The organism is Pseudomonas sp. FG43, from assembly GCF_057809175.1.
Map to the genome: position 1 here is coordinate 115,344 of NZ_JBMDJL010000005.1, position 115,343 is coordinate 230,686.

The following is a 115,343-nucleotide window of genomic DNA, read 5'->3' on the forward strand; positions in this document are numbered from 1 at the left end:
CAGGGCTTGCGGTATTGGCATCATGGCGACTTGCTGGGTGGTGTTTGAGCCTACACGTTCGTCACGTGGCGGGATGCCGAAATATTCGCGGTAGCACTTGGAGAAATGTGGCGTCGATACGAAGCCACAGACCGATGCCACTTCAATGATCGACATGGGGGTTTGCTTGAGCAGTTGCCGGGCGCGGATCAGGCGCAGCTTGAGGTAATAGCGCGACGGTGAGCAGTGCAGGTATTTCTGGAACAGTCGCTCCAGTTGCCTGCGCGAAACGGCCACGTAAACCGCCAGTTCATCAAGGTCGATCGGCTCTTCAAGATTGGCCTCCATCAACGCGACGATTTCCTGCAGCTTGGGCTGGTTGGTGCCCAGCATGTGCTTGAGTGGTACGCGCTGGTGATCCTGTTCGTTACGAATACGCTCGTAGACGAACATCTCGGAAATCGCAGCCGACAGCTCACGACCATGATCGCGGCTGATCAGGTGCAGCATCATGTCCAGCGGCGCAGTGCCACCGGAACTGGTGAAGCGGTTGCGGTCCAGCGTGAACAGGCGAGTGCTCATCGAGACACGCGGGAAAGCTTCCTGCATCGCAGCCAGGCACTCCCAGTGAACGCTGCAATCGAAACCATCGAGCAGACCGGCACACGCCAATGCCCAACTGCCGGTGCAGACTGCGCCCAGGCGACGGGACTGGCGGGCCTGGCTTTGCAGCCAGCTCACGTGTTCACGGGTAACGGTACGCTGAATGCCGACACCACCACAGACAATGATGGTGTCCAGTGCCGGCGCCTTGTGCATGGCGGCATCTGGAGTGATCTGCAAGCCATCGCTTGCCCAGACCTGACCGCCGTCCACACTTAGCGTGGTCCAGCGATAAAGCTCACGACCGGAAAGCTGGTTGGCCATGCGCAGGGGTTCGACCGCCGACGCCAGGGAGATCAGGGTGAAGTTGTCCAGTAGCAGAAAGCCGATGGACTGTGGTGCGCGGTTCTGGGGTTGCGCCCCTGCATTGAACGAAGTCATCACGTATCTCCTCACTCTAGGCGTTGGTTGGCCTCAGGCGAGGCTCTTCTTAGTAGCCTTGCTTCATGCATGGCCTGCCAATCCCATCGCAAATCCCATGCCTAAAATTGAATAGCCATTCAATAACCACTGAAAGCGACGTCGCGAAGCGTCTATTCAGGTGCGACCGGCGTGTCCAATTGCGACGTGCCAGCCCATGACCTGCAAGGGAAGAGTGAGCAATTCGGTAGCACTTCAGGGAAACAGGGAAGAAAAGAACTGCGCGCCAGTGTCACTCATCGCACGAGGCAATAGCACTGCGCCACAACCGGTTTTTTTCGCGCTAAAAGGTGGCGACGCTCATCAGTAATGTTCAAAAAGCGAGCAGGCCGACCGATGCCTGTAACCGAAAATACGCCGCACCACTGAACTTCAATGCACCTTGTCGCCTCCACTATCTGGCCGTTTTTAGCTGCTCCATCCTGGTAAAAGTGCGCTTGCACGATAGAAAGAATCTGTAAGCGACCTTGCTCACACTGGATGCGACCCCGCCTGTACTGGATACGACGCCCCCTGTAGGCGTTTGATTTTCACTGTTACATGATCGGCTTCGACTCGATCGCCGGGCGCAGTGATAGAGCTTCGCAAAATGCCTCGCCAACACGTAAGCCGCGTCAGCGTTCGCCTGCTGATGAGATGAATAGAAAGAACTCACAGGAGTCCACCCCATGAAAGGTTCTAAATCGTTGCTGTTGGCCGCCACGCTCTGCTTGCCGCTACTGGCCCAGGCCGCTGAGCCGCAGGCGTGCCATACAGTCAACTTCTCGGACGTCGGCTGGACTGACATCACGGTCACCACCGCAGTGACCAGCGTTGTACTCGAATCCCTGGGCTACAAGACCAAGACCACCATGATTTCCGTGCCTGTGACCTACAAGTCTCTGGCTGACGGCAAGAACATGGACGTGTTCCTGGGCAACTGGATGCCAACCATGGAAAACGACATCAAGGCCTACCGCGAAGCGGGTACCGTCGAAACCGTTCGCGCCAACCTCGAAAACGCCAAGTACACCCTGGCCGTCCCTCAGGCACTTTACGACAAGGGCCTGAAAGACTTCTCCGATATAGCCAGATTCAAGAAAGAACTCGACGGCAAGATCTACGGGATCGAGCCGGGCAACGACGGCAACCGCCTGATCCAGAGCATGATCGACAAGGACGCCTTCGGTCTGAAGGCCGCAGGCTTCAAGGTCGTCGAATCCAGCGAAGCCGGGATGTTGTCGCAGGTCGATCGTGCAGCGCGGCGTGGTACGGACGTGGTATTTCTGGGCTGGGAACCGCATCCGATGAACACCCGTTTCAAGATGCAGTACCTGACCGGTGGCGACGAGTATTTCGGGCCTAACTTCGGTCAGGCCACTATCTTCACCAATACGCGCAAAGGCTATGTTCAGGAGTGCAGCAACGTCGGCCAGTTGCTCAAGAACCTCTCGTTCACCCTGACGATGGAAAGCACGCTGATGGGTAACGTTCTGGACGACAAGATGAAACCCGATGCCGCCGCCAAGGCGTGGATCAAGAAAAACCCTCAAGTACTGGATACCTGGCTCGCTGGCGTTACCACCGTAGATGGCAAGCCAGGCCTGGAGGCTGCCAAAGCCAAACTGACCCAGTAAGACGATGGCAGGCGGGCCTGCCCGCCTGTTGTCCCATTTCTTCCCGCAAGCGGACAATCGATATCATGCTGACTGACCAAAAAATCCCTCTGGGCCAGTACATCGCGGCCTTTGTCGAATGGTTGACGCAACACGGCGCCAACTACTTCGACGCCATAGCCTCGACCCTGGAAATGATGATCCACGGCCTGACCTTCGGCCTGACCTGGTTCAACCCGTTGGTATTGATTGGCCTGATTGCGGCACTGGCGCATTACATCCAGCGTAAATGGGGCCTGACAGTCTTCGTCATCCTGGCCTTCCTGCTGATCCTGAACCTGCATTACTGGCAGGAAACCATGGAAACCCTGGCTCAGGTGCTTTTCGCCACGCTGGTCTGTGTGGTGATCGGTGTGCCGCTGGGCATCATCGCCGCCCACAAACCCATGTTCTACACCGTCATCCGTCCCTTGCTGGACCTGATGCAGACCGTACCTACTTTCGTGTACCTGATTCCAACACTGACGCTTTTCGGCCTGGGCGTCGTGCCCGGCCTGATTTCGACAGTGGTTTTCGCCATCGCCGCGCCGATCCGCCTGACGTATCTGGGCATTCGCGATGTGCCCCATGAATTGCTCGATGCCGGTAAAGCCTTTGGCTCGTCACGCCGCCAGTTGCTGACCCGCATTGAACTGCCTTACGCCATGCCCAGCATCGCAGCCGGCATTACCCAGTGCATCATGCTGTCGCTGTCGATGGTGGTGATCGCGGCACTGGTGGGCGCCGATGGTCTGGGCAAACCCGTGGTCAACGCACTGAACACCGCTGATATCGCCCTGGGCTTCGAAGCCGGTCTGGCGATCGTATTGCTGGCCATCATGCTCGACCGTATCTGCAAACAACCCGAAGCCAAGGTAGGGTCCGACGCATGAGTATCATCAAATTCGATCAGGTAGACGTCATCTTCGCCAAGGACCCGCGTGAGGCCCTCAAGCTGCTGGACCAAGGCCTCACGCGCGACCAGATCCTGAAAAAGATCGGCCAGATCGTAGGCGTGGAAAAGGCCACTCTGGAAATCGAAAAAGGCGAAATCTGCGTATTGATGGGCCTGTCCGGCTCAGGCAAATCCAGCCTGCTGCGCTGTATCAACGGCCTCAATACCGTCAGCCGTGGCTCGTTGTATGTCGAGCATGAAGGCTCGCAGATCAACATCGCCAATTGCACGGCGGCAGAACTGAAAATGATGCGCACCCAGCGTATCGCGATGGTGTTTCAGAAGTTCGCCCTGATGCCCTGGCTGACGGTTCGCGAGAACATCAGCTTTGGCCTGGAAATGCAGGGGCGTCCGGAAAAGGAACGACGCAAGCTGGTGGATGAAAAGCTTGAACTGGTCGGCCTGACCCAATGGCGCAACAAGAAACCCGATGAACTGTCCGGCGGCATGCAGCAGCGTGTCGGCCTGGCCCGGGCGCTGGCGATGGACGCCGACATCCTGTTGATGGACGAGCCCTTCTCGGCTCTCGACCCGCTGATTCGCCAGGGCCTGCAAGACGAACTGCTGGCCCTGCAAAGCAAGCTGAGCAAGACCATCGTTTTCGTCAGCCATGACCTGGATGAAGCGCTCAAGCTGGGCAGCCGCATTGCCATCATGAAAGACGGCCGGATCATTCAATACAGCGTTCCCGAAGAGATCGTCCTCAACCCGGCCGATGATTACGTGCGCACCTTCGTTGCCCACACCAATCCGCTCAATGTGCTGTGCGGCCGCAGCCTGATGCGTACCGTCGACAATTGCACCCGGATCAACGGTTCGGTATGCCTGGACCCCGGCGTGGATTCCTGGCTGGACCTGGCCGAAGGCAACGTCATCAAAAGTGCTCGCCAGGGTACTGCGCAGCTCGATCTGCAGAACTGGACACCGGGTCAGGACGTCTCCAGCCTGGATCGCCGTCCGACACTGGTGCATTCCAATATCGGCATGCGCGACGCCTTGCAGATCCGCTACCAGACCGGTAACAAACTGGTGCTGCAGGATGGCAACAAGGTGGTCGGTATTCTGGGGGATAGCGAGTTGTATCACGCGCTGCTGGGCAAGAATCTGGGTTAAATATTTCTTTGTGGGAGAGGGCTTGGTCGCTTCACACGACCTCGTCGCGAGCAAGCTCCCTCCCACAAAATCGGCGCTCCGACGGCCCTTTTGTCACGTCCACAGGTTTTTATTGATTGATCGTTCAATTAAAAACGACTAGGCTAAAAAGGGTCAGCAGCCAAGGAGACTCAAGCCAATGCCCAAGGTTGGTATGCAACCCATCCGCCGCCAACAACTGATCCAGGCCACGCTCAGCGCGGTCGATCAAGTCGGCATGAGCGACGCCAGTATTGCCTTGATCGCGCGTCTGGCCGGAGTCTCCAACGGCATCATCAGCCATTACTTTCAGGACAAGAACGGCCTGATCGCGGCGACCATGCGCCACCTGATGAATGCCTTGATCCAGAGCGTGAGCGAACGCCGTCAGGCGCTGACCGATGACAGCCCGAGGGCGCATCTGCAAGTCATCATCGAGGGCAACTTCGATGCCAGCCAGGTCAACGGCCCGGCGATGAAAACCTGGCTGGCCTTCTGGGCCACCAGCATGCACCACCCGTCACTGCACAGGTTGCAGCGGATCAACGATCACCGCCTGTACTCGAACCTGTGCTGCCAGTTCCGCCGCGCTTTGCCGCTGGAGCAGGCACGCAGCGCAGCCCGTGGGCTTGCGGCGCTTATCGACGGTTTGTGGCTGCGCGGCGCTCTGTCAGGCGATGCCTTCGACACAGAGCAGGCGCAGCAGATCGCTTACGAATACATGGATTTTCAACTGGCGAAAGCGGTGGGCTGAAGCGCTTCAGAGCCTTGTTCACCGAACGACTGCAGCGCAATGTTGCCCAAACTTACCGGCACGCTGAAATCAGTCATCGCCCACCACCTGAATTTGCGAGGACTTTATGGCCCGTTTCGAATTGCAAAAACTTTATATCGATGGCGGTTACGTAGACGCCAGCAACCCCGCCACGTTCGATGCCATCAACCCGGCAAACGGCGAAGTGCTTGCGCAAGTGCAGCGAGCAAGCAAGGAAGATGTCGAACGCGCCGTCGTCAGTGCCGAGAAAGGCCAGAAGGTCTGGGCGGCCATGACCGCCATGCAGCGTTCGCGCATCCTGCGCCGCGCCGTGGACATCCTGCGTGAGCGCAACGATGAACTGGCAGCGCTGGAAACCCTGGATACCGGCAAATCCTATTCCGAAACCCGTTATGTCGACATCGTGACCGGTGCCGACGTGCTGGAATACTACGCAGGCCTGGTCCCCGCCATCGAGGGCGAACAGATCCCGCTGCGCACATCCTCCTTCGTCTATACCCGCCGCGAGCCGCTGGGCGTGGTCGCCGGTATCGGTGCCTGGAACTACCCGATCCAGATTGCGCTATGGAAATCCGCTCCGGCACTGGCAGCGGGCAACGCGATGATATTCAAGCCCAGCGAAGTCACTTCCCTGACCACTTTGAAGCTGGCAGAAATCTACACCGAAGCCGGTGTGCCCGACGGCGTGTTCAACGTGCTGACCGGCAGCGGCCGTGAAGTCGGTACCTGGATCACCGAACACCCGCGCATCGAAAAGGTTTCCTTCACCGGCGGCACCGATACCGGCAAGAAAGTCATGGCCAGCGCGTCGAGCTCTTCGCTCAAGGAAGTGACCATGGAGTTGGGCGGCAAGTCGCCGCTGATCATCTTCGACGACGCGGACCTTGATCGTGCCGCCGACATTGCAATGATGGCCAACTTCTACAGCTCCGGTCAGGTCTGCACCAACGGCACACGGGTGTTCGTCCCCAACGCCTTGAAGGCGCAACTGGAAGCCAAAATCCTGGAGCGCGTAAAACGCATCCGCATCGGCAACCCTGAAGACGAAAATACCAACTTCGGCCCGCTGGTCAGCTTCGAGCATATGGAAAGCGTGCTGGGCTACATCAACAAAGGCAAGGAAGAAGGTGCGCGCCTGCTGTGCGGCGGTGAACGCCTGACCGAAGGAGCTCTCGCCAAAGGCGCTTTCGTGGCCCCGACCGTGTTCACCGACTGCACCGATGAAATGACAATCGTGCGCGAAGAGATCTTTGGCCCGGTGATGAGCATCCTCGGTTACGACAATGAGGAAGAAGTGATCCGCCGCGCCAACGACACCGATTTCGGTCTGGCAGCAGGCATCGTCACCCGCGACCTGAACCGCGCTCATCGCGTGATTCACCAGCTTGAAGCCGGCATCTGCTGGATCAACGCCTGGGGCGAGTCGGCGGCGGAAATGCCGGTCGGCGGCTACAAGCAATCCGGTGTCGGCCGCGAGAACGGCATCAGTTCACTGGCGCAATACACACGCATCAAATCCGTACAGGTGGAGTTGGGCGATTACGCGTCGGTGTTTTAAGACAGCCAGCGGCAAGCGGCAAGTTACGAGCCTCAAGTGAAGCCGCTTGCCGCCTCAATTCTTACAGGCACCCCTGAATGCCTTTGCTTGCAGCTTGAAACTTGAGGCTTGCAGCCCTACGAAGGACTTTCTATGACCACGCAATCCGAATTCGACTACATCATCATCGGCGCTGGTTCGGCCGGTAACACCCTGGCAGCCCGCCTCACCGAAGACGCGGGCGTCACCGTTCTGCTGCTGGAAGCTGGCGGCCCGGATTATCGTCTGGATTTCCGTACCCAGATGCCTGCGGCGCTGGCGTTTCCACTGCAAGGCCGTCGCTACAACTGGGCCTATGAGACCGAGCCGGAACCTCACATGAATAACCGCCGCATGGAATGCGGGCGCGGCAAGGGCCTGGGTGGCTCGTCGCTCATCAATGGCATGTGCTACATCCGCGGCAACGCCATGGACTATGACGGCTGGGCCAAGGAACCGGGCCTGGAAGACTGGAGCTACCTCGACTGCCTGCCGTATTTCCGCAAGGCCGAAACCCGCGACATCGGACCCAACGATTATCACGGCGGTGATGGCCCGGTCAGCGTGACGACGCCGAAGGCGGGCAATAACCCGCTGTTCAAGGCCATGGTCGAAGCCGGTGTGCAGGCAGGTTATCCGCGCACGGACGACCTCAACGGTTATCAGCAGGAAGGCTTCGGCCCGATGGACAGAACCGTGACGCCCAATGGCCGTCGCGCCAGCACCGCTCGCGGTTATCTGGATGAGGCCAAAAAGCGCCCGACCCTGACCATCGTCACTCATGCCCTGACGGATCGTATTCTGTTTGAAGGCAAACGTGCCGTGGGCGTGGCCTATCTGGTCGGCGACAGCGATACCCGCATCGAAGCCCGTGCCCGCAAGGAAGTCCTGCTGTGCAGCGGCGCCATTGCTTCACCGCAGATTCTGCAACGCTCCGGTGTCGGCCCGGCCGAACTGCTGAACACGCTAGATATTCCCGTGGTTCACGACCTGCCGGGTGTCGGCCAGAACCTTCAGGATCACCTGGAGATGTACCTGCAATACAGCTGCACCCAGCCTGTTTCGCTCTACCCTTCCCTGCTGTGGTGGAATCAGCCGGCCATTGGCGCGCAATGGATGTTCCTCGGCACAGGCATCGGTGCCAGCAACCAGTTCGAGGCGGGCGGGTTCATCCGCTCCAGTGAAGAGTTCGAGTGGCCGAACATCCAGTACCACTTCCTGCCGGTTGCCATTAACTACAACGGCACCAAAGGTGTGAAAGAGCATGGCTTTCAGGCCCACGTCGGTTCCATGCGCTCGCCGAGCCGTGGTCGGGTGCAGGTCAAGTCCAAAGACCCTCGCGAGTACCCGAGCATCCTGTTCAACTACATGTCTAGCGAGCAGGACTGGCAGGAGTTCCGCGACGGCATCCGCCTGACTCGGGAGATCATGCAGCAACCGGCACTGGACCCGTACCGTGGCCGCGAGATCAGCCCTGGCATCGAAGTGCAGTCCGACGAAGAGCTGGATAAGTTCGTCCGTGAACACGCCGAAACGGCGTATCACCCTTCGTGTACTTGCAAGATGGGCACCGATGACATGGCGGTGGTCGATGGCCAGGGTCGTGTCCATGGCCTGGAAAGCCTGCGCGTGGTGGATGCTTCGATCATGCCGATCATCACCACAGGCAACCTCAACGCACCGACCATCATGATCGCCGAGAAGATCGCCGACAGGATCCGTGGCCGTCAGCCGTTGCCGCGCAGCACCGCCGACTACTTCGTGGCAGGTGATCGCCCGGCACGCGGCACACCGCTGCGAGGTTCAGTAGCACAAGCGTGATTCAGACTCTATGATCTGCGGGCACGCCTGTTCCCTTCGCGAATGAATTCGCTCCTACAGTAGGAGCGAATTCATTCGCGAACACCTTGCCCGCCCAACAAGGAGCCTCTCTGCATGTTCGATTTCTCCGCTCAGCTCAAGCAGCGGTTCGCCGCACTGCAGAGCGATGCGCAATTCTTTTCCGTACGTTATGTCCGCAGAACCAGCCAGCACCTGAGCGTACGCAAGAACGTGGCCGAGCCGCCATCGCTGGGTAGCGATGAAGGGGCGATGCTGACCGTGCGCCTCAATGGTGTCGAAACCTACGCCGCCACCAACGACATTTCCCAGCGTGGCTTGCAGGCCGCGCTGCACCAGGCCGAAGAGCTGGCTCGCCGCCTGGCGCCGCATTCGCTGCTGGACCTGACTGATCAGACTGTCTCGACAGCCCGCGCCGATTACCTGTCGCCCAACCTGAGCAATGCCTTCCCGAGCCTGAGCGATTGCATCGATGTGCTGATGGCCGAGTCGAAGGCCGTACCCAAAGACGAGCGTCTGGTGAACTGGCAAGCAGGGCTGGGACTGGAAAACGTTGAGCAGATTTACCTCAACAGCGCAGGCGCCGAGATTCGTCAGGCACAGCGCTTCGTCTTTCCAGGCATGACGGTAACCGCCTACGACGGTCGTGACAGCCAGACCCGCAGCCTGGGCCGCGATAACTTCGGCCAGCAAGGCGGTGCAGAAATCATCAGCAATTGCGGACTGATCGGCGCTGCCGCACAGGTTGCCGATCAAGCGCTGCAATTGATCCTGGCCCCCAACACACCAACTGGCCCGCGTGATCTGCTGCTGATGCCGGACCAGATGATCTTGCAGATCCACGAATCCATCGGCCATCCACTGGAGCTGGACCGGATTCTGGGTGACGAGCGCAATTACGCCGGCACCAGCTTCGTCAAGGCATCGGACTTCGGCACGCTGCAATACGGCTCCAGCCTGCTCAACGTGACTTTCGACCCCGAAATCCCCGAGCAACTGGCCAGTTACGGTCATGACGACGATGGCACGGCGGCTAGCAAGCAGTTCCTGATTCGCGACGGCCTGTTACAGAGGCCATTGGGTGGTGCGCTGTCGCAATACCGCTCCGGCCTGCCGGGCGTCGCCAACAGCCGCGCCTGTAACTGGAACCGTCCACCCATCGACCGTATGGCCAACCTGAATATCGAACCGGGCGACCAGTCGCTGGAGCAACTGATCGGCAATATCGAGCACGGCATCCTGATGTCCACCAACCGCTCGTGGTCCATCGACGATGCGCGCAACAAATTCCAGTTCGGTTGCGAGTGGGGCCAGTTGATCGAAAACGGCGAACTCAGGGGCGTGGTCAAGAACCCCAACTATCGGGCTATTTCCGCGCAGTTCTGGCGCAACCTCAGCGCGGTCGGCGATGCCAGTACCTTCAAGGTGCTGGGCACGCCCAATTGCGGGAAGGGCGAACCCAATCAGGTGGTGCGTGTCGGTCATGCCTCGCCAGCCTGTGTCTTCGCCAATGTCGATGTATTTGGAGGTGATGCCTGATGTCTCATCAACAGCAATTCGAGGCATTGGTCGCCGTCCTCAAGGCAGATATCGGCCCGAACGAACATTTCACACTGGCTTATAACGCCGAAGCTTCGGATTTCATTCGCTTCAATCATGGCCAGGTCCGTCAGGCCGGGCATGTGCAGCAAGCCAGCGTGACCTTCAAACTGATCGATGACGGGCGGCATGCCGATCTGGAACTGACACTCTCCGGCGATGCCGAGGTCGACAGCCAGCGTCTGAAGCAGGCCTTGCTGCAACTGCGCGAAACCTTGGTATCACTCGCCAAGGACCCGTATCTACTGCCCAATACCGAGGCCTGGCACAGCAACAATCTGCAAGAGCCGCCGCTACCGGACAGTGGGCAAGTCGTGGAGCTGATCAGCGGGTTGTCTCAGGGTCTGGACCTGGTGGGCTTTTATGCAGCAGGTCCGGTGTATCGCGGCTTCGCCAGTTCCTGGGGGGCGCTGGGTTGGCATCAGGCCAACAGCTTCAATTTCGACTGGAGCCTGTTCCACGAGAACGGCCAGGCCGTGAAAGCCAACTATGCCGGGCATGACTGGAATAGCGAGGCCTTTACCAGACGCTTCAATCAGGCCCGCGAGCAGTTGGAGTTTCTCGGGCGTCCGCTGCGCACTCTGGAGCCCGGTCAGTACCGCGCTTACCTGGCACCTGCCGCACTGGATGAAATCATCGGCATGCTGTGCTGGGGCGGATTTTCCGCACAGGCACTGGCCAGCAAGCACAGCCCGTTGCAGCGACTGTACAGCGGCGACACCCGTTTCAGCCCGCTGTTCAGCCTGGATGAACAGGTCAGCGGCTCACTGTCACCGGCATTTTCCCGCGAAGGCTATCCACGCAAAGACCTGTCCCTGATCGCCGCTGGCGAAGCACGGGAACAACTGGTCGACTCCAGCAGCGCCGCCGAATACGGCCTGCAAGCAAACGGCGCAGATTACGGCGAGTGGCCAAGCGCACTGAGCATGGCGGGCGGTACTCTGGAGCAGGAACAGATTCTCAAGCAGCTCGGCACTGGCCTGTATATCAGCAACCTCTGGTATCTGAATTTTTCCGATCAGTCTGCGGCACGCCTGACGGGCATGACCCGCTTTGCGACCTTCTGGGTCGAGGACGGCAAGATCGTCGCACCGGTCAGTACCATGCGTTTTGATGACAGCGCCTACAGCCTGCTGGGCAACGCTTTGGAAAACCTGACCCGCGAGCGGGAGCTTATCCTGTCGGCCAGTACTTATAGCCAGCGGCAGACAGCTTCCATTCAGTTGCCCGGGGCTTTGATAAGCAAGCTGACGTTGACGTTGTAGCCCTTCTTCGCGAATAAATTCGCTCCTACGGGGTTGTCTGTGGGAGCGAATCGGGCGGCGCTCCGCTTATTCGCGCACAACATCACAGGAAATGACATGCCGCACCTGGACGAAAAAACCCTGCGCTGGATGCCTTGGGTCATCGCCATCGCCTTCTTCATGCAAAGCCTGGACGGGACAATCCTCAACACGGCGCTGCCGTCCATGGCCCGTTCGCTGGAAGAAGATCCCCTGCGCATGCAGTCGGTGGTCATTGCCTACATGTTGACCATCGCCCTGCTGATTCCTGCTTCGGGGTGGATTGCCGATCGCTTCGGCATCAAACGCATCTTTTTCAGCGCCATCCTCTTGTTCAGCTTCGGCTCGTTGCTGTGCGCACTGTCCAACTCGCTGAACATGCTGGTGGCAGCACGGATCATTCAGGGGCTTGGCGGCGCGTTGATGCTGCCTATCGGGCGCTTGATCGTATTACGCGCCTACCCACGCTCGGAACTGGTGCGGATCATGGGCTTCATTACCGTGCCCGGCCTGTTGGGTCCGTTGCTCGGGCCGACCATGGGCGGCTGGATGGTCGAGTATTTCAGTTGGCACTGGATCTTCCTGATCAATATTCCGGTGGGTTTGCTGGGCTGCTATGCGGTCAAGCATTTCATCCCGGATATCCCAGGCGGCGGGCGCACACGTTTCGACGGCACAGGATTCATTCTGTTCGGAGCCTCGATGGTGCTGATCACCATTGCACTGGAAGGCCTGGGCGAGCTGCACCTGCCGCACATGCGTGTGGTCTTGCTGCTGTTCGCCGGCCTGGGCTGTCTGGCGGCCTACTGGCTGCGGGCCGGGCATGTAGAGTTTCCACTCTTTGCACCGTCGTTGTTTCGCACCCGGACCTTTGCGGTGGGCATCCTGGGCAATCTGTTTGCGCGACTGGGCAGTGGCGCCCTGCCGTTTCTGGTGCCCTTGCTGCTGCAGATCCCGCTGGGTTATTCACCGGCGCAGGCCGGCATGAGCATGCTGCCGCTGGCCGCCGCCGGAATGTTCGCCAAAACCGTGGCCCGCTGGCTGATCGAACTGCTGGGGTATCGCACCATCCTGACCGGCAACACGCTGCTGCTTGGAATACTGCTGGCGACCCTGGCGCTGGTGGACACTCAAACCCCGTACTGGGTGCTGCTTGTCCATCTGGCCCTGCTGGGCGCAGTGAACGCCTTGCAGTTCACCGCCATGAACACCGTGACCCTGATCGACCTGGACGACGCCAGCACCGCCAGTGGCAACAGCCTGCTGTCGGTCGTCGCGCAATTGTCACTGAGCCTGGGCGTGGCATCCGCTGCCGCCCTGCTGGGCGGCTTTACCGATGACGTGGCCACGGGCGAAGTCAGCAGTGTGCTGGGGGCTTTTCAACTGACCTTCCTGAGCGTGGGAGTACTGGCGATGTTTGCGGCGGGGATATTTCTGCAACTGCCTGCGCAGGAAGGTAAGAAATTGAGATAAAGGGAGTAGGAGCGAATTCATTCGCGAATGACTGTTTTCGCGAATGAATTCGCTCCTACAGTTTGCTGCGCCATTTATCGACATTGCCATCTGAGCTGGCCTTACGACCTGATACACTGCGCGACATTTTTGTTTTGCAGGTCCTCTGTCGTGACTAACACCGCTTTCAACACTTTGCCCCTGTCCGCTGCCATGCTGGCTAACCTGGAGTCGCTTGGTTATGCCGAGATGACGCCGATTCAGGCGCAAAGCCTGCCGGTGATTCTCAAGGGCATGGACCTGATCGCTCAGGCCAAGACCGGCAGCGGCAAGACCGCCGCCTTTGGTATCGGGCTGCTGAACCCGATCAATCCGCGCTTCTTCGGTTGCCAGGCGCTGGTGATGTGCCCGACACGCGAGCTGGCCGATCAGGTGGCCAAGGAAATTCGCCGTCTGGCACGCTCCGAAGACAACATCAAAGTGCTGACCCTGTGTGGCGGCGTGCCTTTCGGGCCGCAGATCGGTTCGCTGGAGCATGGCGCGCACATCATCGTCGGCACGCCGGGCCGTATCCAGCAGCATTTGCGCAAGGGCTCGCTGGTACTGGACGGGCTGAACACGCTGATCCTCGATGAAGCCGACCGCATGCTGGACATGGGCTTCTACGACGCCATCGCCGACATCATCGAACAGACTCCGCAACGTCGCCAGACCCTGCTGTTCTCGGCCACCTACCCGGTCGGTATCAAGCAACTGGCGTCCAAATTCATGCGTGATCCACAGACCGTCAAGGTCGAAGCGCTGCATGCCGACAGCCAGATCGAGCAGATTTTCTACGAAATCTCCCCGGAGCAACGTCTGGAAGCGGTGGTCAAGGTGCTTGGGCATTTCCGCCCGACTTCCTGTGTCGCGTTCTGCTTCACCAAGCAGCAGGTCCAGGAAGTGGTCGACCACCTGACCGCCAAGGGCATGTCCGCCGTGGGCCTGCATGGCGACCTGGAGCAGCGTGATCGTGATCAGGTACTGGCGATGTTCGCCAACCGCAGCACTTCGGTACTGGTCGCCACCGACGTCGCAGCCCGCGGTCTGGATATCGATGCACTGGACATGGTCATCAACGTTGAGCTGGCCCGCGACTCGGAAATCCACATCCACCGTGTCGGTCGTACCGGGCGTGCGGGCGAGACAGGTATTGCCGTCAGCCTCGTGGCCCCTTCGGAAAGCCAGCGTGCCCGCGCCATCGAAGAGCTGCAGAAGGCTCCGTTGAACTGGCAGCAGTACGACAACCTGAGCGTCAAGGAAGGCGGCAAGTTGCTGCCTGCCATGACAACCCTGTGCATCGGCTCGGGTCGCAAGGACAAGCTGCGTCCGGGCGATATTCTGGGTGCATTGACGGGCGAGGCCGGTGTTCCGGGCGCGCAGGTCGGCAAGATCGCCATCTTCGACTTCCAGGCCTATGTGGCCGTCGAGCGCAGCATCGCCAAACAGGCGCTGGAGCGTTTGAACAATGGCAAGATCAAGGGCAAGTCGTTGCGGGTTCGTATCTTGTAAAAAGCGTCGCGGGCAAGCCCCCTCCCACAGGTTGAACATTATTCCCGGCTCCACACGAGGACCATGCTGTGCCCGTTACTGACGTTGTAATCATTGGCGCTGGCGCCGCAGGTTTGATGTGTGCGCTCACCGCCGCAGGTCGTGGGCGCAAGGTGATGCTGATCGATCACGCCAACAAGCCGGGCAAGAAGATTCTCATGTCCGGTGGCGGGCGCTGCAACTTCACCAACATGTACACGGAGCCGGGCAATTTTCTGTCGCAGAACCCGCACTTCTGCAAGTCGGCACTGGCCCGCTATACCCAGTGGGACTTCATCGCCATGGTCGCCAAGCATGGCGTTCCGTACCACGAGAAGAAGCTGGGCCAGTTGTTCTGCGATAACAAGTCCAGCGACATTCTCGAAATGCTCCTCGAAGAGTGCCGACAGGCCGGTGCCAGCCTGCACATGGACACTTCCGTGCAGCAGATCGAAAAGACTGAAACCGGCTATAGCCTGGAAACCACCCTTGGCACCTTGAGCTGCGAATCGCTGGTAATCGCCACCGGCGGTCTGTCGATCCCGACGCTGGGGGCCACAGGTTTCGGCTATCAGGTCGGCAAGCAATTCGGCCATACGCTGCTGCCGACTCGCGCCGGGCTGGTGCCGTTCACCATTACCGACCAGCTCAAGGAACTGTGCAGCGAGCTGTCGGGGACGTCGGTGGATTGTCTGGTCAGCTGCAATGACATGAGCTTTCGCGAGAACATCCTGTTTACCCACCGTGGCCTCAGTGGCCCGGCAATCCTGCAGATCTCGTCGTTCTGGCAGCCGGGCGACTGCGTGGAAATCAACCTGCTGCCCGATCACGACGTCCCGAACTGGCTGACCGAGCAGCAAGCCGAACGCCCGAACAGCGAGTTGAAGACCCTGCTGGGGGAAATCTTCACCAAGAAGATGGCCAACCTGATTGCCGAGCACTGGTTCGTTTCCAAGCCGATGAAGCAGTACACCCATGCAGAACTGGCCGGGATCGCTGAAAAGCTGGCGGGCTGGCAGGTCGTGCCGGCCGGCACCGAAGGCTATCGAACCGCCGAGGTTACGCTGGGCGGGATCGATACCCGTGAAGTGTCTTCCAAGACCATGGAATCGCTGAAATCGCCTGGGCTGTATTTCGTGGGTGAAGTGCTGGATGTGAGCGGCCATCTGGGCGGCTTCAATTTTCAGTGGGCCTGGGCATCGGCTTATGCGGCGGCCCAATACGTCTGACAGACAGGACGTAGCTCACAGCGGGCAATAATTTTTTTCCCAAGCGGATGTACAGGCCAGCCTCGGGCCTGTACATATCTTTCTGCGGGATCGATCAATTGCGAACAAGGCCGTCAGCTCATTCATGGCATCAAAATCTCTGCGTCATACACTCCGTCGGTTATGGGCGCTGGACAAGTTCAGCTATAGCGTTCGAGTCTTTATCGCGCTGACCGGCAGCATGGCGCTGTGTTGGTATCAAAATGAGATGGGCTTGTTGATCCCGCTGTTCCTGGGGATTATCGCCTGCGCTCTGGCCGAAACCGATGACAGTTGGCAAGGCCGTCTCAATGCGCTGGCTGTGACGCTGGTGTGTTTCAGCATTGCCGCGCTGGCCGTCGAACTCCTGTTTCCCTATCCCTGGCTGTTCGTTTGCGCGCTGGCCCTGGCCAGTTTCTGCCTGACCATGCTCGGGGCGCTGGGCGAGCGCTATGGTGCGATTGCCTATGGAACACTGATTCTGTCGGTCTACACCATGATTGGCGTGGACCAGCGCGGTGGCGAGGTTCTCGATTTCTGGCATGAGCCGATGCTGCTGGTGGCGGGCGCGGCCTGGTACGGCTTGCTGTCGGTGTTATGGCAGATGCTGTTTTCCAACCAGCCGGTCCAGCAGGCGCTGGCACGGCTGTTTCGCGAACTTGGGCTGTACCTCAAGCTCAAGTCGACTCTGTTCGAGCCGATTCGCACCCTCAATGTGGAAGAGCGACGCCTGGAGCTGGCCAAACAGAACGGCCGGGTCGTTGCAGCGCTGAACACCACCAAGGAAATCATCTTGCATCGGGTCGGCAATGGCCGACCCGGCTCGAAAGTCAGCCGTTATCTGAAGCTGTACTTCATTGCGCAGGACATTCACGAGCGCGCCAGCTCTTCGCATTATCCGTACAACTCGCTGGCCGAAGCGTTTTTCCACAGCGATGTGCTGTTCCGCTGCCAGCGTCTGCTGCGTCAGCAGGGCGTGGCCTGCCAGGCGTTGTCCGAATCCATCCAGTTACGCCAGCCGTTTGTCTACGACCCAAGCTTTGCCGAAGCGATGGAAGACCTGCGCGCCTCCCTTGAGCACTTGCGCATCCAGAGCAACCCGGCGTGGCGCAGCCTGTTGCGCTCCTTGCGGGCACTGGCGGCCAACCTTGAAACCCTGGATCGCCTGATCAGCGATGCCAGCAACCCGGACGCCTTGGCCGATGCGACCGACAGCAGCCTGCTGGACCGTTCGCCGCGCAATCTCAAGGACGTCTGGACACGCCTGCGCCTGCAAATGACGCCGACCTCGCTGCTGTTCCGTCATGCCTTGCGCCTGCCGCTGGCCCTGACGGTGGGTTACGCCATGGTGCATCTGATCCACCCTTCACAAGGCTACTGGATCATCCTGACCACCGTTTTCGTCTGCCAGCCAAGTTACGGCGCGACCCGGCGCAAGCTGGTGCAAAGGATCATCGGCACCGCTCTTGGCCTGACCGTGGGCTGGGCGCTTTTCGATCTGGTGACCAACCCGGTCCTGCAATCGATGTGTGCTGTGCTGGCGGGCGTGGTGTTCTTCGTCAACCGCACAACGCGCTACACCCTCTCGACCGCAGCGATCACAGTGATGGTGCTGTTCTGTTTCAATCAGGTGGGCGATGGCTACGGGTTATTCCTGCCACGCCTGTTCGATACCCTGCTGGGCAGCCTGATTGCCGGGCTTGCGGTGTTCCTGTTCCTGCCTGACTGGCAAGGGCGCAAGCTGAACAAGGTGCTGGCCAATACCCTGAGCTGCAACAGCACCTACCTGCGCCAGATCATGCAGCAATACGCCAAGGGCAAGAGCGACGACCTGGCTTATCGTCTGGCACGACGCAATGCGCACAATGCCGATGCGGCGCTCTCCACGACGCTGGCGAACATGCTGATGGAGCCTGGGCACTTCCGCAAGGAAGCCGACGTGGGCTTTCGCTTCCTGGTGCTGTCGCACACGCTGCTGAGTTATCTCTCGGGGCTGGGCGCGCATCGCGATACCCAACTGCCCAGCGATGTCCACGAACAGCTCATCGATGGTGCAGGCGCGGCACTGGCGACCAGCATTGATGAAATCGCCCAGAGCCTGGCCGAAAAGAAACCGGTAGCCGTGCAGAACGATGTGGAAGAAGAGCTGGCCACCCAACTGGAACAGATGCCCGACGAACTGGACGAAAGCCAGCGACTGGTACAAACGCAACTGGCCTTGATCTATCGCCAGCTGGCGCCACTACGCACACTGGCGGCGCATTTGATCAAAGGGCCGGAGGCAACAGACCGTGCCGTCTGAGTAGTTCGTCGTAGGTGCCATCTGCTTTCATGCACGCGATTTCCCGGTCAAAACCGGCAACGATTTCCGCATGCCTGGGGTTCTTCAGGCTGACCAGAATATGCAGGCTGTTCTCGCTCAGCGAGTCCGGCAGGAACTCCAGGCGGTTGCGCACCTCGTCATGCTCGTTAGCCAGGCTGTAGCGGGCCACGAACTCATCTTCCAGAGCCAGATCCACACGCCCGGCAGCCAGCATGTTCGCAGCCATCGAAAAATTGTGGACCGGTACTTTTTTCAGCGCCGGGTCATTATCGAACGCCGGGTAGTAGGCATAACCGCGCACCACCGCAATGACGTACTTATGCAGTTGGGCAAGGTTCGAGGTATCGATATCCGAGCCTTTGCGCTTGAGAAAGCGCACACGATTGACCAGATACTCGGCAGAAAACTGGCCAACCCGCGTGCGCTCCTGATTGAACCAGGCATTGATCAGCACATCATTGCGCCCCTCGGCGATACCATGCATCGCCCGCGCCCAAGGGACCTGCTCGTATACCGTTCGATACCCGGCACGCTGCAAGGCGGTCCTCACGATATCGGTCGCCAGACCGTCGTTGAGCAGTGCGTCATCAGTGAAGGGAGGCCAGGCATCGGCGACCAGGCGCAACTTCTCCTCTGCGCCAGCCTGGGCGATCAACAGTAATCCCAGCAACCCAATGGCTTGAAGCAATCGCGACATGCTTGAATTCCCCAGGTGGGCAGCATGCCCGATCCAGACTGATAGCCGTTGACCAACGCCGACACTTGAATCCTGACCTGTATTGAAGACCCAATCCCGCCAGGAAACAACCCATATGAATGTTGCATATATACGATTGATCCAGAAAATATTTTGCCTCACATGGGCCAGAGCCACCGATGGACATCACAGCGTTTTATTGGGAATGCGGCCGGATGCGTTTAGAATTCCTTTCTGGTTTATCTGCGAGTCAAAAACATGCCTATCAAATGGATCTGCAAACACCATACCGACCTGAGCATCGAACAGCTTTATGCCGTTCTGAAACTGCGCTCCGAGGTGTTCGTGGTCGAGCAGCAGTGCGTGTATCAGGATGTTGATGGTCTGGACCTGACAGGCGATACCTGCCATTTGATGGCCTGGCAAGGAAGTAAGCTGGTGGCTTACCTGCGCTTGCTGGACCCGATCCAGCAAGGCGGCGATGTCACCATTGGCCGCGTGGTCACCGCACCGTCGATTCGCAGCAAAGGCATGGGCCATGAACTGATGGTGCAGGCGCTGGATCATGCAGAAAAGAAATGGCCCGACCAGCCCATCTATCTGTCGGCGCAAGCGCATTTGCAGGGCTACTACAGCCGCTACGGCTTCAACGCGGTCGGCGAGGTGTATCTGGAAGACGATATCCCGCACATCGGCATGCGCCGCGATCTCGAATAAAGCAGAACGTCTTCAGGGATAACCCAGCACGGCTTTGATATTGGCCAGATTCCGGGTTATCCAGTCGCTGTCGATCGCACCCCAGTCACGAATCCGGTAGTGCCCTGCATGGTTGCGGGCGCCTTCCTGTTGCTCGAATTCGCATTCGATATCAAGGTCGGCCAGTGCGGCGATGGTGTCCTGGGCCGTACGGCGCGGCATGCCGGTGACCTCCGTCAACTCGGGCACCGTGCTGGCGATCTGGCGGTCGATCAGATAAGCCACATACAGGCGCCGATAGAAACTGCTTTTGGTCTTGCTGACATCCATCTTCAAATCCTTGTTGGCACGATATTCAGCTTGTCGATCTGGCGCCTGCCTGCAGATCGCGATACGTCAGATAAACCCGCAAGTCGAATTCCAGCTGGTGATAGCCGGGCTGCATGTACTCACACAACTGGTAGAACGCCTTGTTGTGATCGGACTCCTTGAAGTGAGCCAGCTCATGCACCACGATCATTCGCAAGAACTGCGGCGCCGCCTCCTTGAACAGCGCAGCGACGCGAATCTCCTTCTTGGCCTTGAGCTTGCCGCCCTGCACTCGCGAAACCGTGGTGTGTAAACCGAGCGCGCGATGAGTCAGGTCGAGGCGGTTATCGAACAGCACCTTGTCGATAGGCGGCGCATTGCGCAGGTGCTCCTGCTTCAAGGCCAGGGCATAGGCATACAGCGCCTTGTCACTCTGGATCTGATGCCGCTCCGAATAGCGCTGTTGCAGATAATCGCCCAGTTTGTCCTGCGCAATCAGTTGCCGCACCTGATCCTGAAGGGACGCAGGATAGGCTTGCAGGTATTTGAGCGGAGCAAGAGCTGAAGCAGTCATGGGGCCGTGACAAATGATTCAAAGGCGCCAGTCTACCGCAATCAGGCCAGCAGCCTCGACCAGTCATAGCGCTGCGGGAAAGACAGGGTGTCTCCGGCATCCAGCGGATAGGCCACCAGAAAACCCTGAATGACCTGGCAACCGTTGTTGACCAGCCACTCATACTGCTGGAGAGTCTCGACCCCTTCGGCAATCACCAATATGTCCAGGTTGCGGCACAGATCGATGATGCTGCGCGCCAGAACGGCATCGCGAGGCGAATCGAGCAGGCCGGCGATGAAGTGCCGGTCAAGCTTCAGGGTATCGAGCTGAAGATTGCGCAAGTGCGACAGCGAACAATCGCCCACACCGAAATCATCCAGCGCCACGCGCACACCGATATCGCGCAGTTGCTGTAATTGCTTGTGGCTGTGGCTCAGGTTGTTCACCAGCGAAGCTTCAGTGATCTCAACTTCCAGCTGGCCGGGCTGCAATTCAAAGCGCTCTATTGCCCGCCTCAGTTCCGCGGCCAGATTGGGCATGCAGAATTGTGTCGGGCTGATACTGACACTGACAACCAGATCGGAGGTAAAGACCCGACTCCACGTCTGGCGCTGCTCAGCGCTCTGATCGAAGATCCAGCTGCCCAGCCGGTTGATAAGCCGCGTTTCCTCCAGCAAGGGGATAAACAGGGCGGGCGGCACTTCTCCGACACTCGCGTGCTGCCAGCGCAACAGGGCTTCAAAGCCGCGCAGCCGTCCATCGGCGACGTAGACCTGAGGCTGATAGACCACAGAGAAGTTCTTGCCGTCGATGGCGTTGCGCACACTGTCTTCGAGCATCAGGCGCGAACGCGCACGACCGTTCATGTTCTGGTCATAGAACCGATACTGCTGGCGCCCTGCCCGCTTGGCTTCGTACATGGCGATATCCGCAGCCCGCAGCAAGCCATCGAGGTTGGAGCCACATTCAGGGTAAGTCGCAATTCCGATACTGACGCCCAAGGCAATATCCACACCGTCAACCTGACGCCTGACCGATACCCGCTCGATAAACTTTTCAGCCACCTTTGCAGCCTGCTCGGGATAGTCGAAGCCGTCGATCACCACGGTAAATTCATCGCCGCCCATACGCGCCAGAACATCGTAGGGGCGCAGGCAATCCTTGAGCTGCCCAGCCACCCAGAGCAGGACCTGATCGCCAGCATCATGGCCAAGCGAATCATTGATCTGCTTGAAGCCGTCCAGATCCAGATACAGCACGACCAGATACTTGTCCGCATGCTCGTTGCGCAACAGCATGCCTTCGACAGCCTGATAGAAACCACGGCGGTTGAGCAGCCCGGTCAAGGCATCGGTAACGGCCTGTTGTTCGAGCTGGTGATACAGGTCGCGCACCACCGACATATCGAGAATAGTCAGCACCATTGCCTTTTGTTCACAAGGCAATGGTGCGCAAGACAGCGCCACAGGCAACTGGCCGCCCTCGACAGTGCGCAGGACAGCATCATGCACACGGTAAGTGTCAGCCTGGCGATAGTGCTTGTAGAAGTCCGACTCCTGCCAGCTCTCGACCCCAGGCTCCAACACATAATCCAGCACGCTGGTCCCGCACAGTTGCTCGACAGTGGCATTGAGCAAACGGCAGATGGCCGGGTTGGCGAAACTGATGATGCCGCACTCATCGATCACCACAATGCCTTCAGCCACATTGGCCAGTACCGATGCATTGAACGCTCTTGCGCTCTCCAGCTCCTGAGTAAGCTTTTGCAAGGCACGACGATTGCGCTGCTGCTCCAGCAAGGCCTGGACCTTGGGCTTCAGCACGTTCGGGTCAAAGGGTTTGAACAGATAATCGACGGCACCGCTCGCATAGCCCTTGTGGACTGAAGCCGGGCTCTGCTCGTTGGCAGTAAGGAAGATGATCGGGGTCAGGCGCGTCCTCTGGCTGCCACGCATCAAACGTGCAACTTCGAATCCATCCATGTCAGGCATCTGCACATCCAGCAGAACCAGATCCACCTCCTGCTCAAGAAGCACCGTCAGCGCTTCGACTCCTGAACTGGCCGTGACAATGCGCCAGTCCGTGCGCTGCAGGACTGCGCACATCGTCACCAGGTTTTCAGGGTAGTCATCAACAACCAGAAGAACCGAAGAGCCATCATTGGGCTTGGATTGCACGCATTCCATGCTGCTTCTCTACTTGTGTGGGAGACGCCTGTTACAAAAAACCGTATCCAATCTGTATCAACTTTAGTCGCTCCTGAAAAAAGCAGCAGCAAGGCAGCTCATTGCCACCACAAAAGTTCCACATAACCGACTAACGGTATATTCCTACAGGCCATATAAATTCTGTCCTACAAGAAAAGTGACAGCACTTTGACGTCATTAGTTCGATCTCCAAGCATTAACAAATGCGCTTTCAAATCGTATAAGAACTGCCCGAACCCTCTGAATAGAGACTTCCGACAGTCGCATGAATATTTCTGGAAGCACAAAATGATAGATCTTGGATCCTGGAACCTCAGCATTCCGGTGGGCTCACCCCCCAAAACCATCGAAACCTCGCAACTGCGCCAAGGCTATGACGGCAAGTATTTCGAGTCGCACTCGGAATACATTTTCTTCTGGTCGCCCGTCACCGGGTCGCGCACCGAAAATGCCAAATACCCACGCAGCGAGCTGCGCGAGACGTGGTCTGACGGCACGTTGCACAACTGGCTGTATCCCGAAGCGGACAATTTTCTGAATGCGACCCTGGAGGTCAATCAGGTGCCGTCATCCGGCAAGATCGTGATTGGCCAGATACACGCCTACGACAGCACCGAGCCGATGCTGAAGGTCGAGTATCAGTACAAGACCAAAACCCAGACCGGCAATATCGTGGTGAAAGTTCGCAAACGCTTCGATGATGACGAAAGCAAAGTCATCAAGATTGCCGAAGGTGTTCCACTCAATGAGAAATTCAAATACATCATCCACCTGAGCCCCGGTGGTGAATTGAGTGTCAGTGCAAGAGATGTGAACTGGAGCACATCCATCAGCTCTTCCTGGAGTACAAAACCACTGTATTTCAAGGCTGGCGTATATACCCAGGACAACTCCGGCTACAGCACTGAAGGCGGAAAAGCCACGTTTTATAATCTGGATATCGATCACAACAAGATCTGATATGTACACCGCCTAAAAGAAAAGGCCCGCACTCAATGGGCGGGCCTCTTTCATTTCAGGACAAACCGATCAACGGGCAGCCTTGAACTCTTTCTCGGCAGCGATGAAACGCTCTTGCATCGAAGTCGACGGGCCTTTGCCAATCAGACTGAAGAGCACAATCGCGAGGCTGGCGAAGATAAAGCCCGGAACGATTTCATATAGCCCGATGGTGCTGAACTGCTTCCAGAGCACCACGGTTACTGCACCGACGACCACGCCAGCCAGCGCGCCATTGCGGGTCATGCCTTTCCACATCACCGAAATCAGCACCACCGGCCCGAATGCCGCGCCGAACCCGGCCCAGGCGTAGCTCACCAGACCCAATACGCGGTTTTCAGGGTTGGCGGCCAGCAGGATGGCAATCACAGCAACCAGCAGTACCATCGCCCGGCCGACCCAGACCAGCTCAAGCTGCGAAGCGTTCTTGCGCAGATACGCCTTGTAGAAGTCCTCGGTCAGGGCACTGGAGCACACCAGCAACTGGCAGCTCAGGGTGCTCATCACAGCCGCAAGAATCGCGGACAGCAGCACACCGGCAATCCATGGGTTGAACAGCAGCTTCGCCAGCTCGATGAATACCCGCTCCGGGTTCTCGGTCACAGGCCCGGCCACATCCGGGTTCGCCGCGAAGTAAGCGATACCGAAGAAACCCACCGCAACCGCACCGGCCAGACACAGGATCATCCAGGTCATGGAGATACGACGGGCACTGGCAATCGACTTGACCGAATCCGCCGCCATGAAGCGCGCCAGGATATGCGGCTGGCCGAAGTAGCCCAGGCCCCAGGCCAGCAGTGAAACGACACCGATGAAGGTGGTGTTCTTGAACATGTCGAAGCTGGTCGGGTTCTGGGCTTCGATGGCCAGGAACGTGGTGTCGATGCCGCCGGTCGCCAGCAGGGCGATGATCGGCGTGAGAATCAGCGCGAAGATCATCAGCGTGGCCTGAACCGTATCCGTCCAGCTCACCGCCAGGAAACCACCCACGAAGGTGTAGACGATGGTTGCTGCCGCGCCCGCCCACAACGATGTGGCGTAGGACATGCCGAAAGTGCTCTCGAACAGACGCGCGCCCGCCACGATGCCCGAAGCGCAATAGATGGTGAAGAACACCAGAATCACGATGGCCGAGATGATACGCAGCACGCCGCTGTTGTCTTCGAAACGGCTGCTGAAGTAATCCGGAAGGGTCAACGCATCACCGTTGTGCTCGGTCTGCACACGCAGACGACCGGCCACGAACAGCCAGTTCAGGTAAGCACCGGCTATCAGGCCGATGGCGATCCAGCTTTCCGACAGGCCGGACATGTAGATGGCACCGGGCAAGCCCATCAGCAGCCAGCCGCTCATGTCCGAAGCACCCGCCGAGAGGGCGGTCACCACGCTGCCGAGGCTGCGTCCGCCAAGGATGTAATCGGAGAGGTTGTTGGTGGAGCGATAGGCCATGAGGCCGATCAGCACCATAGCAGCGATATAGATCACGAAGGTGATCAGGATAGGGTTGTTGAAGCTCATGAGTTCTGCCTTGGCATTGTTTTTATGAAACGCCCGATACTCAGGGGAAGTCGGTTACCGAACCTGTTATCCATGCCTGTGTATCCGACGCAGCGCTGGCTGAGATTTCCGCAAGGAAGCAGCCACTGAACGACTCGCTAACGGTTGCACCGTGGCTGCGAATCCTATTAGACAAACTGAAAAAGGTGCAACCAAATTAAACGAATCAGTTGCACCTTCTGCAAAATGATCATTGCACTGTGATTTCCGCCCCATTTTGAAGCGGCAAATGACGCTTACGCAAAAGAAAACGCACCAGAATCACTCATTTGTCCCGTATAGCGGGGCCTCAAGAGAAATAGCCTTGAAATATTCCGCAAAAAACAGGTTGCACCCGGTTGCACCTTTACCGGAGCAAAGCTAACCTGCGCCAAAGCCGAAGCCACGCACTAGAGTGGCGACAATGAGGACAAGACATGGCCACCACCACTCTGGGCGTCAAGCTTGACGACCTGACCCGCGAGCGATTGAAAGCAGCCGCGCAATCCATCGACCGTACGCCGCACTGGTTGATCAAGCAGGCAATCTTCAATTACCTGGAAAAGCTGGAGAGTGGTGCAACCCTGCAGGAACTCAATGGCCAGGGCAGCAAGGACGGCGATGAAAGCGGCGAGTTGCCGGCCGACACGAGCTATCAGAGTTTCCTGGAGTTTGCCGAAAGCATCCTGCCGCAATCGGTGCTGCGCGCCGCCATTACCGCCGCCTACCGTCGCCCCGAGCAGGAAGTGGTCCCCATGCTGCTGGAGCAGGCCCGCCTGCCCGCACCCATGGCCGAAGCCACCCACAAGCTGGCGGCCTCCATTGCCGAAAAACTGCGCAACCAGAAGAGCGCGAGCGGTCGCGCCGGAATCGTTCAAGGGCTGCTGCAAGAGTTCTCGCTCTCTTCCCAGGAAGGAGTGGCATTGATGTGTCTGGCCGAAGCATTGCTGCGCATCCCGGACAAAGGCACTCGCGATGCATTGATCCGCGACAAGATCAGCAACGGCAACTGGCAGCCGCATCTGGGCAACAGCCCGTCGCTGTTCGTCAACGCCGCGACCTGGGGCCTGTTGCTGACCGGCAAACTGGTTTCCACCCATAACGAAACAGGCCTCTCCTCGTCCCTGAGCCGCATCATCGGCAAGAGCGGCGAGCCCATGATCCGCAAGGGCGTGGACATGGCCATGCGTTTGATGGGCGAGCAGTTCGTGACTGGCGAAACCATTGGCGAAGCCCTCGCCAACGCCAGTCGCTTTGAGGCCAAAGGCTTTCGCTACTCCTATGACATGCTGGGTGAGGCAGCGCTTACCGAGCATGATGCGCAGAAGTACCTGGCCTCCTACGAGCAGGCCATACATTCCATCGGCAAGGCTTCTCACGGCCGCGGCATTTATGAAGGCCCGGGTATTTCCATCAAGCTGTCGGCGTTGCACCCTCGCTACAGCCGCGCTCAATACGAGCGCGTGATGGAAGAACTGTATCCGCGCCTGCTGTCGCTGACCCTGCTGGCCAAGCAATACGACATCGGCCTGAATATCGATGCTGAGGAAGCCGACCGCCTTGAGCTGTCGCTGGACTTGCTTGAACGTCTTTGCTTCGAGCCGCAACTGACTGGCTGGAACGGTATCGGCTTCGTCATTCAGGCGTACCAGAAACGCTGCCCGTACGTGATCGATTACGTGATCGACCTGGCCCGTCGCAGCCGCCATCGCCTGATGATCCGTCTGGTAAAAGGCGCGTACTGGGACAGCGAAATCAAACGCGCCCAGGTCGAAGGCCTGGAAGGCTATCCGGTCTATACCCGCAAGGTTTATACCGACGTTTCCTACATCGCCTGTGCCCGCAAGTTGCTGGCAGCACCGGAAGTCATCTATCCACAGTTCGCGACCCACAACGCCCATACACTGGCGGCCATTTATCACATTGCCGGTCAGAACTATTACCCCGGCCAATACGAATTCCAGTGCCTCCATGGCATGGGCGAACCGCTTTACGAACAGGTGGTGGGCAAGGTTGCCGATGGCAAGCTGAACCGTCCGTGCCGTGTGTATGCGCCGGTCGGCACCCATGAAACGTTGCTGGCCTATCTGGTACGGCGCCTGCTGGAAAACGGCGCCAATACCTCGTTCGTCAACCGCATCGCCGACCAGTCGGTCTCGATTCAGGAACTGGTAGCCGACCCGGTCAGCAGCATCGAACGCATGGCGACCCAGGAAGGCAGCTTCGGTCTGCCGCACCCGCGCATTCCATTGCCGCGCGACCTGTATGGCCCGGAGCGTCCCAACTCCAGCGGCATCGACATGGCCAACGAACATCGTCTGGCCTCGCTGTCGTCGGCATTGCTGGCGACCGCACACAACGACTGGAAAGCCGCGCCGCTGCTGGGCTGCCCGGCAAGCGAAGGCACCGCTCAGCCAACCCTGAACCCGTCCGACCAGAGAGACGTGGTAGGCCATGTCCAGGAAGCCTCTCTGGAAGATGTCGATAACGCCATCCAGTGCGCGCTGATTTCAGGCCCTATCTGGCAAGCCACACCGCCAGCCGAGCGTGCCGCCATTCTTGAGCGCGCCGCCGACCTGATGGAAAACGAGATCCAGCCTTTGATGGGCCTGCTGGTCCGCGAAGCAGGCAAGACCTTCGCCAACGCCATTGCCGAAGTTCGCGAAGCCGTGGATTTCCTGCGCTACTACGCCGTTCAGGCCCGCAACAATTTCAGCAACGACACGCATCGCCCGCTGGGGCCGGTGGTCTGTATCAGCCCGTGGAACTTCCCGCTGGCGATTTTCAGCGGTCAGGTCGCAGCGGCATTGGCCGCTGGCAACCCGGTGCTGGCCAAACCTGCCGAACAAACCCCGCTGATCGCGGCCCAGGCCGTGCGCCTGTTGCTTGAAGCCGGTATCCCGGAAGGCGTGCTGCAACTGCTGCCCGGACGCGGTGAAACCGTCGGTGCCCGACTGGTGGGCGACGAGCGCGTCAAAGGCGTGATGTTTACCGGTTCCACCGAAGTGGCGCGCCTGCTGCAACGTAACATTGCCGGGCGTCTCGATGCTCAGGGTCGGCCGATTCCGCTGATCGCCGAAACCGGTGGCCAGAACGCCATGATCGTCGACTCCTCGGCACTCACCGAGCAAGTGGTGATCGACATTCTGTCCTCGGCCTTCGACAGCGCCGGCCAACGCTGCTCTGCACTGCGCGTGCTGTGCCTGCAGGAAGACTCCGCCGACCGCGTGATCGAAATGCTCAAGGGAGCCATGGCTGAAAACCGCCTGGGCAACCCGGAACATCTGTCCGTGGATATCGGACCGGTGATCGATGCAGAGGCCAAGGCCGGAATCGAGAAACACATTCAGGGCATGCGCGACAAAGGCCGCACGGTCTATCAGGTGGCAATCGCCAACAGCACGGACCTCAAGCGCGGCACCTATGTGATGCCGACGCTGATCGAACTGGAAAGCTTCGACGAACTGCAACGGGAAATCTTCGGGCCGGTGCTGCACGTGGTTCGCTACAAGCGCAAGGAACTGGACCAGCTTATCGACCAGATCAATGCCACCGGTTACGGCCTGACACTGGGCGTCCACACCCGCATCGACGAAACGATTGCCAAGGTCATCGATAACGTCAATGCCGGTAACGTCTACGTCAACCGCAATATTGTCGGCGCCGTGGTCGGTGTGCAGCCATTCGGTGGCGAAGGCCTGTCGGGCACCGGACCGAAAGCGGGCGGGCCGCTGTATCTGTATCGCCTGTTGTCGACCCGTCCACAGGACGCCATCGAACAATCCTTTGACCGTGGCGACAAGCTGATCGCCCCCGATACTCGTCTGCAGGAAGCACTGGGCAAACCTTTACAAGCCTTGAAAGCCTGGGCCGCCAGCAATCAGCAGTCCGCACTGGATGAGCTGTGCAGCCAGTTTGCCGAGCAATCGCAAAGCGGCATTACCCGCCTGCTGACCGGGCCGACCGGTGAACGCAACAGCTACAGCATCCTGCCGCGTGAACACGTGCTGTGCCTGGCCGATGACGAAACCGACCTGCTGACGCAACTGGCTGCGGTTCTGGCCGTCGGCAGCACCGCCATCTGGCCGGAAACCACGACCAGCAAGCCTCTGCGCAATCGCCTGCCCAAAGAGGTTCAGGCCCGCATCAAGCTGGTTGCGGACTGGAGCAAGGATGACGTGCTGATCGACGCCGTTCTGCACCATGGCGATTCGGACCAGTTGCGTGCCATTTGCGAGCAGGTAGCCCAGCGCTCCGGCGCGATCCTCGGCGTCAACGGCCTGTCACACGGCGAAACCAACGTTGCCCTGGAGCGACTGGTGATCGAACGCGCCTTGAGCGTGAACACCGCCGCAGCGGGAGGTAATGCGAGCCTGATGACGATAGGTTGAGGAAAGCTGCAAGTTTTAAGCGGCAAGTTAAAAGCTTGAAGCTTGAAGCTTTTAACTTGTAGCTTGCCGCTTGCCGCTTGCGCCCAATCGCTCCCCTACCATCACCCTTATCAATCATGCTGGGCAGCACCCCATCCCCGGCCTAGACTCTGCCCACTACAAGACAAAGGGTGAAGGTCATGTCCGAGACGCTGCTCAGTTCCCGCAATCTGGCTTTCGAGCTGTATGAGGTGCTGGATGCCGAAGCGCTGACCCGGCGCGAGCGCTTTGCCGAACATTCCCGTGAAACGTTCGATGCCGCCATCGGTACGGCTCGTACCATTGCCGAGAAGTACTTTGCCCCGCACAACCGCAAGGCCGATGAAAACGAACCTCGCTACGAGAATGGCGAGGCGGTGCTGATCCCCGAGGTCAAACCTGCGGTAGATGCGTTTCTGGAGGCCGGTTTTCTCAATGCAGCGCGGGACTTTGAAGAAGGCGGCATGCAGTTGCCGACGCTGTTATCCCAGGCCTGTTTCGCCCACTTTCAGGCCGCTAATGCGGGCACCACGGCTTACCCGTTCCTGAGCATGGGCGTGGCAAACCTGATCGAAAGCTTTGGCAGTGACGAGCAAAAGCAGCGTTTCCTGAAACCGATTATCGAAGGCCGTTTCTTCGGCACCATGGCGCTGACCGAACCCCATGCAGGTTCGTCGCTGTCAGATATCCGCACCCGGGCCGAGCTCGCTGCGGATGGCAGCTATCGCTTGCGCGGCAACAAGATCTTCATTTCCGGTGGCGATCACTCGCTGTCGGAAAACATCGTGCATATGGTGCTGGCCAAACTGCCGGACGCGCCTGCCGGTGTGAAAGGTATTTCGCTATTCATCGTACCCAAGTTTCTGGTCAACGAAGACGGCACCAACGGCCCCCGTAATGACGTGATTCTGGCCGGGCTGTTTCACAAGATGGGCTGGCGCGGCACCACCTCGACAGCATTGAACTTCGGCGATAACGGGCAATGTGTAGGCTATCTGGTCGGCAAGCCCCATCAGGGCCTGAGCTACATGTTCCAGATGATGAACGAAGCACGAATTGGCGTGGGCATGGGTGCCATCATGCTCGGTTATGCGGGTTATCTGTATTCGCTGGACTACGCTCGGGAACGCCCGCAAGGACGACTGCCCGATAACCGGGACCCGCATAGCGCACCCGTGCCGATCATTCAGCACGCCGATGTCAGGCGCATGCTGTTGACTCAAAAAGCCTACGTGGAGGGTGCATTCGACCTCGGCCTGTATAGCGCTCGTCTGTTCGACGATACCCAAACCGGCGAAACCGAAGAACTGCGGCGCCAGGCCCACGAACTGCTCGACCTGCTGACGCCCATCGTCAAATCCTGGCCTTCGGAGTTTTGCCTGAAAGCCAACGAACTGGCGATCCAGATTCTGGGCGGCCACGGTTATACCCGCGAGTATCCAGTTGAGCAGTATTACCGCGATAACCGCCTGAACCCGATCCACGAGGGCACCCACGGCATCCAGTCGCTGGACTTGCTGGGGCGCAAACTGGCGCAAAATAATGGTGCAGGGCTCAAGCAGTTGATACGGCTGATTGCCGACACCACCAAACGGGCCAGCGCCCACGAAAGCCTCGATGCCTTGCGCCAGCCGCTGGAGCAACTGGTGACGCGCCTGCAAACGGTAACTGTCGGCCTGCTGACCGATCTGGCACAAGGCAGGATCAGTACGACACTCGCCAATTCGGCACTCTATCTGAAAGTGTTCGGCCACACCGTCATCGGTTGGCGCTGGCTGGAACAGGCCATTCGCGCCACGGAAGGACTGACTCGGAATACCCCGTCAGATGACGACTTCTATCAGGGCAAGTTGCAGGCAGCCCGGTACTTCCTGACGTGGGAAGTACCAGGCTGTCATCATGAACTGGTGCTACTGGAAAACCGGGATGATGCCTGCCTTGGCATGCAGGCAGATTGGTTTTAGAACCTCAGCCCCAACGGGTTGATCGGGAAGAACCGGTCAACCAGCCGCCGCCCCTGCTCACCCAGCTTTGCCGCAAAGCGTTCGCGGGTGAAGACTTCCCCGGTGCGCAACTCATAGAGCCTGTGCCAGCTCTTGGGCTCGGAGATTTCAATCAGACGTACCTTGATGAAACGGTAATCGAGGCCGGAGACCTGATGGATGTCATCGATCAGGAAGTAGCGACCCGGCAGGAAAATCGACTCGACCTCCTCAGGATCAGTGGAAAACGGCGCGACAGGGGTTGCACCCAAGTAGTTTCTGGCTGGCAATTCAAAGACAACCGAAGTGTCGTCAAAACTGATGGCAATGCCTTTCCTGGCAAAACTCACTGAATACTCGCCAGCCTGACTGCTGCAGAAAGCCCTCGCCACATAAGGGTTTTCACTGAATGACAGAATGTCGGTACTGACCAGCACATCGCCACTCTTGATCTGCCCGCTACGGAAAAAACGTCCCGAGGTACCACGCAAATCACTGCCGCCACGATAAAGGGTGACGCTGTTGTCGAAACCAACGGTGCGCAGATCGTCGGCCAGTTCATCGATCAGGTCGACCTGGGCCGGGCCGGTGGATGTTCCGGTGCGCAGATACTGGTTGAAGGAGGAGTCCTTGGCCGAATACAGCGGGATACGTCCACCCACATACTGGCCGTCCGACTTTTTGTAGATGTGATGCATGTCCCCCCACTCGTCGATATACACCGGATTACCATTCAGATCCTGAGCGATCAGATCGCCCGGGCTCAGTTCCGGCACATTCATGAGCGCTTTTTGCCGGGCCAGGGCGACCTGCGACAGGCGTTCTTCTTCCCCGAGATTGAACTGCATGTAGACATCCCAGAAAGGCGAACGAACAGCTACCAGCGACCCGCTTGCCACTTCATTACTCACTTCGCCCACCGGCAGAACTTGCGTCGACGAGGCTGAAGGCTCGTTCCACTCCCATTCACTACGGGCATTGAGGCGTACGGCGCGGCTCGCGTCGCTGACCCAGGGGTTGGACGGATCGGTCAGGGTCCAGGCGTTGAGATCATCGTTGAACACGACCCGATACGGCATGTCGTCAAGGCTGATCCAGGTTTCGCCATTGGACAGCATCTGGATGCCACGCATGCGGGTATTGACCCTGACCGGAAGGGGCGCTGGCGGATTCAACTCGACCATGGGAATGGACTGCGGGGTCTCAGGTCCGACAGCCGCACTCGTGCTGCGGTTACGCGCCCCCGTCCTGAGCATTCCCACCAGCATGGCGAGGTTGAACACCAGGGATATCGAACCGTAGATCACACTGATGATCCCGGCCTTGCGTTGACGGGGCTCGCGGGCATGGATGGTCTGATCGACCTTGAGTACCAGGCTGGCGGCACTCACGCCCACCATGAGCAAAGCCATCGGCCAGCCCAATGGCGCCAGAGCGCCTAACGTACTGCTGAACGCATTCAGGTAGCCGAGCCACATCTGCTTGCGCAAGTCGGTATTGGAAGTCAGCAAGGTACGCGCATCCTCGCGCATCTGCTCCTTCGCCAGCCCACGCAGGTAGATGAACGCATCACCCGAGATAGCGAAGTCCCTGCTGTTGATCAGGGTTTGCCCCGCAACCCAGGGCGTGTCCAGAATCTCCCGAGCATGCTCATCGAAGAACTCGCCATGCAACTGCCGGCTCGTAGCCGAGCGAATGAACAATTTCTTGAAGGTGGCTGTGGGCGAGGTATCGAGCAAGCGCTCCTGCACCCATTCATACAGCACCTTATCCGAGGGAAACACATGAAAGGCATCGGTATCGCCGGGTAGATAGAGAAACTGCTGCCCGGAGCCATCAACGATACGGATGCTCTCGGTACATACATAGCCGCCGATATCGAAGGTGCGAAGGGTCAGCCCGGCCTTCGGGATAACGCCTGTACGCAATGCATCGTAGGTCATGACAGGTTGCAGCCTGCCAATGATCGTTTCAGTGACGAGCTTGAACTGCTCGATGTTCAATCGGCCCTTGAGCATTTGCAAACCGGCAGATGCCAGAAACGCAGAGCGGGCCAGGGTGCAGAAATTATCGCGATGCAGCGTCCAGAAGCGCTCCATCCTGGCGGTGAAAATCCCACTGAAATCCAGCGCCCAGAAATCGTCGAGAACCTGCTGGGGACGCAACGCAACCTCGTTACGCTCATCGAACCACGGCTGTTGCGGCCCGCCACGGTAGAAGCCGCCATAGGATGCCAGCTCATCGCTGGCGTTCTGGTCTTCGACGCTGAAACGACGAATCATCAATTCGACGAGATTCATCGACTCCACAGGCGGTCCGGGATGCTGCCAGCCGGTAATGGTTTTCGAGCTACTCACTGCCGTGGAAAAACGGTGCCAATAGATACTCTCCGGATCCATCCATTTGCCGGTATGCCTGAACAACAACTTGCGGGCTTCGGCATAGGCAAGGCCGTGAATATCAGGGTAATCGTCGATGAATGCACGAGCGATGGTCTTGAGTCGGTGCTCATCGTTACCAATCGCGATCCGGGTCACTTCAGTTGTAGGTGTCGACATGGCTTTCTTTTCCGATAGGAGACAAGCCATGCACGTGAGCAGATAGAGAAATTGTAAGGCGTTAATTATTTATAGGATTAGTCTGTAACCTTTTTTGACAGCCAGCCAATTCAACAGGTTAGAATCCCTTGGCATGCGGACTGCATGGTCAGTTTGTATCCTGCCTGTTCACAACCGTTTCTATCTGGAGTACCGCCCTTGGATGCCACGACCATCAACAGCCTGTTCCTGATCGGCGCGTTGCTGGTGGGCGCAAGTATTCTGGTCAGTTCTCTGTCTTCACGTCTCGGCATTCCGATTCTGGTCATTATTCTTGCCGTGGGCATGGTGGCGGGGGTCGATGGCGGCGGGATCATCTTCGACAACTACGCCACGGCTTATCTGGTGGGCAACCTGGCCCTGGCAGTGATCCTGCTGGATGGCGGCCTGCGTACCAGGGTCGCCAGCTTCCGGGTTGCGTTGTGGCCTGCATTGTCGCTGGCAACGGTCGGGGTGCTGATCACTACGGCACTGACCGGCATGGTCGCGGCATGGCTGTTTGACCTGAACATGATTCAAGGCCTGCTGATAGGCGCCATTGTCGGCTCCACCGATGCCGCAGCGGTGTTCTCGCTGCTGGGCGGCAAGGGCCTGAACGAGCGGGTAACCGCCAGCCTGGAAATCGAATCCGGCAGCAACGACCCCATGGCGGTGTTTCTGACCGTCACCCTGATCGGCATGCTCGCCAGCGGCCAGACCGGCCTGCACTGGGGGTTGCTGGGTCACCTTATTCAAGAGTTCGGTATCGGCAGCTTCATCGGCCTGGGTGGCGGCTGGCTGATGCTGCAACTGGTCAACCGCATCAATCTGGCAGCCGGGCTGTATCCGATTCTGGTCATTGCGGGCGGCCTGGCGATCTTTGCTCTGACCAACGCCATTCACGGCAGCGGCTTCCTGGCTGTCTATCTGTGCGGTCTGGTGCTGGGCAACCGGCCAATCCGCAGCCGCCACGGCATTTTGCACATGCTCGACGGCATGGCCTGGCTCGCGCAGATCGGCATGTTTCTGGTACTGGGCCTGTTGGTCACGCCCCATGACCTGCTGCCTATCGCCATCCCGGCCCTGGGCCTGGCGTTGTGGATGATTCTGGTGGCTCGCCCGCTTTCGGTCATGGTCGGCCTGTTGCCGTTCAAGGCGTTCCATGGTCGCGAAAAGGCGTTCATTGCCTGGGTCGGCCTTCGCGGCGCGGTACCGATCATTCTGGCGGTGTTCCCGTTGATGGCCGGCCTGCCCAATGCGCAGTTGTACTTCAACCTCGCGTTCTTCATCGTTCTGGTTTCGCTATTGCTGCAAGGCACCAGCCTGCCGTGGATGGCAAAACTGCTGAAGGTTACGGTTCCGCCTGATCCGGCACCGATTACCCGCTCGGCGCTGGAAGTGCATGTCACCAGTGAGTGGGAACTGTTCGTCTATCGCCTGGGCGCGGAGAAATGGTGCATCGGCGCCGCCCTGCGCGAGCTGAAGATGCCCGAGAATACCCGTATCGCGGCGCTGTTCAGGGATCAGCAACTGCTTCACCCTTCCGGCAGTACCACACTGGAGGTCGGTGACCTGTTGTGCGTGATCGGCCACGAACATGATCTTCCGGCGCTGGGCAAGCTGTTCAGCCAGGCCCCGCAACGTGGTCTGGACCTGCGCTTCTTCGGCGACTTCGTCCTTGAAGGCGATGCGCAACTGGGTGCCGTCGCGGCGCTGTATGGCCTCAAGCTCGACGGTCTGGATACGAATATGCCACTCAGCCAGTTCATCATTCAGAAGAATCGCGGCGAGCCCGTCGTGGGCGACCAGATCGAATGGAATGGAACTATTTGGACTGTTGCGGTGATGGAAGGGAACAAGATCCTCAAAGTCGGCGTCAGATTCCCCGAAGGAAGCCGCCCGGGTCCCGGATTGTTCCTTTAAACTGCCAATCCACTCGTTTTATCAAGCGACCGGTGTCTATGTTTTCCCTGCGTGCCTTTTTTGCTGTCACCCTGCTTGGGCTCTGCCTTTCCACTTTCCCGGCGCTGGCGGCTGATCCGCCAACCAGCGCAGCCGTGCAACAAAGCCTGGACAAGATCGCCGACCGCAAGCTGCCGGAAGCCGACCAGAAAGCCCTGCAACAGGTGCTTGAGCAAACCCTCGCGTTCCTGGCGAGCCAGCAGGACAGCCAGGAGAAACTGGCAGCTCTCAAACAGCAGTTGAATCAGGCCCCCAAACAGACCACCGACAACCAGCGGGAACTGATCCGCCTGAAAGAAAGCAAGGTTATCCCGATTGCCCAACGCTATGGCAGCCTTGATGTGCCGCAACTCGAGCAGATGCTCAGCCAGCGCAGCACCCAGCAAAGCGATCTGCAAAAAGCCCTGAACGATGCCAACAGCCTGACCATCACTGCCCAGACGCGGCCGGAAAGGGCGCAGGCTGAAATCAGCGCCAACCAGACACGCATCCAGCAGATCAACGCCACTCTCAAGCTGGGCAAGGACAACGGCAAAACCCTCAGCGCCGACCAGCGCAACATGCTCAATGCCGAGCTGGCCTCGATCAATGCCCTGAACCTGCTGCGCCGCCAGGAACTGGCAGGCAACAGTCAGCTTCAGGACCTGGGCAACAGTCAGCATGACCTGCTGACCGAGAAAGTGACCCGTCAGGAGCAGGAAATTCAGGACCTGCAAACCCTGATCAACGACAAGCGCCGCGCCCAGTCCCAAAAGACCGTGGCCGAGCTGTCTCTGGAAGCCCAAAAGGCGGGCAGCAGCAGCCTGCTGGCCACCGAAAGCGCCGCCAACCTCAAGCTCTCCGACTACTTGCTGCGCGGCACCGACCGCCTCAATGAGTTGACCCAGCAAAACCTCAAGACCAAGCAGCAACTGGACAACCTGACCCAGACCGATCAGGCCCTGAACGAGCAGATCAACGTTCTGAGCGGCAGCCTGCTGCTGTCCAAGATTCTCTACAAGCAGAAGCAGGCCCTGCCCCATCTGCAACTGGACAAAGGCCTGGCCGACGAAATCGCCAACATTCGCCTGTACCAGTTCGAGATCAACCAGCAGCGCGAACAGATGAGCAGCCCTTCGGCCTACGTCGAAAAGCTGCTGGCGACCCAGCCGCCTGAAGACATTACCCCGCAACTGCGCAGAACCCTGCTCGATCTGGCCATTACCCGTAGCGACCTGCTGGAGCGTCTGAACCGTGAACTGAGCGCACTGCTCAACGAATCCATCACCCTGCAACTGAACCAGAAACAACTGACCAGTACCGCCATCAGCCTGCGCGCCACGCTGGACGAGCAGATGTTCTGGATACCCAGCAACAAGCCGCTGGACCTGGAGTGGTTCCAGAACATCTGGCCACGCCTGAAAAAGCAGCTCGCCACGCTTCCCTGGACATCCAGCCTCAGCGAACTGTCCGACGGGCTGACCCAACGCCCGCTGCTGTTCCTGCCGCTATTGCTGCTGATCGGGGTCCTGACATGGCGACGCAAGGCGCTTTATCAAAAGCTCGGCCGGTTGCATTCCGATATCGGTCACTTCAAGCGTGACAGCCAGTGGAAAACGCCTCTGGCTCTGCTGATCAATGTGCTGCTGGCCTTGCCCGTGGCGCTGGGTCTGGCGTTGTGCGGCTATGCACTGCAGATCGATGCCCGCGGGCAGAACGCCAATCTGGGCGAAGCATTGCTGCAGATTGCCCTGACCTGGCTGGTGTTCTACACGGCCTATCGCGTGCTGGCACCGGCCGGTGTTGCACAACTGCATTTCCGCTGGGAAACGGCTCAGGTCGAATTCCTGCGCGGCTGGGTGCGTCGCCTCGGGCTGGTGGTTCTGGCTCTGGTGGCGGTGGTCGCCGTTGCCGAGCATCAACCGGCAGCACTGGCCGACGATGTGCTGGGCATTGGCGTGGTGCTGACCTGTTATGCCTTGATGGCCTTGCTGCTCAGCCGCCTGCTGCTGTCCAGCCCGACCCATCACAACGCATCGCTGTTTCGCAAAGCCGTCGGTCTTGCGTTCACGGCCCTGCCCATCGCGCTGTTTCTGGCGGTCTGCTTCGGTTACTACTACACCGCACTGAAACTCAGCGACCGTCTGATCGATACCTTGTATCTGATCATGCTCTGGCTGGTGGCAGAGGCCACCTTCGTGCGCGGCCTGAGCGTTGCCGCACGTCGTCTGGCTTACCAGCGCGCACTGGCCAAGCGTCAGGCCGCGCGGGAAAGCGGTGACGGCGAAGTCGCGATAGAAGAGCCGAAGCTGGACATCGAGCAAGTCAACCAGCAGTCGCTGCGCCTGATCCGTCTGGCCTTGCTGGGCGGCTTCATTGGTGGGCTCTATCTGGTCTGGGCCGACCTGATCACAGTGTTCGCGTATCTGGACAACATCACCCTGTACGAATACACCAGCGGCACGGGTGCCAACATCAGCATGGTGCCCATCAGCCTGGGCGACATGATCGGCGCACTGGTGATCATCGGTATCACTTTCGTGCTGGCCGGCAACCTGCCAGGCCTGCTGGAAGTCCTGGTGCTGTCACGCCTGAATCTGGCGCAAGGCAGTGCCTATGCCACCACCACGCTGCTGTCCTATGCCATTGCCGGCATCGGCTTCGTCTCTACCCTCTCGACCCTGGGCGTGAGCTGGGACAAGCTGCAATGGCTGGTCGCCGCTCTATCGGTCGGCCTGGGTTTCGGCATGCAGGAAATTTTCGCGAACTTCATTTCCGGCATCATGATCCTGTTCGAGCGCCCGGTACGGATCGGTGACACCATCACCATCGGCAACCTGTCCGGCACGGTCAGCAAGATCCGCATCCGCGCCACGACCATCACCGACTTCGACCGCAAGGACATCATCGTCCCGAACAAGACCTTCATCACCGGTCAGCTCATCAACTGGTCGCTGACCGACACCATTACCCGCGTCACCCTGAAACTGGGCGTGGATTACGGCTCGGACCTGGATCTGGTCCGCACCCTGCTGCTCCAGGCCGCCCGTGACAACCCTCGCGTGCTGAAGGAACCGGAACCGATCGTCTACTTCCTGAACTTCGGCGAAAGCACCCTGGACCACGAACTGCGCATGCATGTACGCGACCTGGGCGACCGTAACCCGGTACTGGACGAGATCAACCGCTTCATCAACCGTGAGTTCAAGAAGCAGAAAATCAACATCTCGTTCCGCCAGATGGAGGTCTATCTCAAGAACCTCCACGGCCAGGAATACAAGATGGTGCCGATCGAAAACACCGACAAAACCATCCTGCCTGTCGAGCCTGAGACGCCGCCGGTCACGACCAAAGTTAAGCCAGCACCCAAGGATGCACCCGAGCCGCCTGAACTCAGGCTCGACTGACACGACCAATCCCAGCAGAATGCTCGGACATTCTGCTGGAGATGGCCCGTGAAAGCCCTCGACGAACTCATCTTCGACAATCGCTTTGCCCGACTGGGCGATGTGTTTTCAACAGCGGTCCTGCCTGAGCCCATTGAAGAACCGCGCCTGGTAGTTGCCAGCGAGTCGGCTCTGGCTCTTCTGGATCTCGACCCGGCCCAGGCCGAACTCCCACTGTTCGCCGAAATTTTCAGCGGTCACAAGCTCTGGAGCGATGCAGATCCACGAGCAATGGTCTATTCAGGTCATCAGTTCGGCTCCTACAACCCAAGGCTGGGAGACGGACGCGGCCTGCTGCTGGGCGAGGTCTATAACGACGCAGGCGAACACTGGGACCTGCATCTCAAAGGCGCCGGACGCACACCTTATTCACGCATGGGCGACGGGCGCGCCGTATTGCGCTCCTCGATTCGTGAATTTCTGGCCTCGGAAGCCCTGCATGCCCTGGGCATCCCGACCAGCCGGGCAGCCTGCGTGATCGGCTCCAGCACACCGGTGTGGCGTGAAACCCAGGAGCGGGCGGCAATGGTCCTGCGCATGGCTCCAAGCCATATCCGTTTCGGCAGCCTCGAATACTTCTACTACACCAAGCAGCCGGAACGCCTTAAAGAATTGGGCGAACATGTACTGGCCCTGCACTATCCACAGTGCCTGGAGCAACCCGAGCCTTATCTGGCGATGTTCAGGGAAATCGTCGAGCGCAACGCCGAACTGATCGCAAAATGGCAGGCTTATGGCTTCTGCCATGGAGTGATGAACACCGACAACATGTCGATCATGGGTATCACCTTCGACTTCGGCCCGTTCGCTTTTCTTGATGATTTCGATGAGCATTTCATCTGCAACCATTCCGACCACGAAGGCCGCTACTCCTTCAGCAATCAGGTGCCTATCGCGCAGTGGAACCTCAGCGCGCTGGCTCAAGCCCTGACCCCCTTCATCAGCATCGAAGCCCTGCGAGAAACCATAGGCCTGTTCCTGCCGCTCTATCAGGCCCACTACCTGGATCTCATGCGCCGCCGCCTGGGCCTGACCAGCGCCGAAGACGAGGATGACAAACTGATCAGCCGTCTCCTGCAGTTGATGCAGAACAGCGGCGTCGATTACACCTTGTTCTTCCGCCGGCTGGGCGACGAACCCGCTGCAGATGCGCTGCGCAAACTGCGCGACGACTTTGTCGACATCAAGGGTTTCGACAGTTGGGCCGAAGGCTATCAGGCTCGCCAGGCCAGAGAAGACAGCGGCACCGAGCAGGACCGCCAGACACGCATGCATGCCGTCAATCCGCTCTACATCCTGCGCAACTACCTGGCGCAGAACGCCATCGAGGCGGCAGAAAAAGGCGACTACACAGAAGTCCGCCGCCTGCATGAAGTGCTCTGCACCCCCTTCACCGAACAGCCCGGCATGACTAACTACGCGCAGCGCCCCCCGGAGTGGGGAAAGCACCTGGAGATAAGCTGCTCGTCTTGATCCCGGGCCCTGAAGCAGCCGGAGTGTCGGCTTCCTTGGCGTCCAAAGTCTTTTCCTTCTCCTTGTCGTCCTTACCGGGTATCGCGCCTGCCAGGATTTCAAATAACGTTAAGAGTCGCTCGTCTTTTTTTGGGCCAGCGGCTGCTTCAAGCATCCAGCCTTCAACTTTGGCTTCGTAATCGGCGGGAGATTGGGCTTGCTTGATCGGCGGCAGGGACCGGTAATAGATCAAATGCTCTGCATAAAAAAGATGGGGGTCTTGAATAAAATCACCTTGCTGGCTTCGACCGTAAATATCCATCCCCCACTCCAGTTCAATATGGCAAGCGCCCCGATAGGCCGCATGCCGTTCATGCAAGGTGAAGGTGTCGCTCTCGTCGTAAGCAATCACCGTCAATTGCTCATATGACAAACCAGCAAAAGGATTTCTGGCACAGGGATCACGCTGCATATCGCGAATCACATACTCCACCGCCTGCCGATCTCGTTCTCTCAGAAAGGGATCATTTATGGTGGCGTCTGGCAAAACACTCATTGCATCACTGCGATCATAAGGCACAGAACCAAAGTGAGCCTGGAATCTGAGTGCTAGATCTCCCAACGCCTGGCGGCTAAGCGATTGATCCCGAACCTCGGCCCGGGCGGCACTTTCGCTTAGCTGGCGAGACAGTATCGATATATTGGTTGTATCGGGTGAAGGTGCTGAAACTTCGGCAGGCTCATCGATATCTGGAGTAGCAACTGCTTTTATCGCTGATACCGGCGTGACGGGTAAAGGTGCTGCGTGACTTTCTATATTGTTTATCATATACAGCCCTCTCTTTGAGGAAGGAAACTCGTACCGAAAACAGTTCCCTGTTCCCGGTACGAAAACCGGAAGCTCTTATCTCATGACAAATTCAACCGTCCATTCATGCGTAGAGTTGTTGACAGAAACTATTCTGGCATCACAACGCGCTCCACCAGTTGCCACAGCCTCCTTGATCCACTTCGGCGCTCTCACCCCACGGGTATGAGCCATGATGTAAGTCGATTTGAACTTACATTCTTTAACACCCGCCCTGTAGCGAACAAACGCATGACTGGCATCAGGAGAAAGGCGCCCCTTAACAACATATGTATCTGTACCACCTGCAGAAACACTAGCACTGGGAGATTTCACAGCAAAACTCCTTGTCAGCCCCTCATTACTATCAATCGGACTATATAACGCAGCCGACGAACCATTATTCTTGAAAACAACTGTCACCGACGGTCCTGCCTGCGCCATACCTGCAGCAATAAATGTGGCAACAGCAACAACACTTTTAATACCTTTTAAAGTCTTCATTCCTTGATACCTTTTTTGTTAGTTCCTGCAAAAAAGGTTAAAGACATGAAGCGATTCACTCAACTGCCCGATCGGATAACCCGAAAGGATAGTTTTTCAAACAAACACAATCCGTAGGAGCGAATTTATTCGCGAACCAAACGGAATTTACTTATTTATTTGTAGGACCATTCCTTAATATTAATTACCGCCCCTAAAACATGCTTTTTTCGCCTAACCTCCAGACTTTCCAAAAGACAGAGGAAGCAGGCCATGCCATTTGTAGTCAGGGAAGGCGATCCAACCACCACGGGTGGTTTCGTGCTGTCAGCGTCCGCAACAGAATTGATAGATGAGCGCAGGGTCGCGCGCATGGGCGATCCAGTGTGGTGTCCGGCGTGCAAGAGCGTGGGCTACATCGCCCAGGGGAATCCGACCTATATCAATGGCTGTGTTGCCGTCGCCACGCACGGGCATGAAGTGAAATGCGGATGCCCGCCTGGCGACAATCGACTGACAGCCTCTCAGGAACACTCCAGGGCAGACATGGAGGCGACCATCAGCATTCCGCCAGAAATGGCCGAAAAGGCGTTGATGAATGCCGAGCGGATCATCGACTCGATCAAGGCAGGCACTTTTGCTTCCCCACTTTTCAAATCCGATGCGCAAGGCTAAGGCCTTTGGCAATGGGGTCTGGCGCCCCACTCCGGTACATCTTCAAGCCTGGGCTCTGGTTTCCAGCCAGTGGTGCAGGTCAACGAATTGCTGCGTCAACTTGTGGCGAGGGTCGAAATGGATCAAAGGTGTGCTGGCATGATGCGACTCGCGCATTTTCACCGAGGCACTGAGGTGAATCGGCAGGACCGGCAGTCCCTCGGCAATCAGTTCGTCAATCATTTGCTGGGGCAGGCTGGCACGAGGCTGGAACTGATTGACGATAATCCCTTCCACTTCAAGACCGTCGTTATGATCTTCCTTGAGTTCCTCAACCTCATGAAGCAACCCGTAAAGGGCCTGACGCGAAAAACTGTCGCAGTCGAAGGGAATGAGTACACGATCAGCCGCAATCAGCGCCGAAACGGCATAGAAGTTCAGGGCTGGCGGGGTATCCAGATAAATGCGCTCGTAATCTTCGCTCAGCTCATCCAGCAGCTTTCGCAGCTTGTTGATCTTGTGCTTGGCCTCAAGCTTGGGCTGAAGGTCAGCCAGCTCGGCGGTCGCGGTTACCACATGCAGGTTGTCGTAAGGCGTTTCATAGATATCGACATGATTCTTCCTGCCGAACGGTGCGGAAGACAGCGTCTGCTTGAAGAACTCGGCAATCCCCATCGGAATATCGTTGCCCGTCAGGCCGGTGAGGTATTGGGTCGAATTAGCCTGGGCATCCAGATCGATCAACAGTGTTCGATAACCTTCATTAGCGCTGACAGCCGCCAGATTGCAGGCGATGCTGGACTTGCCCACACCCCCTTTCTGATTGAACACCACGCGACGCATGCAATAACTCCTCGTTCAGTGAAGAAACAACCTGCAATGCCGATAAAGGCCTCGCAGGAAGTCCGAGTCTAGGCAATACATATGACAAGGGCGAGTTTTCCACAAGACAAGAGTCCATAGATGCCTCGCACACCGGCAATATGACCGCGATAAAGCATAAAAAAGCGCTAATAGACGTAAAAAAAGCGCCTACAAACAAATAATGTGTAACAAATTTGCTACTCATACGGACCATCAGGATAATGCGCGCAGTCAGTCAAGATGACGCACCAAGGCTGATATCGCTCGCCTGAAGCAGCAACAAGAAGTAGCCCGCAGGGGCGGGAAGAGAAGTGATCACATTCAACATCGCACAATGGCGTGCCTGGGCCCCTGGCCTGGCAAGCGTGGACGACTGGCAGCAGTGGAGCCGGAGTCCGACGCTTTTACAAAGCAGCGATGCCGCGCCGGACGTCTCTTTCCTTCCCGCCATGCAGCGCAGACGCCTGAGCAGAATGGCACGCATGGCCTTCACGGTTGGCTGGCCATTGGCTGAAGGTCATGAGCGACTGCCTCTGGTATTCGTGTCGCGCCATGGGGAAACGCCCCGCACCTTTGATATCTTGCGCGATCTCTCCGCGAACGAGCCGCTATCTCCGACCCAGTTCAGCCTTTCGGTGCATAACGCCGTCATTGGGCTGTGGTCGATAATGCGCGGAGAAACCTGTGAAATGACAGCCCTGGCCGCTGCCGGTGACGGGCTTGAACACGGGGTTTTCGAGGCTGTCACGCTGCTGGCCGAAGGCAATAACGCCGTTCTGCTGGTCGTGACAGAAGAGCAACCGCCAAGCGCCTATGCCCAATGGATCGATGACGTGCCCTTTCCCTATGCCGTTGGCTTGCTGCTGACCAAGGGTAATGACTGGCAGCTGTCTCTCGGTGGCGATACCCAGGCCACCGAACGAACCCAATGGCCCCACGCCCTGAATTTGTTACGCGCCCTGAATACCAACCAATCCGTTTGCCAACATCCCTGGAATAACCGGTTATGGAACTGGCAACGCAACCTCTGAAAAAGGGTCGGGACGCTTACTACTGGCGTCTGCTGGCCACCGGACTCAGTTTTGCCCTGTTCGGGTTGAGCGGGCTATGCCTGCGTCTGTTCGTTTTTCCGTTGCTGGGATGTCTGCCAGGGGATAAAGCCAGCCATCAGCGTCGCGCAAGACGCACCATCAGTCATCTGTTCTGGCTGTTTATTCGCTTCATGGCGCGCATGGGTGTTCTGACTTACGACGTACAAGGTGCCGAGCGACTGGGGCGTGCAGGGCAGATGATCATTGCCAACCATCCTTCGCTGATCGATGTGGTGTTCCTGATCGGGCTGGTTCGCGATGCCAATTGCGTGGTCAAGCGCAGCCTGTGGGACAACCCTTGCACTCGCGGTCCCGTCCGCTCCACCGGCTATATAAGCAATGACGGCAGCATGGACATGCTCGACTCTGCCGTCGACCGCCTGCAGGCAGGTCAGACACTGATCATCTTTCCGGAAGGCACACGCACTCAGCCGGGCATGGCCCCCGCCTTTCATCGAGGTGCTGCCGCCATCGCCCTGCGCGGTGCCAGCATGATTACCCCAGTCATCATCCAGGTCAGCCCGACGACCCTGACCAAGGCCGAACCCTGGTACCGGATCCCGCAACGCCGCGTGCACTTCACCCTGCGCGTTGGCGAAGACATCGACCCCAACAGTTTTACTGCGCTTGGCCCGCCTCCGCTGGCGTCGCGCAGACTCAACGATTACCTGCATGCGTATTTCATTAAGGAGCTCGCCACAGATGAGCGATCTACACCGGGACATTAAGCAACTGATCATCGATGCCCTGGGCCTCGAAGACATCACCCCCCACGACATAGGCAATGACCAGATTCTCTTTGGCGAAGGCCTGGGCCTGGACTCGGTCGATGCACTGGAGCTGGGGCTGGCGATTCAGAAACGCTATGGCATCAAGATCGATGCCGATGCAAAGGACACTCGTAACCATTTCACATGCGTAGACAGCCTTGCGGCCTTCGTCAGCGCCAGACAATCGGCCTGAGGACTGAACATGCAAACCCGCGAAGACATTTTCGAGACCCTGCGCACGTCCATGGTAGAGCTGTTCGAGCTTGAGCCAGAGCGCGTCACGCTACAGGCCAATCTCTATCAGGATCTGGAAATCGACAGCATCGATGCCGTGGACCTGATCGACCACATCAAACGCAAGACCGGCAAGAAAATCGCCGCAGAAGAGTTCAAGTCGGTAAGAACGGTCAACGACGTGGTCGAAGCCGTCTATCGCATGGCCAATCCAGCCGAATGAAACGGCTGATCGGCCCCGGTCTGCTACTGATCGGTGTGCTCTACCCGTTTGCCGTCTACTGGGGCACGGAGCATTTCGCGCCCTGGCAGTTCGCCCTGTTACTGGGTGGCCTGTGGCTGACACGCGCCCTGACGAGCGAAAGACGTGCAGGCACTCTGGCAATGGCAATTGCTGCCCTCGTGTTCTGCCTTTTGCTGGGCGTGCTGGACAGCCCCCTCCTGCTGCGCTGGTACCCGGTACTCATCAGCCTGTTCATGCTGTGCCTTTTCGGCTCAAGCCTGATGTATGGCATGCCCCTGGTGGAGCGACTGGCGCGCTTGAAAGAGCCGGAACTACCCGAAGTTGCCGTCCGCTATACGCGCCAGGTCACCCAGGTCTGGTGTGTGTTCTTTCTGGGCAACGGCCTGATCGCAGCAGCCTTGACGCTTTGGGCACCGCTGTCATGGTGGGCGCTGTATACCGGCCTTATTTCCTATGGACTGATGGGCCTGCTCTTCGCAGGCGAATTGATAGTCCGCCGACGTGTCCGAGGCGGAGCATGAAATGGATCGCATGAACTGGTTAAACCTCGAAAATCTGCTGCTTGAGCCCTCAAAGGATCGGCTGCTGACGCAAGAGCCCGCCCTGAACCACGCACAATTCTGTGAACAGGCATTGCGTCTGGCTGCCGGGCTTCAGGCCCGGAACATCAAACGCCTGGCAGTACACCTTGAGGACGCAGGCGAACTGGCCGTTGCGCTGTTCGGTGCCTGGCGCGCAGATGTAGAGGTATTGCTGCCCGCCGACCTGCAAGGTCAGACCCGCCAACGCTGGGTGAAGCATGTAGACATGTGGCTGACCGATCAGGCTGGCGACACAAAACCAGGCGAATTACAGGACGCAACACCGCTTGCCCCCATGGCGCTGGACCTGGACGAGTGCCGCCTGGACCTTTGTACCTCGGGCTCAAGTGGTGAACCCAAGCTGATCGAAAAGCGCCTGCGACAACTGGCCAATGAAGTCGAAGCACTGGAGCAGCTTTGGGGCGCGGAACTGGGCTCAGCCTGCATCATCGGCAGCGTGGCGTCTCAACATATCTACGGTTTGTTGTTTCGCGTGCTGTGGCCTTTGTGTGCAGCCCGACCGTTCGTTCGCAAACAACTGCCTTTCCCGGAAGACCTGCAACGTGCCAGCCGGGAATATCCGGCATTCGCCTGGGTCGCCAGCCCGGCACTGCTCAAACGAATGGGCGACAACCTGGACTGGGCCAGCCTGAGCGCCGTACGCCGAGTGTTTTCATCCGGCGGGTCGCTACCAACAGATGCAGCACAAGGTCTGCATCAACGTCTGGGGAAATGGCCCACCGAGATTCTCGGCAGCTCAGAAACCGGTGGGATCGCCTGGCGTCAGGGCGAAGACCTCTGGCAAACGTTCGACGGCGTGCAGTTGAGCCAGAACAAAGACGGTGCCCTGTGCATTCGTTCGCCCTATATGCCGCCCGATCATCTCGAACAGACTGCCGATGCTGCTCGCATTGACGAAAATGGCCGTTTCGAGCTGCTGGGACGTCTGGACCGCATCGTCAAGCTTGAAGAAAAACGCATCTCCCTGCCGCTTCTGGAAGAAGCACTGTTGAGCCATGAGTGGATCAACGAGGCACGCCTGGGAGTCATCCAGGAAAGCCGGGCATCGCTGGGCGCCCTGATTGTGCTGAGCCAAACCGGGATGCACGCGCTGCGCAACCAGGGCCGCCGAGCACTGACGCAAGCCCTTCGTCAACATTTGAGCCCACACTGCGAAGCCATCGCTCTTCCGCGCCGCTGGCGCCTGCTGCGACAACTGCCGTTCAACGCCCAAGGCAAGCTCCCGCAGACGCAAATCCAGGCATTGCTCATGGCCCAGCGCCCCAGGCAGCCAGAATTGCTGGAACAACAAACCGTCGATACCGAATTGCATCTGCACCTTCTGGTACCGCCGGATCTGGCTTATTTCAGCGGGCACTTCCCTAGAATCCCGGTGCTGCCCGGCGTGGTGCAAGTCGAGTGGGCGATGCATCTTGGCCAACAACTGTTGGCTGTTCCGCCTGTATTTGCAGGCATTGAAGTGCTCAAGTTCCAGCAACTGGTTCGCCCGGGCGACCAGCTCAAGCTGACCCTGCGCTTCGATGCCGAACGCTCCAAGCTCTATTTCGCTTTCACCAATACCGACGACGCCCCCTGCTCCAGCGGGAGAATTCTCTTGAAGGCCAGCCAGGATGCATAACCCCTGCGCTGTTATTCCGGTCTTCGACCATGAACTGGCCGTGCCCGATGTCGTCAAGGCACTGCGCGCAGCCGGTCTGCCGTGCGTTCTGGTCGACGATGCCAGCAGCCCGAGTTGTGCTGCGGTTCTGCAATCTCTGGCTGAAAACGATCAGGTCTTTCTGGTGTCCCTGTCGGTCAATCAGGGCAAAGGCGGCGCGGTCATGGCCGGGCTTCGGGAAGCCTCACGACTGGGTTTCAGCCATGCGTTGCAAGTCGATGCCGATGGCCAGCATGACCTGAGCGATGTCGCGGTGTTTCTGGACAACTCGCGCCTCCACCCGGAAGCCATCATCTGCGGCTATCCCGAGTATGACGCCAGTGTGCCGAAAGGCCGACTGTATGCACGCTACCTGACCCATGTGTGGGTCTGGATCAATAGCCTGTCATTGCAGATTCGCGATTCGATGTGTGGCTTTCGGGTCTATCCTTTGCCGCCTGTACTGAAACTGATCGATTCCGTGCAAGTCGGCAAACGCATGGACTTCGACCCGGAAATCCTGGTGCGCCTGTCATGGCGCAAGCAACCGATGTACTGGCTGCCGACTCGGGTGCATTACCCGCAGGACGGGCTTTCTCACTTCCGTCTGTTCCATGACAACGCCTTGATTTCCAAAATGCACACCAAGCTGTTCTTCGGCATGCTGATGCGCCTGCCTCTGATCCTCTGGCGGCGGTTGAGGCCATGAGCGAAAACCCGCAGAAGCAGCACTGGGCCAACCACGAAGAACGTGGCAGCTTCCTGCTGATGAAACTCACCGCCTGGGGCGTGCGTGTGCTGGGGCGGCGCGTGCTCAGCCCGGTCTTGTACGGCATCGTTCTGTATTTCTTTCTGTTTGGCCGCCGGGCTCGCCGCAGTATCCGGGAATACCAGCAACGGCTGGCGGACTGGAGCGGCAAGCCGGAACTGCGCCCTACCCAATGGCGGGTTTTCGGGCAGTTCATGGCCTTTGCCGATGCCTTGCTGGACAAGCTTGATGTCTGGAACGGCAAGCTTGGGATCGAGCAGATTGAAATCATCGACCCCGCGCATCTGCGCGATCAGTTGCGAGGCGAACGCGGCCAGTTACTGGTCGGCGCCCATCTGGGCAACCTTGAGGTCTGCCGTGCGCTGGCCGAGCTGGGCGAAAAGGTCACCATGAATGTGCTGGTCCACACCAAGCACGCCGAGCGCTTCAATCGACTGCTGGGGCAGGCCGGCGCAACCAACCTGCGCCTCATACAGGTCAGCGAGCTGGACCCGGCAATCATGCTGCAACTGAGCCAGCGCCTGGACGAAGGCGAATGGCTGGCCATTGCCGGGGATCGCGTCACCCTGCATGGCGGACGCAACGTGCAGGCTGACTTCCTCGGGCAACCGGCCAGTTTCCCCCAAGGCCCATGGTTGCTGGCCGGGCTGCTCAAATGCCCGGTCAATCTGTTTTTCTGCCTGAAAGGCCCGAAAGGTTATCGAGTGATTCTCGAACCCTTCACCGACGCCGTTCAATGGCGCCGCAGCGACCGCGCAGAAGTTATTGCCCATTGGGCCAGCCGGTATGCCGAACGCCTTGGGCACTATTGCCTTGAGGCTCCACAGCAGTGGTTCAATTTCTATCCTTTCTGGAAGTCCGATGACGAATCAAGCTCCTGACACAGTCACGTTTGGCGAACGCGCGCTGCGTATCGAGGACGTTCTGGCCCTTGCCAATCGCCAGGCACCTACGGCCCTGCAAGACGACAGCGCCTTTCGGGAGCGCATCGCCAAAGGCGCGCAGTTCCTTGATTCCCTGCTGGACAAGGAAGGTGTGATTTACGGCGTCACCACCGGCTACGGTGACTCCTGCGTGGTCGCCGTGCCGTTGCAACATGTCGAAGCCCTGCCCCGTCATTTGTACACCTTCCATGGCTGTGGCCTGGGCAGGCTTCTGGATGCACAAGCCACCCGCGCCGTACTGGCAGCACGCTTGCAGTCGCTGTGCCATGGGGTTTCCGGCGTGCGTGTCGAGTTGCTGGAGCGCCTGCAAGCCTTCATCGAACACGACGTATTGCCGCTGATCCCGGAAGAAGGTTCGGTGGGGGCCAGCGGTGACCTGACGCCCCTGTCCTATGTGGCAGCCACCTTGTCCGGCGAACGTGAAGTGATGTTCCGTGGCGAGCGACGTCAGGCCAGCGATGTGCATCGCGAACTGGGTTGGCAACCCCTCAGACTCAGACCCAAGGAAGCACTGGCACTCATGAACGGTACAGCCGTCATGACCGGTCTGGCTTGCCTGGCTTTCGCCCGCGCCGACTACCTGCTGCAACTGGCAACCCGTATCACGGCCCTGAATGTCGTGGCGCTGCAAGGCAACCCGGAGCATTTCGACGAGCGCCTGTTCGCCGCCAAACCTCATCCGGGCCAGACACAAGTCGCCGCCTGGCTGCGTCAGGATCTGGCCATCGATGCGCCCACCGCGCCGCTGCATCGCCTGCAGGATCGCTACTCGCTGCGTTGCGCGCCCCATGTGCTGGGCGTGCTGGCCGACAGCCTGAACTGGTTGCGCTCGTTCATCGAAACCGAGCTCAACAGTGCCAACGACAATCCGATCATCGATGCAGAAGCCGAGCGTGTTCTGCATGGCGGGCACTTCTACGGCGGGCATATCGCCTTTGCCATGGACAGCCTGAAAACCCTGGTTGCCAACGTCGCCGACCTGCTGGACCGGCAACTGGCCTTGTTGGTGGACACTCGCTACAACCACGGCCTGCCGAGCAACCTGTCCGGCGCCAGCAGTGAACGGGCCATGCTCAATCATGGCTTCAAGGCCGTACAGATCGGTGCCAGCGCCTGGACCGCCGAAGCCCTGAAAAACACCATGCCCGCCAGCGTGTTCTCGCGCTCGACCGAATGCCATAACCAGGACAAGGTCAGCATGGGCACGATTGCTGCCAGGGATGCCATTCGGGTACTGGAACTGACCGAGCAAGTCGCCGCCGCTACGCTGATCGCCGCCAATCAAGGGGTCTGGCTGCGCAGCCAGGCAGATGACGCACGTGCATTGCCACCGGCCCTGGCAGCCATGCACGAACAACTGGCACGTGACTTCCCGCCGGTCATCGAAGACCGAGCGCTGGAAGCCGAGCTGCGCCTGTGCCTGAAGCACATCGCCAACCGCCACTGGAGGTTACATGCGCAGTAAGGGTTTCATTCACGTCGACACTGAAGTGTTGGTGCCATTTTTCGATGTCGACATGATGAACATCGTCTGGCACGGCCACTACGTCAAATACCTGGAAATCGCTCGCTGTGCGTTGCTGGACCATATCGGCCACAACTACGCCCACATGCTTGAATCCGGTTATGGCTGGCCCGTGATCGACCTGCAATTGCGCTACATGCGTGGTGCCGTATTCGGTCAGAAACTGATCGTGCGCGCCAGTCTGGTGGAGTGGGAAAACCGTCTGAAGATCAACTACCTGATCACCGATGCAGTCACCGGGGAGCGCATGACACGCGCCAGTACCGTGCAGGTCGCCGTGCATGTGGAAAGCCGCGAGATGCAACTGGCTTCACCTCAGGTCTTTATCGACGCCATTCAAAAGGCCCTGCCATGAACCGTGCTATGCGGGCGTTGTGCCTGCTCGGTCTGATGTGCCTGCCGTCACTGGCTCTGGCGTTCGATCTACAGCAACTGAGCGATCAGTTGGCCAAACCTGTCGTGGTACAAGGCAACTTCGTTCAGGAAAAACACCTGCGCGCACTGCCGAACCCCTTGCTCAGCAAAGGCCGCTTCGTCCTGTCCAGAGAATTCGGCTTGCTCTGGCTGCTGGAGACGCCACTGAAACAGGATTACCGCATCACGACTGCCGGTATCGCTCGCCGTGAAACGCCGGGCAGCGGCCCATGGAAACTCCTGCCGGGCAAAAGCGCAGGAGCCGAGCAGAACCGTCTTTTTCTCGCCGTATTGCAAGGCGACAGCAGCGGCCTGCAACGGGACTTCGAGCTGCAATTGAAAGGCGATGCACAGGCCTGGCACCTCACACTCATCCCGCGCTCGCTGCTGCTGCAACAAGTGTTCAAGCAGATCAATATCGACGGTGGTGAACTGGTGCAACGCATCGAACTACTGGAAACCCAAGGCGACAGCACGGTCCTGAAAATGCTCGACAGCAGCAGCTCCCAGGCCTTGACCGATGTGCAGCGCAATGACTTCGTCAACTGAGCGCCTGCTGCCGCGCCTGTTCCTGCTGATTCTGGCGGGCGTTCTGGCCCTGGCCGGGTGGCAGTGGCATGACCGCTCGCCGCTGTCGGCCAACCTCATGGAGCTGGTCCCCGGCACCAACACCGATGCATTGGTATTGCGTGCCGAACAGCGTATGCAGGAACCGCTCAATCGGGAAATGCTGGTACTGGTCGGGCATGCCGATAGCCAGCAGGCCATCGAACTCGCTCGTCGATTAAGCGAACAATGGCAAGCCAGCGGGCTGTTCGAGAAAGTGCAGTGGACTCTGCAAGCGGATCTGCCTGCCTTGCGCAATCAACTGTTGCAGGGCCGGTTGGCAATGTTGCCAGACACAGACCGTAACCAGTTGATCAACGATCCACAGGCATTCATCGAGCAGCGCGTACAAAGCCTGTTCGATCCATTTGCCGGTTTCAGCCTGGTATCGGGCCAGGACGACTGGCTGGGCCTGACTGGACGAATTCAGAACGGGCTGCCGAAACAAGGCTCGGTCCAGCCGGATCTTGCCAGCGGCGCATTGATTGCGGTGGCCGATGACAAAAGCTGGGTATTGCTGCGCTCACGCACTCGCAGCGATGCATTCGACATGCACCTGCCCACTCAGGTCGCAAGCCTGTTGGACACTGCTCGCGAGCAGGCAAAACAGGCCGATGGCCAGCTACTCGCAGCCAGCGGCCTGTTGTATGCCGCCAATGGCCAGAAGCAAGCCAGCCGGGAGATTACCTGGGTAGGTGGCGGTGCCACGCTGGGCATTCTGTTACTGCTGTTGCTGGCTTTCCGTCGCTGGAAAGTACTTCTGGCATTCGTGCCAGTGCTGGTAGGCATGCTGTTCGGTGCCGTGGCCTGTGTGGCGTTCTTCGGCAGCATGCATGTGATGACGCTGGTGCTTGGCTCCAGCCTGATCGGCGTCGCCGTGGACTACCCGCTGCATTATCTGTCCAAGAGCTGGAGCCTGAAGCCATGGCGCAGTTGGCCTGCCTTGCGCCTCACATTACCCGGCCTGAGCCTGAGCCTGATCACCAGTTGCATTGGTTATCTGGCCCTGGCCTGGACACCCTTTCCGGCCTTGACACAAATCGCCGTGTTCTCGGCAGCCGGTCTGATCGGGGCCTATCTCACAGCGGTCTGCCTGTTGCCTGCGTTGCTCGCCAAGGTCGAAATACGGCCGGCGCAATGGCCTCTTGCTCTGGCACAGCACATGCTCGATTGCCGCGCAGCCTTGTTACGGCGCGTGAGTACACCTGTCCTGCTGGCGGCGCTGATGGCGTTCTGTGCAACGGGGCTTTGGCAACTGACCACCCGCAACGACATCCGCCAATGGGTCTCGGCTCCTCAGGCATTAACGGACGAAGCCCAGGCCATTGCGCGCATCACCGGCTACCAGCCCACCAGCCAGTTCTTTCTTGTTCGCGGCAAGGACGAGCAGCAATTGCTGGACCGACAATCAGACCTCATGCAACGGCTCGATCAGTTGGTCAATGTGGGCAAGTTGCAGGGGTACATGGCGCTCAATCAACTGGTTGCATCGCCTGCCGATCAAGAGGCCACACGTAACGCACTCTCCAGGCTGGAGCCGCTTTGGCAGCCTCTGGTTCAACTGGGCGTTCCGGCCAGCGCCTTGCAAACCGAACTGAGTCGACTGCAAACGCTGCCGACACAAGATATCGACCTCGCGCTGACAGGCCCGCTCAGCGAGCCCTGGCGTACGCTCTGGCTTGGCCATAACGATGATGGCGTGGCTGCCATCGTGAGTTTGCGAGGGCTGAACAACCCCGCTCTGTTACGGGTTCAGGCGCAAGGGCTGGAAGGTGTACAACTCGTGGATCGTCTGGGCGAGCTCAATAGCGTATTCGCTGCCACCCAGATCAGCGCTGCCGAGCTGAAGCTGCTGTCCTGCGTCTTGATCGTCCTGTTGTTGATCGTGCCATTCGGCCTGAACGGTGCCTTGCGCATTGTCGCCCTGCCCTTGCTGGCGGCCCTGTGCAGCCTGGCAAGTCTGGGCTGGCTCGGTCAGCCGCTGACTCTCTTCAGCCTGTTCGGCCTGCTGCTGGTTACGGCGATCAGTGTCGATTACGCCATTCTCATGCGCGAACAGATTGGTGGCGCCGCCGTCAGTCTGCTGGGCACTCTGCTGGCGGCTATCACCACCTGGCTCTCGTTCGGCCTGCTGGCGATATCCAGCACACCGGCAATCAGCAATTTCGGACTGTCCGTCAGCCTTGGGCTGGCTTTCAGTTTCATCCTTGCGCCCTGGGCAAGTCCGAAGAAGGAGCATCGCTCGTGATGATCCTTCTGTTCTGGCTGATGGCGCTATTGGCCTTTGCCCTGGCAACCTGGGCGGGTCAGCGACTGGGCCTGATTCCTATCGTCAGCCAGTTGCTGCTGGCAACCTTTGGCTTGCCGCTGTTGATGTTGTTCTGGATAGAGCCGCACTGGCAACTGAGCGGCGCGCAACTGGTATCGCCGGTATGGCTCAAGACCTTGTACGGCCTGGCCTTCGCGATAGTCCTGGGGCATATCCTCAGTGATGTCATCGACGCCAGACTGGACCGGCACAGCCTGAAAGTGGCAATACCAAGCTTTCTGGTGCCCTTCCTGACAGGTCTGGCCTGTGCGCTATGGCTGTTGCCGGATCAGTCCTGGCTCAGTTCGCTGGCGATTGGGCTGGTGTTCGCCATCACCGCGATCCCGGTGCTTTATCTCTACCTGCAACACATCGGCTACCCGCCCCAGGCGACACGCCGTCTGGTACAAACCGCGATCCTTATCGATCTGGCCTGCTGGAGCCTGTTCGCCCTGGGCCAGGGCAGCCTGAAACCCGCCAGCCTGTTACTGCCGTTGCTGGGAGCCTGCATTCCCTTGCTGTTTCGCCTGCTGGGCCTGCGCCAGCCGTTGCTCTATAGCGTGACCTTCTTCGCGCTGCTGGTGGTAGCAGAACATTACAAACTCAACGCGCTGATCTTTGGCATTGGCTATCTGCTGTGCATGTCACGCCTGGGGCAAACCTGGACGCTGCCGTTGTCTGCAACCGTGTTCAAGCGTTTGCAGAACCAGTTGGCAATCCCGTTGCTGCTGATCTTCGGCATTGTGCAAATCAATATCCACAGCGCCATGAGCACCTTGAGCTGGCTGCAACTGGGCGCGCTGATCGTCGTGCCCATCGTCAGCAAGATGCTGGGAAACTGGATCGGCCTGCGCTGGGCTCCGCCCTCTTTTGCAGGTGCAAGCCGCTGGCGCGAAAGCGTACTGCTGAATATCCGCGGGCTGAGCGAGATCGTTTTTCTCAACCTTCTGCTGCAACAGCAACTCATCAGCCCGGCGCTGTATTTCGCGCTGATGCTGATGAGCCTGCTGGCGACCCTCATGCCCGCACTGGCTGGCATGGGGCGTAAGCCATTGCCGTCTTCCCTTACAACCGACCAACCGATAAGGAACTCTTGTGCCCATCACTGATATGGAAAACCGGCAGGTTGTCGTCATTGGTGCCGGCCCTGCCGGTGCTATCGCCGCCGCTTTGCTCAAACGCAAGGGCCATGACGTTCTGATCATCGAACGCCAGTTGTTTCCACGCTTCTCCATTGGTGAAAGCCTGCTCTCCCATTGCCTGGACTTCGTTGAAGAAGCCGGAATGCTCGAAGCGGTCGAAGCGGCCGGTTTCCAGAAGAAAAACGGTGCTGCCTTTGCTTTCGGTGAGCAATACAGCGATTTCGATTTCGGTGACACATTCAGCAACGGCAAACCCACGACCTTTCAAGTGCAGCGCGCCGAATTCGACAAGCTGCTGGCCGATCAGGCAGCGCTGCAAGGCGTCGAAATCCGCTATCTACAGGAAATCATCAACGTCGACTTCAGCGGCCCGCAACCGACGCTGAACGTTCGTCGTGAAGACGGCAGCGAATACAGCGTGCGGGCTCTGTTCGTGCTCGATGCCAGCGGCTATGGTCGCGTACTGCCGCGCCTGCTCGACCTTGAAGCACCGTCTGGCTTCCCGGTACGCCAAGCCGTATTCACCCACATCGAAGACCATATCGAAAGCCCGCCCTTCGACCGCGAAAAGATCCTGATCAGCATTCACCCTGAGCACCGGGATGTCTGGTTCTGGTCGATTCCGTTCAGCAATGGCCGCTGCTCCCTGGGCGTGGTGGCTTCGGCTGAACGCTTCAAGGACAAACCGCAGGACCTGGACGCCTGCCTGCAAGCATTCGTCGATGAAACGCCACAACTCAAGAATGTGCTGAAAAATGCCGTCTGGGATACTCCGGCACGGACCATTGGCGGCTACTCGGCTAACGTCAAAACCCTGCACGGCCCAGGCTTCGCACTGCTGGGCAACGCGGCGGAATTTCTCGACCCGGTGTTCTCGTCCGGCGTGACCATTGCCATGCGCTCGGCAAGCATGGCCGCAAACCTGTTGAGCCGGCAGTTGCAAGGCGAAAGCGTGGACTGGGAAACCGGGTTCGCCATCCCGCTCAAACGCGGCGTCGACACCTTCCGCGCCTATGTCGAAGGTTGGTATGACAACAGTTTCCAGGACGTCATTTTCTACCCCCACAGCACCCCTGAAATCCGCCGCATGATCAGCGCAATCCTGGCTGGCTATGCCTGGGACGAACACAATCCCTTTGTCAGCGAGTCCAAACGTCGGTTACGGATGCTGGCCGAGTTCTGTTCGAGTAAAGCTTCATGAACCAGCCATTTCTGAGCGACAGCTATGTAGAAGAAACCCGTTTCGGTTTCTGGTTCCTGCGCAGCCACACCTGGCAACATCACGTCCTGCGGGTTGCCATCAATGATTTGCGCACGCTGTTCAATGACCAGCCGCCTGAAGCACCGGTGCTACTCGATGCCGGTTGCGGGCAAGGCAAGTCATTCCAGTACCTGCGTCAGGTATTCGCACCTTCACGCTTGCTGGGCGTGGACGCCGACCCTCACAGTCTGGACATGAGCCATGCAGAGGCTCGCCGCCAGGGCATCGATATCGAGTTGATCGGCAGTGATTGCGCCGCTCTGCAACTGCCGGATGCCAGCGTCGACATGCTGTTCTGCCACCAGACCTTTCATCATCTGGTCGAGCAGGAAAAATCCATTGCCGAGTTCTATCGCGTGCTGAAGCCGGGCGGTTATCTACTGTTCGCCGAGTCCACCGAGGCCTATATCGATACCTGGGTGATCCGCTGGCTGTTTCGCCACCCGATGCATGTGCAGAAAAGCGCTGAGCAGTATCTGGAGATGATTCGCGGCCAGGGTTTCGAGTTTGAAGCGAAAAATGTCTCGTATCCCTATCTGTGGTGGAGCCGCTCCAGGGATTTCGGCTTGCTGGAGCGCTTGAAGCTGCGCAAACCCAAACCGTTCGGGCAGCGCGAAGAAACCCTGGTCAATGTCGTGGCCCGCAAGCCGCTGAACGGCGAGACGTCATGATCCGCGTATGGTTTTTCGTGCTTCTGCTGCTCGGCGGCTGCGCCAGCCAGGCACCGCTGCCCGCAGTCATGCCGGAGTTGCAGTTGCCGATGCAACTGCACATTCAGCGTGAACAGGCCGATCAGCGCCAGGACTGGCTGCTGATCATCCAGCGTGAACAGGCAGGGCTGCGCTGGTCCCTGATGGACCCGCTGGGCATTCCACAAGCGCGCCAGCTGTTGATTGAGGGCAAGTGGCAGGCCGATGGTCTGCTGCCCCCGAACCCTGAGGCGCGTGAGCTGTTCGCGGCACTGCTCTTTGCCATGACGCCGCACGAAAATCTGCCCATCAGTTATCCTGCTGCGCAAAGCCAACAGATGCAGCGCCGCCTCGATGACCGCTGGCGGGTCGACTATCGCTCTGCCAATGTCTTTACGCTGAAGCTCAAGGAAGGGCTGAGTTATGAAATCACCCCCTTGAATGTCGAGACGCCACAATGACTGCCTACCTCAATGCCATGGGGCTGATCTGTGCCTTGGGCAATGGTCCTGAAGAGGTATCGCGCAAGCTGTTTGCCGCCGACAGCTGCGGGATGGTTGCAGAAAGCGGTTGGGTGCCTGATCGGGTATTGCCCGTCGGTGCGATCAAAGATGCACTGGCTCCCATCCCGGCGTCATTAAGCTCACAGGGCAGCCGCAACAATCAGTTGCTGCTGACTGCCGCGCTGCAGATCGAAGACGATATTCGCCAGGCCATCGAACGCTATGGTGCCGAGCGTATCGGGGTAATTCTGGGCACCAGCACTTCAGGCATCGACGAAGCCAGTAGCAGCATGGCAACCTGGTTACGCGACCAGAGCTTTCCCGAGCATTACGACTATCAGCAGCAGGAACTGGGGGCGCCAGCGACCTTTCTGGCGTCCTGGTTACAATTGCGCGGCCCGGCCTACGTGATTTCCACCGCCTGTACATCCAGCGCACGCGCCTTGCTCAGCGCACGGCGGGCTTTGGACATGGGTCTGTGCGATGCCGTTCTGTGTGGTGGCGTGGACAGCCTCTGCAAGCTGACGCTCAACGGCTTTTCGGCACTGGAAGCCGTATCACAACGACGCTGCAATCCCTTTTCCATCAACCGCGACGGCATCAATATCGGCGAAGCGGCAGTCCTGTTTCTCATGACCCGTGAAGCCAGCGGCACACACTCGATTGCCCTGCTTGGTGCCGGCGCCAGTTGCGACGCTCACCACATCTCCGCGCCCGAACCCAGCGGTCGTGGGGCCCGGGAAGCCATGCAACAGGCACTGGACAATGCACAACTCGTTGCGCAGCAAATCGGTTATCTGAACCTGCACGGCACAGCGACCCAGCACAATGACGCCATGGAAAGCCTGGCCGTGCATGCGGTATTCCCCGACGGCGTTCCCTGCTCCTCGACCAAACCGCTCAGCGGCCATACCCTCGGTGCCGCCGGAGCCCTGGAAATAGCGTTCTGCTGGCTCACACTGGCACCGCAGAACAGCGAACACGCCTTGCCTCCGCATCTGTGGGACGGCCAGGCCGATCCATTGTTGCCTGCGTTGCAATGGACATTGCCCGGAGCGCATCTGTCGCCCACTGACTCTCGCTACCTGATGAGCAATTCCTTTGCCTTCGGCGGTAACAACATCAGCCTGATTATCGGAGATGCCCCATGATCGATTGGCCGCTCGCCGAGTTGATCCCCCATGCTGCCGACATGATCCTTATCGATCAGGTCTTGAGCTTTGACGAAGAACAGATCCAGACACGAGTAACCGTGCGCCCCGATGGCTTGTTCAGCCAGCCGGACGGCAGCCTTCCTGCCTGGGTCGGCGTAGAGCTGATGGCCCAGAGTGTTGCGGCCTATGCCGGTTGTCAGGCCCGTCTGCAGGGCGAACCCGTCCAGTTGGGCTTCCTGCTCGGCAGCCGGAAGTTCGAATGCAATGTCGGGCATTTCCCGGCAGGCAGCGAACTGGAGATCCATGCAACACGCTCATTGCAGGACGAAAGCGGCATGGGTGTCTTTGAATGCAACCTGACCGGCCCGGACATCCAGGCCTTTGCCCGCCTTAGCGTCTATTGCCCACCCAATGCTGCCCAATACCTGACCGAAGGAGCCCTGGCATGACTGAATCGATACTGGTCACCGGCTCCAGCCGTGGAATAGGCCGCGCCATTGCATTGCGTCTGGCCCAGGCCGGATATGACCTGGTCCTGCATTGCCGCAGCGGTCGCAGTGAAGCCGAAGCCGTACAGGCAGAAATCATCGCGCTGGGTCGTCAGGCCCGCGTTCTGCAATTCGATGTTTCCGATCGTGCCGCCTGCAAGGCAATTCTCGAACAGGATGTTGAAACCCATGGCGCCTATTATGGCGTGGTGCTCAACGCTGGCCTGACTCGCGATGGCGCCTTTCCGGCTCTCAGCGAAGAAGACTGGGATCAGGTACTGCGCACCAACCTCGACGGTTTCTACAACGTGCTGCACCCGGTCATGATGCCGATGATTCGCCGTCGTGCCGCAGGCCGGATTGTGTGCATCACTTCGGTTTCCGGCCTGATCGGCAATCGCGGACAAGTCAATTACAGCGCATCCAAGGCAGGCCTGATCGGCGCAGCCAAGGCTCTGGCCATCGAGCTTGGCAAACGCAAGATCACCGTCAACTGCGTCGCGCCGGGCCTGATCGATACAGCCATGCTGGACGAAAACGTTCCGGTGGACGAACTGATGAAAATGATCCCGGCCCAGCGCATGGGCACGCCTGAAGAGGTTGCAGGCGCGGTGAACTTCCTGATGTCCGCAGAGGCCGCTTACATCACTCGCCAGGTCCTGGCCGTCAACGGAGGCTTGTGCTGATGAAGCGCGTTGTCGTTACCGGCATGTCCGGCATTACTTCACTGGGCAGCGACTGGGCCAGCATCGAAGCCAACTTTACTGCCAATCGCAGTGGCATCCGGCGCATGGGCGAGTGGGATCGTTTCCCCGAACTCAATACCCGACTGGCCGGGCCTGTCGATGACTTCGCGGTCCCCGAACACTGGACACGCAAGCAGTTGCGCAGCATGGGGCGGGTATCGCGTCTGGCGGTGAGCGCATCGGAAAAAGCCCTGATCGATGCAGGATTACTGAACGACCCGATCATTCGCGACGGGCGCATGGGCACCGCATGTGGCTCATCCACGGGCAGCACCGACGATATAAAAGCGTTCGGCAACATGCTGCTCAACTCCGTGGCAGAGGGGCTGAACGCCAACTCCTATGTGCGGATGATGCCCCACACCACAGCCGCCAATATAAGCATCTTCTTCGGCCTGACCGGACGTTTGATCCCGACATCCAGTGCCTGCACCAGCGGCAGCCAGGGCATCGGCTATGCCTATGAGGCGATCAAGTTCGGGCGCTTGCCGCTGATGCTGGCGGGTGGCGCGGAGGAACTGTGCCCCACCGAAGCTATGGTCTTTGATGCGCTGTACGCCACCAGCCTGAAAAACGACGCACCACACACCAGTCCAAGGCCTTACGACAGCGGCCGCGACGGGCTGGTGATTGGTGAAGGCGCCGGCATGATGGTGCTCGAAGAGCTTGAGCATGCGCTGGCCCGAGGCGCACATATCCATGCCGAAATCGTCGGTTTCGGCAGCAATGCCGATGGTGCCCACAGCACACGCCCGGAGCAGATCACCATGCGTCGCGCCATGGAGTTGGCTCTGGAGGACGCCAACCTGCCACCCGAGGCTGTCGGCTACGTCAACGGCCATGGCACTGCGACCGAACAGGGCGATATCGCCGAAACCCTGGCGACCAGCAGCCTCTTTGGCCCGCGCATGCCGATCAGCTCGCAGAAGAGCTTTTTCGGTCACACGCTCGGAGCCTGTGGGGCTCTGGAATCATGGTTCAGCATCGAAATGCTCAAACGCGACCGTTACATCCACACGCTCAACCTCGACAGCATCGACCCTCAATGTGGCGAACTGGATTACCTGATCGGCGAACCCCGGCAGATGAGCAACGAGTATGTGATGAACAACAACTTTGCGTTTGGCGGGGTCAATACTTCGCTGATCTTCCGCCGCTGGCACTAAACCGATCTACCTACGGAGTAAAGGGAATGAATCTGATCCACCGCATCGTCGCCTTGATGGCCTTGGCCTTGCTGCTCGGGGGCTGTACCAGCAAGCCGGTGTACAACGCCAAGGAAAACTTCGCCAGCGAGATGGGTTTCAGCAACGAGCAGATGAGCCGTGCAATCGTTACTGCACTCAATGACCTCCAATGGGTCGTGCAATCGGTCAAACCGGGGATGATCAAGGCCGCTATCACCGTGCGGGGCCGTCATCATGCCGAAGTCGATATTCCGTACACCCCGACCTCGTTTGAAATCGACTACCGCAGCAGTACCGGCCTGGATTACAAGGACGGCCAGATCCACCGTAACTACAACCGCTGGATCAACCTGCTGCGTGAAAGAATCCTCAAGGAGCTGTCGATCAATCCAGGCATCCAGGACTTCAATGCGGGGCATCGTCAATGACGACGTGATGATCTGGCGCAGGATGAACGCAAATCCTTGTGGGAGGGGGCTTGCCCGCGACGGGGCAAGACGGTATCTACCGGCCAGTCACCAGTTCAAAGAACGCCTTGGCCATTGGTGACTGTTCATCCTTTCTCTGTACCAGCCACACCGCGCTGGTTGCCGCCGGGTCCAGCAAGGTTCTATAGACCACGCCTTCGATGCGCATTCGCTGATAGGGAGCGGGCAGAACCGTTACACCCAGACCGGCTGCCACCAGCCCGATGATGGTCATTACCTCTCCAGCCTCCTGGGTAATCAAGGGGCTGAAACCGGCTTCTCGCGCCAGCTCCAGTATCTGAGCGTACAAACCGCTGCCGTAAGTACGAGGGAAAAACACGAACGGCTCGGCAGCCAGCTCCGACATATAAAGCCCCTGCTCGCTGCCCGCGGCCAAAGGATGGTCTGAACGCATGATCGCTACCAGCGGTTCACGCAGCAGCTCGAAAGACACCAATGAATCCGGCAAGGCAAGCGGACGCATGATGCCGACCTGTATCGACTTGTCCTCCAGTTGCTCGGACACATCCTTGCTGGTCATTTCCTTCAAGGCCAGGTGTACAGCCGGGTAGGTCTGGCGAAAGGCAAAGATCGCCTGCGGGATGCTGGACGTAAAAGGTGCAGAGGCCGTGAAACCGATTTTCAACTCCCCAAGCTCACCCAGTTGCGCCCGGCGCGCCACATCGGCGGCCTTGTCGACCTGCGCCAGCACGCCACGAGCCTCTTCGAGAAACAGCCGCCCGGCCTCGCTCAGTTGCACCCGTCGGTTGGTGCGATCGAACAGGCGCGCGCCAAGCTCCTGCTCCAGCGTCTGAATCTGTTGGCTCAGCGGTGGCTGGGAAATACCCAGCACTTGAGCGGCACGTCCGAAATGCAGCTCTTCGGCAACCGCGATGAAGTAACGCAAATGGCGCAATTCCATGCGGCCTCCGATCAAGTCGTTTTACATATCAAACAGGTCGAACAATATATTGGATTGAATGATTTCAGCGCTATATGCTTTTTTCATTACATGCCTGCCGCACCCCCGAGGTCCATCGTGAACCCTGCCGCTGCCCCGCTCTCCACTGAACAACAGCCCACAGCTGCCGCAGGCGACAGCTATATCGAAAAGAACACACCGGCGTTCACAAGAACGGTGCTGGCACTGTTCGCTGGTGGATTCGCAACCTTCGCCCTGTTGTATTGCGTGCAACCGATGATGCCGCTGTTGTCCCAGGAGTTCTCGATCAATGCAGCGCAAAGCAGCCTGATCCTGTCGGTTGCGACGGCGATGCTCGCCATTGGCCTGTTGATCACCGGACCGATTTCCGACCGGCTGGGACGCAAGCCAGTGATGGTGCTGGCGCTGTTCTGCGCAGCAATCTCGACCATTGCCAGCGCCCTGATGCCCAGCTGGGAAGGCGTACTCATCACCCGCGCTCTGGTCGGCCTGTCGCTCAGCGGGCTGGCGGCGGTGGCGATGACCTACCTCAGCGAGGAAATCCACCCGATGCACCTTGGCCTGGCCATGGGGCTTTATATCGGCGGCAGCGCGGTCGGCGGCATGAGCGGACGGCTGATTACCGGGGTGATGATCGATTACGTAAGCTGGCATACCGCGATGCTGGTGGTCGGCGGTATGGCACTGATTGCAGCAGCTGTGTTCTGGAGAATCCTGCCCGAGTCCCGCAACTTCCAGCCCCGCTCGCTGCATCCGCGCAGCCTGCTGGACGGCTTCGTCGTGCAATTTCGCGATGCCGGGCTGCCGTTGCTGTTTCTGCTCGCCTTTCTGCTGATGGGCGCGTTCGTCACCCTCTTCAACTACATCGGCTATCGCCTGCTGACCGAACCCTACAACCTGAGCCAGGCGGTGGTGGGCGTGTTCTCGGTGGTTTACCTGTCGGGTATCTACAGCTCCGCACAGATCGGCGCACTGGGCGACAGACTGGGGCGGCGCAAAGTGCTGTGGGCAGTGATCGTCATGATGCTGATCGGCCTGGCCCTGACCCTGTTCACCCCGCTGGCAGTCATCATTGTCGGTGTCTTGATCTTCACCTTCGGCTTCTTCGGCGCTCATTCGCTCGCCAGCAGTTGGGTCGGGCGCAGAGCCGTCAAAGCCAGAGGCCAGGCCACTTCGCTGTATCTGTTCTGCTATTACGCCGGCTCAAGCGTGGCCGGAACCGGCGGTGGCGTGTTCTGGCATTACGCAGGCTGGAATGGCATCGGGCTGTTTATTGGCACACTGCTGCTGATCGCACTGGGCGTAGCCTTGCGGCTGTCGAGGTTGCAGCCGCTGGCGGCAAAGGTCTAGACACAGACTGAACGCTGGCAGACACGGCAAGCCAAGGTACACTGGCGCATCTGCCAGACTTGGTAAAGGAAACCAGCATGCGCCTCGACCATCTCCACCTACAGAATTTTCGTTGTTACGAAGATGCCCGCTTTGACTTCCAGCCGGGGTTCAACCTGGTGGTTGGGGTCAATGGGAGTGGGAAGACGTCGTTGTTGCAAGGGGTGGCGGTGTCTCTTGTGCCGTTTGGCAACTCGATGGGATGTGACGAAAAGAACTTACCTGCCGAAGATGTTCGCTTCGCTATTGATAAATACGAAGGGCGAAGCCGGTTTGAACGCAAACTTCCTGTTTTCATAAAAGCCGAGGGTGATATTTTTGGCCTTCCGGACTGGGGAGCGATAAAGCTGGCTGATATCTGGGAAGCAGGTATCAACCCATCATTCCTGACGCATATGGAAGAAGTACATGCCAAGTGGAATGCGGGTGAGCGTATCGATCTACCGGTACTGGCTTTTTATCGCGCCAATCGCCGGTGGAAAAGCGCCAACGTATCGGCAGAGTTTTCGGCACAACAGAAAATATCCCGTTTCGATGGCTACCTGAACTGGTTTGACGCCGTAGCCGATCTACGCGACTTTGAAAGCTGGTTGATTGCCAGAACCCTCGAACGTCTTCAGGACCGGTTGGACTCGCACTCTAACAGCGAACCCGATGATGAACTCAAGTGGGTGAACCAGGCGATACGGCTTGCACTTCCGGATGCGCTCGACCTCAGATATGACTTGAGGCTGCAAAGTCTGGTAGTAGATATGGGGCCGGGCAAGACCGTCCCGTTCCAAGATCTGAGTGATGGGCAGCGCAGTTTGATTGCTCTGATAGCCGATATTGCGCGCCGGATGTGCATCCTTAATCCACAGATGGGTAAAGATGTTCTGGAGAACACCAATGGCATCGTGATTATCGATGAATTGGATATACATCTTCACCCAGCCTGGCAGCGCAATATTGCCCCTACGCTCAAAAAAGCGTTCCCGAAAGTGCAATTCATTGCCACCAGCCATTCCCCCCAAGTCATCGGCAGCCTGCAACCAGAAGAAGTCATTCTGCTGCATAACGGCGACAGCTCTCATCCAAGAGTGACCTATGGGCTGGACTCCAGCAGCATCCTGGCGGAGGTCATGGGCGTAGAGCAGCGCCTGCCTGAGATCGAAGAGCTACTCAACGAGATGTTTACCTCTCTGGAAAACAACGAACTCGAAAAGGCCAGGCAACAACTCAAGGCACTAAAGAAAAAAGCACCCGACCTACCCGAGTATGCGGGTGCTGAAGCGTTGCTCAGGCGCAAGGAGATCATTGGTCGATGAAGCGTGTAGTCAAAGGAACTGAACCTGCTTCGTTTACCCAATGGAAGGCCAGCGCAAACGAGGATTGGACACCCACTTACCCAATCCTGCAAAACCCGCAAAAACGGGATTTGCATAACAGCTTGCTGGAAGAGCAAAACTTCTTTTGCTGTTACTGCGGCACAGAGATAGGCCTCGATAGCAGCCACATCGAACATTTCAGGCCACAAGAGGATTACGGCCCTCTGGCCCTGGAATATAAAAATCTCCATGCATCCTGCCTGCGAGAAACCAAGCCGGGAAACCCGCTGCACTGCGGCCATCACAAGAGCAACTGGTTCGATGAAAACCTGCACATCGCACCAACAGATAAAAACTGTGAGCAACGTTTCCGTTACCTGCTGACGGGCGTAATTCAGGAAGCACACGTCACAGACCTGGCAGCGGCAAAAATGATCGAGAAACTTGCCCTTGATATCGCTTACCTGAACCAACGACGGCAGGCAGCCATAAGAAAAGTCTTCGATGACCAGTTCCTGGATGATGTCAGCGATATGGAGCTACAGAAAATCGTTAGCGCACTACGCTCGGCAACCAATGACAAACAGATAGCTTTCGATCATGTGATTGCACGTTATGCAGAGCAATTGCTGCCGTAATAACGAACCGCATGCCTGCACATGAAAACGCCCGGCAAAAACCGGGCGTTTTCATGACCGCAATAACGAATTACTGGTGATACTGCGCCGAAAGCTCATGTACGGCTTCAATAAAGGCGCCCGCATTGGCCGGGTCGACTTCAGGGGTGATGCCGTGGCCGAGGTTGAAGACGTGGCCGGTGCCGCTGCCGTAACTAGCCAGAATGCGGGCCACTTCCTGACGGATGGCTTCAGGGCGTGCATAGAGGACGGTCGGGTCCATGTTGCCTTGCAGCGCAACCTTGTTACCGACGCGCTGACGGGCTTCGCCAAGGTCGCAGGTCCAGTCCAGGCCCAGTGCATCGGCGCCGGCATCGGCGATACTTTCCAGCCACAGACCGCCACCCTTGGTGAACAGAATGACCGGAACCTTGCGGCCGTCGTGCTCGCGAATCAGGCCACTGACGATCTTGCGCATATAGGCCAGCGAGAACTCCTGATAAGCCGCTGCGGACAGACTGCCACCCCAGCTATCGAAGATCTGCACTGCCTGAGCGCCCGCCAGGATCTGGCCATTGAGGTACGAAGTCACCGACTGCGCCAGCTTGTCGAGCAGCAGGTGCATGGCCTGTGGGTTCTCGTAGAGCATGGCCTTGGATTTGCGGAAGTCTTTCGAGGAGCCGCCTTCGACCATATAAGTGGCCAGCGTCCATGGGCTGCCAGAGAAACCGATCAGCGGGACGCGACCATTAAGCTCGCGACGGATGGTGCTGACCGCATTCATCACATAGCCCAGGTCTTGCTGTGCATCGGGAATCGGCAGGGCTTCGATGTCGGCCAGAGTGCTGACAGTTTTCTTGAAGCGTGGGCCTTCGCCCGTCTCGAAATACAGGCCCAGGCCCATTGCATCGGGAACGGTGAGGATATCGGAGAACAGGATCGCAGCATCCAGCGGGTAACGATCCAGAGGCTGCAACGTGACCTCACAAGCGAATTCGGCGTTCTTGCACAAGCTCATGAAATCCCCCGCCCTGGCGCGGCTGGCGCGGTATTCAGGCAAGTAGCGACCGGCCTGACGCATCATCCAGACAGGCGTGACGTCTACGGGTTGCTTGAGTAGGGCACGAAGGAAACGGTCGTTCTTCAGGGCAGTCATGTCGGCATCCGCAAAAAAAGTGCGGGCATTTTCTCAGAGCTCGACACAAAAGGCACGGCAAGAGCCGTTTCTTTTCTCTATTGGGGTGATCAGCTTTAAGCTGCAAGCTTTAAGCGGCAAGCTAGAAGCAGAAAAGCCTGCCTTTGCTTACCGCTTGTAGCTTACAACTTGAAGCTGCCGCCATCAGACGCCCAGATAATCCAGAATCCCTTCAGCCGCGTTGCGGCCTTCAAAGATTGCGGTGACCACGAGGTCGGAGCCGCGCACCATGTCGCCGCCTGCGAAGATTTTCGGGTTGCTGGTCTGGTGCTTGAATTTCGCCTGTTCCGGGGCAATAACGCGGCCCTGGCTGTCGGTGTTGATGCCGAACTGCTCGAACCATGGCGCCGGGCTTGGACGGAAACCGAAAGCGATGACCACGGCATCTGCCGGGATGATTTCTTCGGAGCCCGGAATCGGCTCAGGGCTGCGGCGACCGCGGGCGTCAGGCTCGCCAAGGCGAGTCTCGACCACTTTCACACCTTCAACCTTGCCTTCGCCAACAATGGCAATTGGCTGGCGGTTGTAGAGGAACTTCACGCCCTCTTCCTTGGCGTTCTTAACTTCCTTGCGCGAGCCCGGCATGTTTTCTTCGTCGCGACGATAGGCGCAAGTTACCGACTTGGCACCCTGACGGATCGACGTACGGTTACAGTCCATCGCGGTGTCACCACCGCCCAGCACCACAACTTTCTTGCCTTTCATGTCGACGAAATCTTCAGGCGACTTCTCGAAGCCCAGATTGCGGTTGACGTTGGCAATCAGGAAGTCGAGCGCATCGTGTACGCCCGGCAGCTCTTCGCCGGCAAAACCGCCCTTCATGTAGGTGTAGGTTCCCATGCCCATGAACACGGCATCGAACTCTTCAAGCAGTTGATCGACGGTGACGTCCTTGCCGACTTCGGTATTGAGGCGGAACTCGATACCCATGCCGGTGAACACTTCACGGCGATTGCTCAACACGCTTTTCTCAAGCTTGAACTCGGGAATACCGAAGGTCAGCAGACCGCCGATTTCCGGGTTCTTGTCGAAGACCACCGGCGTCACGCCGCCACGTACCAGAACATCGGCACAACCCAGGCCAGCCGGGCCTGCGCCGATGATCGCGACGCGCTTGCCGGTCGGCACGACGCGGGACATGTCCGGACGCCAGCCCATGGCGAACGCCGTGTCGGTGATGTACTTCTCGACCGAACCGATGGTCACGGCACCAAAACCGTCATTGAGGGTGCAGGCACCCTCGCACAGACGGTCTTGCGGACATACGCGGCCGCAGACTTCCGGCAGGGTATTGGTCTGGTGAGACAGCTCGGCGGCCGCCAGGATATTGCCTTCGGATACAAGCTTCAGCCAGTTGGGGATGAAGTTGTGTACCGGGCACTTCCACTCGCAATACGGATTACCGCAACCCAGGCAACGGTGAGCCTGATCGGCCGACTGCTGGGGTTTGAAAGGTTCGTAGATCTCCACGAACTCTTTCTTGCGCTGGCGCAGCAGCTTCTTCTTCGGATCTTTACGCCCGACATCGATGAACTGGAAGTCGTTACTGAGACGTTCAGCCATACTCTGGAACCTCTACACGGCAGCCTCAAGCTACAAGCCTGAAGCTGCAAGAATCATGATCGCAGGCAATTCGCGCACTGCTGTTAACTTGCGGCTTGAAACTTGCCGCTTGCAGCTACGTTTATTGCGGATTCGCCCGGGTGCTGGAGAGCAGCGATTTCAGGTTGGCAGCCTTGGGCTTGACCAGCCAGAAACGGCGCAGGTAGTCGTCCAGGTTTTCAGCCAGGTTACGACCCCACTCGCTGTCGGTTTCGGCGACATACTCGTTCAGCACGCTTTGCAGGTGAGTGCGATAAGCCTCCATCGCCTCGCCGCTGATGCGCTGAATCTCGACCAGCTCATGGTTGACCTGGTCAACGAAGGTGTTGTCCTGGTCGAGCACGTAAGCAAAACCGCCAGTCATGCCGGAACCGAAGTTGTAGCCGGTCTTGCCCAGCACACAAACGAAACCGCCGGTCATGTATTCGCAGCAGTGGTCGCCAGTGCCTTCCACGACTGCATGAGCACCCGAGTTACGCACAGCGAAACGCTCACCCGCAGTACCAGCGGCGAACAGCTTGCCGCCGGTCGCGCCGTACAGGCAGGTATTGCCCACGATGGCGCTTTCGTTGGTCTTGAACGGGCTGCCTTTAGGCGGAACGATCACCAACTTGCCAGCGGTCATGCCTTTGCCGACGTAGTCGTTGGCATCACCTTCCAGGTACATGTTCAGGCCACCGGCGTTCCACACGCCAAAACTCTGTCCGGCAGTGCCTTTGAAACGGAAAGTGATCGGTGCCTTGTTCATGCCCTGGTTGCCATGCAGCTTGGCGATTTCACCGGAAATCCGCGCGCCGATGGAACGGTCGCAGTTGCAGATATCCAGCTCGAACTCACCGCCACTCAGGGATTCGATAGCCGGCTTGGCCATCTCCACCATTTTCTCGGCCAACAGGCCCTTGTCGAACGGCGGGTTGCGGTCCACAAGGCTGAACTGCGGCTTGTCGGCAGGCACGTGGTCGCTGCCCAGCAGAGGCGTCAGGTCCAGATGCTGCTGCTTCTCGGTTTCGCCCGGCAGGATGTCCAGCAGGTCGGTACGACCGATCAGTTCTTCCAGGGAACGCACGCCCAGCTTGGCGAGCCATTCACGGGTTTCTTCAGCCACGTACGTGAAGAAGTTGATCACCATATCGACGGTGCCGATGTAGTGGTCCTTGCGCAGTTTGTCGTTCTGGGTCGCTACGCCGGTGGCGCAGTTGTTCAGGTGGCAGATACGCAGGTATTTGCAGCCAAGAGCGATCATCGGCGCAGTACCGAAGCCGAAGCTTTCAGCACCGAGGATGGCGGCCTTGATCACGTCCAGACCGGTTTTCAGACCACCGTCGGTCTGTACCCGGACCTTGCCGCGCAGGTCGTTGCCGCGCAGGGTCTGGTGAGTCTCGGCCAGGCCAAGCTCCCACGGCGCACCGGCGTACTTGATCGAAGTCAGAGGCGAAGCGCCTGTGCCGCCGTCGTAGCCGGAAATGGTGATCAGGTCGGCATAGGCCTTGGCCACACCGGCAGCGATGGTACCAACGCCTGCCTCTGCTACCAGCTTGACCGAAACCAGCGCCGACGGGTTGACCTGTTTCAGGTCGAAAATCAGCTGCGACAAGTCTTCGATGGAATAGATGTCGTGGTGCGGCGGAGGCGAGATCAGGGTCACGCCCGGTACGGCATAGCGCAGTTTGGCGATCAGGCCGTTGACCTTGCCGCCCGGCAGTTGCCCGCCTTCACCCGGCTTGGCGCCTTGAGCGACCTTGATCTGCAACACATCGGCATTGACCAGATATTCAGGCGTCACGCCGAAACGGCCAGTGGCGATCTGCTTGATCTTGGAGCTGCGGATGGTGCCGTAGCGCGACGGATCTTCGCCGCCCTCACCGGAGTTGGAGCGAGCGCCCAGGCGGTTCATCGCCTCGGCAAGTGCTTCGTGAGCTTCCGGCGACAGCGCGCCGAGGGAAATCCCGGCAGAGTCGAAACGCTTGAGGATATCGCTCAGCGGCTCGACTTCGTCGATGCTCAGCGGCTGGTCGAGGGTCTTGACCTGGAACAGGTCGCGAATCATCGACACCGGACGCTTGTCCACCAGCGTGGTGTATTCCTTGAACTTGCTGTAGTCGCCCTGCTGCACGGCAGCTTGCAGGGTGCTGACCACGTCCGGGTTGTAGGCGTGGTACTCGCCACCGAATACGAACTTGAGCAGGCCACCTTGCTGAATAGGCTTGCGCGGGCTCCAGGCTTCGGCAGCCAGAGCCTTCTGTTCGGCTTCGATATCGACAAAACGGGCGCCTTTCAGGCGGCTCGGTACGCCACGGAAACTGACGTCGCAGACTTCCTCGGACAGGCCGATGGCCTCGAACAGTTGCGCGCCACGGTAGGACGCAACGGTGGAGATACCCATCTTCGACAGAATCTTGAGCAGGCCCTTGGTGATGCCTTTGCGGTAGTTCTTGAAGACTTCGTAAAGGTCACCCAGCACTTCACCGGTACGGATCAAATCGCCCAGCACTTCGTAGGCCAGGAACGGGTAGACCGCCGAAGCACCGAAACCGATCAGCACGGCGAAGTGGTGCGGGTCACGGGCCGTCGCGGTTTCGACCAGGATGTTACTGTCGCAACGCAGCCCTTTTTCGGTCAGACGGTGGTGAACCGCGCCGACCGCCAGGGAAGCGTGAGCAGGCAGTTTGCCTGGAGCGATATGACGGTCGCTCAGCACCAGCAGTGTGCGACCGGCACGTACGGCCTCTTCAGCCTGATCCGCGATGTTGCGAATCGCCGCTTCCAGACCGATGTTTTCGTCGTAGTTCAGGTCGATGATGTGACGCTCGAAGCCTGGACGCTCCAGGTTCATCAGCGAACGCCACTTGGCCGGGGAAATGACCGGCGAGCTGAGGATCACACGTGAAGCGTGCTCAGGCGATTCCTGGAAGATATTGCGCTCGGCACCGAGGCAGATTTCCAGCGACATGACGATGGCTTCACGCAGCGGGTCGATCGGCGGGTTGGTCACCTGCGCGAACTGCTGACGGAAGTAGTCGAATGGCGAACGAACACGGCGCGACAGCACAGCCATTGGCGTGTCGTCACCCATGGAGCCGACCGCTTCCTGGCCCTGCTCGCCCAGCGGGCGCAATACCTGATCACGCTCTTCAAACGTGACCTGATACATCTTCATGTATTGCTTGAGCTGGTCACTGTTATAGAAAGCAGAACCGTGGTCGTTGTCTTCCATGGTCGCCTGAATGCGCAGAGCGTTCTTGCGCAGCCATTGCTTGTACGGATGACGCGACTTCAAGCGGTTGTCGATGGCGTCGGTGTTGAGGATCTGACCGGTTTCGGTATCCACCGCGAAAATCTGCCCTGGACCGACACGGCCCTTGGCAATGACGTCTTCAGGCTTGTAGTCCCATACGCCGATTTCCGACGCCAAGGTGATGTAGCCGTTCTTGGTCGTGACCCAGCGAGCCGGACGCAGACCGTTACGGTCGAGCAGGCAGACCGCATGGCGACCTTCGGTCATCACGACCCCGGCCGGACCATCCCACGGCTCCATGTGCATGGAGTTGTACTCATAGAACGCCCGCAGATCGGGGTCCATGGTTTCGACGTTCTGCCACGCTGGCGGAATGATCATCCGCACACCACGGAACAGGTCGATACCACCGGTGACCATCAGTTCAAGCATGTTGTCCATGCTCGACGAGTCGGAACCGACACGGTTGACCAGCGGGCCGAGTTCTTCCAGATCCATCAGATCGTTGGTGAACTTGGTGCGACGCGCCTGTGCCCAGTTACGGTTGCCGGTGATGGTGTTGATCTCGCCGTTGTGGGCGAGGAAGCGGAACGGCTGCGCCAGCGGCCATTTCGGCAGGGTGTTGGTCGAGAAGCGCTGGTGGAACACGCAGATCGCGGTTTGCAGGCGCTCGTCGCTCAGGTCCGGGAAGAATGCCGTCAGGTCGCGCGGCATCATCAGACCTTTATAGATGATGGTCTTGTGCGAGAAGCTGCAGACGTAATGGTCGGCATCAGCGGCGTTGGCCACCGACGAACGGCGACGCGCACTGAACAGCTTGATAGCGAATTCCTGATCGCTCAGGCCTTCACCACCGATGAATACCTGTTCGATCTTCGGCAGACGCTCGAGAGCGAGACGACCCAATACGCTGGTATCGACCGGCACCTGGCGCCAGCCGACCAGAGTCAGGCCTTCAGCGAGGATTTCGCGATTCATGTTCTCGCGAGCGATATCGGCCTTGGCGTCGTCCTGATTGAGGAACACCATGCCCACGGCATATTGGCGGGGCAGATCGACACCGAAGTGATCCTTGGCGACAGCGCGCAGGAATGCATCGGGCTTCTGAATCAACAGACCACAACCGTCACCGGTCTTGCCGTCGGCGTTGATACCGCCACGGTGGGTCATGCAGGTCAGGGCCTGGATAGCCGTCTGCAACAGGTGATGACTGGGCTCGCCCTGCATATGAGCGATCAGGCCGAAGCCACAGTTATCCTTGAATTCATCTGGTTGGTATAGACCTGCTTTCATAGACACTTTCTCACCAGGCTGCCTCTATGCGAGGCATATTTCTTTTCAATTCAATCAATTACCTGTCACGTCGAACGTACGCCGACTTTGGAGAGGCAAAACGGAGGTCATTGTACACAGCGACACAAAGGCCCACAAATTTAACGGCGAAAAGCCGAAAATTAATGTCGCATTTATGAAGGTTTTATAGGCGGACACCGTGCTAGTCAAAGTATTTTTCAATATTCTGACCGAAGCGACCGAAACGTCATGGCGTTTGTAACGCAGACACCGCAAGGCGCGCCGCCCAAAAACGGCGCGTTCAGGCAGGTAAAATCAGGGTTGCCGGGTGAGCGGCCTGGATAAGGCCGCTGCGACTTCAGCGAGTGGCGCCCAGCTCCTGTTGGATGCTGGCGACAGTACGGGGCCAAGGTTTACCAGCCTGAACCTTGGCTGGCAAGACTTTGATGGCTGCAAGGGCAGCAGCGCGGTCTGCAAAATTACCGTATGTCACTACATACAGGGGCTTGCCCTGCAATGTTTTCTTGAAGTACCGGTACTCGCCACCTTGCTCGGCAACATAGGCCTGGGCTGTCGCTTCCGAGCTGGTGCCCAGGATCTGCACGACATAATGCCCCGGCGCCTGACCGCTGTACCAGTTGCCGCCAGCAGCCGGTTTGGCAGCGGCAGCGGCTGGTTTTTCAGCAGGCTTGGCAGCAGGAGCAGCCGGTGCCGGCTTGGCCGTTGCGACCTGAGTCGGCGCTGCGGCTGGCGCAGGAGCAGGCGTAGGCCTGGCTGCCGGTGCCACAGGCGTTGCAGCCGCAGGAGCCGGAATGGAAGAACGAGGCACCGCACCGGCCTGTGCGCCCGCAGGAGGCGCAGTAGTGGTGACAGTGGCAGGCTGGGCTGGCGAGCCCATTGGCACTGCATCCTCGTCGCTGTCACCGGCACCTGCCGCTTCGGCCAGAGGGCCGCGCATCACAGGCTGCGAATTACCCACCAACGGCAGAGGCATCGGCTGCGAGTTACCTGCGAACTCGATTGCCGGACCACCATTATTGGATTGTTGATTCGCTGGCGTGCCCTGTCCCAGCGGCAATTGCGCCTGGGCCGGAGCATTGGCTGGCGCGGCAGCCTTGTCGCCACGGCCAGGGATCAGCACTGCGGCTGCCACTGCGACCACGACAACTGCGCCCAGGGCCAGTACGTGTTTTTTCGGCATGTTGAACCCCACACTTGGGCGTTTGACCGCAGTACGACTAGCGATCATCGCCTCGATCATTGAATCGCGGGCAACCTGGTTGATATTCCCAGGCCAGCCATCGGACTGCTCATGGATATCGGTAATCTGCTCGGCAGTGAACAACGCGATTCCTTGCCCTGCACCTTCCAGACGTTGAGCCAGATATTCCCGGGTTTCTTCTTCGGTATAAGGTTGCAACTCAATGACATGAAAGCGCTCGCCTTCGACATCACCCTGCAGGTCGGCGCACAGTTGATCGAGACGGTCGATCAGCGACGGCTCGCCAAACAGGAACACATGCGGACGACCTTCCGGCGTGCCTGCGGCCAGACCCAGCAACGCTTCGAGCGCCGAATCGCCAAGTTGTTCCGCATCGTCGACCAGCAAATAGACTTCCTGACCGGTCAGCGCGAGTTGCACGACCTGCGCCAGAATCGCCTGCATTTCGGCCTGGGCGACAATCAGCGCCTGCGCGACCTGCTGCAGTACGCCTGCCGCATCACTGGCGCCACGCGCCGAAATGACCACGCTCTGCACTGACTGCTTGTTGGTGCTGGCCACCAGAGCCTGACGCAGCAAGGTCTTGCCACTGCCCTGAGGGCCGGTCACTGCAAGCAGCAACTGGCTATAGCGGGCCAGATGATGGAGCTGACCCAGCACCGACTTGCGCTGGGCAGGGAAAAACTTGAAGCCAGGTACCCGCGCTGCAAAGGGGTCATGACTCAACTGATAATGGCCGAGGAAAGCCTCGTCGGCATGCAAACTAGTCATGGGTTTTCCGTTAACCTCTAAGCTGATCCACCAGGGCGCGGTAATCCGCAACCAAAGTGGCCTGTAGTACTTCTTTTGGATAATCGTCCGTGATAACCGCTTCACCCATCTGACGCAGAAGCACCAGACGCAGGCGACCATCGATCACTTTCTTGTCGATCGCCATGTGTTCAAGGAAATCGCTTTCCGTCATGTCCTGCGGCGGCACAACCGGCAAACCGGCACGCTGGAACAGGCGAATACCGCGATCGCGCTCCTGGGTAGTGATCCAGCCAAGACGCGAAGACATTTCCAGGGCCATGACCGTACCGGCGGCAACCGCCTCGCCATGCAGCCAGACACCATAGCCCATATGCGTTTCGATGGCGTGGCCGAAAGTGTGACCCAGATTCAAGGTTGCCCTTACACCGGACTCGCGCTCATCGGCACCGACCACCAGCGCCTTGGCGGCGCACGAACGCTCGATGGCGATGGTCAGGGCTTTCTGGTCAAGACCACGCAACCGGTCGACATGATCTTCAAGCCAGGTCAGGAAGGGCTCGTCGCAGATCAGGCCGTACTTGATGACTTCAGCCAGCCCCGCGGACAGTTCACGCTCGGGCAGGGTGTTGAGGGTGGTGGTATCGATCAGCACGACGCCCGGCTGATAGAAAGCACCCACCATGTTCTTGCCCAGCGGGTGGTTGATGCCGGTCTTGCCACCCACCGACGAGTCCACCTGGGACAGCAGGGTGGTCGGGATCTGGATGAAGTTCACGCCGCGCTGATAGCAGGCGGCAGCGAACCCGGCCATGTCGCCGATCACACCGCCACCGAGGGCGATCACTGTCGTGCGGCGATCATGCCGTGCCGTGAGCAGGCCATCGAAGATGGTTTGCAGGGTTTCCCAGTTCTTGAACGCCTCGCCATCGGGAAGCACCACCGACACAACGTTGTAGCCCACCAGAGTCCGCGTCAATCGCTCGAGATAAAGAGGAGCCACCGTGGTATTGGAGACGATAGCTACCTGCCGCCCGACGATATGCGGGATCAGAAGCTCCGGCTTGTCCAGAAGGCCTTCGCCAATATGAATCGGGTAGCTACGCTCACCAAGCTCGACCTTAAGTGTCTGCATGTGTCCCCACATTGATTACCGATTGGGCATTGCGCATGTTTTTTCGTGCGCCAGGACAGCAAATGGCTGTCGCTGTTTTGATGGTCGCCGAGGATAGCGCATTTTCGTCTGCGCTTTAACGGGGAGGAAGCTCTGCCAGGCGGGCAAGTATGTCAAGAACGACCATACGAGGTGGCCGTTCATCGGTTTCAACCACCAGATCGGCGATTTCCCGATACAGCGGGTCACGAATGGCCAGCAACTCGCCCAACACACGAGCCGGATCGGCGGTGCGCAGCAATGGGCGATTACGGTCACGTGCGGTGCGTCCGACCTGCTGCTCGACCGATGCATGCAGATACACCACGCGCCCACCGGCATGCAGTGCCTGACGGTTTTCGCTGCGCATGACGGCTCCGCCGCCCGTCGCCAGAACGACGCCATCGGCTTCACACAACTCCGCAATCATCGCCTGCTCGCGGTCACGAAAACCCGGTTCGCCTTCCTTGTCGAAAATCCACGGAATATTTGCACCCGAGCGCAGCTCGATTTCCTTGTCGGAATCCTTGAACGGTAGACGCAGCTCTTTGGCAAGCAAACGGCCGATGGTGCTTTTACCAGCCCCCATCGGCCCTACAAGTATTAAATTTCGCACAGAATCAACGACTCACAGCAATCGCCTGGTTGTTCATGATACGCGGAGTCAGAAATACCAACAGCTCGGATTTCGCTTCTGACACCGTATCTCGACGGAAAAGGCGGCCAAGATACGGTACATCGCCAAGAAATGGCACTTTCTCTACAACTTTACTTTGCGTATTGGAGAACACGCCACCGATCACGATGGTCTCGCCATCGGAAACCAGCACCTTGGCGTTGACCTCGTTTTTCCTGATCGGAGGCACGCCGAGCACCGCATTGAGGTAATCCGGCTCATCCTTGGTGACCTTGACCTCCATGATGATGCGGTTATCCGGCGTGATCTGCGGTGTCACCTCCAGCGACAGGGACGCCTCCTTGAAACTCACGGTTGTCGCGCCGCTGGAGCTGGATTCCTGGTAAGGGATTTCCGTACCCTTGAGGATCTTGGCGGTTTCCTTGTCGGAAGTGACCACCTTCGGCTGAGAGACGATTTCACCGTTGCCGGTCTTCTCCATCGCGCTCAGTTCAAGATCGAGCAAGGTGTTGTTGGTGACGAAGGCGATCCCGATACCGGAGGTCGCATCGGCAGCGCCCAGGTCGACGAACGGCGTGTTGGCACTCAGGTCAGAGCCGGTATTGCCCGCTTCGTCGCCGTTATCGTCCAGGCCGTAGGTATTCCAGTTGCCGCTGCCGACCTTGGTTCCACCCCAACGCACACCCAGCGCCTTGTCATAATCGACGTTGGCCTCAACGATGCGTGCTTCGATCATTACCTGACGCACAGGAATATCCAGTTGAGACACGATACGGCGCAGTTCGTCGAGCCGGTCCTGGGTCTGGTAGGCAATGATGTTGTTGGTGCGCTCATCCACAGTGATCGAACCACGCTCGTCGGCTTTCGACTCGACGCTGGTCACTGACTGGAACAGCTTGGCGATATCCGCCGCCTTGGCGTAGTTGACCTGCAAAAGCTCGCGACGCAACGGCGCCAGCTCGGAAATCTGCTTGAGGGATTCCAGCTCCTGACGCTCACGGGCGGCAATCTCATCGGCTGGCGCAACCAGAAGAACACTGCCGACCTTGCGCTTGTCCAGCCCCTTGGTCTTGAGCACCAGATCCAGCGCCTGATCCCACGGCACGTTCTGCAAGCGCAGGGTAATACCGCCCTGAACCGTGTCGCTGGCCACCAGATTCAGGTTGGTGAAGTCGGCAATCAATTGCAGCACCGAGCGCACATCGATGTCCTGGAAGTTCAGCGACAGCTTTTCACCGGTGTAGACCGGTTTGTCGGCGGCACGGCGATCCAGGTCTTCATTGGTCAGAGGGCGCACGCTGATGGTCAGCTTGTTTTCGGTCTGGTAGGCCGAGTAATCGAAGGCTCCCGAAGGCTCGATGCTGATACTCGCCTTGTCGCCGGAAGTCGTGGCACTCACGAACTGCACAGGCGTGGCGAAATCCTTGACGTCCAGCCTGACCCGCAACGGCTCAGGCAACTGGGTCTTGGCGAAGTCGACACGAATCTTGCCGCCCTGCTCCTGGATATCAGGAGAAATGCCCGGGCTGCTCAGATCGATGACCACATTGCCTTCGCCCAGCTCACCACGCTGGAAGTCGATATTCTTGATGGCTTTCACGCCAGCCGGCACGTAAGGCCGGGCGGGTGCCGGAGCGGGTGCCGGGACCGCGACTCGCGGTGTTCCCATGGCCGTGCTCGGCTGGGAGGACTGCGCAGCGGCAGCGCCCTGGCCGACGACCACGAACAGGTTGTTGCCTTCGACACGCGAACTGTAGGGCGACAGCGTCGTCATGTTGATGATGACGCGCGTACGATCCTGGGCCTGAACCACCACGACACTGCGCGCATTGCCCGATCCCAGATCACGACTCTTGGTAGCCAACTGACTGGTCACACCCGGCAGATCCAGCGCGATGCGTGCTGGCTGCTCGGTGGTATAGCCGCGCGGCGCAGGAACCGGAGAATCGAAGGAAAGCTTCAGTTCGATCCGGTCACCCGGCAAGGCTGCGACATCCAGCGTTTTGAGATTGGCTGCCTGGAGAACCGGCGAAAGCATCGCTATCCCTAGCGAAACGCCGATAATCGAGAGAATCCTGATCATGATGAATTTCCGTTGTGCGGTGTTATGCATGCTTGGCCTTGCCCACTTCATGAGCGTTCTTTGAGGGAAATACTGCGTGGCCTTTCAAGCCAGGCCCCCTCTCCATCAGGAACTATTTCAATGACATCGACCTGCGCATCGCTGACCGACACAATCCGGCCGTTATTGCGGCCCAGATAATCGCCCACTTTCACGCGATGAACGCCTCCGGCGCCGCGCAACAAGGCGAATGTACCCGATTCGTTGCCAATGGTTCCGACCATCTCGAACGATTCGATATTGAACCCCTCAAGAAACTGTTTGACCCGCGTCTCATCAGGCTTGACCAGCCGCGAGCCTTTCTGGCGATTGAGCAGGTCGATCTTCACCGGAGGCTGGAACGGACTGCGCAGATTGGCCGCGTTATAAGTAAAGGTTTCATAGGGCCGGAACTTGGGCAATGGATCGATATTGCCTGAAGGACGCGCCTTGACCTCATTGACGAAGGTGCTGAGGTCCGCGAACTCCTGATCGTTATCACAGCCGGCGAGCCCCATCACAAGCATACTGACGCACAACAGTCGCGCCGCCCTCATTTCTTCAGCCCTTCATCGTTGTAGCGGTAAGTCTTGGCCAGAATGTTCATGCGCAGCTTGGTCTGGGATTTCGGATCGACCGGCTTTATCTCAAAATCATGCAGCGTCACGATACGCGGCAGGCTGGCAACGCCACTGACGAACGTCGCAAGGTCGTGATAGCCGCCCACGACAGTGATCTGAATCGGCAATTCGATGTAGAACTGCTGGACAACCTCGGGCAACAGCTTGATTTCCTCGAACTCCAGACCGCTTCCAAGACCTGTGCGCGTAATGTCTTCGAGCAGACCCGGCACTTCGGTATCGCTGGGCAATTGCCGCAACAACGCACCGAAGGTGTTCTCCATCTCCGTCATCTGCTTCTTGTAAGGTTCCAGATTCGCGGCCTGGAAGGCCTTGGTCGACACCTGTTCGCGCAGCATCAGCTCGTTGGCCTGAGCCACTTCGAGCCGGGTTTCCAGCTCCTGGATGAAAAAGAAATAACCCAGCGCAAACACCAGCAGCATCACCAATACACCGGAGATAGCCTTGACTGCGGCAGGCCAGGAGCCCAGGTTGTTGAGGTCCAGATCGTTGATGTCGACCTTGCGAAGCCCTTCCAGCCATTCGGAAAAATTCATGGCTTGGCTCCTTCAACAACGACAGCAGCAGGCTGGGTCTGACGCACGGTCAACTGAAAGACGTTGGCCTGATCCACCGCGCCGGCCGTGGTCGCCTTGACCTCGGTCAGGCTTGGCGACTCCAGCCAGTCGGAAGCGTCCAGGTTACGCATCAGGTCCGAAACCCGGTTGTTCGACTCGGCAGCTCCGCTGATCGAAATCAATTTGTCGGTCATTTTGACATCTGAAAAATAAACGCCATCCGGCAAGGTCCGCGCCAGTTGATCGAACATCCGGCCAATGATCGGGCGATTGCCCTGCAAGTCCTGAATGATCTTCATCCGCTCCAGCAACTGTTTGCGCCGGGCTTTCAGGTCGCTGATTTCCTTGATGCGGATATCGAGCTGGGCAATTTCCTTCTGGATGAATGCGTTACGCGACTCCTGATAGGTGATCGAATTACTGACGTAACGATCAATCAGAAACAGGGTACCTACCGAGAAAACCAGCACACCGACCAGCGCGGTCAGGAAGCGTTTCTTGCGCTCTTCGCGAAGCTCTTCACGCCACGGTAAAAGGTTGATCCGTGCCATTAGTCGAAGCTCCTCAAGGCCAGACCGCAGGCGATCATCAAGGCAGGAGCATCACTGGCCAGGGCACCGGCGTTGACCTTGGAACTCAGAGCCATGTCGGCAAAAGGGTTGGCGACCATGGTCGGTGTCCCAAGACGTTTCTGGATCAAATGTTCAAGCCCTGGAATGGAAGCCGTACCGCCTGCCAACATGATGTAATCCACGGTGTTGTACTGACCGGCAGCAAAGAAAAACTGCAGCGAGCGCGAAACCTGCTGCACCAGGGCATCCTTGAAAGGGTTCAACACTTCACTGACGTAATCGTCGGACAGCCCGCCCTGCTTCTTCGCAAGACCCGCCTCTTCCATGGACAGGCCATAGCGACGCTGGATTTCCTCAGTCAGTTGCCGACCGCCGAACAGTTGCTCGCGTGTATAGATGATACGCCCGTGATGCAGGACGCTGAGGGTGGTCATGGTCGCGCCGATGTCCACCACAGCCACCGTCAGTTGATCGTGACCATTGCCCAGTTGTGCAGACAGCAGACCGAAAGAACGCTCCAGCGCATAAGCCTCTACATCGACGACACGGGCCGTCAGCCCGGCCAGCGCCAATGCAGCCTCACGCACTTCCACGTTTTCCTTTCGGCAGGCAGCCAGAAGCACTTCGACACGCTCGGGGTTGCGCGCCGAATAGCCCTGGACTTCAAAATCGATGGCGACTTCTTCGAGGGGGTAAGGAATGTACTGGTCAGCTTCAAGCTTGAGCTGGTTTTCCATATCGTCATCGGACAGACCGGCGTCCATCTCGATGGTCTTGGTGATGACCGCCGATCCTGCAACGGCGACCGCCACTATTTTGGCGCTCGTCTTGGCCTTGACCAGCACACGAGACAACGCATGGCCGACACCTTCAAGTTCGGCAATGTTCTTTTCGACTACGGCATTGGCCGGCAGCGGTTCGACCGCATAAGACTCGACCTTGTAACGAGTGCCGGAACGACTCAACTCAAGGAGTTTTACCGAGGTAGAGCTAATATCGATCCCTAGAAGGGTGTTGGCCTTCTTACCGAAGAGTTCGAACACAACCTGATTCCTATGAGTTTTCCGCCACTTACGGAGTAATTTTTGGTCAACGTCACTGTCAACAGCCTTGACAGTAGCGCAAATCACGCTTGGAGACGAAAAATGCTTATAATGCCCAGCGGTTTTTTCGTTTAACAAAGCTTCAAGGCGTGTTCATTTGTAAATGCCTGTGCTTAACCCATTCTTTTTCGTGGAAATCCAAAAGCCTTGATACGCTTGTTGAAGTTTCTCTGGTGGTCTCTCGTTGCAGTGTTCTGCAGCCTGCTGCTCGGTCTGAGCGGCGCATTCCTTTATCTGAGCCCGAATCTGCCTTCTGTCGAAGCGCTGAGAAGCATTCAGCTGCAAATCCCCCTGCGCGTCTACAGCAGCGACGGCAAGCTGATCGCGGAGTTTGGCGAGATGCGCCGTACCCCAATCCGCTTTGCCGAAATCCCGCCCAACTTCATCAACGCCCTGCTGTCGGCCGAAGACGACAACTTCGCCAATCACTACGGCGTCGACCCAAGCAGCCTGATGCGTGCCGCTACCCAACTTGTAAAAAGCGGCCATATTCAATCAGGCGGCAGCACCATCACAATGCAGGTCGCGAAAAACTTTTTCCTGACCAGCGAAAGAAGCTTTTCACGTAAAACCACCGAAATTCTTCTTGCCTTGCAAATCGAGCGCCAACTGACCAAGGATGAAATCCTTGAGCTGTACGTCAACAAGATTTATCTGGGCAACCGCGCCTATGGCATCGAAGCAGCGGCGCAAGTCTACTATGGCAAATCGATTCGCGATGTAAGCCTTGCGCAAATGGCCATGATTGCCGGCTTGCCCAAGGCTCCGTCACGCTTCAACCCGCTGGCCAACCCGGCCCGCGCCAAGGAACGTCGCGACTGGATTCTTGGGCGCATGTACCGCCTGGGCAAAATTGACCAGAACGCTTACCAGACGGCCTTGAACGAGCCGATCAACGCCAGCTACCACGTTCCGACGCCGGAAGTTTACGCGCCTTACATCGCCGAAATGGCCCGCGCCGAGATGGTCGGCCGTTACGGCAGCGAAGCCTATACCGAAGGCTTCCGCGTCACCACTACTGTTCCAAGCGACCTTCAGGAACATGCCAACACAGCCGTGCAGCAAGGCCTGATCGAATACGACCAGCGCCATGGCTATCGCGGGCCGGAAAGCCGCTTCCCGGGCATGACACATGCCGGCTGGGCTCAGGAACTGACCAAGCAACGCACGATCAACGGCCTGGAGCCTGCAATCGTCACGCAGATCGACAAGAACGGCATCCGCGTCCTGACCCGCAATGGCGAGAAAGAAGAAAGCGTCGACTGGAGCAGCATGAAATGGGCTCGCCCTTACCTGAACACCAACAGCCTGGGGGCAAATCCGCGCCAACCTGCTGACGTTGCTCATGTGGGTGATCTGGTTCGCCTGCTGCGTCAGGCAGACGGCTCGCTGAAATTCAGTCAAACTCCCGCCGCACAGAGCGCGCTGGTTTCACTGGACCCGCAAAACGGTGCCATTCGCGCCCTGGTCGGTGGCTTCGCGTTCGAGCAAAGCAATTACAACCGTGCCATGCAGGCCAAGCGTCAGCCGGGCTCCAGCTTCAAGCCTTTCATCTACAGTGCAGCGCTGGACAACGGCTACACCGCCTCCAGCCTGGTGAACGATGCACCGATCGTGTTCGTCGACGAGTATCTGGACAAGGTCTGGCGCCCGAAGAACGATACCAACACCTTCCTTGGCCCGATCAGGCTGCGTGAAGCGCTCTACAAGTCGCGCAACCTGGTTTCGATCCGCCTGTTGCAGGCCTTGGGCATCGACAGCACGATCGACTACATCACCCGCTTCGGGTTCGCCAAGCAGGATCTGCCACGCAACCTGTCGCTGGCACTGGGCACGGCAACCCTGACGCCGATGGAGATCGCCACCGGCTGGAGCACATTTGCCAACGGCGGCTACAAGGTCAGCCCGTACCTGATCCAGAAGATCGAGAACCGTGACGGCCAGACACTGTTCGTGGCCAATCCGGCCAGCGTACCGGCCAACGATGCCAAGACAGCACCTGACACCTCGACATTCGCGGTACACGACAGCCCGATTGACACTGCCTCACCGACTTCACCTGCCGAACCTCAGGCGCCAGTCGTTGCAGAACGCATTGTCGACGGCCGCACCACTTACATCCTCAACAGCATGTTGCAGGACGTGATCAAACGCGGCACCGGGCGGCGCGCCCTGTCCATGAACCGGCCGGATATCGCGGGCAAGACCGGTACGACCAACGAATCCAAGGATGCGTGGTTCTCCGGCTATAACGCAGATTACGTGACGACAGTCTGGACAGGCTTCGACCAGCCGGAAAGCCTCGGGCGCCACGAGTTTGGCGGCACGGTCGCCTTGCCGATCTGGATGGATTACATGAGCGCCGCGCTCAAGGACAAGGCACCTCACCAACAGGCTGAACCGGATGGAATCCTGAGCCTGCGGGTTGATCCTGTAAGCGGCCGCGCAGCAACCCCAAGCACGCCCAATGCATTCTTCGAGCTGTTCAAGAGCGAAGACACGCCTCCAAGCGTGAACGAACTGGGCGGCAGCGTACCGGGCAGCCCGCTGCCAGCAGACGAATCGGCACCGATCGATTTGTTCTAAAGATAGCTGGAAGCGGCAAGCAAGAGCAGTTGCGCGCTCTTCTCTTGCAGCTTGCAGCTTGAATCTTCCCCATAAAAAAACCGGCCCAAAGGCCGGTTTTTTTATGGGCTGCTGTTAACCCTTAAACACATCATCCACGCTGGTCAGCGGGTAGTGCTTCGGATACGGCAGGGTAGCAACGCCGCTTTCGATAGCAGCCTTGGCCACTGCGTCGGAGATCAGGCCCAGCAGGCGAGCGTCCATTGGTTTCGGAATGATGTACTCACGACCGAATTCCAGCTTGATGCCGCCGTAGGCGTCGCTGACTTCCTGAGGGACAGGCAGCTTGGCCAGTTCGCGCAGGGCGTTGGCAGCAGCGATTTTCATTTCTTCGTTGATGCGCTTGGCGCGAACGTCCAGAGCACCACGGAAGATGAACGGGAAGCCCAGCACGTTGTTGACCTGGTTCGGGTAGTCGGAACGACCGGTCGCCATGATCACGTCGTCACGGGTAGCGTGAGCCAGCTCTGGGGAGATTTCCGGATCAGGGTTCGAGCAAGCGAACACGATCGGGTCTTTGGCCATCAGCTTCAGGTTTTCAGCGCTCAGCAGGTTAGGACCGGACAAGCCAACGAAAACGTCAGCGCCGTCCAGAGCTTCGCTCAGGGTACGCTTCTCGGTTGCGTGAGCGAAAACAGCCTTGTACTGGTTCAGGTCGGTACGGCCGGAGTGAACCACGCCAGTACGGTCAACCATGAAGATGTTCTCGATCTTCGCGCCCATGCTCACCAGCAGCTTCATGCAGGAGATGGCCGCTGCACCAGCGCCCAGGCAGACGATCTTGGCGGTGTCGAGGCTTTTGCCGACGATTTCCAGAGCGTTGATCATGCCCGCGGCGGTCACGATAGCGGTGCCGTGCTGGTCATCGTGGAAAACCGGGATGTCGCATTGTTCGATCAGAGCCTTTTCGATTTCAAAGCACTCAGGTGCCTTGATGTCTTCCAGGTTGATGCCACCGAAGGTGATGGAGATGCGCTTTACGGTGTCGATGAAAGCTTGCGGGCTTTCGGAGTCGACTTCGATATCGAAAACGTCGATACCGGCGAAACGCTTGAACAGAACCCCTTTACCTTCCATGACCGGCTTGGAAGCCAATGGACCCAGATCGCCGAGGCCGAGAATCGCGGTGCCATCGGAAATAACTGCTACCAGGTTGCCTTTGCCGGTGTACTTGTAGGCAAGCTCGGGATCACGGGCAATTTCACGCACAGGTTCAGCAACACCAGGGCTGTAGGCCAGGGACAGGTCACGAGCAGTTGCGGTCGGCTTGGTGAGTTCGACGCTCAATTTACCAGGACGTGGATTGGCATGGTATTCGAGCGCGGCAGTTTTCAGATCTGACATTTAGGGATTCCGCTTTTTTTACTGTGGGACAGACGGACCGCCGAGGATACGCAAGATGCATAGTCCTAACAAGACTGACCAGTCACTGCTGTCAATAGGCGCGGGTATAGACTTTACGCTTAGAGCCTTGGAATACAAAACCCGGACCGCTCATCAGCAAGATGCCCGCGTCAGGGCTTTGATGACTAACGGTTCGACAGGCTCAGCATGGCAGGATGAGTAATCGGCATCATCCAGCGTGCCTGCCCTGACTCTAGACCACCGCGCCGGGAACGATCCACCACCCAGCCACGCGCCTCGACCTGCTTGCCTTGCAGGCGTTCGAGCATCGCGCTGTCGAATTGCGAAAGCAGGTCGGGGGCGATGCGCAGCACCAGCGAACCCTGCAACTCGAGCCAGACACCGCCGCGGTTGCTCTGTACGCTGCGAACCTGCCCGGAAATCAGGGCAAAGCCGCCTTTGTCGATCTGCCCGGCGGACTGGACCGGCGAACTGCGCCACACGCCCAACCCGGCCTGACGTGCCTTGAGTTCCGCGCCCTTCTGGCAGTCGACCAGCGCCACGTTGGGCGCAACTGCCACCAGATAACCCAGCCCTTCGCTCAGCATCTGCGCCTCAAGGTTGGCGCCATTGCGGCCATAGACATTGGCCAGCATACGGCCGTAATGATCTTCGGCCTGCTGACCGACCCGCAGACTGACCTGACCGCCGCTCTCATCCACCAGAACCTGCAAACGACGCTGTGCGGCCACGGCAAAAGGCTCGGCTGAGCGGCCGCTCTTGCCGGTTTCGGGGGTATTGAGGCCGATCATGCGTACATTGCGCCCATCGACAAGACGCAAGGTGTCGCCATCCACTACCCGTTGCACCTGGGCGACCGGCAACCCTTGAGGCGCCGGGCAGAAGGCCTGGGCAGCAGGTAGCCAGATCGCGGCCACAAAAAAGGCACCCACAAGGGGTGCCTTTTCAAGCTGCCTGGAGTAGCGCATACGCCAGCCCAGAGCGGCCAACATTACTTGGCTTTGGTTGCGCCGAACGCACCGAAACGCGACTTGAACTTGTCGACGCGGCCGCCAACGTCCAGAGTCTTTTGCTTACCGGTGTAGAACGGGTGGCACTCGTTGCAAACGTCCAGGCTCAGAGGCTGGGCGAGAGTCGAACGGGTTTTGATGACATTGCCGCAGCTGCAGGTTGCGTCAATGGCTTCGTAAACTGGATGGATATCTGCTTTCATGGGGTACTTCCTCGGTCTAGCGAGCCGCCACCCAACACTATTGTTGAATACCGCACGCAATTAGGCCGCGGATATTACCAGACAATCCATCTGACGCAAGCGAACCTTTAAACCGGTCGTCTGCTAAGATCGCGCATTCTTCGCCCTCCACCACAGGAAGCATCGCTTGCCAAACGCCATCCTGCGCCTGGCCCTGCCCTCGCCGCTTCGACGCCTGTTCGACTATCGCGCTCCGGCCGGAGTATCGCGTAGCGCCTTGCAGCCGGGCATGCGTTTGCGGGTGCCATTCGGGCGGCGGGAAATGATCGGTATTCTGGTGGAAGTGGTCGATCACAGCGAAGTCCCCGACGAAAAGCTCAAGCCCGCCATCGCCCTGCTCGACAGTCAGGTACCCTTGCCGCCATCACTGTTCAAGCTGTGCCTGTGGACAGCCCAGTATTACCAGCACAGCCTGGGCGATACCCTGAGTTGGGCGCTGCCGGTTCTGCTGCGTCAGGGCGAACTGGCCGAAACACGCCAGGAGCGCTTCTGGCACGTGACACCTGGCGCAAGCGTCGACGACCCGCGTATCGCCCGTGCGCCCAAGCAGCGGGAAGCCCTGACCACCCTGGCCCAGCATCCGCACGGTGTAGCGCATCAATTGCTCAGCAAGCTGATGCTTAATAAGGAAAGCCTCAATCTGCTGCTGGCCAAAGGGCTGGTAGAGGTTGAGGTCCGCAGTCATGCACCGGCAGCGCGCCATGAGCACTGGCTGGCGCAGCCGGAACTGCCGCTCAATACAGAACAGCGCGCCGCTTGCGAAGCCATTCGGGCCGGTTTCGGCAGCTTTCATGCTTTCTTGTTGGCAGGCGTTACGGGCAGCGGCAAGACCGAAGTCTATTTGCAGTTGATCCGCGAAACGCTGGAAGCAGGCAAGCAGGCTCTGGTGCTGATCCCGGAAATCAACCTCGGGCCGCAAACACTGGCGCGTTTCGAGCAGCGTTTCAATGCCCGGATCGCCTTGCTGCACTCGGCCGTCAATGACCGCGAACGGCTGGACGCCTGGCTGGCGGCACGGGATGGCGAGGCCGATATCATAATCGGTACACGTTCGGCGCTGTTCACCCCGATGAAGAATCCGGGACTGATCATCATCGACGAAGAGCACGACGGCTCCTATAAACAGCAGGAAGGCCTGCGCTATCACGCCCGCGATCTGGCGCTGGTCCGCGCTCGACAAGAAAACATCCCGATTGTGCTGGGCTCGGCCACACCGTCTCTGGAAAGCCTGCATAACGCCTATACCGGCCGCTACGGCCTGCTGCGCCTGAACCAGCGGGCTGGCGGCGCACAGCAACCACGCTTCCTGCGCCTGGATGTGAAAAGCCGGCCGCTGGACAGCGGAATCTCAGGGCCGATGCAGCAAGCCATCGGCCAGACTCTCGCGGCCGGCCAGCAAGTACTGGTCTTCCTCAATCGTCGCGGTTTCGCGCCCACCTTGCTGTGCCACGACTGCGGCTGGCTGTCGGGATGCCAGCGCTGCGATGCGCGCATGACCGTGCATCAGCGCTCCGGCGAGTTGCGTTGCCATCATTGCGGGCATGTCGAGCGCGTGCCGCGCCAGTGCCCTTCATGCGGCAAGGTGGATTTGCGGCCAGTGGGCGCAGGCACCGAGCGGGCCGAGGAACGACTGGCGATTCTGTTCCCGGATTACCCGGTGCTACGGGTCGACCGTGACAGCACGTCGCGCAAGGACGCGATGAATCAGTTATTCGCCACCATTCAACGCGGGCAGCCGTGCATTCTGGTGGGCACGCAAATGCTCGCCAAAGGGCATCACTTCCCCCGCGTGACGCTGGTCTCGATCCTGGACGCCGATGGCGGGTTGTTCTCAGGTGATTTCCGCGCCAGCGAGCGTATGGCGCAGTTGATCGTGCAGGTGGCCGGGCGTGCTGGCCGCGCCGAAGAACCGGGCAAGGTGATTATCCAGACCCATCTGGCCGATCATCCGCTGCTGATCCAGTTGACCGAGCAAGGCTACTTCGCCTTTGCCGAACAGGCCCTGAGCGAGCGTCGTGCTGCCGGTCTGCCGCCCTTCTCGCATCTGGCCCTGCTGCGCGCCGAAGCCCACAAGCCGGGGCAGGCAGAAGAGTTTCTCGATCAGGCCTGCGCCGAGGCCGAGCAATTGCTGGCCCAAATGAATCTGGGCGGCGTTGAACTACTTGGCCCGGTCCCCGCTCCCATGGAACGGCGCGCCGGACGCTACCGGGCGCAATTGCTGGTCCAGGCCAACGCCAGAGCACCACTGCATCGCATGCTCAACAGTTGGCTGCTGATACTGGAGCAGATGCCCAGCGGCAGGCAGGTGCGCTGGTCGCTGGATGTGGACCCGGTGGATCTTTATTAAGCAGGTGGGTGTGCATTTTCGCGAATGAATTGGCTCCCACACCGTACGCAGCCGGATAGGAGCGAATTCATTCGCGAAGCCCACAGGCTAAGAAGGTTGGCAAGCTTGCCCCGGCAACGGATAATGCCCAGTTTTTCCACCCGCGCATCCCGGCGCCACCGCGCTTGCGGTTGAAGAGAGCATCATGAAAGACACCATTCGCCAGCTGATTCAACAAGCCCTGACCCGTCTCGTCACCGAGGGCGTCTTGCCAGAAGGGCTGACGCCGGCGATTCAGGTGGAAAACGCCCGAGACAAGACCCACGGCGATTTCGCCAGCAATATCGCGATGATGCTCGCCAAACCGGCCGGCATGAAACCCCGCGATCTGGCCGAAAAACTCATCGCCGCCCTGCCTGCCGACGAGCAGGTCAGCAAGGTCGAAATTGCAGGCCCGGGCTTTCTGAACTTCTTCCAGAACACTCAGGCACTGGCTGCGCGCCTGGATGCCGCACTGGCCGACGCGCAACTGTCGGTACGCAAGGCCAGCGCATCCCAGCGCGTGGTCGTTGACCTGTCGGCCCCGAACCTGGCCAAGGAAATGCACGTTGGCCACTTGCGCTCGACCATCATCGGCGACGGCGTGGCCAACGTTCTGGAGTTTCTGGGCGATACCGTGATTCGCCAGAACCACGTGGGCGACTGGGGAACCCAGTTCGGCATGCTGCTGGCCTACCTTCAGGAAAAACCCGCCACCAGCGACGAACTGTCGGACCTGGAAAACTTCTACCGCGCCGCCAAGCAGCGCTTCGACGAATCCGAAGAATTCGCAGAGCGCGCTCGCGGTCTGGTGGTCAAGTTGCAGGCGGGCGATGCCGATTGCCTCGCTCTGTGGAACCGCTTCAACGAGATCTCGCTGTCTCACTGCCAGAAGACCTACGAGCGCCTCAACGTCAAACTGACACCGGCTGACGTCAAGGGCGAAAGCGCCTACAACGACGATCTGGCCAACGTGGTCAGTGACCTGAAAGCTTCGGGCCTGCTGGTTGAAAGCAACGGCGCGCAGTGCGTCTTCCTCGAAGAATTCCGCACCGCAGAAGACACGCCACTGCCGGTCATCGTGCAAAAGGCCGGTGGCGGTTACCTGTATGCCACCACTGATCTGGCGGCCATCCGCTATCGCAGCAAGATCCTGAAAGCCGACCGCGTGTTGTACTTCGTCGACCAGCGTCAGGCTCTGCACTTCCAGCAAGTGTTTGAAGTCGCCCGTCGCGCCGGTTTCGTTCATGACGGCATGCAACTGGAGCACATGGGCTTCGGCACCATGAACGGCGCCGATGGCCGTCCGTTCAAGACCCGCGATGGCGGCACCGTCAAACTGATCGACCTGCTCGACGAAGCCGAAGAACGCGCCTACACGCTGGTGAAAGAGAAAAACCCGGAGGTCGCCGAAAGCGAGCTGCGCACCATCGCCAAGGCCGTGGGCATCAGCGCGGTGAAATACGCCGACCTGTCCAAGCATCGCACCAGCGATTACAGCTTCAACTTCGATCAGATGCTCAGTTTCGAGGGCAACACCGCGCCGTATCTGCTCTATGCGTACACCCGCGTTTCCGGCGTATTCCGCAAACTGGGTACGCCGTTTGATGCCACTCAAGGCCAGATCGTTCTGCAAGCACCGCAAGAGCAGGAACTGGCTGCACGCCTGGCTCAGTTCACGGAAACCCTGAATAACGTTGCAGAAAAAGGCACGCCTCACGTTCTTTGTGCTTACCTGTATGACCTTGCGGGTCTGTTTTCCAGCTTCTATGAAAACTGCCCGATCCTTGGTGCGGAAAATCCCGATCAACAACAGAGCCGTCTGCGTCTGGCGGCCCTGACCGGTCGCACTCTCAAGCAAGGCCTGGATCTATTGGGTCTGGAAACTCTGGAGCGTATGTAAGTTGGCAGTTGCGAAGAAGAAACCGGCTCCCAAGCGGGGCGCCAGCCGTTATCAGGCACCCGCGAAGAAGCCGATTCCAGGATGGTTATGGCTGGCGATTGGCTTGACCGTGGGTGCATTCATCGTCTTTCTGATGAAGCTCGAACCCGGCGGTGAAGACGTAAAACGTGCCAAGGCCGAGGCCAAGGCAGCAAAAATCGCCGAAGCGAACAAGACGCCACCGAGCCCGACGGCACCGGTCAAGCCGAAGTACGACTTCTACACGCTGCTGCCGGAATCGGAAGTTATCGTGCCGAACGAAGCGGTACCGGAAAAGACGCCACCGCCCGTGACCCCGATTGCACCCGTGTCGCCTGAGCAGGCGGCAAAGATCGACACCGCACGCGCCCAGGCGGCCCTCAGCGGCCTGACACCGCCACCGGCACCACCTGTAGCGACCGCAAAACCGGCGCCAGTGACCCAGTTCTTCCTGCAAGCGGGCTCGTTCCGCAAGAAAGAAGATGCTGACAAGGTGCGCGCGCAGATCATCCTGCTAGGCCAGACTTCGACAGTGGAGTCCGGCACGGTCAAGGAAGAAACCTGGTACCGGGTTCTGGTCGGCCCGTTCAGCAACCGCGAACAACTCACCACCGCCCAGAAGCAATTGGCGAGCGGCGGATTTAGTAACCTGTTGTTGCAACAGCGCAGCAAGCAATAACACAGGCTTCTGACCTCTTCGCGAATAAATTCGCTCCCACGGAAGCACACAGCAGCCCCGGTAGGAGCGAATTCATTCGCGAAAGCTTCATCACTGGCTTTTTCGCAAATGAATTCGCGGTTGAAATACCCAACCCCACCCCCATATGAGTCTGCATCAGGGCATTTTCGCCCCGCTGCGTGGAGACTCTCCCTTGACCACCATCGTTTCAGTGCGCCGCCACGGCAAAGTCGTCATGGCTGGCGACGGCCAGGTTTCCCTGGGCAACACCGTCATGAAAGGCAACGCGAAGAAAGTACGCCGCCTGTATCACGGTGAAGTTATCGCCGGTTTCGCCGGGGCCACGGCTGACGCTTTCACGCTGTTCGAGCGTTTCGAAGGCCAGCTGGAAAAGCATCAAGGCCATCTGGTACGTGCTGCCGTCGAACTGGCCAAGGACTGGCGTACCGATCGCTCCCTCAGCCGCCTGGAAGCCATGCTGGCCGTCGCCAACAAGGACGCCTCGCTGATCATCACCGGTAACGGCGATGTCGTGGAACCCGAAGATGGCCTGATCGCCATGGGCTCGGGTGGCGCATTCGCCCAGGCTGCTGCCCGTGCGCTGCTGCTCAAGACCGATCTGTCGGCCCGCGAGATCACCGAGACTGCATTGCACATCGCTGGCGATATTTGCGTGTTCACCAACCACAACATCACCATTGAGGAGCAGGACCTCGCTGAATAAGCCGTTGTCCGGCTGCGTAACCCGCACCCCTGCCGACTTCTTTATGCCTGAGGACCATCAATTACCATGTCCATGACTCCCCGTGAAATCGTCCACGAACTCAATCGCCACATCATTGGCCAGGACGATGCCAAGCGCGCCGTCGCCATTGCCTTGCGAAACCGCTGGCGCCGGATGCAGTTGCCAGAAGAACTGCGCGTCGAAGTAACGCCAAAGAACATTCTGATGATCGGCCCGACCGGCGTCGGTAAAACCGAAATCGCCCGTCGTCTGGCCAAGCTGGCCAATGCGCCGTTCCTGAAGGTTGAAGCCACCAAGTTCACTGAAGTGGGCTATGTGGGCCGTGACGTGGAGTCGATCATTCGTGATCTGGCCGACGCCGCCATCAAGCTGCTGCGCGAACAGGAAATCGTCAAGGTCCGTCACCGCGCAGAAGACGCTGCCGAAGACCGCATCCTTGATGCCTTGCTGCCACCTGCTCGCAACGGTTTCAGTGAAGAACCGGTTTCGACCAGCGATTCCAATACCCGTCAGCTGTTCCGCAAGCGTCTGCGCGAAGGCCAACTGGACGACAAGGAAATCGAGATCGAGGTCAACGACACCGTGGGCGTCGATATTTCCGCGCCGCCCGGCATGGAAGAAATGACCAACCAGCTGCAAAGCCTGTTTGCCAACATGGGCAAGGGCAAGAAGAAGAGCCGCAAGCTCAAGGTCAAGGAAGCGCTCAAGCTGGTGCGCGACGAAGAGGCCAGCCGCCTGGTCAACGATGAAGAGTTGAAGGTCAAGGCTCTGGAAGCCGTCGAACAACACGGCATCGTGTTCATCGACGAGATCGACAAGGTCGCCAAGCGCGGCAACTCCGGCGGTGTCGATGTTTCCCGTGAAGGCGTACAGCGCGACCTGCTGCCGCTGATCGAAGGCTGCACCGTGAATACCAAACTGGGCATGGTCAAGACCGACCACATCCTGTTCATCGCTTCGGGTGCGTTCCACCTGAGCAAGCCAAGCGATCTGGTGCCCGAGCTGCAAGGCCGTCTGCCGATTCGTGTCGAACTCAAGGCCCTCACGCCTCAAGATTTCGAGCGCATCCTCAGCGAACCGCATGCCTCGCTGACCGAGCAATATCGCGAACTGCTCAAGACCGAAGGCCTGGACATCGAGTTCAAGCCTGACGGCATCAAGCGTCTGGCCGAGATTGCCTGGCAGGTCAACGAGAAAACCGAAAACATCGGTGCCCGCCGCCTGCACACCCTGCTGGAACGCCTGCTTGAAGAAGTGTCGTTCAGCGCAGGCGATCTGGCTGGCAGCCCGGATGCCTCGCCGATACTGATCGACGCCGACTACGTCAACAGCCACCTGGGCGAACTGGCCAACGACGAAGACCTGTCGCGGTATATTTTGTAAGAAGCTGCAAGTAGGGAGCTGTAAGCTGCAAGCTGATTGTGCTTGTAGCTTGCAGCTGCTTTCACTTGAAGCTTGTCACTTGTAGCTTGAGGCTCCCCACCGTGCCCCCCATCCCAACCGCCATCCAGCTCCACAAAGCCTCGAAAACCCTGACGCTCAAGTACGGGCCGGATGAGGCATATCATTTACCTGCGGAGTTTCTGCGGGTGCATTCGCCTTCCGCCGAGGTTCAGGGCCATGGCAAGCCGATCCTGCAATTCGGCAAGCTGGGGGTAGGTCTGACCAAGATCGAGCCTGCGGGCCAGTACGCGCTGAAACTGACCTTCGATGATGGCCATGACAGCGGCCTGTTCACCTGGGAATACCTCTACGAGCTGTCCAGACGCCAGGAGTCCTTGTGGGAGGATTATCTGCTGGAGTTGCAAAAGGCAGGTAAATCCCGCGACCCTTCCGAGCAAGTCATCAGGCTTATGCTCTAGTCATCAGAAAAAATGACGACACACGCTCGTCAGTTTTTCCAGCAGCCCCAGACAACGCATATATCTTCCAGAAAGCTCTAGCCTGCCGTTTGACGTATTAGGAAGCGCTTTCTAATCTGTTTTGTTTCAATGTCCCGCGCAGCGGTCAATGACTGACGCTGCTTGCGATTTTTTGAAATCTCGCGTAACCAATGACTTTGGTAAATTCCCTGCATCCCTTCGATGCGCGAATAACAAGCAGTATGCAAAGCAGTGGTCACATGAAGCGCAGCTGTTCAGGCGCCTTCGCGGTAGCTTGCATAAACCACGGGAATTGGCAGCCAAGCCATCATCGGTCACACGAGCAGTAGTACTGACGACTCGCCTGTGTCACTGGCTCACAGGGAAAGTCAGTACTCGTCTCAGGACAATGGAGCGTCGTAGATGAGTAGCAAGAACAACGATGACCTGCAGCAACAAGCCTCTGAACACACCTTGGGTTTGAACCCGGTGGTTGGCTTGCGCCGCAAGGATTTACTGACCACCGCTCGCATGGTTCTGCGCCAGGCAATCAAGCAGCCGTTCCACAGCCTCAAGCATGTCGCCCACTTGAGTGTTGAAATAAAGAACGTGATGTTCGGCAAGTCTGCCCTGCAGCCAGCCGCTGACGACAGACGCTTTGCGGACCCGGCATGGAGCCAGAACCCGCTGTATCGTCGTTATTTGCAGAGCTACCTGGCCTGGCGCAAGGAGCTGCATGACTGGATCGACGGCAGCAACCTCACCCCTCAGGACATCAGCCGTGGTCATTTTGTGATCAACCTGATGACCGAAGCCATGTCTCCGACCAATACGGCCGCCAACCCGGCTGCGGTAAAGCGTTTCTTCGAGACTGGCGGTAAAAGCATATTCGATGGCCTGGCGCACATGGCCAAGGATCTGGTGCATAACGGTGGCATGCCGAGCCAGGTCAACATGGACGCCTTTGAAGTCGGCAAGAACCTGGGGACCACCGAAGGTTCGGTGGTGTTTCGCAACGATGTGCTGGAGCTGATCCAGTACAAGCCCATCACCGAGCAGGTCCATGAACGGCCATTGCTGGTGGTGCCGCCGCAGATCAACAAGTTCTACGTCTTCGACCTGAGCCCGGAAAAAAGCCTGGCGCGCTTTTGTCTGCGCAGCAACGTACAGACCTTCATCGTCAGTTGGCGTAACCCGACCAAGGCGCAGCGTGAATGGGGCCTGTCCACTTACATCGAGGCCTTGAAGGAAGCGGTCGATGTGGTGACAGCCATCACCGGCAGCAAGGACATCAATATGCTCGGCGCCTGCTCGGGCGGCATCACCTGCACCGCATTGCTTGGGCATTACGCCGCGCTGGGCGAGCAGAAGGTTCATGCACTGACGCTACTGGTCAGCGTGCTGGATACCACGCTGGATACCGAAGTTGCCCTGTTCGTCGATGAACAGACCCTGGAAACGGCCAAGCGCCACTCCTATCAGGCTGGCGTGCTGGAAGGTCGCGACATGGCCAAGGTCTTCGCCTGGATGCGCCCCAACGACCTGATCTGGAACTACTGGGTCAACAACTACCTGCTGGGTAACGAACCGCCCGTGTTCGACATCCTGTTCTGGAACAACGACACCACTCGCCTGCCGGCTGCCTTTCACGGCGATCTGATCGAGATGTTCAAGAACAACCCTCTGACCCGCCCCAATGCCCTTGAGGTCTGTGGCACTCCGATCGATCTGAAGCAGGTCACCAGCGATGTGTTCTGTCTGGCGGGCACCAACGACCACATCACGCCTTGGGCATCGTGCTACAAGTCGGCCCGTCTGTTCGGCGGCAAGACCGAGTTCGTGCTCTCCAGCAGCGGCCATATCCAGAGCATTCTCAACCCGCCGGGCAACCCCAAGGCCCGCTACATGACCAACACCGAACTGCCGGCCGAACCTTCGGCATGGCAAGAAAACGGCACCAAGCACACCGATTCATGGTGGCTACACTGGCAGGCCTGGAAGACCGAGCGCTCGGGCAAACTGAAAAAGGCCCCTGCGACACTGGGCAACAAGGCCTACCCTGCAAGCGAAGCTTCACCCGGTACCTACGTTCACGAACGCTAAGCGGATTGGATACGAGCGAATGCGCGCTGCCGGGTCCAGGATGGAAGTACCGGCGGCAAACGTTACGCAAACATGACCGGCGCACCTCGGTCGATCTGGTAAAAGCGCAGGACGGCTTTCCCAGCGGTTTAACCAACAGGGCTTAGCGTATGCCTCAACCGTTTGTTTTCCGTTCCATTGACCTGGACGGTCATACCATTCGCACAGCTGTGCGACCCGGCAAGAGTCATCTGACGCCCTTGCTGGTGTTCAACGGCATTGGTGCCAACCTTGAGTTGGTGTTTCCGTTTGTTGACGCCCTGGACCCGGATCTGGAAGTCATCGCCTTCGATGTGCCGGGCGTCGGTGGCTCCTCGACACCCAGTCGCCCCTATCGTTTTCCGGGGCTGGCGAAGCTGGCGGCGCGTATGCTCGACTATCTGGATTACGGCCAGGTCAATGCGATTGGTGTGTCATGGGGCGGAGCACTGGCTCAGCAGTTCGCCCACGATTACCCGGAGCGTTGCAGGAAACTGGTCCTGGCGGCCACTGCGGCAGGCATGGTCATGGTGCCGGGCAAGCCCCGTGTTTTGTGGTTGATGGCCAGCCCGCGGCGTTATATCCAGCCGTCACATGTGATCCGCATTGCGCCGGAGATCTATGGCGGGGCATTCCGGCGAGATCCGCATCTGGCCGCCAACCACGCAGCCAAGGTACGTTCGTCCGGCAAACTCGGCTACTACTGGCAACTGTTCGCAGGCATGGGCTGGACCAGCATCCACTGGCTGCACAAGATTCATCAGCCGACACTGGTTCTGGCCGGTGACGACGATCCGTTGATCCCTTTGGTAAATATGCGCCTTTTGGCTTGGCGTATACCCAATGCCCAGCTACACATAATCGATGACGGTCATTTGTTCCTGATTACCAGGGCCGAAGCCGTAGCCCCCATCATCATGAGTTTTCTGCAGCAGGAGCGCCAACGCGCTGTCATGCATCCACAGCCCACACCACCCAAAGGGCACTGATCAGACCTGTAGTACTCAAGGAAGCAGGAAAGCTTCGAGAACTATTCGCTTCACCGACTGCGCCGCGTACCGGAGTGTCGCACAGCGCAGAACGACGCACGCTGCCATGACAGGCACTGCGTCAGTCTATTGGTTGATGGCTTGACGAAGGAGTGTTGCCCTCATGCGAGACAAATCAACGAAGGTTGCCGCCACTACACCGGCGACCTTCATAAACGCACAAAGCGCCATTACCGGCCTGCGTGGTCGCGACCTGTTTCATACGCTGCGAAGCGTCGCCTCCCAAGGCTGGAAACACCCCCTTCGTAGCGCCCGACATGCCTTGGCGTTAGGTAGCCAGTTAGGCAAAGTCATGCTTCTGGGAGAAATGCCTCATACACCCAACCCGCGTGACAGCCGCTTTGCAGACCCGACCTGGAGCCTGAACCCGCTGTATCGCCGTGGCTTGCAGGCTTACCTGAGCTGGCAGCATCAGACCAGGCTCTGGATCGATGAAAGCGATCTGTCCAAGGATGACCGGGCACGGGCGCACTTTCTCTTCACGCTGATCAACGATGCGCTGTCGCCGTCCAATACCCTGCTCAACCCGCTGGCCATCAAAGAGCTTTTCAATTCAGGCGGCAGCAGCCTGTTCAAAGGCCTGGGCCACATGGCCGATGACCTGCTGCACAACAATGGCCTGCCTCGCCAGACCACCAAGGACGCCTTCGAGATCGGTCGCACTGTCGCCACCACGTCCGGAGCCGTGGTGTTTCGCAACGATATTCTGGAGCTGATCCAGTACAAGCCGATGAGTGAAAAGCAATACTCACGGCCATTGCTGATCGTGCCCCCGCAGATCAACAAGTTCTACATCTTCGACCTCAGCCCCAACAACAGCTTTGTGCAGTACGCCCTGAAGAACGGCCTGCAGACCTTCGCCATCAGTTGGCGCAACCCCGATGTGCGGCATCGCGAATGGGGGCTGTCCAGTTACGTCGAGGCGACCGAAGAAGCCATGAATGTCTGCCGGGCGATTACCGGCGCCCGCGAGGTCAATCTGTTGGGTGCCTGTGCAGGCGGCCTGACCATCGCCGCCCTGCAGGGGCATTTGCAGGCCAAGCGACAGATACGCCGGGTTGCCAGCGCTACCTATATGGTCAGTCTGCTGGACAGCCAGATCGAAAGCCCTGCCACCCTGTTCATCGACGAGGAATCGCTGGAAGCTGCCAAGCGGCGCTCCTACCAACGCGGCGTGCTGGAAGGCAGCGACATGAGCCGGATCTTTGCCTGGATGCGCCCCAACGATCTGATATGGAGCTACTGGATCAACAACTACCTGCTGGGCAAGGCACCGCCACCGTTCGACATCCTCTACTGGAACAACGACACCACTCGCCTGACGGCGGCCCTGCATGGCGACCTGCTGGACTTCTTCAAGCACAACCCGCTCAGCCATCCGGGCGGGCTGGAAGTGTGCGGCACGCCTATCGACCTGCAAAAAGTGACCGTAGACAGCTTCAGCATTGCCGGTATCAACGACCACATCACGCCATGGGATTCGGTCTATCGCTCTACGCTGCTGCTGGGCGGCGAGCGACGTTTCCTGCTCTCCAACAGCGGTCATGTGCAAAGCATTCTCAATCCACCGGGCAACCCGAAAGCCAACTTCGTCGAGAACGACAAGCTGAGCAGCGACCCGCGAGCCTGGTATTACGATGCCAAACACAACGATGGCAGTTGGTGGCCAACCTGGCTGAAATGGATTCACGAGCGCTCAGGCACCCAGCACGAAACCCGGATCGAGCTTGGCAACGCCAATTACCCTTCGATGGAAGCCGCGCCGGGAACCTATGTGCATATGCGTTGAAGGTATAAACAGGAAACCTGCGACCACATCGGCGCCACGCTGTTGCATAACAAACAGGTAGGAGCGCGCTTGCCATTCATGCTGTGGCGTCCGAGCCATAACCCAAACAAGAAGACTGGATGAAAACCCGCGACCGAATACTTGAATGCGCCCTGATACTGTTCAATCAGCAGGGCGAGCCTAATGTGTCCACCCTGGAAATCGCCAACGAACTGGGCATCAGCCCCGGTAATCTGTACTACCACTTCCATGGCAAAGAGCCGTTGGTGATGGAGTTGTTCGAGCGTTTCCAGAACGAACTGACTCCACTGCTCGATCCGCCCTCCGATGCGCGACTCAATGCCGAAGACTATTGGCTGTTCCTGCACCTGATCGTCGAGCGCCTTGCGCACTACCGATTCCTGTTTCAGGACCTGTCCAACCTGGCCGGGCGCCTGCCCAAGCTGGCACGCGGCATTCGCAACCTGCTCAACTCGCTCAAGCGCACCCTGGCTTCGCTGCTGGCACGACTCAAGGCTCAGGGACAATTGATCAGCGAAACACAGGCACTGGGCCAACTGGTGGAGCAGATCACCATGAACCTGCTGTTCTCACTGGACTATCAGCGCATTCTGGGTCGCGAAGGTGAAGTGCGGGTGGTGGTCTATCAGATCATGATGCTCGTGACACCGCATCTGGTGCCGACATCAAGGCAGGCGGCCGAGGAACTGGCCATGCAGTATTTGAGCAGGTAAACCCGGCCTGTGGAACAGGCCGGGCTGGATGTAGCAAACTGTTATCAGGCCTGACCGGTTGTTGGCGCCGACGCAGCGGGGGTCGACGGCGCAGCAGCCGGAGCAGCAGCTGGTGCTGCCGAAGCCGCTGGCTTGGCAGCAGGTTTTGCAGCCGGCTTCCTGGCAGCAGGTTTTTTCGGCGCAGGCTTGGCCGCAGACTTGGCTTTGTCCGCAGTTGCAGCCGCAGCTTTGCTTACAGCATCAACCGGCTTGGCGGCCGCTTTCTTGACTGCCGGTTTGGCCGCTGCAGTTTTAGTCGCAACCTTGTTCGCGGTCTTCTCTACAGTTTTGGCTGCAGCCTTGACCAACGGTTTAGCGGTGCTTTTGGCAGGTGCAGTCGAGCGCGACGCAACCGGCCTGGCCTTGGTACCGGTCAGCAGCTCGATCTGGCGGGTCAATTCATCGACCTTGCTGTGCAACGCCTGCACTTCATTACGGCTTGGAACACCCAGGCGCGAAATGGCACTGTTCAGACGCTTGTCGAACGCGCCTTCGAGTTCATTCCATTTGCCCAGCGCAAGATCCTTGACGTCACCTACACGGGACTTGGCCGCCTTCGCGGTATCCTTGGCATTGTCGAGTTGCTTCCCGGCTTCCACCTTGGTCTGCTTCTCGGCCTTTTCGCCGTCTTTTACCAGTGTTTCAAATAACTTACTGCCGTCATTGCTGATCTTGGAGTAAGCGCCCAAACCAGCCAGCCAGATCTGGCGAGAGTACTTCTCAACCTCGCCAATCCAGGAGCTGCCTTCTTTTTCAACTTTTTTCTTGCCAGCCATCCTGCTCTCCTTAATGTTCAGGCTCGATACGTTCGAGCTTTTTGGGCTCGTTACGTTCGAGCTTTTTAGGCCCGACACGTTCAAGCAATGCCGTCAGCTCATCGAGCTTAGCAGAGAGTGTCTCAACATCATGTTTAGATGGAATGCCGATCCGGTTCAAGCCCTTGGCAACACGACGATCAAAGGCGCTTTCGATCTTGTCGAGCTGAGCCTCGACACGGCCCTTGACGCCTGAAACCTCGCCCTTGATCGAATCGATTTCGCTGTTGGCCGCTTCAAGCTTTTCATCGACAGCCTTCTTGGCGTCTTTCTCCACTTTTTCGCCAGTCTTGATCAGCTCTCTGACGTACTCGGTGCCTTCCTGATTGGCCTTGGCATAAGCGCCCAGGCCAGCCAGCCAGATTTTGCGGGCATACAGTTTCACTTCGGAAAACGCTGTTGCCTGCTCGTCTTCAATTTTTTTCTTCAGGGTAGCCTTGGCCATGGTGCACCTCACTCTCGAAAGTTCAAGGAACCGCCCTTGTCGGGGCATGACTCAAAAGTACGGAGAAAAATTAGAATGCACACCCTAGGTAACAGGTTATGAATGACTCGTGCAGCCTGCGCAGTCATTTCCCTTAACTTTTCAGGGTCTTGTCTCTATAAAAATCAAAGGGTTAGCGCATGAAAGCAAGCGTTCCAAGGCATCAAGAAAGTATTGGACGTACCATGAAATTCAATAGCGCCACCCTGTTTCTCGCTCTCGTCCTGGCAGGATGCGACGAAGAGCCACAACCTGCGCAGATGCCTGCTTCAGAAGACGCACTGGCCCAGTATCAAACAATTCGCATCGGCAATGAGCGGTTGAGCCTGCCCACCATTGCATTGCTCTCCTCGACCACGAACAGCAACCTGATACTGAACGACGGCACAGAGGTGCCTGCAAAAAAGGTGTTATCACACAGCACACATGGCACATATGTCTCGCTGATTCAGTTGGACCTTGATGCTTATAGTCAGTTACAAGATTTCGCCCTCGATACACATGCTTATGTTTCCAGGGCTTTTTGCGAGAAGCTGTTGACGCATTGGGAAAGGAGTCAATGCAAAACGGGCCTCTATGATGGAAAGCATGTGTTCAGCCCTCACACGTTCAGTGTTGTCGAACGCAGCTACCTCATCGACTCGAAAGAACAGCTATTTGCATTCGCTGGCAAGGGGCCGACCGGTGGCGATGCGGCCCGGAAAATGATCGCAGAGGGATCTGGGTCGCAGATTACGTGCGTCCCCACGCAACAGCCGCTGTGCACAGCGCTCATGCCCATTCGGGACGATCTTCTGGTCGTCTGGGCCACTCGACAGGAGTCGGTGGAAGAGGATCGAAAGAACGTCCGCTGGATCGTGGAAAAGTACCTGGGCAAGTAGCCTCACGGCAGCAGGAGTGAATTCATTCGCGAAGGGGCGGGACCTGCAGAGGAAATGCGTCGGTCGGAGTGACGTCATCACGGATGAATCCGCTCCTACGGGCGACGTGTAGGAGCGAATTCATTCGCGAAAAACCAGAAACATCGAGTTCAGGCAACCAGCGCCTTGTCCAGCACCCGCTCCACTTCTGACTTGATCGAACCGCTCATGGCCGACAGGATGAAGTTCAGTTCGATGCTGACCCGGATAAGCGCATCTTCAACTTCAACCTTGCCTTTGGCGCCCTTGCCTTCGAGTTTTACGGTATCGCCGGCCCATTCGTGAGCCAGTCCGTATTTCTCGGCCAGTTTCTCGACCAGTTGCTCAGCCCTCTCCCGCGCCTTGTCACGGCCCAGAGTGTGCGGGCGCTCAACAGTTATTTTCGCCATTGGAGAGTTCCTTTTCTGTCGGTTGAATCGCGGCGCAACTATAACAGTCGCTCGTCCCGAAGAAAGCCCTGACGATGAGCCTTGTCAAGACAAAGCCAGCCCTGGCGATTAGAATGATCGGCATTCTATTCCGGCGGCAGCGATATGAACGATCAGCGCAAAGGTAGCGATACCGAACCCACCACTCATTTCGGCTACAAAAACGTACCGGAAAGCCAGAAGGCCGAGAAAGTCGCTGAGGTTTTCCACTCCGTAGCGGCCAAATACGACCTGATGAACGACCTGCTGTCCGGTGGCATGCACCGGCTGTGGAAGCGTTTCGCTATTGAGCTTTCCGGTGTTCGCACGGGCAACCGGGTCCTGGATATCGCGGGCGGCACGGGCGACCTGACCCGCAAGTTCTCGAATCTGGTCGGCCCGACCGGTCATGTGGTCCTGGCAGACATCAACGCTTCGATGCTCAAGGTCGGGCGCGATCGCCTGCTGGACCTGGGCGTTTCGGGCAATGTCGAATTCGTACAGGCCGACGCCGAGAAGCTGCCTTTTCCTGACAACCATTTCGATTGCGTGACCATCGCTTTCGGTCTGCGCAACGTGACGCACAAGGAGGACGCCCTGCGCTCCATGCTGCGTGTGCTCAAGCCCGGCGGTCGTCTGTTGGTGCTGGAATTTTCCAAACCGACCAACAAGCTGATGTCAAAAGCCTATGACGCCTACTCGTTCGCGTTCATGCCGTTCATGGGCAAGCTGGTGACCAATGATTCGGAAAGCTACCGCTATCTGGCAGAGTCGATCCGCATGCACCCGGATCAGGAAACCCTCAAGTCGATGATGGTAGACGCCGGCTTTGACCGCGTGACCTATCACAACATGACCTCGGGCATCGTCGCCCTGCATCGCGGTATCAAACCCTGATGCTCCTGCGCGGTCTGCTCGCCAGCGTCGAGCACGGCATCAATCGCGTGTTGCGTCTGGACAGCACGGCTGCGCCACGTCTCGCCGAACTGGCTGGCAAGGTGATAGCCATCGATTGCCGCGACCCGGCGCTGCAACTGTTCATCCTGCCCAGCGACGAAGGTCTGCTGCTGGCGGCTGACTGGGCAGCGGATGCCGATTGCATCCTGCGCGCTCCGGCAGCCAGCCTGCTGCGTCTGGCGCTGAGCCAGGACAAGACTGCCGTGCTCCACGGCCCGGAAGTCGAGCTGGACGGTGACAGCGCCGTCTTGCTGGAGCTGGTCGGCATCCTTCAAGACCTGGAGCTGGACTGGGAGCATGAACTCTCCCGCTGGCTCGGTCCGGTAGCCAGCCAGTTGCTCAGCGGCCACCTGCGCAGCCGCGCACGCTGGACCCGCGATAACTTCGCCAGCCTCAGCCAGAATGTGGCCGACTACCTGAGTGAAGAATCGCGTACTCTGGTCGGCAAACACGAGGCCGAAGCCCGCTTTGCCGAACTCGATCAGATCAAAATGGATCTGGAACGTCTTGAGGCGCGCTTTGCACGTCTCACCCAATCCCTCAATTCCAGCGATAACGCATGAAGCTGCTTGCCGTCCGCCGTCTGTTTCGTATCCAACGTGTCGTGATCCGCTACCGCCTCGATGACCTGCTCTTCGCCCTGCCGCTTCCTTGGTGGATGCTGGCCGTGCGATTCGTCCTGCCCTGGCGCTGGTTGCCACGCAAGACTCTGGACCTGAGTCGTGGTGCCTGCCTGCGTCTGGCGCTTCAGGATCTGGGGCCGATATTCATCAAGTTTGGGCAGTTGCTTTCGACCCGCCGCGACCTGCTGCCCGAAGACATCGCCGACGAACTGATGCTGCTGCAAGACCGCGTACCGCCGTTCGATCAGCAACTGGCCGTGAACCTGATCGAAGAGCAACTGGGTGCAAAAATCAGTGAGGTCTTCAGCCGCTTCGACGTGACGCCTCTGGCGTCGGCCTCCGTGGCGCAGGTCCATGCCGCACGCCTCAAGACCGGCGAAGAAGTGGTGGTCAAGGTCGTGCGCCCTGGCCTCAAGCCAGTCATCGGTCAGGATCTGGCATGGCTGTTCATTCTGGCCCGCACCGCCGAGCGGCTGTCGGCCGATGCCCGGCTGCTGCATCCGGTGCAGGTGGTCAGCGACTACGAAAAGACCATCTACGACGAGCTGGACCTGCTGCGTGAAGCCGCCAACTCCAGCCAGTTGCGCCGCAACTTCGAGGGCTCCGATCTGCTGTATGTGCCACAGGTCTACTGGGACTGGTGCCGTCCGAAAGTGTTGGTCATGGAGCGGATCTACGGCGTTCAGGTCACCGATCTGGCCACCCTGGCCGATCAGCGCACCGATATGAAGCTGTTGGCAGAGCGCGGCGTGGAGATCTTTTTCACCCAGGTATTCCGCGACAGTTTCTTCCATGCCGACATGCACCCGGGCAACATTTTCGTCAGCACGATCAATCCATGGCGTCCGCAGTACATCGCCATCGACTGCGGGATCGTCGGCAGCCTGACGCCGCAGGATCAGGATTACCTGGCCCGCAACCTGTTTGCCTTCTTCAAGCGCGATTATCGCCGGGTGGCGCAATTGCACATCGATTCAGGCTGGGTGCCCGCCGAAACCAAGCTCAACGAGTTTGAAGCCGCGATTCGTACCGTATGCGAACCGATCTTCGAGAAGCCGCTCAAGGACATTTCATTCGGTCAGGTGCTGATGCGCCTGTTCCAGACTGCACGCCGCTTCAATATGGAAGTCCAGCCACAACTGGTGCTGCTGCAAAAGACCCTGCTCAATATCGAAGGTCTGGGCCGTCAGCTCTATCCTGATCTGGACCTGTGGAGCACCGCTCAACCCTTCCTGGAGCGCTGGATGCGTGAGCGGGTCAGCCCCAAGACGCTGGTTCAGAACCTGCAAACCCAGGTCGAACAGTTACCGCATATTGCAGGCATGACCCGCGACCTGCTGGAGCGCCTGTCCAGGCCCCATGCGAACGACCCGCCGCCACGCTCTGGCCCCAGCGATAACTGGGCCTTGCGCCTGCTGGGCGCGGCGCTTTTGAGTGGCGGCGTGGTTCAGGTCTGGGCGCTGAGTGCAGCCGGCCTTCCGCTATTGACGCTGACCGCCTGGCCGGTTGGAATCATGCTGGTGTCAGGGCTGTATCTGATCGTTCGCCGATAGCCAGCGACGCATGTGACTGGCACACTGTTCAACCCGCCGGGATTATTGAGGCCCGGCTGCCGGAGTAGTTATGAAAGACTGGCTGGACGAGATTAAGTGGAACAGCGACGGTCTGGTGCCTGCAATCGCTCAGGATCACAAGACTGGCCGTGTATTGATGATGGCCTGGATGAATCGCGAATCCCTGAGCCTGACTGCAAAAGAGAACCGTGCAATATATTGGTCGCGTTCGCGTGGCAAACTCTGGCGCAAGGGAGAGGAATCCGGCCACGTTCAACAATTGCATGAGCTGCGCCTGGATTGCGACGCCGACGTCATCATCCTGATGGTCGAGCAGATCGGCGGCATTGCCTGCCATACCGGACGCGAAAGCTGCTTCTACCGGGTTTATGAAAACTCGGGCTGGAAGACGGTCGACGCGGTGCTCAAAGACCCGGATGCCATTTATCACGCAGGACACTGAACATGACTGATACCTTGTCCCGTCTGGCCCAGGTGCTGGAATCGCGCAAGGATGCCGCTGCCGACAGCTCGTATGTCGCCAGTCTGTACCACAAGGGTTTGAACAAGATACTGGAAAAGATCGGTGAAGAATCGGTCGAAACCATCATCGCTGCCAAGGATGCCGCCATCAGCGGCGATTGCAGCGATGTGATCTACGAAACCGCTGACCTCTGGTTTCACAGCATGGTAATGCTGGCTGCACTGGGTCAGCATCCACAAGCCGTGCTTGATGAACTGGACCGCCGCTTCGGGCTGTCCGGACACGCAGAAAAAGCTGCACGCACAGCGGATTAACTACCTGTCTTTCAGGTTCGAATTTTCTACGAGGAATGCTTCATGGGTATTTTTGACTGGAAACACTGGGTCGTCATCCTGATCGTTGTCGTGCTGGTTTTCGGCACCAAGAAACTCAAGGGCCTGGGTAGCGATATCGGCGAATCGATCAAGGGCTTTCGCAAGGCCATGAACGACGACGAAAAACCTGCCGAACAACCTGGCGCTCAACCGCAACAGGCGCAGGCGGCACCCCAGACTTCTCCGCTGAACCAGCCACACACCATCGACGGGCAGGCGCATAAAGTCGAAGAGCCGACCCGCAAAGACCAGGTTTAAGCCATGTTCGGTATCAGCTTCTCTGAACTGCTGCTCGTAGGGCTGGTGGCCTTGCTGGTGCTTGGCCCTGAGCGCTTGCCGGGTGCGGCGCGCACCGCCGGTCTGTGGATCGGCCGGTTGAAGCGCAGCTTCAATGCGATCAAACAGGAAGTTGAACGTGAAATCGGTGCCGACGAAATCCGTCGGCAACTGCACAACGAACACATTCTGTCACTGGAAGAAGAGGCGAGAAAGATTTTCTCGCCTCATTCCGAGCCTGAGCCAGAACCTGTCGCCGAGTCGCAGAGCGAACCGCAAGCAGCACCCACCCAGGAAATCGGCCCGGCAGAGCCGGCACCCAAGAGCCAACTGTCTCTGGAAAAGCGCCCTAAACAAACGGCGTCCCCGGTCCCCGTCACGCCGCCTTCCGCCCACGATTCGTCACTGCCCCCACGAGCCCCATGAGCGATATTCCGGAAAACGATCAGCAAATGCCGCTGGTCTCGCACCTCACAGAATTGCGTACACGCCTGCTGCGCTGTGTTGCGGCGGTGTTCCTGATTTTTGCCGGCCTGTTCTACTTCACCCAGAAGATCTACACGCTGGTTTCGGCTCCGCTACGGGTGTACCTGCCCGAAGGCGCGACGATGATCGCCACCGACGTGGCCTCACCGTTCATCACACCGTTCAAGCTGACCATGATGGTGGCGCTGTTCCTGTCCATGCCGGTCATCCTGCATCAGATCTGGGGCTTTATCGCGCCGGGCCTTTACAAGCATGAGAAGCGCGTTGCCGTTCCGCTGCTGGTATCGAGCATCATCCTGTTCTACGCAGGCATGGCGTTCGCTTACTTTCTGGTCTTCCCGCTGATTTTCCACTTCTTCGCCAGCGTGACTCCCGAAGGCGTGTCGATGATGACCGACATCGCCAGCTACCTCGACTTCGTCATGACGCTGTTCTTTGCCTTCGGTGTGGCCTTCGAGATTCCGGTAGCCGTGGTGCTGCTGGTCTGGATCGGCATCGTCGACGTCAAATACCTGAAAAAGATTCGTCCCTACGTGATCATCGGCTGCTTCGTGGTCGGCATGATCCTCACTCCGCCGGACATCTTCTCCCAGACCTTGCTCGCCGTGCCCATGTGGCTGCTGTTCGAGCTGGGCATCCTGTGCAGTTCGATGATCAGGAAGCGTGGCGAACACCCGGACGACCAGCCCGACGACGCTGACAAGCAAGACCAGCCGCCCGCGACCCTGTCGTGAACCTGCTGCTACTTGAAGAGGCCGACTTCATTGCGGCCGACAGAGTCATCCTGCGCGACCGGCGCCTCACGCACATGCAAGAGGTGCATCGCGCAGAGGTCGGCGACAGCCTGCGCGTCGGTCGCGTAAACGGCTTGCTGGGCACTGCCGAGCTGATTCGTCTGGAAAGCCACGAAGCCGAGCTGCGCATCAGCCTCGACAGCGCGCCTCCCGCCAAGCTGCCATTGACCCTGTTACTGGCACTGCCACGCCCCAAGATGCTGCGCCGGGTTTTCCAGACGGTCGCGACCATGGGCGTGCCCAAGGTCATCCTGCTCAACAGTTACAGGGTTGAAAAAAGCTTCTGGCAGACGCCGTTTCTGGAGCCTGAAGCCATTCGTGAACAGTTGATCCTGGGGCTTGAACAGGCACGCGACAGCGTCCTGCCCGAGATCGTGATCGAAAAGCGTTTTAAACCGTTCGTCGAAGACCGTCTGCCGCAACTGGCCCAAAACACACTCGGGCTGGTGGGTCATCCTGGCGAATTTCCCGCCTGCCCACGCGCAGTCGAGCAACAGGTCACACTGGCAATCGGCCCGGAAGGTGGCTGGATCCCTTATGAAATCGACCTGCTGCGCAAGGCCGGCCTGCAACCGGTACAACTCGGCGAGCGAATACTGAGGGTCGAAACCGCTGTGACCGCCCTGCTGGCCCGTCTGTTCTAAGCCTTTCTTTTATCAGAGCAATGACTACAGTTTCTCAATCAGGAGCCGATGTAAAAGCGGATCTATAAAAATAGAGATTGAGGAGTTGTCATGTATCGCTGGTTCGCTCGAAGTCTCGCCAATGCGAGTGTAAGTTTGAAATTAGCGATCGGCTTCGGTCTGGTCCTGGCATTGACCCTGATGATTACGGCTACGGCCTGGTTAAGCACCCAGGGCCTTATCTCTCGCGGGGACAGGGTTGCGGCGATCACCGATGTCAACGTGCTGACGCTTGAGCTGCGTATCAATCGCATGCGCTACGAGACACTGTACAACGCCGAAACAGCGTCCGCTGTAGTAGCAAATCTGGACAAGCTCGATGCAGCCCTCAAGGCCGCCAGGGCTTTGCTGCGTTCCGCCGAGAACATCAAGCGCCTCGACTCCCAGATCCAGAGCGCCAACGAATATCGCCAGGCATTCGGCGAAATGACCAAGGCCATCGAAACCCGGGAAGGCACTCGCAGCCTGATGGGCGACAATGCCGACAAAGCCGTTGCCGAAGTCGGCAAGATCGAAGCCGAACTGCTGAAGGCCGACAACATTCTGGCCTTCAACAATATCGTCGGTGCCAGCAAACAGATCCAGCAGGCCCGCTTTCAAGTGCGCGGCTACACCTACAGTGGCCGTGCCGAGTTCGAGAAGAACGCCAATGCGGCCATCGATGAAGCGATGACCGGCATCAATACTCTGGCAGGTGATATCTCTTCCTCCTACCTGCCCATGCTGCAACAGGCCATTGCAGGCCTGAAAGGCTATCGCGCCGCCGTTGGGCAATATCGCGATGCCCAGGCAGCCAGCAAGGCAGCACTGGAGAAAATGACGGCGCTGGGCACCAAGATGCTGACCGTCAACGATGAAATGATCGATGCACAGACCGCCAGCCGCGATGCCGAAAGCGCAAAGTCGGTCATGATGATTGCCATCGCAACAGCCCTGGCACTGGTCTTTGGCATTCTGGCGGCCTGGGTCATCACTCGCCAGATCACCGTACCGCTGCAAAAGACACTCGACGTGGTAGAACGTGTTGCCTCCGGTGACCTGAGCCAGAATCTGGTCATTGATCGCAATGACGAACTGGGCAGGCTGCAAGGCAGTATCCAGCGCATGACGGTTTCCCTGCGCGAGCTGATTGGCGGCATTCGCGATGGCGTGACACAGATCGCCAGCGCGGCCGAAGAGCTGTCCGCCGTCACCGAGCAGACCAGCGCCGGAGTCAACAGCCAGAAGGTCGAGACCGATCAGGTCGCCACCGCCATGCACGAAATGACCGCAACGGTGCAGGAAGTCGCACGCAACGCCGAAGAGGCCTCGGAAGCGGCCGTAGCAGCCGATCAGCAGGCTCGCGAAGGTGAGCGCGTAGTGAAAGAAGCTATTTCCCAGATCGAGCGTCTGGCCTCGGCAGTCGGTAACTCCACCGAAGCCATGGGCGCGCTCAAGCTGGAAAGCGACAAGATCGGCAGCGTCCTGGACGTGATCAAGTCGGTTGCCGAACAGACCAACCTTCTGGCCCTCAACGCCGCTATCGAAGCGGCACGCGCAGGTGAAGCCGGTCGCGGGTTTGCGGTAGTGGCGGACGAAGTTCGCAGCCTGGCGCAACGTACCCAGAAGTCCACCGAGGAAATCGAAGCGCTGATCGCCAGCCTGCAGAACGGCACACAGCAAGCCTCAAGCATCATGGACAGCAGCCGCGACCTGACTGCCAGCAGCGTGGACCTGACGCGCCGTGCCGGTACTTCGCTGGAAAACATCACCCAGACCGTTTCCGCGATCCAGTCGATGAACCAGCAGATCGCCGCTGCGGCCGAACAGCAAAGCGCTACCGCTGAAGAGATCAACCGCAGCGTACTCAACGTGCGTGACGTCTCCGAGCAAACCTCCGCAGCCAGTGAAGAAACAGCCGCCTCCAGCGTTGAGCTGGCGCGTCTGGGCAATCATCTTCAGGTGCTGGTAGGTCGCTTCAAAATCTGACGCGAGCAGGAAGCGGTGCAGGCCACCGCTTCCTTCCCGCCATTGGCCACGCGCATAAACGTGACCCGCTTCACCCGCCCACTCTCCCCGGAAATCTCCTACGACCTCTTCAGGTCCTGCAATACCCGCTTCCTGCCGATGCGCTCATGACGCATGCCCTGCAACGTTCAGGGCCTGCTTTTGTTCGCTTACAGCAGGAGAAGTCCGATGTTTCGATGGATCAATCACTCGCTCGATAACATGAGCGTCAAACTCAAACTGTCGCTGGGCTTCGGCCTGGTTCTATTACTGACTCTCGCCATCACGCTGACCGGCTGGCATGGCCTGGACGCGATGATCGAGCGCTCCGAGTCCATTTCCTCCATCGGCCAGCTCAGCAACCTGACCAAGGACCTTCGCACTGAACGCATTGTTTTCCGCTCAGAAAACACTCATGAAAACGCAACCAGAGTTGTAGAGCGGCTCAATGAACTGGAGGCCCAACTGGTGACGCTGCGCAGGGAAACCGACGATGCCAAAAGCCTTGCTCTGCTGACCGAGCAGAGTCAGGTCATCAGCCGTATGGAAAAGACCTTCACCGACCTTGGCCTTGATCGCAAGGCCCGTGACCAGTCGCGCATCGAGCTGGAACAGCAATCGGAGCAGGCTGTGAAAGCCGTGGAGCAGGTCGAAAGCGAAGTGCTCAAGGCAGTGAGCCAGGAGCAGGACAACAGCGAGCGTCTGGATGAATTCACCAATATTTCCCAGCTCAAGCAGCAGATCCAGATTGCCCGCTCTCAGGTCCAGGCTTACACCTTCACCAACAAGGAAGCCGATGAAACCGCTGCGATTGCAGCCATCGACGAAGCCCTCAAGGAAGTGCAGCAGATATCCCAGGATCAGGCCGATGACAATATCCAGGGGCTCAAACCCGCCAGCGAGGCTTTGCGGCGCTATCGCGAACAACTGAACCGCTTCAAGGACATCCAGATCAAGGTCGAGGCCCTTCAGGAAACCATGGAGGAGCTGGGTGACAAGATGCTGGATCTGGTTGCACGGCTGATAAACCTGCAAGGCACCCAGCGCGATGTAGAGGCCGCTGGCTCGCGAACCCTGTTGAGCGGTGTTGCCGGGCTGGCCTTGCTCATCGGCCTGTTGGCCGCCTGGGTCATGACGCAGCAGATCACACTGCCGCTGCAACAGACCTTGACCGCTGCCGGGCGTATCGCCCAAGGCAATCTGAGCAAGGATCTGGATATCCAGCGTCAGGATGAAATGGGCCAGCTTCAAGACAGCATGCAGGCCATGACCTTGAGCCTGCGCGATCTGGTCAGCGGCATTGGCGATGGTGTCACCCAGATCGCCAGTGCCGCCGAACAGCTCTCGGCGGTGACGGAGCAGACTTGCGTCGGGGTCAACAGCCAGAAGGACGAAACCGATCAGGTCGCCACCGCCATGAATCAGATGGCAGCCACCGTGCAGGAAATCGCCCGCAATGCACAGCAAGCCTCTCAGGCAGCGGTCGCTGCAGATCAACAAGCCCGCGACGGCGATCAGGTGGTCAGTCAGGCCATCAGTCAGATCGAGCAACTGGCCAGTGAAGTCGCCAATTCGACGCTGGCGATGAATCAGCTCAAGCTGGAAAGCGGCAAGATTGTCGGGGTGCTCGATGTGATCAAGTCCGTCTCCCAACAGACCAACCTGCTGGCTCTCAATGCAGCCATCGAAGCGGCACGTGCCGGCGAGGCCGGGCGCGGGTTTGCGGTAGTTGCCGATGAAGTGCGCGGCCTCGCGCAGCGCACTCAGGAGTCCACAGAGGAAATCGAGGAACTGATCGCCGCCTTGCAGAGCGGCACCCAGCAAGTCGCCACGACTCTGGACAGCAGCCGTAACCTGACCGACAACAGCGTAGAACTGAGTCGACGTGCAGGCTGTGCTCTGGAGCAGATCACCCGGACCGTGGCCACCATTCAGGACATGAACCAGCAGATCGCGACTGCCAGCGAGGAGCAGAGCGCAGTGGCCGAGCAGATAAACAGCAATGTGCTCAGGGTGCGGGATATTTCGGAACAGACCGCTGCGGCAAGCGACGAGACGGCAGCATCAAGTGTCGAGCTGGCCCGGTTGGGCACTCATCTGAGGGAATTGGTGGGGAAATTTCGGGTTAATTAAGAGCTTCGCGAATAAATTCGCTCCTACGGGGATTTACAACACCGTAGGAGCGAATTCATTCGCGAAAGGACAGTGCAGCTTTACGCCAACACTGGCTCCGCATCCTGCTTGACCGGCTGAAGCGGCAGCAGAGGTGCATGGGGATCGGCTTCGATGGAAGCACGCCACGCAGCCAGCCACTCAGGGTGGCCTGCATTCCAGACCTGATCGTGCAGACGCCCCAGGGCGACAGGGTCGCTCAGCAGCATCAGACGCTCATGGTTGCTGAGCTTCTCGGGACCGACCTTGAGTGCATGCTCGACGCGCTCATGACGAACCGTCTCGACAGGCTGGGCCAGACGGTGACGGGAAGTCGCCAGCGCACACGCCAGGGCGTTCTGCTGAGGATCGACCACGGCACGAATGAAGCCGTCCTTCAACGCATGCCAACGGTTCTCGTGGGTGTACTGATCGGTAGAAATCAGCTCCTGAGGCGTGTCGTACTCTTCCGGAATCAGGAAGAAGCTCTCGTCACGCGCCTTGAGACCCAGCTTGGTACGGCTGGAAATCACCGATACCGGAATCGACAGCATCAGGGAAACCACAATCGGCGCAAGCCACCACAGGAAGCTTGGGTTCAACCAGGC

Annotated in this window: 96 protein-coding genes and 2 pseudogenes (2 of these 98 cut by a window edge); 69 read left to right on the plus strand and 29 right to left on the minus strand. The window is 58.6% G+C overall.

Annotation, left to right across the window (positions count from 1 at the left end; all coding sequences use genetic code 11):
- A protein-coding gene (gene gbdR / locus ACODS3_RS08070) for a choline metabolism transcriptional regulator GbdR (protein WP_201001626.1) crosses the window boundary here: on the minus strand, nucleotides 1-1,023 show its 5' portion. It extends 81 nt beyond the left edge of the window; 1,023 of the gene's 1,104 nt are visible here — the first part of the coding sequence; its start codon is at nucleotides 1,021-1,023; the stop codon falls past the left edge of the window.
- 707 nt (nucleotides 1,024-1,730) lie between these two features.
- Between gbdR and ACODS3_RS08075 the strand changes: the two genes are divergently transcribed.
- From ACODS3_RS08075 to yccS, 12 genes are all read left to right on the plus strand, one after another.
- Nucleotides 1,731-2,678, plus strand: a complete 948-nt coding sequence (locus tag ACODS3_RS08075) for a choline ABC transporter substrate-binding protein (protein WP_304574828.1) — start codon at nucleotides 1,731-1,733, stop codon at nucleotides 2,676-2,678.
- A 62-nt stretch (nucleotides 2,679-2,740) separates the two neighbouring features.
- Nucleotides 2,741-3,589, plus strand: coding sequence for a choline ABC transporter permease subunit (choW, locus tag ACODS3_RS08080; protein WP_201001859.1), 849 nt, complete (start codon nucleotides 2,741-2,743; stop codon nucleotides 3,587-3,589).
- A complete protein-coding gene (choV, locus tag ACODS3_RS08085; RefSeq protein ID WP_201018272.1) occupies nucleotides 3,586-4,764 on the plus strand; it encodes a choline ABC transporter ATP-binding protein in 1,179 nt (392 codons plus the stop codon). The genes choW and choV overlap by 4 nt, the downstream gene beginning before the upstream one ends.
- A 178-nt stretch (nucleotides 4,765-4,942) precedes the next feature.
- The gene (gene betI / locus ACODS3_RS08090) at nucleotides 4,943-5,536 is read left to right on the plus strand and encodes a transcriptional regulator BetI (protein WP_201001619.1); all 594 of its coding nucleotides are present in this window, start codon (nucleotides 4,943-4,945) and stop codon (nucleotides 5,534-5,536) included.
- 106 nt (nucleotides 5,537-5,642) lie between these two features.
- The gene (gene betB, locus ACODS3_RS08095; protein WP_201001617.1) at nucleotides 5,643-7,115 is read left to right on the plus strand and encodes a betaine-aldehyde dehydrogenase; all 1,473 of its coding nucleotides are present in this window, start codon (nucleotides 5,643-5,645) and stop codon (nucleotides 7,113-7,115) included.
- A gap of 132 nt (nucleotides 7,116-7,247) precedes the next feature.
- Nucleotides 7,248-8,954, plus strand: coding sequence for a choline dehydrogenase (betA, locus tag ACODS3_RS08100; RefSeq protein ID WP_489033963.1), 1,707 nt, complete (start codon nucleotides 7,248-7,250; stop codon nucleotides 8,952-8,954).
- A 114-nt stretch (nucleotides 8,955-9,068) separates the two neighbouring features.
- Nucleotides 9,069-10,511 (plus strand): TldD/PmbA family protein, encoded by a 1,443-nt coding sequence (locus ACODS3_RS08105; RefSeq protein WP_201018275.1) that lies wholly within the window; start codon nucleotides 9,069-9,071, stop codon nucleotides 10,509-10,511.
- Nucleotides 10,511-11,836 carry a TldD/PmbA family protein gene (locus ACODS3_RS08110; RefSeq protein ID WP_489033964.1) on the plus strand — a complete coding sequence of 442 codons (1,326 nt, stop codon included), beginning with the start codon at nucleotides 10,511-10,513 and terminating at the stop codon, nucleotides 11,834-11,836. The genes ACODS3_RS08105 and ACODS3_RS08110 overlap by 1 nt, the downstream gene beginning before the upstream one ends.
- A gap of 96 nt (nucleotides 11,837-11,932) precedes the next feature.
- Nucleotides 11,933-13,327, plus strand: a complete 1,395-nt coding sequence (gene mdtD, locus ACODS3_RS08115) for a multidrug transporter subunit MdtD (RefSeq protein WP_201018277.1) — start codon at nucleotides 11,933-11,935, stop codon at nucleotides 13,325-13,327.
- Between the two features lie 150 nt (nucleotides 13,328-13,477).
- Entirely contained in the window at nucleotides 13,478-14,857 is a 1,380-nt protein-coding gene (gene dbpA, locus ACODS3_RS08120) for an ATP-dependent RNA helicase DbpA (protein ID WP_201018278.1), read from the plus strand.
- A gap of 68 nt (nucleotides 14,858-14,925) precedes the next feature.
- Complete coding sequence (locus ACODS3_RS08125) at nucleotides 14,926-16,104, plus strand: BaiN/RdsA family NAD(P)/FAD-dependent oxidoreductase (protein ID WP_304574832.1); 1,179 nt, start codon at nucleotides 14,926-14,928, stop codon at nucleotides 16,102-16,104.
- A gap of 124 nt (nucleotides 16,105-16,228) precedes the next feature.
- Nucleotides 16,229-18,424 (plus strand): YccS family putative transporter, encoded by a 2,196-nt coding sequence (gene yccS / locus ACODS3_RS08130; RefSeq protein WP_201001603.1) that lies wholly within the window; start codon nucleotides 16,229-16,231, stop codon nucleotides 18,422-18,424.
- Here yccS and ACODS3_RS08135 read toward each other — a convergent pair.
- Nucleotides 18,390-19,142 (minus strand): substrate-binding periplasmic protein, encoded by a 753-nt coding sequence (locus tag ACODS3_RS08135; protein ID WP_489033965.1) that lies wholly within the window; start codon nucleotides 19,140-19,142, stop codon nucleotides 18,390-18,392. The two genes, yccS and ACODS3_RS08135, sit on opposite strands and share 35 nt — an antisense overlap.
- Nucleotides 19,143-19,400: 258 nt before the next feature.
- Here ACODS3_RS08135 and ACODS3_RS08140 point away from each other — a divergent pair, with 258 nt between their 5' ends.
- On the plus strand, nucleotides 19,401-19,859 hold the full coding sequence (locus ACODS3_RS08140) for a GNAT family N-acetyltransferase (protein ID WP_304574834.1): 459 nt from the start codon (nucleotides 19,401-19,403) through the stop codon (nucleotides 19,857-19,859).
- A 12-nt stretch (nucleotides 19,860-19,871) separates the two neighbouring features.
- Here the strand turns inward: ACODS3_RS08140 and ACODS3_RS08145 are convergent, their stop codons facing one another.
- From ACODS3_RS08145 to ACODS3_RS08155, 3 genes are read right to left on the minus strand one after another with little or no spacing between them, the layout of a single operon-like run.
- Nucleotides 19,872-20,168 carry a winged helix-turn-helix domain-containing protein gene (locus ACODS3_RS08145; RefSeq protein ID WP_201001597.1) on the minus strand — a complete coding sequence of 99 codons (297 nt, stop codon included), beginning with the start codon at nucleotides 20,166-20,168 and terminating at the stop codon, nucleotides 19,872-19,874.
- Nucleotides 20,169-20,193: 25 nt separating this feature from the next.
- Nucleotides 20,194-20,721 (minus strand): M48 metallopeptidase family protein, encoded by a 528-nt coding sequence (locus ACODS3_RS08150; protein WP_201001596.1) that lies wholly within the window; start codon nucleotides 20,719-20,721, stop codon nucleotides 20,194-20,196.
- Nucleotides 20,722-20,762: 41 nt separating this feature from the next.
- Complete coding sequence (locus tag ACODS3_RS08155; protein ID WP_489033966.1) at nucleotides 20,763-22,889, minus strand: two-component system response regulator; 2,127 nt, start codon at nucleotides 22,887-22,889, stop codon at nucleotides 20,763-20,765.
- A gap of 309 nt (nucleotides 22,890-23,198) precedes the next feature.
- Between ACODS3_RS08155 and ACODS3_RS08160 the strand changes: the two genes are divergently transcribed.
- Nucleotides 23,199-23,870, plus strand: coding sequence for a polysaccharide lyase family 7 protein (locus ACODS3_RS08160; RefSeq protein ID WP_201001594.1), 672 nt, complete (start codon nucleotides 23,199-23,201; stop codon nucleotides 23,868-23,870).
- A 69-nt stretch (nucleotides 23,871-23,939) separates the two neighbouring features.
- Here the strand turns inward: ACODS3_RS08160 and putP are convergent, their stop codons facing one another.
- Nucleotides 23,940-25,427, minus strand: a complete 1,488-nt coding sequence (gene putP, locus ACODS3_RS08165; protein WP_489033967.1) for a sodium/proline symporter PutP — start codon at nucleotides 25,425-25,427, stop codon at nucleotides 23,940-23,942.
- 455 nt (nucleotides 25,428-25,882) lie between these two features.
- Here putP and putA point away from each other — a divergent pair, with 455 nt between their 5' ends.
- A complete protein-coding gene (gene putA / locus ACODS3_RS08170; RefSeq protein ID WP_304574836.1) occupies nucleotides 25,883-29,836 on the plus strand; it encodes a trifunctional transcriptional regulator/proline dehydrogenase/L-glutamate gamma-semialdehyde dehydrogenase in 3,954 nt (1,317 codons plus the stop codon).
- A gap of 179 nt (nucleotides 29,837-30,015) precedes the next feature.
- A complete protein-coding gene (locus tag ACODS3_RS08175) occupies nucleotides 30,016-31,818 on the plus strand; it encodes an acyl-CoA dehydrogenase (protein WP_201018285.1) in 1,803 nt (600 codons plus the stop codon).
- Here the strand turns inward: ACODS3_RS08175 and ACODS3_RS08180 are convergent.
- Nucleotides 31,815-34,394: a dermonecrotic toxin domain-containing protein gene (locus ACODS3_RS08180; protein ID WP_489033968.1), complete on the minus strand. Its 2,580-nt coding sequence runs from the start codon at nucleotides 34,392-34,394 to the stop codon at nucleotides 31,815-31,817. The genes ACODS3_RS08175 and ACODS3_RS08180 overlap by 4 nt on opposite strands.
- A 198-nt stretch (nucleotides 34,395-34,592) precedes the next feature.
- Between ACODS3_RS08180 and ACODS3_RS08185 the strand changes: the two genes are divergently transcribed.
- Genes ACODS3_RS08185 through selO form a run of 3 tightly spaced genes read left to right on the plus strand, consistent with a single transcriptional unit; the run spans nucleotide 34,593 to nucleotide 41,272 of the window.
- Complete coding sequence (locus ACODS3_RS08185; RefSeq protein ID WP_201001529.1) at nucleotides 34,593-36,335, plus strand: potassium/proton antiporter; 1,743 nt, start codon at nucleotides 34,593-34,595, stop codon at nucleotides 36,333-36,335.
- A gap of 38 nt (nucleotides 36,336-36,373) precedes the next feature.
- The gene (gene mscK / locus ACODS3_RS08190; RefSeq protein WP_201018371.1) at nucleotides 36,374-39,760 is read left to right on the plus strand and encodes a mechanosensitive channel MscK; all 3,387 of its coding nucleotides are present in this window, start codon (nucleotides 36,374-36,376) and stop codon (nucleotides 39,758-39,760) included.
- 48 nt (nucleotides 39,761-39,808) lie between these two features.
- Complete coding sequence (gene selO, locus ACODS3_RS08195; RefSeq protein ID WP_201018287.1) at nucleotides 39,809-41,272, plus strand: protein adenylyltransferase SelO; 1,464 nt, start codon at nucleotides 39,809-39,811, stop codon at nucleotides 41,270-41,272.
- On the opposite strand, the gene ACODS3_RS08200 is transcribed toward selO, so the two are convergent.
- Both ACODS3_RS08200 and ACODS3_RS08205 read right to left on the minus strand, forming a co-directional pair.
- Nucleotides 41,211-42,080 carry a hypothetical protein gene (locus tag ACODS3_RS08200; RefSeq protein WP_201018288.1) on the minus strand — a complete coding sequence of 290 codons (870 nt, stop codon included), beginning with the start codon at nucleotides 42,078-42,080 and terminating at the stop codon, nucleotides 41,211-41,213. The two genes, selO and ACODS3_RS08200, sit on opposite strands and share 62 nt — an antisense overlap.
- A 75-nt stretch (nucleotides 42,081-42,155) precedes the next feature.
- On the minus strand, nucleotides 42,156-42,602 hold the full coding sequence (locus tag ACODS3_RS08205) for a hypothetical protein (RefSeq protein WP_201018289.1): 447 nt from the start codon (nucleotides 42,600-42,602) through the stop codon (nucleotides 42,156-42,158).
- Between the two features lie 252 nt (nucleotides 42,603-42,854).
- On the opposite strand from ACODS3_RS08205, the gene ACODS3_RS08210 reads away from it, so the two are divergent.
- Nucleotides 42,855-43,256, plus strand: coding sequence for a PAAR domain-containing protein (locus ACODS3_RS08210; RefSeq protein ID WP_201018290.1), 402 nt, complete (start codon nucleotides 42,855-42,857; stop codon nucleotides 43,254-43,256).
- Between the two features lie 42 nt (nucleotides 43,257-43,298).
- On the opposite strand, the gene ACODS3_RS08215 is transcribed toward ACODS3_RS08210, so the two are convergent.
- Complete coding sequence (locus ACODS3_RS08215) at nucleotides 43,299-44,078, minus strand: ParA family protein (RefSeq protein ID WP_201001521.1); 780 nt, start codon at nucleotides 44,076-44,078, stop codon at nucleotides 43,299-43,301.
- A gap of 332 nt (nucleotides 44,079-44,410) precedes the next feature.
- Between ACODS3_RS08215 and ACODS3_RS08220 the strand changes: the two genes are divergently transcribed.
- The 21 genes from ACODS3_RS08220 to ACODS3_RS08320 are packed head-to-tail and all read left to right on the plus strand — an operon-like array spanning nucleotide 44,411 to nucleotide 62,840.
- Nucleotides 44,411-45,130 carry a beta-ketoacyl synthase chain length factor gene (locus ACODS3_RS08220; protein WP_201018291.1) on the plus strand — a complete coding sequence of 240 codons (720 nt, stop codon included), beginning with the start codon at nucleotides 44,411-44,413 and terminating at the stop codon, nucleotides 45,128-45,130.
- A complete protein-coding gene (locus ACODS3_RS08225) occupies nucleotides 45,106-45,918 on the plus strand; it encodes a lysophospholipid acyltransferase family protein (protein WP_489033969.1) in 813 nt (270 codons plus the stop codon). Before ACODS3_RS08220 ends, ACODS3_RS08225 begins: the two co-directional genes overlap by 25 nt.
- Nucleotides 45,893-46,153, plus strand: coding sequence for a phosphopantetheine-binding protein (locus ACODS3_RS08230; protein ID WP_025258164.1), 261 nt, complete (start codon nucleotides 45,893-45,895; stop codon nucleotides 46,151-46,153). The genes ACODS3_RS08225 and ACODS3_RS08230 overlap by 26 nt, the downstream gene beginning before the upstream one ends.
- A gap of 9 nt (nucleotides 46,154-46,162) precedes the next feature.
- Nucleotides 46,163-46,417: an acyl carrier protein gene (locus ACODS3_RS08235; RefSeq protein WP_201001515.1), complete on the plus strand. Its 255-nt coding sequence runs from the start codon at nucleotides 46,163-46,165 to the stop codon at nucleotides 46,415-46,417.
- On the plus strand, nucleotides 46,414-46,959 hold the full coding sequence (locus ACODS3_RS08240; RefSeq protein WP_304574841.1) for a COG4648 family protein: 546 nt from the start codon (nucleotides 46,414-46,416) through the stop codon (nucleotides 46,957-46,959). The genes ACODS3_RS08235 and ACODS3_RS08240 overlap by 4 nt, the downstream gene beginning before the upstream one ends.
- Nucleotides 46,960-46,969: 10 nt before the next feature.
- Entirely contained in the window at nucleotides 46,970-48,658 is a 1,689-nt protein-coding gene (locus ACODS3_RS08245) for an acyl-CoA synthetase family protein (protein ID WP_201018372.1), read from the plus strand.
- Nucleotides 48,651-49,385, plus strand: a complete 735-nt coding sequence (locus ACODS3_RS08250; RefSeq protein ID WP_201018295.1) for a glycosyltransferase family 2 protein — start codon at nucleotides 48,651-48,653, stop codon at nucleotides 49,383-49,385. Before ACODS3_RS08245 ends, ACODS3_RS08250 begins: the two co-directional genes overlap by 8 nt.
- Entirely contained in the window at nucleotides 49,382-50,326 is a 945-nt protein-coding gene (locus ACODS3_RS08255; RefSeq protein ID WP_201018296.1) for a lysophospholipid acyltransferase family protein, read from the plus strand. The genes ACODS3_RS08250 and ACODS3_RS08255 overlap by 4 nt, the downstream gene beginning before the upstream one ends.
- Nucleotides 50,307-51,854, plus strand: a complete 1,548-nt coding sequence (locus ACODS3_RS08260) for an HAL/PAL/TAL family ammonia-lyase (protein ID WP_201018297.1) — start codon at nucleotides 50,307-50,309, stop codon at nucleotides 51,852-51,854. The genes ACODS3_RS08255 and ACODS3_RS08260 overlap by 20 nt, the downstream gene beginning before the upstream one ends.
- Nucleotides 51,844-52,269, plus strand: a complete 426-nt coding sequence (locus ACODS3_RS08265; RefSeq protein ID WP_201018298.1) for an acyl-CoA thioesterase — start codon at nucleotides 51,844-51,846, stop codon at nucleotides 52,267-52,269. The genes ACODS3_RS08260 and ACODS3_RS08265 overlap by 11 nt, the downstream gene beginning before the upstream one ends.
- The gene (locus ACODS3_RS08270) at nucleotides 52,266-52,877 is read left to right on the plus strand and encodes an outer membrane lipoprotein carrier protein LolA (RefSeq protein WP_201018299.1); all 612 of its coding nucleotides are present in this window, start codon (nucleotides 52,266-52,268) and stop codon (nucleotides 52,875-52,877) included. Before ACODS3_RS08265 ends, ACODS3_RS08270 begins: the two co-directional genes overlap by 4 nt.
- Nucleotides 52,861-55,182 (plus strand): MMPL family transporter, encoded by a 2,322-nt coding sequence (locus ACODS3_RS08275; RefSeq protein ID WP_201018300.1) that lies wholly within the window; start codon nucleotides 52,861-52,863, stop codon nucleotides 55,180-55,182. Before ACODS3_RS08270 ends, ACODS3_RS08275 begins: the two co-directional genes overlap by 17 nt.
- Complete coding sequence (locus ACODS3_RS08280) at nucleotides 55,179-56,351, plus strand: cation:proton antiporter (protein WP_201018301.1); 1,173 nt, start codon at nucleotides 55,179-55,181, stop codon at nucleotides 56,349-56,351. Before ACODS3_RS08275 ends, ACODS3_RS08280 begins: the two co-directional genes overlap by 4 nt.
- Nucleotides 56,338-57,585: an NAD(P)/FAD-dependent oxidoreductase gene (locus ACODS3_RS08285; protein WP_201018302.1), complete on the plus strand. Its 1,248-nt coding sequence runs from the start codon at nucleotides 56,338-56,340 to the stop codon at nucleotides 57,583-57,585. The genes ACODS3_RS08280 and ACODS3_RS08285 overlap by 14 nt, the downstream gene beginning before the upstream one ends.
- A complete protein-coding gene (locus ACODS3_RS08290; RefSeq protein WP_201018303.1) occupies nucleotides 57,582-58,316 on the plus strand; it encodes a class I SAM-dependent methyltransferase in 735 nt (244 codons plus the stop codon). The genes ACODS3_RS08285 and ACODS3_RS08290 overlap by 4 nt, the downstream gene beginning before the upstream one ends.
- Nucleotides 58,313-58,795, plus strand: a complete 483-nt coding sequence (locus ACODS3_RS08295) for a hypothetical protein (protein WP_201018304.1) — start codon at nucleotides 58,313-58,315, stop codon at nucleotides 58,793-58,795. The genes ACODS3_RS08290 and ACODS3_RS08295 overlap by 4 nt, the downstream gene beginning before the upstream one ends.
- Complete coding sequence (locus tag ACODS3_RS08300) at nucleotides 58,792-59,988, plus strand: beta-ketoacyl-[acyl-carrier-protein] synthase family protein (protein WP_201018305.1); 1,197 nt, start codon at nucleotides 58,792-58,794, stop codon at nucleotides 59,986-59,988. The genes ACODS3_RS08295 and ACODS3_RS08300 overlap by 4 nt, the downstream gene beginning before the upstream one ends.
- On the plus strand, nucleotides 59,985-60,440 hold the full coding sequence (locus ACODS3_RS08305) for a hotdog family protein (protein WP_201018306.1): 456 nt from the start codon (nucleotides 59,985-59,987) through the stop codon (nucleotides 60,438-60,440). The genes ACODS3_RS08300 and ACODS3_RS08305 overlap by 4 nt, the downstream gene beginning before the upstream one ends.
- Nucleotides 60,437-61,165: a 3-oxoacyl-ACP reductase FabG gene (gene fabG, locus ACODS3_RS08310; RefSeq protein WP_201018307.1), complete on the plus strand. Its 729-nt coding sequence runs from the start codon at nucleotides 60,437-60,439 to the stop codon at nucleotides 61,163-61,165. The genes ACODS3_RS08305 and fabG overlap by 4 nt, the downstream gene beginning before the upstream one ends.
- Nucleotides 61,165-62,391 (plus strand): beta-ketoacyl-ACP synthase, encoded by a 1,227-nt coding sequence (locus tag ACODS3_RS08315; RefSeq protein ID WP_201018308.1) that lies wholly within the window; start codon nucleotides 61,165-61,167, stop codon nucleotides 62,389-62,391. Before fabG ends, ACODS3_RS08315 begins: the two co-directional genes overlap by 1 nt.
- A gap of 26 nt (nucleotides 62,392-62,417) precedes the next feature.
- A complete protein-coding gene (locus tag ACODS3_RS08320; protein ID WP_489033970.1) occupies nucleotides 62,418-62,840 on the plus strand; it encodes a hypothetical protein in 423 nt (140 codons plus the stop codon).
- Between the two features lie 76 nt (nucleotides 62,841-62,916).
- On the opposite strand, the gene ACODS3_RS08325 is transcribed toward ACODS3_RS08320, so the two are convergent.
- Complete coding sequence (locus ACODS3_RS08325; protein WP_201018310.1) at nucleotides 62,917-63,801, minus strand: LysR family transcriptional regulator; 885 nt, start codon at nucleotides 63,799-63,801, stop codon at nucleotides 62,917-62,919.
- Between the two features lie 117 nt (nucleotides 63,802-63,918).
- On the opposite strand from ACODS3_RS08325, the gene ACODS3_RS08330 reads away from it, so the two are divergent.
- From ACODS3_RS08330 to ACODS3_RS08340, 3 genes are all read left to right on the plus strand, one after another.
- On the plus strand, nucleotides 63,919-65,172 hold the full coding sequence (locus ACODS3_RS08330; RefSeq protein WP_201018311.1) for an MFS transporter: 1,254 nt from the start codon (nucleotides 63,919-63,921) through the stop codon (nucleotides 65,170-65,172).
- 77 nt (nucleotides 65,173-65,249) lie between these two features.
- Complete coding sequence (locus ACODS3_RS08335) at nucleotides 65,250-66,518, plus strand: AAA family ATPase (protein WP_489033971.1); 1,269 nt, start codon at nucleotides 65,250-65,252, stop codon at nucleotides 66,516-66,518.
- Nucleotides 66,515-67,156, plus strand: a complete 642-nt coding sequence (locus ACODS3_RS08340) for a retron system putative HNH endonuclease (RefSeq protein ID WP_201018313.1) — start codon at nucleotides 66,515-66,517, stop codon at nucleotides 67,154-67,156. Before ACODS3_RS08335 ends, ACODS3_RS08340 begins: the two co-directional genes overlap by 4 nt.
- A 70-nt stretch (nucleotides 67,157-67,226) precedes the next feature.
- Here the strand turns inward: ACODS3_RS08340 and hemE are convergent, their stop codons facing one another.
- From hemE to ACODS3_RS08395, 11 genes are all read right to left on the minus strand, one after another.
- Nucleotides 67,227-68,291 carry a uroporphyrinogen decarboxylase gene (hemE, locus tag ACODS3_RS08345; RefSeq protein WP_489033972.1) on the minus strand — a complete coding sequence of 355 codons (1,065 nt, stop codon included), beginning with the start codon at nucleotides 68,289-68,291 and terminating at the stop codon, nucleotides 67,227-67,229.
- Nucleotides 68,292-68,474: 183 nt separating this feature from the next.
- Nucleotides 68,475-69,893, minus strand: coding sequence for an FAD-dependent oxidoreductase (locus tag ACODS3_RS08350; RefSeq protein ID WP_025258141.1), 1,419 nt, complete (start codon nucleotides 69,891-69,893; stop codon nucleotides 68,475-68,477).
- A 121-nt stretch (nucleotides 69,894-70,014) separates the two neighbouring features.
- Nucleotides 70,015-74,460 (minus strand): glutamate synthase large subunit, encoded by a 4,446-nt coding sequence (gltB, locus tag ACODS3_RS08355; RefSeq protein ID WP_489033973.1) that lies wholly within the window; start codon nucleotides 74,458-74,460, stop codon nucleotides 70,015-70,017.
- 358 nt (nucleotides 74,461-74,818) lie between these two features.
- Complete coding sequence (locus tag ACODS3_RS08360; protein ID WP_201001477.1) at nucleotides 74,819-76,453, minus strand: AAA family ATPase; 1,635 nt, start codon at nucleotides 76,451-76,453, stop codon at nucleotides 74,819-74,821.
- Nucleotides 76,454-76,463: 10 nt separating this feature from the next.
- Nucleotides 76,464-77,567 (minus strand): 3-dehydroquinate synthase, encoded by a 1,104-nt coding sequence (gene aroB, locus ACODS3_RS08365; RefSeq protein WP_201001476.1) that lies wholly within the window; start codon nucleotides 77,565-77,567, stop codon nucleotides 76,464-76,466.
- Between the two features lie 115 nt (nucleotides 77,568-77,682).
- The gene (gene aroK, locus ACODS3_RS08370; protein WP_095067284.1) at nucleotides 77,683-78,201 is read right to left on the minus strand and encodes a shikimate kinase AroK; all 519 of its coding nucleotides are present in this window, start codon (nucleotides 78,199-78,201) and stop codon (nucleotides 77,683-77,685) included.
- A gap of 4 nt (nucleotides 78,202-78,205) precedes the next feature.
- Nucleotides 78,206-80,305 carry a type IV pilus secretin PilQ gene (locus tag ACODS3_RS08375; RefSeq protein ID WP_201018318.1) on the minus strand — a complete coding sequence of 700 codons (2,100 nt, stop codon included), beginning with the start codon at nucleotides 80,303-80,305 and terminating at the stop codon, nucleotides 78,206-78,208.
- A 47-nt stretch (nucleotides 80,306-80,352) separates the two neighbouring features.
- Nucleotides 80,353-80,880 carry a type 4a pilus biogenesis lipoprotein PilP gene (gene pilP, locus ACODS3_RS08380; protein WP_201018319.1) on the minus strand — a complete coding sequence of 176 codons (528 nt, stop codon included), beginning with the start codon at nucleotides 80,878-80,880 and terminating at the stop codon, nucleotides 80,353-80,355.
- Nucleotides 80,877-81,500 (minus strand): type 4a pilus biogenesis protein PilO, encoded by a 624-nt coding sequence (gene pilO, locus ACODS3_RS08385; RefSeq protein WP_201001472.1) that lies wholly within the window; start codon nucleotides 81,498-81,500, stop codon nucleotides 80,877-80,879. Before pilO ends, pilP begins: the two co-directional genes overlap by 4 nt.
- Nucleotides 81,497-82,072 (minus strand): PilN domain-containing protein, encoded by a 576-nt coding sequence (locus tag ACODS3_RS08390; RefSeq protein WP_201001471.1) that lies wholly within the window; start codon nucleotides 82,070-82,072, stop codon nucleotides 81,497-81,499. Before ACODS3_RS08390 ends, pilO begins: the two co-directional genes overlap by 4 nt.
- On the minus strand, nucleotides 82,072-83,136 hold the full coding sequence (locus ACODS3_RS08395; protein WP_201001470.1) for a pilus assembly protein PilM: 1,065 nt from the start codon (nucleotides 83,134-83,136) through the stop codon (nucleotides 82,072-82,074). Before ACODS3_RS08395 ends, ACODS3_RS08390 begins: the two co-directional genes overlap by 1 nt.
- A gap of 210 nt (nucleotides 83,137-83,346) precedes the next feature.
- On the opposite strand from ACODS3_RS08395, the gene ACODS3_RS08400 reads away from it, so the two are divergent.
- Nucleotides 83,347-85,782 carry a penicillin-binding protein 1A gene (locus tag ACODS3_RS08400; RefSeq protein WP_489033995.1) on the plus strand — a complete coding sequence of 812 codons (2,436 nt, stop codon included), beginning with the start codon at nucleotides 83,347-83,349 and terminating at the stop codon, nucleotides 85,780-85,782.
- Nucleotides 85,783-85,896: 114 nt separating this feature from the next.
- Here the strand turns inward: ACODS3_RS08400 and ACODS3_RS08405 are convergent, their stop codons facing one another.
- The 3 genes from ACODS3_RS08405 to rpmE all read right to left on the minus strand — a co-directional run bounded on the left by ACODS3_RS08405 (nucleotide 85,897) and on the right by rpmE (nucleotide 88,399).
- Nucleotides 85,897-87,165: a malic enzyme-like NAD(P)-binding protein gene (locus ACODS3_RS08405; RefSeq protein WP_201001467.1), complete on the minus strand. Its 1,269-nt coding sequence runs from the start codon at nucleotides 87,163-87,165 to the stop codon at nucleotides 85,897-85,899.
- Nucleotides 87,166-87,350: 185 nt separating this feature from the next.
- Nucleotides 87,351-88,154, minus strand: a complete 804-nt coding sequence (locus ACODS3_RS08410; RefSeq protein ID WP_304574880.1) for a thermonuclease family protein — start codon at nucleotides 88,152-88,154, stop codon at nucleotides 87,351-87,353.
- A gap of 23 nt (nucleotides 88,155-88,177) precedes the next feature.
- Nucleotides 88,178-88,399 carry a 50S ribosomal protein L31 gene (gene rpmE / locus ACODS3_RS08415; protein ID WP_025262296.1) on the minus strand — a complete coding sequence of 74 codons (222 nt, stop codon included), beginning with the start codon at nucleotides 88,397-88,399 and terminating at the stop codon, nucleotides 88,178-88,180.
- A 166-nt stretch (nucleotides 88,400-88,565) separates the two neighbouring features.
- Between rpmE and ACODS3_RS08420 the strand changes: the two genes are divergently transcribed.
- From ACODS3_RS08420 to ACODS3_RS08465, 10 genes are all read left to right on the plus strand, one after another.
- Nucleotides 88,566-90,785 (plus strand): primosomal protein N', encoded by a 2,220-nt coding sequence (locus tag ACODS3_RS08420; protein ID WP_201018321.1) that lies wholly within the window; start codon nucleotides 88,566-88,568, stop codon nucleotides 90,783-90,785.
- Between the two features lie 184 nt (nucleotides 90,786-90,969).
- Nucleotides 90,970-92,706, plus strand: coding sequence for an arginine--tRNA ligase (gene argS, locus ACODS3_RS08425; protein ID WP_201018322.1), 1,737 nt, complete (start codon nucleotides 90,970-90,972; stop codon nucleotides 92,704-92,706).
- 1 nt (nucleotide 92,707) lies between these two features.
- A complete protein-coding gene (locus ACODS3_RS08430; RefSeq protein ID WP_025262299.1) occupies nucleotides 92,708-93,403 on the plus strand; it encodes an SPOR domain-containing protein in 696 nt (231 codons plus the stop codon).
- Nucleotides 93,404-93,596: 193 nt separating this feature from the next.
- Nucleotides 93,597-94,127, plus strand: coding sequence for an ATP-dependent protease subunit HslV (hslV, locus tag ACODS3_RS08435; protein WP_025262300.1), 531 nt, complete (start codon nucleotides 93,597-93,599; stop codon nucleotides 94,125-94,127).
- Between the two features lie 66 nt (nucleotides 94,128-94,193).
- Entirely contained in the window at nucleotides 94,194-95,531 is a 1,338-nt protein-coding gene (gene hslU, locus ACODS3_RS08440; protein WP_304574852.1) for an ATP-dependent protease ATPase subunit HslU, read from the plus strand.
- Nucleotides 95,532-95,632: 101 nt separating this feature from the next.
- A complete protein-coding gene (locus tag ACODS3_RS08445; protein ID WP_201018324.1) occupies nucleotides 95,633-96,010 on the plus strand; it encodes a gamma-butyrobetaine hydroxylase family protein in 378 nt (125 codons plus the stop codon).
- A 423-nt stretch (nucleotides 96,011-96,433) separates the two neighbouring features.
- Nucleotides 96,434-98,113, plus strand: a complete 1,680-nt coding sequence (gene phaC / locus ACODS3_RS08450; RefSeq protein WP_201001461.1) for a class II poly(R)-hydroxyalkanoic acid synthase — start codon at nucleotides 96,434-96,436, stop codon at nucleotides 98,111-98,113.
- A gap of 149 nt (nucleotides 98,114-98,262) precedes the next feature.
- Nucleotides 98,263-99,120, plus strand: a complete 858-nt coding sequence (gene phaZ / locus ACODS3_RS08455; RefSeq protein ID WP_122315867.1) for a poly(3-hydroxyalkanoate) depolymerase — start codon at nucleotides 98,263-98,265, stop codon at nucleotides 99,118-99,120.
- 163 nt (nucleotides 99,121-99,283) lie between these two features.
- Nucleotides 99,284-100,969, plus strand: coding sequence for a class II poly(R)-hydroxyalkanoic acid synthase (phaC, locus tag ACODS3_RS08460; RefSeq protein WP_201018325.1), 1,686 nt, complete (start codon nucleotides 99,284-99,286; stop codon nucleotides 100,967-100,969).
- Nucleotides 100,970-101,088: 119 nt separating this feature from the next.
- Entirely contained in the window at nucleotides 101,089-101,703 is a 615-nt protein-coding gene (locus tag ACODS3_RS08465; protein ID WP_201018326.1) for a TetR/AcrR family transcriptional regulator, read from the plus strand.
- A 44-nt stretch (nucleotides 101,704-101,747) separates the two neighbouring features.
- Here the strand turns inward: ACODS3_RS08465 and ACODS3_RS08470 are convergent, their stop codons facing one another.
- Together ACODS3_RS08470 and ACODS3_RS08475 are read right to left on the minus strand one after the other, a co-directional pair.
- Complete coding sequence (locus ACODS3_RS08470) at nucleotides 101,748-102,518, minus strand: phasin family protein (RefSeq protein ID WP_201018327.1); 771 nt, start codon at nucleotides 102,516-102,518, stop codon at nucleotides 101,748-101,750.
- Between the two features lie 10 nt (nucleotides 102,519-102,528).
- Nucleotides 102,529-103,002, minus strand: coding sequence for a phasin family protein (locus ACODS3_RS08475; RefSeq protein ID WP_201001456.1), 474 nt, complete (start codon nucleotides 103,000-103,002; stop codon nucleotides 102,529-102,531).
- A 224-nt stretch (nucleotides 103,003-103,226) separates the two neighbouring features.
- Between ACODS3_RS08475 and ACODS3_RS08480 the strand changes: the two genes are divergently transcribed.
- A complete protein-coding gene (locus ACODS3_RS08480; RefSeq protein WP_304574854.1) occupies nucleotides 103,227-103,922 on the plus strand; it encodes a hypothetical protein in 696 nt (231 codons plus the stop codon).
- Nucleotides 103,923-104,071: 149 nt separating this feature from the next.
- On the opposite strand, the gene ACODS3_RS08485 is transcribed toward ACODS3_RS08480, so the two are convergent.
- Nucleotides 104,072-104,350, minus strand: coding sequence for a polyhydroxyalkanoic acid system family protein (locus ACODS3_RS08485; RefSeq protein ID WP_201001454.1), 279 nt, complete (start codon nucleotides 104,348-104,350; stop codon nucleotides 104,072-104,074).
- 144 nt (nucleotides 104,351-104,494) lie between these two features.
- On the opposite strand from ACODS3_RS08485, the gene ubiE reads away from it, so the two are divergent.
- The 13 genes and pseudogenes from ubiE to ACODS3_RS08550 all read left to right on the plus strand — a co-directional run bounded on the left by ubiE (nucleotide 104,495) and on the right by ACODS3_RS08550 (nucleotide 114,717).
- The gene (ubiE, locus tag ACODS3_RS08490; protein ID WP_025262310.1) at nucleotides 104,495-105,265 is read left to right on the plus strand and encodes a bifunctional demethylmenaquinone methyltransferase/2-methoxy-6-polyprenyl-1,4-benzoquinol methylase UbiE; all 771 of its coding nucleotides are present in this window, start codon (nucleotides 104,495-104,497) and stop codon (nucleotides 105,263-105,265) included.
- Nucleotides 105,265-105,888 (plus strand): ubiquinone biosynthesis accessory factor UbiJ, encoded by a 624-nt coding sequence (locus ACODS3_RS08495; RefSeq protein ID WP_489033974.1) that lies wholly within the window; start codon nucleotides 105,265-105,267, stop codon nucleotides 105,886-105,888. The genes ubiE and ACODS3_RS08495 overlap by 1 nt, the downstream gene beginning before the upstream one ends.
- Entirely contained in the window at nucleotides 105,885-107,501 is a 1,617-nt protein-coding gene (ubiB, locus tag ACODS3_RS08500) for a ubiquinone biosynthesis regulatory protein kinase UbiB (protein ID WP_489033975.1), read from the plus strand. The genes ACODS3_RS08495 and ubiB overlap by 4 nt, the downstream gene beginning before the upstream one ends.
- Nucleotides 107,502-107,571: 70 nt before the next feature.
- Nucleotides 107,572-107,964 (plus strand): phosphoribosyl-AMP cyclohydrolase, encoded by a 393-nt coding sequence (gene hisI, locus ACODS3_RS08505; RefSeq protein WP_025262313.1) that lies wholly within the window; start codon nucleotides 107,572-107,574, stop codon nucleotides 107,962-107,964.
- A gap of 2 nt (nucleotides 107,965-107,966) precedes the next feature.
- Nucleotides 107,967-108,299, plus strand: coding sequence for a phosphoribosyl-ATP diphosphatase (locus ACODS3_RS08510; RefSeq protein ID WP_025262314.1), 333 nt, complete (start codon nucleotides 107,967-107,969; stop codon nucleotides 108,297-108,299).
- A 42-nt stretch (nucleotides 108,300-108,341) separates the two neighbouring features.
- Entirely contained in the window at nucleotides 108,342-108,617 is a 276-nt protein-coding gene (locus ACODS3_RS08515; protein ID WP_201001448.1) for a twin-arginine translocase TatA/TatE family subunit, read from the plus strand.
- A gap of 3 nt (nucleotides 108,618-108,620) precedes the next feature.
- A complete protein-coding gene (gene tatB / locus ACODS3_RS08520) occupies nucleotides 108,621-109,061 on the plus strand; it encodes a Sec-independent protein translocase protein TatB (protein WP_201001447.1) in 441 nt (146 codons plus the stop codon).
- Nucleotides 109,058-109,855, plus strand: coding sequence for a twin-arginine translocase subunit TatC (gene tatC, locus ACODS3_RS08525; RefSeq protein ID WP_201001446.1), 798 nt, complete (start codon nucleotides 109,058-109,060; stop codon nucleotides 109,853-109,855). The genes tatB and tatC overlap by 4 nt, the downstream gene beginning before the upstream one ends.
- Entirely contained in the window at nucleotides 109,852-110,559 is a 708-nt protein-coding gene (locus tag ACODS3_RS08530) for a 16S rRNA (uracil(1498)-N(3))-methyltransferase (protein ID WP_201018332.1), read from the plus strand. The genes tatC and ACODS3_RS08530 overlap by 4 nt, the downstream gene beginning before the upstream one ends.
- Nucleotides 110,560-110,739: 180 nt before the next feature.
- Nucleotides 110,740-111,711 (plus strand): annotated as a pseudogene (locus ACODS3_RS08535) (methyl-accepting chemotaxis protein); the annotation flags it as partial.
- Nucleotides 111,703-112,566, plus strand: coding sequence for a methyl-accepting chemotaxis protein (locus ACODS3_RS08540; RefSeq protein ID WP_445177095.1), 864 nt, complete (start codon nucleotides 111,703-111,705; stop codon nucleotides 112,564-112,566). The pseudogene ACODS3_RS08535 and the gene ACODS3_RS08540, both read left to right, overlap by 9 nt.
- 333 nt (nucleotides 112,567-112,899) lie before the next feature.
- A pseudogene (locus ACODS3_RS08545) lies at nucleotides 112,900-113,859 on the plus strand (methyl-accepting chemotaxis protein); the annotation flags it as partial.
- A 141-nt stretch (nucleotides 113,860-114,000) separates the two neighbouring features.
- Entirely contained in the window at nucleotides 114,001-114,717 is a 717-nt protein-coding gene (locus ACODS3_RS08550) for a methyl-accepting chemotaxis protein (protein WP_445177106.1), read from the plus strand.
- An 80-nt stretch (nucleotides 114,718-114,797) separates the two neighbouring features.
- Here the strand turns inward: ACODS3_RS08550 and mdoH are convergent, their stop codons facing one another.
- A protein-coding gene (mdoH, locus tag ACODS3_RS08555; protein ID WP_201018335.1) for a glucans biosynthesis glucosyltransferase MdoH crosses the window boundary here: on the minus strand, nucleotides 114,798-115,343 show its end. 2,037 nt of this gene lie beyond the right edge of the window; only the last 546 of its 2,583 coding nucleotides appear in the window; the start codon falls outside the window, past its right edge — the gene reads right to left on this strand; the stop codon is at nucleotides 114,798-114,800.

Coding starts and splice junctions, on each gene's coding strand:
- ACODS3_RS08075 (WP_304574828.1), top strand. CDS start 1,731: ATGAAAGGTTCTAAATCGTTGCTGTTGGCCGCCACGCTCTGCTTGCCG.
- choV (WP_201018272.1), top strand. CDS start 3,586: ATGAGTATCATCAAATTCGATCAGGTAGACGTCATCTTCGCCAAGGAC.
- betI (WP_201001619.1), top strand. CDS start 4,943: ATGCCCAAGGTTGGTATGCAACCCATCCGCCGCCAACAACTGATCCAG.
- betB (WP_201001617.1), top strand. CDS start 5,643: ATGGCCCGTTTCGAATTGCAAAAACTTTATATCGATGGCGGTTACGTA.
- betA (WP_489033963.1), top strand. CDS start 7,248: ATGACCACGCAATCCGAATTCGACTACATCATCATCGGCGCTGGTTCG.
- ACODS3_RS08105 (WP_201018275.1), top strand. CDS start 9,069: ATGTTCGATTTCTCCGCTCAGCTCAAGCAGCGGTTCGCCGCACTGCAG.
- ACODS3_RS08110 (WP_489033964.1), top strand. CDS start 10,511: ATGTCTCATCAACAGCAATTCGAGGCATTGGTCGCCGTCCTCAAGGCA.
- mdtD (WP_201018277.1), top strand. CDS start 11,933: ATGCCGCACCTGGACGAAAAAACCCTGCGCTGGATGCCTTGGGTCATC.
- yccS (WP_201001603.1), top strand. CDS start 16,229: ATGGCATCAAAATCTCTGCGTCATACACTCCGTCGGTTATGGGCGCTG.
- ACODS3_RS08135 (WP_489033965.1), bottom strand. CDS start 19,142: ATGTCGCGATTGCTTCAAGCCATTGGGTTGCTGGGATTACTGTTGATC.
- ACODS3_RS08140 (WP_304574834.1), top strand. CDS start 19,401: ATGCCTATCAAATGGATCTGCAAACACCATACCGACCTGAGCATCGAA.
- ACODS3_RS08145 (WP_201001597.1), bottom strand. CDS start 20,168: ATGGATGTCAGCAAGACCAAAAGCAGTTTCTATCGGCGCCTGTATGTG.
- ACODS3_RS08150 (WP_201001596.1), bottom strand. CDS start 20,721: ATGACTGCTTCAGCTCTTGCTCCGCTCAAATACCTGCAAGCCTATCCT.
- ACODS3_RS08155 (WP_489033966.1), bottom strand. CDS start 22,889: ATGGAATGCGTGCAATCCAAGCCCAATGATGGCTCTTCGGTTCTTCTG.
- ACODS3_RS08160 (WP_201001594.1), top strand. CDS start 23,199: ATGATAGATCTTGGATCCTGGAACCTCAGCATTCCGGTGGGCTCACCC.
- putP (WP_489033967.1), bottom strand. CDS start 25,427: ATGAGCTTCAACAACCCTATCCTGATCACCTTCGTGATCTATATCGCT.
- putA (WP_304574836.1), top strand. CDS start 25,883: ATGGCCACCACCACTCTGGGCGTCAAGCTTGACGACCTGACCCGCGAG.
- ACODS3_RS08175 (WP_201018285.1), top strand. CDS start 30,016: ATGTCCGAGACGCTGCTCAGTTCCCGCAATCTGGCTTTCGAGCTGTAT.
- ACODS3_RS08180 (WP_489033968.1), bottom strand. CDS start 34,394: ATGTCGACACCTACAACTGAAGTGACCCGGATCGCGATTGGTAACGAT.
- mscK (WP_201018371.1), top strand. CDS start 36,374: ATGTTTTCCCTGCGTGCCTTTTTTGCTGTCACCCTGCTTGGGCTCTGC.
- ACODS3_RS08200 (WP_201018288.1), bottom strand. CDS start 42,080: ATGATAAACAATATAGAAAGTCACGCAGCACCTTTACCCGTCACGCCG.
- ACODS3_RS08205 (WP_201018289.1), bottom strand. CDS start 42,602: ATGAAGACTTTAAAAGGTATTAAAAGTGTTGTTGCTGTTGCCACATTT.
- ACODS3_RS08210 (WP_201018290.1), top strand. CDS start 42,855: ATGCCATTTGTAGTCAGGGAAGGCGATCCAACCACCACGGGTGGTTTC.
- ACODS3_RS08215 (WP_201001521.1), bottom strand. CDS start 44,078: ATGCGTCGCGTGGTGTTCAATCAGAAAGGGGGTGTGGGCAAGTCCAGC.
- ACODS3_RS08225 (WP_489033969.1), top strand. CDS start 45,106: ATGGAACTGGCAACGCAACCTCTGAAAAAGGGTCGGGACGCTTACTAC.
- ACODS3_RS08230 (WP_025258164.1), top strand. CDS start 45,893: ATGAGCGATCTACACCGGGACATTAAGCAACTGATCATCGATGCCCTG.
- ACODS3_RS08235 (WP_201001515.1), top strand. CDS start 46,163: ATGCAAACCCGCGAAGACATTTTCGAGACCCTGCGCACGTCCATGGTA.
- ACODS3_RS08240 (WP_304574841.1), top strand. CDS start 46,414: ATGAAACGGCTGATCGGCCCCGGTCTGCTACTGATCGGTGTGCTCTAC.
- ACODS3_RS08245 (WP_201018372.1), top strand. CDS start 46,970: ATGAACTGGTTAAACCTCGAAAATCTGCTGCTTGAGCCCTCAAAGGAT.
- ACODS3_RS08250 (WP_201018295.1), top strand. CDS start 48,651: ATGCATAACCCCTGCGCTGTTATTCCGGTCTTCGACCATGAACTGGCC.
- ACODS3_RS08255 (WP_201018296.1), top strand. CDS start 49,382: ATGAGCGAAAACCCGCAGAAGCAGCACTGGGCCAACCACGAAGAACGT.
- ACODS3_RS08260 (WP_201018297.1), top strand. CDS start 50,307: ATGACGAATCAAGCTCCTGACACAGTCACGTTTGGCGAACGCGCGCTG.
- ACODS3_RS08265 (WP_201018298.1), top strand. CDS start 51,844: ATGCGCAGTAAGGGTTTCATTCACGTCGACACTGAAGTGTTGGTGCCA.
- ACODS3_RS08270 (WP_201018299.1), top strand. CDS start 52,266: ATGAACCGTGCTATGCGGGCGTTGTGCCTGCTCGGTCTGATGTGCCTG.
- ACODS3_RS08275 (WP_201018300.1), top strand. CDS start 52,861: ATGACTTCGTCAACTGAGCGCCTGCTGCCGCGCCTGTTCCTGCTGATT.
- ACODS3_RS08290 (WP_201018303.1), top strand. CDS start 57,582: ATGAACCAGCCATTTCTGAGCGACAGCTATGTAGAAGAAACCCGTTTC.
- ACODS3_RS08295 (WP_201018304.1), top strand. CDS start 58,313: ATGATCCGCGTATGGTTTTTCGTGCTTCTGCTGCTCGGCGGCTGCGCC.
- ACODS3_RS08300 (WP_201018305.1), top strand. CDS start 58,792: ATGACTGCCTACCTCAATGCCATGGGGCTGATCTGTGCCTTGGGCAAT.
- ACODS3_RS08305 (WP_201018306.1), top strand. CDS start 59,985: ATGATCGATTGGCCGCTCGCCGAGTTGATCCCCCATGCTGCCGACATG.
- fabG (WP_201018307.1), top strand. CDS start 60,437: ATGACTGAATCGATACTGGTCACCGGCTCCAGCCGTGGAATAGGCCGC.
- ACODS3_RS08315 (WP_201018308.1), top strand. CDS start 61,165: ATGAAGCGCGTTGTCGTTACCGGCATGTCCGGCATTACTTCACTGGGC.
- ACODS3_RS08320 (WP_489033970.1), top strand. CDS start 62,418: ATGAATCTGATCCACCGCATCGTCGCCTTGATGGCCTTGGCCTTGCTG.
- ACODS3_RS08325 (WP_201018310.1), bottom strand. CDS start 63,801: ATGGAATTGCGCCATTTGCGTTACTTCATCGCGGTTGCCGAAGAGCTG.
- ACODS3_RS08335 (WP_489033971.1), top strand. CDS start 65,250: ATGCGCCTCGACCATCTCCACCTACAGAATTTTCGTTGTTACGAAGAT.
- ACODS3_RS08340 (WP_201018313.1), top strand. CDS start 66,515: ATGAAGCGTGTAGTCAAAGGAACTGAACCTGCTTCGTTTACCCAATGG.
- hemE (WP_489033972.1), bottom strand. CDS start 68,291: ATGACTGCCCTGAAGAACGACCGTTTCCTTCGTGCCCTACTCAAGCAA.
- ACODS3_RS08350 (WP_025258141.1), bottom strand. CDS start 69,893: ATGGCTGAACGTCTCAGTAACGACTTCCAGTTCATCGATGTCGGGCGT.
- gltB (WP_489033973.1), bottom strand. CDS start 74,460: ATGAAAGCAGGTCTATACCAACCAGATGAATTCAAGGATAACTGTGGC.
- ACODS3_RS08360 (WP_201001477.1), bottom strand. CDS start 76,453: ATGACTAGTTTGCATGCCGACGAGGCTTTCCTCGGCCATTATCAGTTG.
- aroB (WP_201001476.1), bottom strand. CDS start 77,567: ATGCAGACACTTAAGGTCGAGCTTGGTGAGCGTAGCTACCCGATTCAT.
- ACODS3_RS08375 (WP_201018318.1), bottom strand. CDS start 80,305: ATGATCAGGATTCTCTCGATTATCGGCGTTTCGCTAGGGATAGCGATG.
- pilP (WP_201018319.1), bottom strand. CDS start 80,880: ATGAGGGCGGCGCGACTGTTGTGCGTCAGTATGCTTGTGATGGGGCTC.
- pilO (WP_201001472.1), bottom strand. CDS start 81,500: ATGAATTTTTCCGAATGGCTGGAAGGGCTTCGCAAGGTCGACATCAAC.
- ACODS3_RS08390 (WP_201001471.1), bottom strand. CDS start 82,072: ATGGCACGGATCAACCTTTTACCGTGGCGTGAAGAGCTTCGCGAAGAG.
- ACODS3_RS08405 (WP_201001467.1), bottom strand. CDS start 87,165: ATGTCAGATCTGAAAACTGCCGCGCTCGAATACCATGCCAATCCACGT.
- ACODS3_RS08410 (WP_304574880.1), bottom strand. CDS start 88,154: ATGCGCTACTCCAGGCAGCTTGAAAAGGCACCCCTTGTGGGTGCCTTT.
- rpmE (WP_025262296.1), bottom strand. CDS start 88,399: ATGAAAGCAGATATCCATCCAGTTTACGAAGCCATTGACGCAACCTGC.
- argS (WP_201018322.1), top strand. CDS start 90,970: ATGAAAGACACCATTCGCCAGCTGATTCAACAAGCCCTGACCCGTCTC.
- hslU (WP_304574852.1), top strand. CDS start 94,194: ATGTCCATGACTCCCCGTGAAATCGTCCACGAACTCAATCGCCACATC.
- phaC (WP_201001461.1), top strand. CDS start 96,434: ATGAGTAGCAAGAACAACGATGACCTGCAGCAACAAGCCTCTGAACAC.
- phaZ (WP_122315867.1), top strand. CDS start 98,263: ATGCCTCAACCGTTTGTTTTCCGTTCCATTGACCTGGACGGTCATACC.
- phaC (WP_201018325.1), top strand. CDS start 99,284: ATGCGAGACAAATCAACGAAGGTTGCCGCCACTACACCGGCGACCTTC.
- ACODS3_RS08465 (WP_201018326.1), top strand. CDS start 101,089: ATGAAAACCCGCGACCGAATACTTGAATGCGCCCTGATACTGTTCAAT.
- ACODS3_RS08470 (WP_201018327.1), bottom strand. CDS start 102,518: ATGGCTGGCAAGAAAAAAGTTGAAAAAGAAGGCAGCTCCTGGATTGGC.
- ACODS3_RS08475 (WP_201001456.1), bottom strand. CDS start 103,002: ATGGCCAAGGCTACCCTGAAGAAAAAAATTGAAGACGAGCAGGCAACA.
- ACODS3_RS08480 (WP_304574854.1), top strand. CDS start 103,227: ATGAAATTCAATAGCGCCACCCTGTTTCTCGCTCTCGTCCTGGCAGGA.
- ACODS3_RS08485 (WP_201001454.1), bottom strand. CDS start 104,350: ATGGCGAAAATAACTGTTGAGCGCCCGCACACTCTGGGCCGTGACAAG.
- ubiE (WP_025262310.1), top strand. CDS start 104,495: ATGAACGATCAGCGCAAAGGTAGCGATACCGAACCCACCACTCATTTC.
- ACODS3_RS08495 (WP_489033974.1), top strand. CDS start 105,265: ATGCTCCTGCGCGGTCTGCTCGCCAGCGTCGAGCACGGCATCAATCGC.
- ubiB (WP_489033975.1), top strand. CDS start 105,885: ATGAAGCTGCTTGCCGTCCGCCGTCTGTTTCGTATCCAACGTGTCGTG.
- hisI (WP_025262313.1), top strand. CDS start 107,572: ATGAAAGACTGGCTGGACGAGATTAAGTGGAACAGCGACGGTCTGGTG.
- ACODS3_RS08510 (WP_025262314.1), top strand. CDS start 107,967: ATGACTGATACCTTGTCCCGTCTGGCCCAGGTGCTGGAATCGCGCAAG.
- ACODS3_RS08515 (WP_201001448.1), top strand. CDS start 108,342: ATGGGTATTTTTGACTGGAAACACTGGGTCGTCATCCTGATCGTTGTC.
- tatB (WP_201001447.1), top strand. CDS start 108,621: ATGTTCGGTATCAGCTTCTCTGAACTGCTGCTCGTAGGGCTGGTGGCC.
- tatC (WP_201001446.1), top strand. CDS start 109,058: ATGAGCGATATTCCGGAAAACGATCAGCAAATGCCGCTGGTCTCGCAC.
- ACODS3_RS08540 (WP_445177095.1), top strand. CDS start 111,703: ATGACGGTTTCCCTGCGCGAGCTGATTGGCGGCATTCGCGATGGCGTG.
- ACODS3_RS08550 (WP_445177106.1), top strand. CDS start 114,001: ATGAATCAGATGGCAGCCACCGTGCAGGAAATCGCCCGCAATGCACAG.